This is a genomic window from Sporosarcina sp. P1 (assembly GCF_002743155.1).
Taxonomy (GTDB): Bacteria; Bacillota; Bacilli; order Bacillales_A; family Planococcaceae; genus Sporosarcina; species Sporosarcina ureae_B.
Genome location: NZ_PDYS01000003.1, coordinates 1 through 115,343, shown reverse-complemented (window position 1 = coordinate 115,343; position 115,343 = coordinate 1). Strand labels below are relative to the sequence as shown.

General features: G+C 41.1%; 109 protein-coding genes, 1 tRNA gene and 2 other annotated features (1 of these 112 running past the window's edge). Of the genes, 14 read left to right on the top strand and 96 right to left on the bottom strand.

What is annotated here, in order from left to right; translation table 11 throughout:
* The 8 genes in view from CSV73_RS05400 to CSV73_RS05365 are tightly spaced (at most 36 nt apart) and all read right to left on the bottom strand, a layout consistent with a single transcriptional unit that may run on beyond the window.
* Positions 1-156: the beginning of an MBL fold metallo-hydrolase gene (locus CSV73_RS05400; protein WP_085131125.1), read on the bottom strand. The gene continues 795 nt to the left of window position 1, outside the view; 156 of the gene's 951 nt are visible here — the first part of the coding sequence; the start codon lies at positions 154-156; the stop codon falls past the left edge of the window.
* 33 nt (positions 157-189) lie between these two features.
* Positions 190-990: an SDR family NAD(P)-dependent oxidoreductase gene (locus CSV73_RS05395; RefSeq protein WP_085131126.1), complete on the bottom strand. Its 801-nt coding sequence runs from the start codon at positions 988-990 to the stop codon at positions 190-192.
* Positions 991-1,026: 36 nt separating this feature from the next.
* Positions 1,027-2,079, bottom strand: coding sequence for a CaiB/BaiF CoA transferase family protein (locus CSV73_RS05390; protein WP_158232283.1), 1,053 nt, complete (start codon positions 2,077-2,079; stop codon positions 1,027-1,029).
* Between the two features lie 35 nt (positions 2,080-2,114).
* Positions 2,115-3,266: an acyl-CoA dehydrogenase family protein gene (locus CSV73_RS05385; protein ID WP_085131128.1), complete on the bottom strand. Its 1,152-nt coding sequence runs from the start codon at positions 3,264-3,266 to the stop codon at positions 2,115-2,117.
* Positions 3,267-3,278: 12 nt separating this feature from the next.
* On the bottom strand, positions 3,279-3,743 hold the full coding sequence (locus CSV73_RS05380) for a MaoC/PaaZ C-terminal domain-containing protein (RefSeq protein ID WP_085131129.1): 465 nt from the start codon (positions 3,741-3,743) through the stop codon (positions 3,279-3,281).
* Positions 3,744-3,758: 15 nt separating this feature from the next.
* Entirely contained in the window at positions 3,759-4,913 is a 1,155-nt protein-coding gene (locus CSV73_RS05375; RefSeq protein ID WP_085131130.1) for a thiolase family protein, read from the bottom strand.
* Positions 4,910-5,353: a Zn-ribbon domain-containing OB-fold protein gene (locus CSV73_RS05370; RefSeq protein WP_158232282.1), complete on the bottom strand. Its 444-nt coding sequence runs from the start codon at positions 5,351-5,353 to the stop codon at positions 4,910-4,912. Before CSV73_RS05370 ends, CSV73_RS05375 begins: the two co-directional genes overlap by 4 nt.
* A gap of 20 nt (positions 5,354-5,373) precedes the next feature.
* Positions 5,374-6,117: an SDR family NAD(P)-dependent oxidoreductase gene (locus CSV73_RS05365; RefSeq protein WP_085131132.1), complete on the bottom strand. Its 744-nt coding sequence runs from the start codon at positions 6,115-6,117 to the stop codon at positions 5,374-5,376.
* A 152-nt stretch (positions 6,118-6,269) separates the two neighbouring features.
* Between CSV73_RS05365 and CSV73_RS05360 the strand changes: the two genes are divergently transcribed.
* Positions 6,270-8,156: a helix-turn-helix domain-containing protein gene (locus CSV73_RS05360; RefSeq protein ID WP_085131133.1), complete on the top strand. Its 1,887-nt coding sequence runs from the start codon at positions 6,270-6,272 to the stop codon at positions 8,154-8,156.
* A gap of 89 nt (positions 8,157-8,245) precedes the next feature.
* Here the strand turns inward: CSV73_RS05360 and CSV73_RS05355 are convergent, their stop codons facing one another.
* The 27 genes from CSV73_RS05355 to zapA form a co-directional block, all read right to left on the bottom strand.
* The gene (locus tag CSV73_RS05355; protein WP_085131134.1) at positions 8,246-9,541 is read right to left on the bottom strand and encodes a TRAP transporter large permease; all 1,296 of its coding nucleotides are present in this window, start codon (positions 9,539-9,541) and stop codon (positions 8,246-8,248) included.
* Position 9,542: 1 nt separating this feature from the next.
* Positions 9,543-10,040, bottom strand: coding sequence for a TRAP transporter small permease (locus CSV73_RS05350; protein ID WP_085131135.1), 498 nt, complete (start codon positions 10,038-10,040; stop codon positions 9,543-9,545).
* Between the two features lie 67 nt (positions 10,041-10,107).
* The gene (locus tag CSV73_RS05345; protein ID WP_158232281.1) at positions 10,108-11,187 is read right to left on the bottom strand and encodes a TRAP transporter substrate-binding protein; all 1,080 of its coding nucleotides are present in this window, start codon (positions 11,185-11,187) and stop codon (positions 10,108-10,110) included.
* Between the two features lie 51 nt (positions 11,188-11,238).
* A complete protein-coding gene (locus CSV73_RS05340; RefSeq protein ID WP_232319193.1) occupies positions 11,239-11,709 on the bottom strand; it encodes an acyl-CoA dehydrogenase family protein in 471 nt (156 codons plus the stop codon).
* Between the two features lie 327 nt (positions 11,710-12,036).
* Positions 12,037-12,110 (bottom strand) — tRNA-Arg (locus CSV73_RS05335).
* Between the two features lie 73 nt (positions 12,111-12,183).
* Positions 12,184-12,675: a metallophosphoesterase gene (locus tag CSV73_RS05330; protein WP_085131137.1), complete on the bottom strand. Its 492-nt coding sequence runs from the start codon at positions 12,673-12,675 to the stop codon at positions 12,184-12,186.
* Positions 12,672-13,286: an XTP/dITP diphosphatase gene (locus tag CSV73_RS05325; protein ID WP_085131138.1), complete on the bottom strand. Its 615-nt coding sequence runs from the start codon at positions 13,284-13,286 to the stop codon at positions 12,672-12,674. Before CSV73_RS05325 ends, CSV73_RS05330 begins: the two co-directional genes overlap by 4 nt.
* Complete coding sequence (rph, locus tag CSV73_RS05320) at positions 13,283-14,041, bottom strand: ribonuclease PH (protein ID WP_029052969.1); 759 nt, start codon at positions 14,039-14,041, stop codon at positions 13,283-13,285. The genes CSV73_RS05325 and rph overlap by 4 nt, the downstream gene beginning before the upstream one ends.
* A gap of 129 nt (positions 14,042-14,170) precedes the next feature.
* The gene (gene racE / locus CSV73_RS05315) at positions 14,171-14,959 is read right to left on the bottom strand and encodes a glutamate racemase (RefSeq protein WP_085131139.1); all 789 of its coding nucleotides are present in this window, start codon (positions 14,957-14,959) and stop codon (positions 14,171-14,173) included.
* 9 nt (positions 14,960-14,968) lie between these two features.
* A complete protein-coding gene (locus tag CSV73_RS05310; RefSeq protein ID WP_085133535.1) occupies positions 14,969-15,376 on the bottom strand; it encodes a MarR family winged helix-turn-helix transcriptional regulator in 408 nt (135 codons plus the stop codon).
* Positions 15,377-15,567: 191 nt separating this feature from the next.
* Entirely contained in the window at positions 15,568-15,780 is a 213-nt protein-coding gene (locus CSV73_RS05305) for a helix-turn-helix domain-containing protein (RefSeq protein ID WP_085133536.1), read from the bottom strand.
* Between the two features lie 75 nt (positions 15,781-15,855).
* Positions 15,856-16,305, bottom strand: coding sequence for an acyl-CoA thioesterase (locus CSV73_RS05300; RefSeq protein WP_085131140.1), 450 nt, complete (start codon positions 16,303-16,305; stop codon positions 15,856-15,858).
* A gap of 222 nt (positions 16,306-16,527) precedes the next feature.
* Positions 16,528-17,322 carry a succinate dehydrogenase iron-sulfur subunit gene (sdhB, locus tag CSV73_RS05295; protein ID WP_198166058.1) on the bottom strand — a complete coding sequence of 265 codons (795 nt, stop codon included), beginning with the start codon at positions 17,320-17,322 and terminating at the stop codon, positions 16,528-16,530.
* On the bottom strand, positions 17,319-19,073 hold the full coding sequence (sdhA, locus tag CSV73_RS05290) for a succinate dehydrogenase flavoprotein subunit (RefSeq protein WP_085131142.1): 1,755 nt from the start codon (positions 19,071-19,073) through the stop codon (positions 17,319-17,321). The genes sdhB and sdhA overlap by 4 nt, the downstream gene beginning before the upstream one ends.
* A gap of 48 nt (positions 19,074-19,121) precedes the next feature.
* Positions 19,122-19,730 carry a succinate dehydrogenase cytochrome b558 subunit gene (locus tag CSV73_RS05285; RefSeq protein WP_085131143.1) on the bottom strand — a complete coding sequence of 203 codons (609 nt, stop codon included), beginning with the start codon at positions 19,728-19,730 and terminating at the stop codon, positions 19,122-19,124.
* A 412-nt stretch (positions 19,731-20,142) separates the two neighbouring features.
* Positions 20,143-21,945 carry an excinuclease ABC subunit UvrC gene (uvrC, locus tag CSV73_RS05280; RefSeq protein ID WP_099626809.1) on the bottom strand — a complete coding sequence of 601 codons (1,803 nt, stop codon included), beginning with the start codon at positions 21,943-21,945 and terminating at the stop codon, positions 20,143-20,145.
* Positions 21,946-21,996: 51 nt separating this feature from the next.
* A complete protein-coding gene (gene trxA / locus CSV73_RS05275; RefSeq protein ID WP_085131145.1) occupies positions 21,997-22,311 on the bottom strand; it encodes a thioredoxin in 315 nt (104 codons plus the stop codon).
* A gap of 85 nt (positions 22,312-22,396) precedes the next feature.
* Positions 22,397-23,371 carry an electron transfer flavoprotein subunit alpha/FixB family protein gene (locus CSV73_RS05270; protein ID WP_085131146.1) on the bottom strand — a complete coding sequence of 325 codons (975 nt, stop codon included), beginning with the start codon at positions 23,369-23,371 and terminating at the stop codon, positions 22,397-22,399.
* A 36-nt stretch (positions 23,372-23,407) separates the two neighbouring features.
* Positions 23,408-24,181 (bottom strand): electron transfer flavoprotein subunit beta/FixA family protein, encoded by a 774-nt coding sequence (locus CSV73_RS05265; RefSeq protein WP_085131147.1) that lies wholly within the window; start codon positions 24,179-24,181, stop codon positions 23,408-23,410.
* A gap of 24 nt (positions 24,182-24,205) precedes the next feature.
* On the bottom strand, positions 24,206-24,979 hold the full coding sequence (locus tag CSV73_RS05260; RefSeq protein ID WP_085131148.1) for an enoyl-CoA hydratase: 774 nt from the start codon (positions 24,977-24,979) through the stop codon (positions 24,206-24,208).
* 26 nt (positions 24,980-25,005) lie between these two features.
* The gene (locus CSV73_RS05255; protein WP_085131149.1) at positions 25,006-25,590 is read right to left on the bottom strand and encodes a fatty acid metabolism transcriptional regulator FadR; all 585 of its coding nucleotides are present in this window, start codon (positions 25,588-25,590) and stop codon (positions 25,006-25,008) included.
* 89 nt (positions 25,591-25,679) lie between these two features.
* Positions 25,680-27,383, bottom strand: coding sequence for an AMP-binding protein (locus tag CSV73_RS05250; RefSeq protein ID WP_085131150.1), 1,704 nt, complete (start codon positions 27,381-27,383; stop codon positions 25,680-25,682).
* A 390-nt stretch (positions 27,384-27,773) separates the two neighbouring features.
* Positions 27,774-28,187: a DUF350 domain-containing protein gene (locus tag CSV73_RS05245; RefSeq protein ID WP_029052954.1), complete on the bottom strand. Its 414-nt coding sequence runs from the start codon at positions 28,185-28,187 to the stop codon at positions 27,774-27,776.
* Between the two features lie 63 nt (positions 28,188-28,250).
* Positions 28,251-30,608: an endonuclease MutS2 gene (locus tag CSV73_RS05240; RefSeq protein ID WP_099626808.1), complete on the bottom strand. Its 2,358-nt coding sequence runs from the start codon at positions 30,606-30,608 to the stop codon at positions 28,251-28,253.
* Positions 30,609-30,624: 16 nt separating this feature from the next.
* A complete protein-coding gene (gene polX / locus CSV73_RS05235; protein ID WP_099626807.1) occupies positions 30,625-32,331 on the bottom strand; it encodes a DNA polymerase/3'-5' exonuclease PolX in 1,707 nt (568 codons plus the stop codon).
* A gap of 86 nt (positions 32,332-32,417) precedes the next feature.
* Positions 32,418-32,957: a CvpA family protein gene (locus tag CSV73_RS05230; protein WP_085131153.1), complete on the bottom strand. Its 540-nt coding sequence runs from the start codon at positions 32,955-32,957 to the stop codon at positions 32,418-32,420.
* A gap of 10 nt (positions 32,958-32,967) precedes the next feature.
* Positions 32,968-33,228, bottom strand: a complete 261-nt coding sequence (zapA, locus tag CSV73_RS05225) for a cell division protein ZapA (RefSeq protein WP_085131154.1) — start codon at positions 33,226-33,228, stop codon at positions 32,968-32,970.
* A gap of 172 nt (positions 33,229-33,400) precedes the next feature.
* Between zapA and rnhC the strand changes: the two genes are divergently transcribed.
* Positions 33,401-34,330, top strand: a complete 930-nt coding sequence (rnhC, locus tag CSV73_RS05220; protein WP_099626806.1) for a ribonuclease HIII — start codon at positions 33,401-33,403, stop codon at positions 34,328-34,330.
* 63 nt (positions 34,331-34,393) lie between these two features.
* On the opposite strand, the gene pheT is transcribed toward rnhC, so the two are convergent.
* The 3 genes from pheT to CSV73_RS05205 all read right to left on the bottom strand — a co-directional run bounded on the left by pheT (position 34,394) and on the right by CSV73_RS05205 (position 38,992).
* Complete coding sequence (gene pheT, locus CSV73_RS05215; protein WP_099626805.1) at positions 34,394-36,805, bottom strand: phenylalanine--tRNA ligase subunit beta; 2,412 nt, start codon at positions 36,803-36,805, stop codon at positions 34,394-34,396.
* A 12-nt stretch (positions 36,806-36,817) separates the two neighbouring features.
* On the bottom strand, positions 36,818-37,855 hold the full coding sequence (gene pheS / locus CSV73_RS05210) for a phenylalanine--tRNA ligase subunit alpha (protein WP_085131157.1): 1,038 nt from the start codon (positions 37,853-37,855) through the stop codon (positions 36,818-36,820).
* A 74-nt stretch (positions 37,856-37,929) separates the two neighbouring features.
* Positions 37,930-38,168: a binding site (T-box leader), on the bottom strand.
* A 53-nt stretch (positions 38,169-38,221) separates the two neighbouring features.
* Entirely contained in the window at positions 38,222-38,992 is a 771-nt protein-coding gene (locus tag CSV73_RS05205) for a TrmH family RNA methyltransferase (RefSeq protein ID WP_099626804.1), read from the bottom strand.
* An 83-nt stretch (positions 38,993-39,075) separates the two neighbouring features.
* Between CSV73_RS05205 and sspI the strand changes: the two genes are divergently transcribed.
* Entirely contained in the window at positions 39,076-39,291 is a 216-nt protein-coding gene (gene sspI / locus CSV73_RS05200; protein WP_085131159.1) for a small acid-soluble spore protein SspI, read from the top strand.
* Between the two features lie 315 nt (positions 39,292-39,606).
* Here sspI and CSV73_RS05195 read toward each other — a convergent pair whose 3' ends face one another.
* From CSV73_RS05195 to CSV73_RS05175, 5 genes are all read right to left on the bottom strand, one after another.
* Positions 39,607-41,229: a long-chain fatty acid--CoA ligase gene (locus CSV73_RS05195; RefSeq protein ID WP_099626886.1), complete on the bottom strand. Its 1,623-nt coding sequence runs from the start codon at positions 41,227-41,229 to the stop codon at positions 39,607-39,609.
* 225 nt (positions 41,230-41,454) lie between these two features.
* Positions 41,455-41,913, bottom strand: coding sequence for a small multi-drug export protein (locus CSV73_RS05190; protein ID WP_099626803.1), 459 nt, complete (start codon positions 41,911-41,913; stop codon positions 41,455-41,457).
* Between the two features lie 105 nt (positions 41,914-42,018).
* Positions 42,019-42,984, bottom strand: coding sequence for an ornithine carbamoyltransferase (argF, locus tag CSV73_RS05185; protein ID WP_233202840.1), 966 nt, complete (start codon positions 42,982-42,984; stop codon positions 42,019-42,021).
* Positions 42,985-43,130: 146 nt separating this feature from the next.
* Entirely contained in the window at positions 43,131-44,216 is a 1,086-nt protein-coding gene (locus CSV73_RS05180) for a M42 family metallopeptidase (protein WP_099626801.1), read from the bottom strand.
* A 48-nt stretch (positions 44,217-44,264) separates the two neighbouring features.
* Entirely contained in the window at positions 44,265-45,251 is a 987-nt protein-coding gene (locus CSV73_RS05175) for a diaminopimelate dehydrogenase (protein ID WP_099626800.1), read from the bottom strand.
* Between the two features lie 157 nt (positions 45,252-45,408).
* Here CSV73_RS05175 and CSV73_RS05170 point away from each other — a divergent pair, with 157 nt between their 5' ends.
* A complete protein-coding gene (locus tag CSV73_RS05170; protein ID WP_099626799.1) occupies positions 45,409-46,560 on the top strand; it encodes an MFS transporter in 1,152 nt (383 codons plus the stop codon).
* A gap of 153 nt (positions 46,561-46,713) precedes the next feature.
* Here the strand turns inward: CSV73_RS05170 and recQ are convergent, their stop codons facing one another.
* The 3 genes from recQ to pssA form a co-directional block, all read right to left on the bottom strand.
* Positions 46,714-48,486: a DNA helicase RecQ gene (gene recQ / locus CSV73_RS05165; protein WP_099626885.1), complete on the bottom strand. Its 1,773-nt coding sequence runs from the start codon at positions 48,484-48,486 to the stop codon at positions 46,714-46,716.
* Positions 48,487-48,515: 29 nt separating this feature from the next.
* On the bottom strand, positions 48,516-48,932 hold the full coding sequence (locus tag CSV73_RS05160) for a hemerythrin domain-containing protein (protein ID WP_085131165.1): 417 nt from the start codon (positions 48,930-48,932) through the stop codon (positions 48,516-48,518).
* A gap of 107 nt (positions 48,933-49,039) precedes the next feature.
* Positions 49,040-49,573, bottom strand: a complete 534-nt coding sequence (pssA, locus tag CSV73_RS05155; RefSeq protein WP_085131166.1) for a CDP-diacylglycerol--serine O-phosphatidyltransferase — start codon at positions 49,571-49,573, stop codon at positions 49,040-49,042.
* A gap of 56 nt (positions 49,574-49,629) precedes the next feature.
* Here pssA and asd point away from each other — a divergent pair, with 56 nt between their 5' ends.
* Complete coding sequence (asd, locus tag CSV73_RS05150; RefSeq protein ID WP_085131167.1) at positions 49,630-50,409, top strand: archaetidylserine decarboxylase; 780 nt, start codon at positions 49,630-49,632, stop codon at positions 50,407-50,409.
* Between the two features lie 295 nt (positions 50,410-50,704).
* Here the strand turns inward: asd and CSV73_RS05145 are convergent, their stop codons facing one another.
* The 4 genes from CSV73_RS05145 to CSV73_RS05130 all read right to left on the bottom strand — a co-directional run bounded on the left by CSV73_RS05145 (position 50,705) and on the right by CSV73_RS05130 (position 55,018).
* Positions 50,705-52,051: an arsenic transporter gene (locus CSV73_RS05145; protein ID WP_369802574.1), complete on the bottom strand. Its 1,347-nt coding sequence runs from the start codon at positions 52,049-52,051 to the stop codon at positions 50,705-50,707.
* A gap of 174 nt (positions 52,052-52,225) precedes the next feature.
* On the bottom strand, positions 52,226-53,368 hold the full coding sequence (locus CSV73_RS05140) for a hypothetical protein (RefSeq protein WP_085131169.1): 1,143 nt from the start codon (positions 53,366-53,368) through the stop codon (positions 52,226-52,228).
* Between the two features lie 61 nt (positions 53,369-53,429).
* Positions 53,430-54,020, bottom strand: a complete 591-nt coding sequence (locus tag CSV73_RS05135) for a hypothetical protein (RefSeq protein ID WP_198166059.1) — start codon at positions 54,018-54,020, stop codon at positions 53,430-53,432.
* A gap of 503 nt (positions 54,021-54,523) precedes the next feature.
* Positions 54,524-55,018: a hypothetical protein gene (locus tag CSV73_RS05130; protein WP_085131170.1), complete on the bottom strand. Its 495-nt coding sequence runs from the start codon at positions 55,016-55,018 to the stop codon at positions 54,524-54,526.
* A 335-nt stretch (positions 55,019-55,353) separates the two neighbouring features.
* Here CSV73_RS05130 and CSV73_RS05125 point away from each other — a divergent pair, with 335 nt between their 5' ends.
* Entirely contained in the window at positions 55,354-56,778 is a 1,425-nt protein-coding gene (locus CSV73_RS05125) for a catalase (RefSeq protein ID WP_232319242.1), read from the top strand.
* A 49-nt stretch (positions 56,779-56,827) separates the two neighbouring features.
* On the opposite strand, the gene CSV73_RS05120 is transcribed toward CSV73_RS05125, so the two are convergent.
* Both CSV73_RS05120 and CSV73_RS05115 read right to left on the bottom strand, forming a co-directional pair.
* Complete coding sequence (locus CSV73_RS05120; RefSeq protein ID WP_085131172.1) at positions 56,828-57,643, bottom strand: DUF368 domain-containing protein; 816 nt, start codon at positions 57,641-57,643, stop codon at positions 56,828-56,830.
* Between the two features lie 190 nt (positions 57,644-57,833).
* Complete coding sequence (locus CSV73_RS05115; protein ID WP_085131173.1) at positions 57,834-59,210, bottom strand: polysaccharide deacetylase family protein; 1,377 nt, start codon at positions 59,208-59,210, stop codon at positions 57,834-57,836.
* A 404-nt stretch (positions 59,211-59,614) separates the two neighbouring features.
* On the opposite strand from CSV73_RS05115, the gene trhO reads away from it, so the two are divergent.
* Positions 59,615-60,589 carry an oxygen-dependent tRNA uridine(34) hydroxylase TrhO gene (gene trhO, locus CSV73_RS05110; RefSeq protein ID WP_085131174.1) on the top strand — a complete coding sequence of 325 codons (975 nt, stop codon included), beginning with the start codon at positions 59,615-59,617 and terminating at the stop codon, positions 60,587-60,589.
* A 94-nt stretch (positions 60,590-60,683) separates the two neighbouring features.
* Here trhO and pstB (CSV73_RS05105) read toward each other — a convergent pair whose 3' ends face one another.
* The 6 genes from pstB (CSV73_RS05105) to CSV73_RS05080 form a co-directional block, all read right to left on the bottom strand.
* Positions 60,684-61,460 (bottom strand): phosphate ABC transporter ATP-binding protein PstB, encoded by a 777-nt coding sequence (gene pstB / locus CSV73_RS05105; protein ID WP_085131175.1) that lies wholly within the window; start codon positions 61,458-61,460, stop codon positions 60,684-60,686.
* Between the two features lie 11 nt (positions 61,461-61,471).
* The gene (pstB, locus tag CSV73_RS05100; RefSeq protein ID WP_099626884.1) at positions 61,472-62,272 is read right to left on the bottom strand and encodes a phosphate ABC transporter ATP-binding protein PstB; all 801 of its coding nucleotides are present in this window, start codon (positions 62,270-62,272) and stop codon (positions 61,472-61,474) included.
* 42 nt (positions 62,273-62,314) lie between these two features.
* Complete coding sequence (pstA, locus tag CSV73_RS05095; RefSeq protein WP_085131177.1) at positions 62,315-63,199, bottom strand: phosphate ABC transporter permease PstA; 885 nt, start codon at positions 63,197-63,199, stop codon at positions 62,315-62,317.
* Positions 63,199-64,131 (bottom strand): phosphate ABC transporter permease subunit PstC, encoded by a 933-nt coding sequence (pstC, locus tag CSV73_RS05090; RefSeq protein ID WP_369802573.1) that lies wholly within the window; start codon positions 64,129-64,131, stop codon positions 63,199-63,201. Before pstC ends, pstA begins: the two co-directional genes overlap by 1 nt.
* A gap of 40 nt (positions 64,132-64,171) precedes the next feature.
* Positions 64,172-65,068, bottom strand: a complete 897-nt coding sequence (locus CSV73_RS05085; RefSeq protein WP_085131179.1) for a phosphate ABC transporter substrate-binding protein PstS family protein — start codon at positions 65,066-65,068, stop codon at positions 64,172-64,174.
* A 238-nt stretch (positions 65,069-65,306) separates the two neighbouring features.
* The gene (locus CSV73_RS05080) at positions 65,307-66,011 is read right to left on the bottom strand and encodes a response regulator transcription factor (RefSeq protein WP_085131180.1); all 705 of its coding nucleotides are present in this window, start codon (positions 66,009-66,011) and stop codon (positions 65,307-65,309) included.
* Positions 66,012-66,289: 278 nt separating this feature from the next.
* On the opposite strand from CSV73_RS05080, the gene CSV73_RS05075 reads away from it, so the two are divergent.
* Positions 66,290-67,318 (top strand): NADP-dependent oxidoreductase, encoded by a 1,029-nt coding sequence (locus CSV73_RS05075; RefSeq protein WP_233202839.1) that lies wholly within the window; start codon positions 66,290-66,292, stop codon positions 67,316-67,318.
* 117 nt (positions 67,319-67,435) lie between these two features.
* Here CSV73_RS05075 and CSV73_RS05070 read toward each other — a convergent pair whose 3' ends face one another.
* Positions 67,436-68,419, bottom strand: coding sequence for an NAD(P)/FAD-dependent oxidoreductase (locus tag CSV73_RS05070; RefSeq protein ID WP_099626798.1), 984 nt, complete (start codon positions 68,417-68,419; stop codon positions 67,436-67,438).
* A 110-nt stretch (positions 68,420-68,529) separates the two neighbouring features.
* Positions 68,530-68,817: a DUF6509 family protein gene (locus CSV73_RS05065; protein ID WP_099626797.1), complete on the bottom strand. Its 288-nt coding sequence runs from the start codon at positions 68,815-68,817 to the stop codon at positions 68,530-68,532.
* Positions 68,818-68,987: 170 nt separating this feature from the next.
* Between CSV73_RS05065 and CSV73_RS05060 the strand changes: the two genes are divergently transcribed.
* Positions 68,988-70,679 carry a M3 family oligoendopeptidase gene (locus CSV73_RS05060; protein ID WP_099626796.1) on the top strand — a complete coding sequence of 564 codons (1,692 nt, stop codon included), beginning with the start codon at positions 68,988-68,990 and terminating at the stop codon, positions 70,677-70,679.
* Positions 70,680-70,738: 59 nt separating this feature from the next.
* On the opposite strand, the gene CSV73_RS05055 is transcribed toward CSV73_RS05060, so the two are convergent.
* From CSV73_RS05055 to CSV73_RS05035, 5 genes are all read right to left on the bottom strand, one after another.
* Positions 70,739-72,220, bottom strand: coding sequence for a GGDEF domain-containing protein (locus CSV73_RS05055; RefSeq protein WP_099626795.1), 1,482 nt, complete (start codon positions 72,218-72,220; stop codon positions 70,739-70,741).
* A 181-nt stretch (positions 72,221-72,401) separates the two neighbouring features.
* Positions 72,402-74,081, bottom strand: a complete 1,680-nt coding sequence (locus CSV73_RS05050) for a formate--tetrahydrofolate ligase (protein ID WP_099626794.1) — start codon at positions 74,079-74,081, stop codon at positions 72,402-72,404.
* Between the two features lie 34 nt (positions 74,082-74,115).
* Positions 74,116-75,099: a zinc-binding dehydrogenase gene (locus tag CSV73_RS05045; RefSeq protein ID WP_099626793.1), complete on the bottom strand. Its 984-nt coding sequence runs from the start codon at positions 75,097-75,099 to the stop codon at positions 74,116-74,118.
* A 496-nt stretch (positions 75,100-75,595) separates the two neighbouring features.
* Positions 75,596-76,084, bottom strand: coding sequence for a helix-turn-helix domain-containing protein (locus CSV73_RS05040; protein ID WP_158232280.1), 489 nt, complete (start codon positions 76,082-76,084; stop codon positions 75,596-75,598).
* A gap of 122 nt (positions 76,085-76,206) precedes the next feature.
* A complete protein-coding gene (locus tag CSV73_RS05035) occupies positions 76,207-76,692 on the bottom strand; it encodes a dUTP diphosphatase (RefSeq protein WP_085131187.1) in 486 nt (161 codons plus the stop codon).
* A gap of 93 nt (positions 76,693-76,785) precedes the next feature.
* On the opposite strand from CSV73_RS05035, the gene CSV73_RS05030 reads away from it, so the two are divergent.
* Positions 76,786-77,166: a sigma-w pathway protein ysdB gene (locus tag CSV73_RS05030; RefSeq protein WP_099626791.1), complete on the top strand. Its 381-nt coding sequence runs from the start codon at positions 76,786-76,788 to the stop codon at positions 77,164-77,166.
* 41 nt (positions 77,167-77,207) lie between these two features.
* On the opposite strand, the gene CSV73_RS05025 is transcribed toward CSV73_RS05030, so the two are convergent.
* From CSV73_RS05025 to citZ, 20 genes are all read right to left on the bottom strand, one after another.
* Positions 77,208-77,498, bottom strand: a complete 291-nt coding sequence (locus CSV73_RS05025) for a DUF1294 domain-containing protein (protein WP_099626790.1) — start codon at positions 77,496-77,498, stop codon at positions 77,208-77,210.
* Positions 77,499-77,576: 78 nt separating this feature from the next.
* Positions 77,577-77,936 carry a 50S ribosomal protein L20 gene (rplT, locus tag CSV73_RS05020; protein WP_085131190.1) on the bottom strand — a complete coding sequence of 120 codons (360 nt, stop codon included), beginning with the start codon at positions 77,934-77,936 and terminating at the stop codon, positions 77,577-77,579.
* 42 nt (positions 77,937-77,978) lie between these two features.
* Positions 77,979-78,179, bottom strand: coding sequence for a 50S ribosomal protein L35 (gene rpmI / locus CSV73_RS05015; protein ID WP_085131191.1), 201 nt, complete (start codon positions 78,177-78,179; stop codon positions 77,979-77,981).
* Positions 78,180-78,211: 32 nt separating this feature from the next.
* Complete coding sequence (gene infC / locus CSV73_RS05010) at positions 78,212-78,718, bottom strand: translation initiation factor IF-3 (RefSeq protein ID WP_143560400.1); 507 nt, start codon at positions 78,716-78,718, stop codon at positions 78,212-78,214.
* Positions 78,719-79,309: 591 nt separating this feature from the next.
* Positions 79,310-81,244, bottom strand: a complete 1,935-nt coding sequence (gene thrS, locus CSV73_RS05005; protein WP_099626788.1) for a threonine--tRNA ligase — start codon at positions 81,242-81,244, stop codon at positions 79,310-79,312.
* A 46-nt stretch (positions 81,245-81,290) separates the two neighbouring features.
* Positions 81,291-81,522: a binding site (T-box leader), on the bottom strand.
* A gap of 102 nt (positions 81,523-81,624) precedes the next feature.
* Positions 81,625-82,566: a primosomal protein DnaI gene (gene dnaI / locus CSV73_RS05000; protein WP_085131194.1), complete on the bottom strand. Its 942-nt coding sequence runs from the start codon at positions 82,564-82,566 to the stop codon at positions 81,625-81,627.
* A 1-nt stretch (position 82,567) separates the two neighbouring features.
* Complete coding sequence (locus CSV73_RS04995) at positions 82,568-83,929, bottom strand: replication initiation and membrane attachment family protein (RefSeq protein WP_099626787.1); 1,362 nt, start codon at positions 83,927-83,929, stop codon at positions 82,568-82,570.
* A 33-nt stretch (positions 83,930-83,962) separates the two neighbouring features.
* A complete protein-coding gene (gene nrdR, locus CSV73_RS04990) occupies positions 83,963-84,430 on the bottom strand; it encodes a transcriptional regulator NrdR (RefSeq protein ID WP_085131196.1) in 468 nt (155 codons plus the stop codon).
* A 115-nt stretch (positions 84,431-84,545) separates the two neighbouring features.
* Positions 84,546-85,568, bottom strand: coding sequence for a glyceraldehyde-3-phosphate dehydrogenase (locus tag CSV73_RS04985; protein WP_085131197.1), 1,023 nt, complete (start codon positions 85,566-85,568; stop codon positions 84,546-84,548).
* A gap of 122 nt (positions 85,569-85,690) precedes the next feature.
* Positions 85,691-86,290: a dephospho-CoA kinase gene (gene coaE, locus CSV73_RS04980; RefSeq protein ID WP_085131198.1), complete on the bottom strand. Its 600-nt coding sequence runs from the start codon at positions 86,288-86,290 to the stop codon at positions 85,691-85,693.
* A 12-nt stretch (positions 86,291-86,302) separates the two neighbouring features.
* Positions 86,303-87,175 carry a bifunctional DNA-formamidopyrimidine glycosylase/DNA-(apurinic or apyrimidinic site) lyase gene (mutM, locus tag CSV73_RS04975; protein WP_085131199.1) on the bottom strand — a complete coding sequence of 291 codons (873 nt, stop codon included), beginning with the start codon at positions 87,173-87,175 and terminating at the stop codon, positions 86,303-86,305.
* Positions 87,176-87,184: 9 nt separating this feature from the next.
* Positions 87,185-89,809: a DNA polymerase I gene (gene polA / locus CSV73_RS04970; protein WP_099626786.1), complete on the bottom strand. Its 2,625-nt coding sequence runs from the start codon at positions 89,807-89,809 to the stop codon at positions 87,185-87,187.
* Positions 89,810-89,908: 99 nt separating this feature from the next.
* Positions 89,909-90,934: a protease modulator HflC gene (gene hflC, locus CSV73_RS04965; protein ID WP_085131200.1), complete on the bottom strand. Its 1,026-nt coding sequence runs from the start codon at positions 90,932-90,934 to the stop codon at positions 89,909-89,911.
* A complete protein-coding gene (gene hflK, locus CSV73_RS04960) occupies positions 90,931-91,908 on the bottom strand; it encodes an FtsH protease activity modulator HflK (RefSeq protein WP_085131201.1) in 978 nt (325 codons plus the stop codon). Before hflK ends, hflC begins: the two co-directional genes overlap by 4 nt.
* A 69-nt stretch (positions 91,909-91,977) precedes the next feature.
* The gene (gene pnpS / locus CSV73_RS04955) at positions 91,978-93,393 is read right to left on the bottom strand and encodes a two-component system histidine kinase PnpS (RefSeq protein ID WP_099626785.1); all 1,416 of its coding nucleotides are present in this window, start codon (positions 93,391-93,393) and stop codon (positions 91,978-91,980) included.
* A complete protein-coding gene (locus CSV73_RS04950) occupies positions 93,394-94,095 on the bottom strand; it encodes a response regulator transcription factor (RefSeq protein ID WP_085131203.1) in 702 nt (233 codons plus the stop codon).
* On the bottom strand, positions 94,085-94,570 hold the full coding sequence (locus CSV73_RS04945) for a MaoC/PaaZ C-terminal domain-containing protein (protein ID WP_099626784.1): 486 nt from the start codon (positions 94,568-94,570) through the stop codon (positions 94,085-94,087). The genes CSV73_RS04950 and CSV73_RS04945 overlap by 11 nt, the downstream gene beginning before the upstream one ends.
* Before the next feature lie 149 nt (positions 94,571-94,719).
* On the bottom strand, positions 94,720-95,658 hold the full coding sequence (gene mdh / locus CSV73_RS04940) for a malate dehydrogenase (protein WP_085131205.1): 939 nt from the start codon (positions 95,656-95,658) through the stop codon (positions 94,720-94,722).
* 69 nt (positions 95,659-95,727) lie between these two features.
* Positions 95,728-96,996 (bottom strand): NADP-dependent isocitrate dehydrogenase, encoded by a 1,269-nt coding sequence (icd, locus tag CSV73_RS04935; protein ID WP_085131206.1) that lies wholly within the window; start codon positions 96,994-96,996, stop codon positions 95,728-95,730.
* Between the two features lie 71 nt (positions 96,997-97,067).
* Positions 97,068-98,183, bottom strand: coding sequence for a citrate synthase (citZ, locus tag CSV73_RS04930; RefSeq protein WP_099626783.1), 1,116 nt, complete (start codon positions 98,181-98,183; stop codon positions 97,068-97,070).
* 183 nt (positions 98,184-98,366) lie between these two features.
* On the opposite strand from citZ, the gene CSV73_RS04925 reads away from it, so the two are divergent.
* The gene (locus CSV73_RS04925; RefSeq protein ID WP_085131208.1) at positions 98,367-99,332 is read left to right on the top strand and encodes an AI-2E family transporter; all 966 of its coding nucleotides are present in this window, start codon (positions 98,367-98,369) and stop codon (positions 99,330-99,332) included.
* On the opposite strand, the gene CSV73_RS04920 is transcribed toward CSV73_RS04925, so the two are convergent.
* The 8 genes from CSV73_RS04920 to CSV73_RS04885 all read right to left on the bottom strand — a co-directional run bounded on the left by CSV73_RS04920 (position 99,325) and on the right by CSV73_RS04885 (position 109,332).
* Positions 99,325-99,708: an FxsA family protein gene (locus CSV73_RS04920; RefSeq protein WP_085131209.1), complete on the bottom strand. Its 384-nt coding sequence runs from the start codon at positions 99,706-99,708 to the stop codon at positions 99,325-99,327. The genes CSV73_RS04925 and CSV73_RS04920 overlap by 8 nt on opposite strands.
* Before the next feature lie 55 nt (positions 99,709-99,763).
* Positions 99,764-101,524, bottom strand: a complete 1,761-nt coding sequence (gene pyk / locus CSV73_RS04915) for a pyruvate kinase (protein WP_099626782.1) — start codon at positions 101,522-101,524, stop codon at positions 99,764-99,766.
* A gap of 38 nt (positions 101,525-101,562) precedes the next feature.
* The gene (pfkA, locus tag CSV73_RS04910; protein WP_085131211.1) at positions 101,563-102,522 is read right to left on the bottom strand and encodes a 6-phosphofructokinase; all 960 of its coding nucleotides are present in this window, start codon (positions 102,520-102,522) and stop codon (positions 101,563-101,565) included.
* A 63-nt stretch (positions 102,523-102,585) separates the two neighbouring features.
* Positions 102,586-103,539 (bottom strand): acetyl-CoA carboxylase carboxyl transferase subunit alpha, encoded by a 954-nt coding sequence (gene accA, locus CSV73_RS04905; protein ID WP_085131212.1) that lies wholly within the window; start codon positions 103,537-103,539, stop codon positions 102,586-102,588.
* Positions 103,536-104,408 carry an acetyl-CoA carboxylase, carboxyltransferase subunit beta gene (accD, locus tag CSV73_RS04900; protein WP_085131213.1) on the bottom strand — a complete coding sequence of 291 codons (873 nt, stop codon included), beginning with the start codon at positions 104,406-104,408 and terminating at the stop codon, positions 103,536-103,538. The genes accA and accD overlap by 4 nt, the downstream gene beginning before the upstream one ends.
* Positions 104,405-105,067 carry a FadR/GntR family transcriptional regulator gene (locus CSV73_RS04895; protein WP_085131214.1) on the bottom strand — a complete coding sequence of 221 codons (663 nt, stop codon included), beginning with the start codon at positions 105,065-105,067 and terminating at the stop codon, positions 104,405-104,407. The genes accD and CSV73_RS04895 overlap by 4 nt, the downstream gene beginning before the upstream one ends.
* Positions 105,068-105,302: 235 nt before the next feature.
* Positions 105,303-108,371 carry a DNA polymerase III subunit alpha gene (locus CSV73_RS04890; RefSeq protein WP_099626781.1) on the bottom strand — a complete coding sequence of 1,023 codons (3,069 nt, stop codon included), beginning with the start codon at positions 108,369-108,371 and terminating at the stop codon, positions 105,303-105,305.
* Between the two features lie 19 nt (positions 108,372-108,390).
* A complete protein-coding gene (locus CSV73_RS04885; RefSeq protein ID WP_099626780.1) occupies positions 108,391-109,332 on the bottom strand; it encodes a DHH family phosphoesterase in 942 nt (313 codons plus the stop codon).
* A gap of 120 nt (positions 109,333-109,452) precedes the next feature.
* Between CSV73_RS04885 and CSV73_RS04880 the strand changes: the two genes are divergently transcribed.
* Positions 109,453-109,782: a YtpI family protein gene (locus tag CSV73_RS04880; RefSeq protein ID WP_099626779.1), complete on the top strand. Its 330-nt coding sequence runs from the start codon at positions 109,453-109,455 to the stop codon at positions 109,780-109,782.
* Positions 109,783-109,793: 11 nt separating this feature from the next.
* Here CSV73_RS04880 and CSV73_RS04875 read toward each other — a convergent pair whose 3' ends face one another.
* Together CSV73_RS04875 and CSV73_RS04870 are read right to left on the bottom strand one after the other, a co-directional pair.
* Positions 109,794-111,101, bottom strand: coding sequence for a DRTGG domain-containing protein (locus CSV73_RS04875; protein ID WP_085133541.1), 1,308 nt, complete (start codon positions 111,099-111,101; stop codon positions 109,794-109,796).
* Between the two features lie 124 nt (positions 111,102-111,225).
* Positions 111,226-111,903 (bottom strand): metal-dependent hydrolase, encoded by a 678-nt coding sequence (locus tag CSV73_RS04870; protein ID WP_099626778.1) that lies wholly within the window; start codon positions 111,901-111,903, stop codon positions 111,226-111,228.
* A gap of 106 nt (positions 111,904-112,009) precedes the next feature.
* Here CSV73_RS04870 and CSV73_RS04865 point away from each other — a divergent pair, with 106 nt between their 5' ends.
* Positions 112,010-113,107 carry a M24 family metallopeptidase gene (locus tag CSV73_RS04865; RefSeq protein ID WP_099626777.1) on the top strand — a complete coding sequence of 366 codons (1,098 nt, stop codon included), beginning with the start codon at positions 112,010-112,012 and terminating at the stop codon, positions 113,105-113,107.
* Between the two features lie 94 nt (positions 113,108-113,201).
* Here the strand turns inward: CSV73_RS04865 and ald are convergent, their stop codons facing one another.
* Entirely contained in the window at positions 113,202-114,323 is a 1,122-nt protein-coding gene (ald, locus tag CSV73_RS04860; protein WP_099626776.1) for an alanine dehydrogenase, read from the bottom strand.
* Positions 114,324-114,564: 241 nt separating this feature from the next.
* Here ald and CSV73_RS04855 point away from each other — a divergent pair, with 241 nt between their 5' ends.
* Entirely contained in the window at positions 114,565-115,020 is a 456-nt protein-coding gene (locus tag CSV73_RS04855) for a universal stress protein (protein WP_085131221.1), read from the top strand.
* Positions 115,021-115,343: the final 323 nt, after the last annotated feature.

Below are 115,343 nucleotides of genomic sequence, written 5' to 3'. Positions count from 1 at the left end.
GAAATGGTTTTTTTCAATATATCTTAAACTGTCGAAGCCAGCTCCGCATTCTAATAATACAGATTCCTGGTTATGCGTCAGCAGTAGCGTCGTGCAAAACGGCACTTTGCTAGAATTGTCCCCAAAAATTTCAATCGGTCCTATTTTTTCATACATCCCATCACCACCAATCCCTTACGGTTTACCGGATCAAGTGTAAGAACCACCGTTAATTTGCAAAACTTGTCCATTCACATAATTGGACAAAGGAGAAGCCAAGTAAAGGATCCCCTCTGCTGCTTCTCTCGGTTGCCCTGTCCTTTTTTGAGGGATTTTGTCAATAAACATTTGACGCACTTTATCTGGAACGCCTGTCTGGTCTTCACTGGACTCAAGCGATTGTGTCATCCTTGTTTCGATGAACCCGAACGCCACCGCATTCGAATTGATGTTATAGCGTCCCCATTCCTGGGCAACGACCTTTGTTAAGCCGACGACTCCCGCTTTGGCAGACGAATAGTTGGCTTGCCCCACATTCCCTCTAAGTCCTGAAACCGATGATACGTTAATAATTTTCCGGTAATTTATAATTCCTTGTTCCTTCTCCGCTTTTGCCGCTTCCCGCATATAGGGAGCCGCCTCGCGGATTAGACGGAAAGGGGCGACCAAATGAATATCCATCACTTGTTGAAACTGTTCGTCCGTCATTTTATGGATCAAGCTATCGCGCGTGACGCCGGCGTTATTTACCAAAATATCCAATCTTCCAAACTCCTCAACGGTTTTTTCCATCAAAGTCCGTGGAAACTCCGGATCTGTAATATCGCCGCAAATCGCGAGTGCCCGACCACCCTTTTCCTCGATTTCGCTTACCACTTCCGCCGCAGGTTGTGCATCCAAATCTGAAATGATAACGGTTGCACCGTTTTCCGCAAACACCAATGCGGTTTCCCTACCTATCCCTCTTCCCGCCCCCGTTATGATTGCAACTTTCCCATTTAATAGCCTCATCCTTAAAACCCCTTTACTTTCAATATTTTGGGCGTATCAGTTTTGACTAAGCCCTTCCATTGGAATCATCTTCGCTGGAAATGGAATCTCTACCCGTTCCCCTTCTATGCTGATTGCGTTTCGATACTTCAAATGTGGATCTTTCGACAAATCGTTAATCGTGTTGACACGACTAACCGGTAAATCGACCTCACCGAAAATCGACAACCACTCGGACAATGTTTTTTTGACTATGATTGTTTCAATCCTTCGATTAATGATTTCTGCTTTCTCCATCCTCTTTGTCCAACTATTGAATAAATTATCGAGCATAAACTCTTTCATGCCCACCGTTTCACAAAATGTTTCCCAAAACTTCTCTTCTACACAAGCAATGGAAATATATTGTCCATCTTTTGTCAAATATGTTCCATAGGCCCCTCGACCCATGAAATCGGATTTCCTCGGTTCATTGCGTGCGTAATATTCCACAATGCGTGGAGACATTAAAGCAAGTGCGCTTTCCACTAAAGACACATCGATGTAAACCCCACTCGAATGGGATCGAGCCTTGTTCAACAATGCCCCTAACACCGAAATCGTAGCGTATAACGATGCCGCAAGATCCGCTATTTGGATTCCCCCTGCCGCTTCAGGACCTCCGTTTGGCTGACCACTGATTCCAAGGACCCCTGATACTGCCAAATAGTTCAAATCATGTCCCGGAACATCACGGTAAGGACCGCTTTGCCCGTATCCCGAAATCGAACAGTAGATAAGATCCGGATTCAGTTTCGCAACCTCGTTCTTACTAAAACCCAATCGATCCATGACGCCGGGTCGGAATCCCTCAATCAACACATCACTTCCCTGCAACAGTTCACGAAGAACTCCTTTATCTTCCTCATTTTTCAGATCTAGCGTCAAACTTTCTTTTCGACTGTTCAAAGTTTCATATAATCCAGGAATCATCTGTCGCACAGGATCGCCTCCGTCAGGTCTTTCCACTTTTACGACTTCCGCTCCCAATTCCGCTAAAATATTTGTCGCAAATGGACCTGGCAATAAATTCGTCAAGTCCACAACTCGTATACCCTCCAGCACTCTCACTTCCGTCACCTCTCATCCAGTCTATTTCCTTACGGTCACACGAATGCGGAAATGCCTAGCACTTCTCGTCCGATGATTAATTTTTGCATCTCATTCGTACCTTCTGCAATGGTAAAATAACGGATATCACGATAATATCGCTCAACTGGAAACTCCTTCGTATAGCCATATCCACCATGGATCTGCAAAGCCTCTTCCGCCACTCTTAACACGCGATCCGTTGCAAAATACTTTGCCATCGAGCACTCGACCTTTGCATCTTTTCCTTGGTCAAGCAACGTGCTCGCTTGCTGCCCTAGGAGGCGCATCGCATTGGTCAGTGTAATCATTTCACTTATTTTTTCTTGTATCAATTGAAAACTGCCGATTGGTTTCCCAAACTGATGACGTTCCTTTACGTACTTAATGGATGCATTCAGGCAAGCTTGTGAAATGCCCGTGGCGATGTATGCAACCATGGCACGCGCACTGTTCAAAAACTTCAATCCTTGTTTCAAACCTTCACCGACATCGCCGAGCACGTTTTCGGCAGGGATTTCGCTATTTTCAAAAACTAATTCAGCAAATGGACAGCTAACTGTACCCATCTTTTCAATTTTCGTCGCTAGAAAAGAAGTTTCCTCTTTATCTATGAGCAGAGCAGTGATTCCTTTATTCCCTAACGTTTTGTCCGTCTGTGCAATGACGATACCGATTTCTCCTTCCAGACCATTCGTTATAAAGATTTTTGTTCCGTTGATAACCCAATTATCTCCTTTTAACACTGCACGTGTTTCAACACTGGAAGCATCTGATCCGACATTCGGCTCTGTGAGAGCAAAGAAACCGAGCTTTTCCCCACGTAATAATGGTCCCAAATATTTTTCTTTCTGCTCTTCCGTCCCGTATTCGTAAATATGTGTGAGAACGGAGTTAGAAATACCTACCGTCGCTCTTAATGAAGGCCAAACACGGGATAATTCTTCAATCATCGTAAAATATGTTGTGTAATCCAGACCATATCCACCCGCCTCCACCGGCAACAATCCACCTAAAAATCCAAAAGGGACAAGTTTTTGTACAATCTCTTTCGTGACATACTTCTCCTGCCTTTCATATTCCTCCACCATTGGTGCAATTTCCTTTTCCAAAAACTTCGCCAAAGTTTCTTTAATCATCAGTTGCTCATCCGTTAATTGAAATGCCATTCCTAATTCCTCCTAGTTTTGTCTTCTCGCAATCATCATCGGGGTCACTCCCTCTTGAACGACCATCCCATTTTGATTGATGATTTTACGAACAAACTTCACAATCCCTCGGTCTTTTTTACTCGTTTCTTTCATTTCAACAATTTCAATTTCGAGATTAATCGTATCGTTAATTTTGATGGGCGCTAGAAACTTCCACGACTCCAAACCCAATAAAGCAATCAAGTTTTTACTCATCCGTCGATTCAGCTCTGTACGGGTAAACAGTCCGGACGAGATGGACAGTCCCAACAAACCGTGTGCAATCCGTTCTTGAAAAACCGTGTTTTTTGCATACTCCCTATCCACATGGAGCAAATTATAATCGCCGGATAAACCCGCAAAATTGACAACATCCGTTTCTGTAATGGTACGTGAAGGGGATAAAAATTTATCTCCGATTTGAAAATCTTCATAAAACAACCCGTTATCTTCCATCTTTCCTCACACCCTTCATCGTTGTAGTATCGTGACGGCACTATTCGGACCTGCCCCCATCGCATGTGCCAAGCCAAGCTTAGGATCGGCAACTTGTCGATGGCCAGCTTCTCCCCGCAATTGTAAGACAAGCTCATGAATTTGTGCCAATGCTGTCGCACCGAGCGGATGACCCCTTGATAATAGTCCACCGTCCGTATTAACCGGCAATCTCCCCATCAAATCGAAGACACCTTCGCGCAACAATTCAGGTGCCGTTCCTCTCGCACAAAAACCGAGTTTTTCAATGTCCCAAAGTTCGCCGGGTCCCATGCTGTCGTACGCTTGCACGACGTCGATATCCTTGGGTCCGTAGCCAGCCATCTCAAAGGCCTGGCGGGCTGATTTCTCTACAATGCCTTCCGAAGGATAATGCTGGACACTTGCCGTAATGCCGGATTGATATGATTCTTCTCCATATACACCCGACACCAAAACAGAGCTTGCCACATGAATCGCCCGATTGCTTTCTGGCTTGCTTGTCAAAACCATCGCGACCGCCCCATCCGCCAACGGACAACAATTCAGTAACCGAAGTGGAGAAGCTATCATTGCTGATTGGAGTACCTCCTCTGCAGAAACTTCTTTTTGAAATCGTGCATTGGGATTTAGCGAACCGTTTCGCCTATTTTTCACACTGACCCTTGCAAAATCTTCAACCGTAGCTCCGTATTGGCGCATGTATTCCATCGTTTCCAAGGCATAGTTGGCCGGTTGTACGTTAAAGCCCATTGCCAATTGCCACCCCGGAAAAGCAGTGCTTGGGATTGGTCCTCTTGGCATCTTTTCAAATCCGATAGCGAGTACCGTTTCGTATTGCCCTAATCGAATCGAATCATAAGCAAGTCGAAACGCGGTTGCTCCACTTGAACAGGCATTTTCCACATTGACGATTGGAATTCCTGTAAATCCAATTTCCCCTACTACTCGATGCCCAGAAGCTGTCCCTTGGTAGACACTACCTGCAAAAACGGCTTCAACTTCCCCCCACTTGGTTCGGGCATCCCTTAAGGCGTTTACAATCGCTTCAGATCCCATCGAGCTAGCGGATACATCCGGGAAAAAACCCCATTTTGTCGTACTTGTTCCTTGAACATATACATCTTTCCATTGAGTATTTTTACCCATCATCCCTTATCTCCTTCCCGAATAATTTCAGCTTTGAACTTGAAAGTCATAACATCATTGTCTTCTTCTTCATATAACTTCACTACAACCATCTCGACACGTTCGTCATTAGAGAGCGCCGGTTCATCAATGAGCTGTGAGAATATATTTACACCTTCATCTAGTTGCACAATTCCATATGTATAAGGAACTGCCCCTTTATAAAAACCTCCGGCCGGTTGTCTTTCCACTTTTGTTAGCATCAAGACACGCCCTTTGCCGGAAAATGTGATTTCTTCCAATGATTCTTTGTGACAATTCATACAGAAGTTCAATGTTTTCCGTGGAAAAAATACCTCTCCACACGCCTCGCATCGACTGCCCAATAAGTGCGGTTTGCCATCTGTTTCCAATTGCCAAAGGCCATCCATAACCGGAATCGTTTTTCGTTCAATTGTCGTCATTCCACTCATCCCCCGTTCGATTAGCCGAATCTTCCGCCTGTCACGTGTAAAATATCCCCCGTTATGTAAGAGGAATCATCCGAAGCGAAAAACATCACCGCATTTGCGACATCTTCCGTCGAGCCAACACGCTTAATCGGAGAATCACGTTTTTGAAGCTCTTTAATCTTTTCGCATTTTGGATGGTCCCGTAAGGCGTTCGTTTCAATCAGACCCGGCGCTACAGCATTCACTGTAATATTGTGCTTGCCCAACTCCTTTGAGAGCGCTTTCGTAAGGCCAAGAACACCAGACTTTGCAGAGGAGTAATTGGCTTGTCCTGGATTCCCCAAATACGCACGGGAAGTAATGTTGACAATTTTCCCGTATTCTTGGGAAATCATATACTCAGCCGTATACTTCGCAAAAAGGAAGGAACCTTTTAAGCAAACATTTATAACAAGATCCCAATCTTCCTCTTCCATTTCCGTGATTCTTGCATCACGGACAATTCCCGCATTGTTCACTAAAATATCAATCTTGCCAAACTGTTCCTTCGTTTGTTGTACGACAGCGATAACTTCGCTTTTTTGTGAAACATCTGCCGGCATGGAATGGGCGTTGAAACCATCTACTTGAAATTCCTTCACCGTCTCTTCACATGACGTTTCATTAATGTCGGTAATAATGACTGTAGCGCCTTCGGTAAGCATTTTACGAGCAATTTCTTTACCGATTCCATCCGCTCCACCTGTTACAATTGCAACCCGATCTTGAAATCTCATTATAAAACCCCTCCCTACTTTACTATTCACCTCATTTTACTGCTTCCCAAAAAGATCAACCATGTCAATTGACTACAATGTTTGTTTGAATTATTGTATAATTCATACTAATACATAGATTCCGAAATAAAAGTAATGAAGGGGGATATCCAATGACCACAAACGAAATCAGCTACAACGGTTTTATCGAAGAGCTTTTTCCGCTTATCCAAAGCAGTCAGTATGATGAAAATGAATGGGAAACTTTGAAAGCGAGGCTCCATGTGTATTACAAAGACGAAAAATTGCATTCCCACTTTTACGCACTTCAATCTTTGAAACAAAAGGCGGATTTCTTGAAATTCTCAACGAGTACGTTTGAAATCCTTCATCAAATTAATTTGGAAGTCGCCTCTCTCGCTCCGCTAACTGACATTCTAAATTTAAGCGCAACTCGTTTATTGAATACCTCCAAAGCGCACTATGTCCTCATCGGAATGATTGATCACGAGAAATCAAGCATGCGCATTGATGCAGTCGCAGGGGAAGAACAGTCCGACTTGTTGTGTTTTGAGGAACCCTTAGATTCAAAGTTCCAAATGGAACTGGCAGACAACAAAGAGGCTTTCATCTTATCGGATATCGCTGAACACTCCTCTTTTGAATACACTTTATTGCAACGCCTGGCGGAGAAAGACATCGTATCCCTCATCTGTTCGCCTTTAATCGCCAACGGGGAACGGATCGGCGTTGTCTTTTTAGCCCGGACCACTACGTATCATTCAAAGCAGCCATTATTGCAAATGCTCAATCACTTTTGTTACCAGACAGCACTTGCCATTTCAAACGCAAAACTGTATACGAATGAAGTTCGTGTGAGTAAGCTACACGACGAACTCTTTGAAGAAGCACTCAATAAGGGCGGTAACGAAGGAATATTACAAAGAGTGGCCAATTTCATTGAGGAATCAATTTTATTGCTTGACGAGTTTGGAAACTCCATTTATGAAGCTATGCCTCGAAACCACGCATACAACAAAGACCATTTCAATCATGTGGAACTGTATAAACGCATCCTTCATTCAAAAAATATTCATCAAGCCTTTTTTGAAGTATCGAACAACGGCCAAATTTATTCCGTTTTCACCATCACGTTGCATAATCAGACCGTCGCTTATTTAATTCTTGCAAAAAAAATGAATTCATATGATCCATTGAGCATTGTCGCAATCGGACAAGCAAAAAGCGTCTTGGCACTGCAAATAAATCAGGAAAAAACAAGCATTGAAGTCGAAAACCGATTACGCCAGGACTATCTGCACGATTTGATATCAGGCCTGGAAACAGAGGAAAATCTTATTCGAAGAGCACGTTATTTAAATATCTCTTTCGAAAAGACGTATTCCATTCTTGTTTTAAGCCCGAGAAAGAACGAAGTGGATGATACACAACAATCAAATCGAATTCTTGAAAGGTTTAGTTACATGATCGATCAAGAACTATTGCCACTCAGCATGATCCAAGGCCAGAAAATAATTCTTGTCACACCTGACGAGCATATTCGCACCGTCACGAACTTCGTGCTCCACTATACGGAGGAAAAGCATCCCGATTTACACTTCCGTGTAGGTATTAGCAATCCCATTCTACAAACAAAAGAATACCTTAGAGGATTCAACGAAGCCAAAAAAGCCTCTGAATTCGCTCATTCTTTCCAATTCAATGCACCGATTGTCCATTTCAAGGAACTCGGTATTATCGGGTTGTTATTCAATACGGAGAATCCCGAATACATGAAAGAGTTCATGGACCGTTACTTAGGAAAAATCATCGAATACGATCTCCAAAACAAGTCTGAATTACTAAAAACGTTAGAGGTTTTTTTAGATAACGAATCCGCTATCCAGCATTCCGCTAAAGAGCTCCATATCCACTACAACACTCTTCGGTACCGGTTGAATCGAATCGAGGACATCCTAGAGATCGATCTAACGCATACACAATACCGTCTCAACCTTCAAATCGCCATCATCATTCATCGGCTCGTTAAACAAGAGTGATGGAAAAAAATAGAGAGTGGAGGAATGAATACATTCCCACTCTCTATTTCTATTTGTCTGAAACAAGTATTTCTCCACATTTGTCTTCATCACATTTTGGATGGTAAAAACAATGCGATCTCAGGGAAGAAATATAAGATGAGAATCATAACAAAGATTGGAATAATGAACCGAGCCGCACCTTTAAAGATGGTTTCGAGTGAATAATCGGAAACACCTTTCAATACATAACAATTCATTCCAACAGGTGGTGTGATTAAGCCTAATTCAATGATCAATACGATTATCACTCCGAACCAAATCAAGTCCATATCCATCGCTTGAATAATCGGTAAAATGATCGGAATTGTAATAACAATCATTGCCATGGAATCCATGAATGCACCAAGAATGAGATACATGACAATGATCAACATAAAAATCACAAAGTTCGGCATCGATAGTGAATCGATAAAATCCGCCATCAGCATCGGAACTCTTGTAATCGCAAGAAAGTAATTCAAGATGAATGCAGCCAGTATAATGGCAAATAAAAACCCTGTCGTTTTTAACGTATTGGATGCGGACTCGATAAAATTCTTGAACGTCAATTTCCGATTGAGCAACGCGATGAGCATTGCTCCAAATGCACCTACTGCAGCGGCTTCCGTCGGGCTGAATAGACCGACATACATCCCCCCGATGACTAGCGTGAACAATAATATAATCCATGTCATCGATTTGAGCGAGTTAATTTTTTCTTTCCACCCACCCCCCGATGCTATAGGGGCGATGTCCGGATTTAACAGCACGGAAATATAGACCGTAAGCATATATAATCCGGTTAACATGATACCTGGAATAATCCCGGCAATGAGCAACTTACCAATCGATTGCTCGGTTAACATACCGTACACGATAAATGCCGTGCTCGGTGGTATGAGAATCCCCAACGTACCGCCTGCAACAATTGTCCCAGCGGAGAACGAGTCTTTATATCCGAATCGATCCATTTCCTTCGATGCAATCGCACCCATCGTTCCAGTAGTCGCCAAGCTAGAGCCTGAAGCAGCTGCAAAAATCGCTGATGCACCGATTGTTGCTAAACCGAGCCCCCCTCTTAGGCGTCCCATCCACAATCGGAACATCTTAAACAGCTCATTACTAATTCCTGAAACGAAAAGCAATTCCCCCATCCATATGAAGAGCGGAATCGTCGTTAATGTATAGCTAAAACTATGATCCCAAATAATGGTCTCAATCGCGGTAGTGAGTGTTTTCCAACCTTTTAAATAATAGATACCGAGAAAAGCCGGAATCGCCATGGCAATAGCAATCGGAAGTCGCAAAAACATGAGGATGAACATGACCACAATGCCCATTAATCCAATCATCTCTATAGTCACATTACCCCTCCTTTCCGGCAAACAAAATAACGATGGAACGGATGAACTTCAAAAGTACTTCTAGCCCCCACATCGTGAAACCTAATGCAATGATGAATCGAAACGGAAAATGTGGGACGCCAAGCAAATCCGTCGTTTTTATATTCCCCGTCATCGAATTCAATCCAATGTTTAAGCTTACCCATCCAATGAGGAGACAAATGATAAACGTGAAAAGATAGCTGATGACATCTGTGAATTCTTGTATTTTTTGGGGTAACCGATCGACAAGCAAACCGATTGAAATATGTGCATCTCTTTTTTGTGTGTATGCTAGCGCGAACATAATCAACACAACCATGCCTAGTTGCATAAATTCAACATCCCCCACTACAGGAGCTCCCAATTTGCGACTGATGACTGCATATGTCGTAAAGATCATCATACTCGTCATTGTGAGAATCGCTATCCACTTTCCAATTATCGTTAAAAAACCTATCCATTTTTCCACAATTCCCATTCATTTCACCTCCGTATAGAAAAATATGTCTTGATTGTTAACCAAGACATATTATGTTCCTTTTGAGTTAGAAAGGTAGTTTTAATCCAGCTTCAAGAAGCATGTCATTAAAATCTTCCATCATTTGGTCACCAGGATACCCTTTCGCATTCGCTTCTTCCACCCATTCATCCCAAAGCGTTTTTGCAGAGGCTTTAAATTTCGCTTCTTCTTCAGGAGCTAATTCAATGATCTCTCCCTTACCTTCAATTAACTTGCCCAGTTCGACATAGGCTTTGTCTAATTCCTTTTTGTGCGTCTCACTAAACAACTCAGCCAATTTTGGCCCAAGCACTTCGTCAAACATTTTTTGCAAGTCTTCGGGCAGCGATTCATAGTAATCTTTGTTCATGATTGGTATAACAGGCGTAACGGTTGTCCCCATTTTCAAGACATATGGTGCCACTTCGTAGTATTTATGACCCAAAACACCGATTGTCGAATAGAAAGCAGTATCCAAAGTACCTTTTTGCAAAGCTTCGTACGTTTCATCCAACGGAATCGATACTGGAACACCGCCCCATGCTTCTACGAGGGGGACATCCGATTTACCTTGGACTCTCATTTTCAATCCTTTTATGTCTTCAATTTTTCTAACTGGCTTTTTGGAGAATAAATTATATGGATCTGTTACAAAGCTTCCACCTAAATAATGAACTTCCTCTTCAATCGCATCGACAGCGTATTTTTCCCCGAACTTCGTCATGATTTCACTGCCTATCGTAGAATCTGGGAAAGCGAACGGTAAATTCCCAATCGTATAAGGGAAGAAGATACTATCAAAATAATAAGTTGAAATGACCGGCGCTAAATCGGCTATGCCGCCTTGAGTATCCTCAAAAGCTGAAGTCGCCTTCCCCAAAGTCCCTCCATGAAATACATTCACCTTCACCCGTCCATTTGTTTCTTTTTCCACAAATTCCGTCCACGGTTCATAAACGTTGTACACATAGTGATGCGTGGAAGGCTGGATGTTACTGACGTTCAATTCGTAGACTTTTTCAGTGTTTGTACCATTTGTACTTTCTGAACTACTGTCCTTTTCAGTATTACAAGCACCAAGAATTAATATTAACACCAAGCTTAACATGCCAAAAATCTTTTTCATCTGTACCACTCCTTTTCCAATGTAAGTAACCGCTTTCATTCTTAGTTCAAACTAAAAGTGCAAATCGCCTTGCAACATCTTCTTTGCAATTATTCTTTTTTGAATCTCGGTTGTCCCATAAGGAATACGCATCATCCTTGCCCATCTCCATGCTTTCTCAAGTTTCAATTCATTTGTTAATCCCATCCCTTCGTGAATTTGCATGCATTTATCAATCACCCTTTGTGCCATTTCCGTACAGAATGCTTTGATTATCGAAATTTCCTTGATTGGTAAATCGGATTGATTTTCCATCTTCCATGCACAGTTTAACAATATATTATGTCCGGCGTAAATATCAATTGCACATTCAGCTAACATCTTTGGAATCGCTTGGTGATTTCCAATTGTCATACCGAACGTTTTGCGTTCATTTTCCAACTCACGTTTATATTTTTCTTGATGTGGGACAACTTCCGTTTCAATAAATTTGTTCAGTGCCGAAATTATTTCTTTCACTCCATAATTTACAGTGAAGTCCAAACAGAATTTATCTCTTGAATTATCAAACTATCCTTACCTACAAATGAATTCTACAGAGTAAGAAATGACTCTTCTACGTCAAAAACAAACAAATATTATCATCTCATTTGTAGGGTACATACATAAGTAAACAATTAGAAAACTTATCCAATCGGAGAATAAATTTCGATCGGGTATGAGTAAAATGTTTGTGGGTGGATAAATGGAGAGGAAACCAAGCGTTTGCGTAGTAGATTTAAAAGCACGAAAAAAAAAAAGAACTACAAACGTTGTTACAACGTTTGTAGTTCTTTTTAATTTCCTAACTACTTAAAAAAGTCTTAATTACGTCCCAGGAGGGATTCGAACCCCCGACCGATGCCTTAGAAGGGCATTGCTCTATCCAGCTGAGCTACTGAGACAAACACCTGCAACCACAGGCACAAGAACTATTATATGCATAATCCAAAGATAAGTCAACACTATTTCATAAAACTATTTATTTAATATTATTTCGTCTATTATGTCGTCGTTCATACTATAAAAACTTACAGTATAAACATCAGTGATTTCAATGACTGCGTATGTTGCTTCCCTTCCACCACGTGGTTGGGTCGTGCTTCCCGGATTAACAAACAATACACCGTTGATCATCTCCGCACCATATAAATGAGAATGTCCGAATAATGCAATGGTTGCTTGTTGTTCAGCTGCTGCGTAAGAAAGGGTAAGCATAGAGCGCTTGACGTCGTGCTCATGGCCGTGGACGATGAATACAGTCTCATCGCCCATCTTTTGTACAATGCTCGCTGGAAATTGATCATCACCGTCACAGTTACCACGAACAATATGGATTCCATTAAGCAATGGATCATTTGCCAATAATTCACTATCACCACAATGGAATATTGCCTCTGCTTGCAATGTTTTAATCTGCTTCACTGTATTTACATCGCCATGTGAATCACTTAAAACAAGTAACTTCATTTCATTTCACCAAACTTCGCAATAAATTCTGGTAGCCGTTCTTTTAACTGAGCTAAAGCCGCTCCGCGATGAGAGATGGCACTTTTCTCTTCTGCAGATAACTGTGCCATGGTCTTTTCTTTACTAGGCACATAAAATATTGGATCATAGCCGAATCCATTCGTTCCTTGTCGATGATCTGTAATGAAGCCTTCACAGCTACCGGAATAAGTAGTTGTCTCGATAGTAGGACCCGCAATCGCTAGAACGCACCGAAAACGGGCTTGACGCGCCGTTTCAGGTACTTCTACAAGATTAGCTAGCAACTTATCGATATTCGCTTCATCGTTCGAAGGCTCGCCTGCATAGCGTGCAGAGTAGACACCTGGCTCACCATTCAATGCATCAACTTCTAGCCCACTGTCGTCTGCAATTACTACTTTCCCTAGTAAATTTGCAACAGTCTCAGCTTTTAGTATGGCATTTTCAACGAAAGTGGTACCCGTTTCTTCAACATCAATCGATTCTTCGATATCCTGCAATGTCAACACCGTGATACCTAAAGGGCGAAAGAGAACTTCAAAGTCTTTCGCTTTACCTGTATTATTCGTTGCGATTAATACTTCTTTCATTGCGCCTCGCCTACCTGTTGCCCAATCTTATCCGCCAACTCGCCTAATACTTCTTTTTGAATTGCAATCAATTGTTCAATTCCCGATTCAGCCAATGTCAATAAATCATTCATTTCTGCTCGGGAAAAAGTAGCTTCTTCACCCGTCCCTTGGAGTTCCACGAATTGGCCTTGTCCTGTCATCACCACATTCATGTCGACGTCGGCAGAAGAATCCTCTACATAGTCAAGATCCGTGATCAATTGACCGTCAGCTAGTTTACCAACACTTGTAGCAGCTAAGAAGTCACGAACGGGGAATACAGGCAATTTCTTTTCGATTTGCAATTTATTTGCTGCAATGACCAATGCAACGAATGCACCTGTAATCGAAGACGTCCGCGTTCCGCCGTCTGCCTGAATGACATCACAATCGATCCAAATTGTCCGCTCACCTATAGCATCCAAATCAACGACTGCACGCAAAGCTCGTCCGATTAAACGCTGGATTTCCATCGTACGACCGCCTACTTTACCGCGGGATGATTCACGGATTGTCCGTTGTCCTGTAGCCCGTGGCAACATGGAATATTCAGCTGAGATCCACCCTTTTCCACTATTACGCATAAACGGCGGTACCCGATCTTCAATCGTCGCTGTACAAATCACTTTAGTATTGCCAACTGAAATCAGTACGGAACCTTCTGGATGTATCAAATAATCTTTCTCTATCGTTACTGTACGAATATCTTCTGTTGCTCTTCCATCATGTCGCATACAATATCCTCCATTTTGATTCAATTATTTAGTGTGACGTACTCATCAAATCTACGTTCAATCCATCTTACCATATTCACAGCAAAAAACCCGAAAACGATGTACAGTTTTCGGGTACTGCCCTATCCTTTAAAAAGTTAACTTGCGTACGTCTGGCTGGGGAATGGCAAGCCAATCTTCAACGATGGCTTGAAACTTTTCCATCGAGCCTGTCGTGTAAAATATCGGCTCTTCCGCTGAAATAGATAGTAATTGCTCATCTTTTAGAATCCGTTCCACATCAATCACAGTCTCCGCCGCTGACGAAATAACATTTTTTTTATTGGAGAAATGCGCTTCGATATGTTCTTGCAATAATGGATAATGCGTACAGCCAAGTATTACAGAATCAAACGAATCGTTATGCAAGGGCAGTAATGTCTTGTCAACTATATCCTTTGCAGCCTGTGTACGATATTCTCCACTTTCAACGATGGGCACAAATTCCGGACATGCGAGTGAATAGACTTTTGCTTCCTTCTTTAAAGCCTGTATCGCTTGGTCATACGCTTTACTGTTCACGGTGCCCTCTGTACCAAGCACAGCAATTTCACCTGTTTGCGACGCATTGACAGCTGCTCTTGCCCCTGGCTCAATAACACCGACAACCGGAAAATCAAATTGCTTTCGTACTTCTTCTAACGCGATAGCTGTCGCAGTATTACACGCAATAACAAGCATTTTTATACCCATTTGCGCCAAACTGTTGACCATCTCTATCGTAAATTGCAATACTTCTTCGGCGGACCGTGGACCATACGGACAACGTGCGTCATCGCCAATATAAATAATAGGTTCATTCGGTAGGTGGTGGCGTAACTCTCTTACAACTGTCAATCCGCCGACTCCCGAATCAATTACTCCAATAGGTGCATTCAATGTAATCCCTCAATCTCTTGTCATCTGTTCATGTAGTTTAGCCAGCAATCCTGAAAACTGCTGAATTTCTTGCTCATTTGAATTTACAAGAACATCTTGTAAATACTCTTGTCTCTTCTGTATGACCTCTTCAATAATCCGTATTCCTTCAGGTAATAAATGGACACGGACCACCCGACGATCCTTTTCATCCCGCACGCGTTTCACTAGTTGACTATTTTCCATCCGGTCTACTAAATCCGTCGTGGTGCTGAATGCAAGGAACATTCTATTGGATAGATCTCCGATGGTCATATCACCATATTCCAACAACCATTGAAGAGCGCTGAATTGAGGAGGTGTAATAGTAGAGTTTTTTAATATTTTTCGACCTTGTTCCTTAATGATGGACGCAATGTATCGCAAATCTTTTTCCATCTTTACGATATCATTCGGTACGTTTTTCTGTTCATTCAACAAAAAATCAGCTCCCTGAAATGAGTCCTATCTTTTCATTGTACCGTTTTCATTGATGAACGCAACATTTTTTCCTTCGATTTTAAGCTAGAGAAGAAGTGATTGACACTGATTGCACAAAATTGATCTACTATCGTAAGCTGGGTATCATTTTAGTTCAGCTGTAATTCTCCCAATCGCAATAATTCGACTATAGCCTGTGCTCTGCCTGATACACCCAGTTTTTGAATTGTATTCGAAATATGGTTTCGTACGGTTTTCTCACTAATGGTCAGCTGTCCAGCAATTTCTTTTGTTGTAAAATCGTTTACCAGCAAAGTGAAAATTTGTCGTTCCCGATTTGTTAATAAAGAACGGTTTTGCATTTCATCCAAGATGCGCCCCTCCTCTTTACGCTTTCCCCTTAGGATATGTAAGCGTAAGGGCGGCTGTGTAGGCTTTTACGAGTTTTCAAGAAACAACTGTTTTTCTTCCTCTGTCCATGCAACAGGCCTACCATCACTTTTTCCAATTTGAACGATAGCGCCTCTACCTGTAAAGACGATTTCATCACGTTCATTTGTAGCCATATAATGTAGATCAACTGAACTTGTGCCCATAGTATTAGCCTTTACATGGATCTGTAGCTTTTCGTCAAAGTACACTTGCTTTACGAAATCGCATTGCAAATCCGCTACTATTGGAATAGTTTCACCTTTCGGATCAATCCACTTCGCCATATGGTTTAAGTGTTTCAAAAACTCAATTCTAGCATATTCAAAATATGCAAATACCTTCGTATTATTCAAATGTCCATACATATCTGTCTCTGAAAAACGTACTGAAACATCTGCATGAAAATGAAATCTTTCTACCCATTCCTCTAAATCGTCAATATAACTTGCTCTCATTTACATACACCCCTTTTTAATGAATCATCATTCATTATATCAAAATACAAGTTAACGTCAATTAACATTTATTACACTGATGATTACTAAAGAGTTGAAGACCTCGTGAAGAATTCTTTCTAAAAAGAACAATCACAAGCTAACTCATATAGTCGACAAGCTGTAAACGCCAAAAAACTGTCCAGAAGTCATAGACTTCTTGGACAGTTTGGTTTGTAGAAATTAATCTACTTGATGGTCACTTCCGAAGAAGTTCTTGAACATTTGGATCGTTGTCGCTCTACCAATTGCACCGATAGAAGTCGTCAATGGAATTCCTTTAGGACAAGCAACTACACAGTTTTGTGAGTTACCGCACTCAGTGATTCCTCCGTCTCCCATAACAGTAGCCAAACGCTCATCTTTGTTCATTGCGCCTGTCGGATGTGCGTTGAAAAGGCGTACTTGTGACATTAATGCAGGACCCATGAAGTTCGTCTTGTCGTTGACGTTCGGACAAGCTTCCAGACATACTCCGCAAGTCATACATTTAGACAATTCATATGCCCATTGACGCTTACGTTCAGGCATACGAGGACCTTCACCAAGATCATACGTACCATCGATCGGAACCCATGCTTTGATACGCTTTAACGAATCGAACATGAATTCACGGTCAACAACCAAGTCACGAACGACTGGGAATGTACGCATAGGCTCAAGTTTTATAGGTTGTGTTAACTGATCAACCAGCGCAGTACATGACTGACGAGGGCGACCATTAATAACCATTGAACATGCACCACATACTTCTTCCAAACAGTTCATATCCCAGTTAATAGGAGTCGTTTTTTCACCTTTAGCATTTACTGGGTTACGTCTGATTTCCATTAAAGCCGAAATTACGTTCATATTCGGACGATATGGAACTTCAAATCTTTCAACATAAGGGCTTGAAGTGGCAGTATCTTGACGATGAATGTCAAACACGACAGTTTTTGTAGCAGTTGCTGTTTGTTGTTCGCTCACTTTTGTCAATCTCCTTTCTTCGCTGAGTAATCGCGGATACGTGGAGGAATGATAGATGTATCTACATCTTCATATGAAATAATTGGTGCAGAGACTCCATCAAATTCCGCAATTGTTGTTTTCAAGAAGTTCTCATCGTCACGATTCGGGAAGTCTGGCTTATAGTGCGCGCCACGACTCTCATCACGATTCAATGCACCTAAAGTGATTACACGTGCTAGATATAGCATGTTTTTCAACTGACGTGTGAACATAGCTCCTTGGTTAGACCATTGCTGTGTATCCGTAATATTAATGTTTTCATAACGCTCAAGTAACTCGACAATTTTCTCGTCTGTCTGCTTCAATTTATCATTGAAACGAACAACCGTTACGTTGTCTGTCATCCACTCGCCAAGCTCTCTGTGAAGAACGTACGCATTCTCTGTACCGTCCATCTTAAGAGTGTCTTCCCATTTCTGTTGCTCTTCTTTCACTGCATCTTCGAAGATTGTGCCAGGAAGTTCATCAGCTGTACGCTTCAGATGCTTCATGTAATCGATAGCGTTTGGTCCTGCGACCATTCCACCATAGATAGCAGATAGTAACGAGTTAGCACCTAGACGGTTTGCACCGTGCTGTGAGTAATCACATTCGCCTGCTGCGAATAGGCCGGGAATGCTTGTCTGCTGGTGATCGTCAACCCATAGTCCACCCATTGAGTAGTGAACAGCCGGGAAGATTTTCATCGGCAATTTACGCGGATCGTCTCCTGTGAACTTTTCATAAATCTCGATGATTCCACCAAGTTTAATGTCTAGTTCTTTAGGATCCTTGTGGGATAGATCCAAGTACACCATGTTTTCACCGTTGATACCTAGTTTTTGGTTTACACATACGTCAAAAATTTCACGTGTTGCGATATCCCGTGGAACTAAGTTACCATAGTCCGGATATTTTTCTTCCAAGAAGTACCAGGGCTTCCCATCTTTATATGTCCAAACTCGTCCACCTTCACCGCGTGCAGATTCACTCATTAGACGAAGCTTGTCATCTCCAGGAATCGCTGTTGGGTGAATTTGGATGAATTCGCCGTTTGCATATTTTGCACCTTGCTGGTATACGATAGAAGCTGCAGAACCTGTGTTGATCACAGAGTTTGTAGACTTACCAAAGATAATACCAGGGCCGCCTGTTGCCATGATGACAGCATCCGCTTTGAATGCTTGGATTTCCATTGTCTTCATGTTTTGGGCTTTGATCCCACGGCACGTACCCTCTTCATCTTTAATGATTCCAAGGAATTCCCAGTGCTCATATTTTTGAACTAATCCTGCTACCTCGTGAGAACGCACTTGTTCGTCAAGAGCATAAAGTAACTGTTGTCCAGTTGTTGCACCTGCATATGCTGTACGGTGGTGAAGTGTACCACCGAAACGACGGAAATCCAAAAGACCTTCTGGCGTGCGGTTAAACATAACACCCATACGGTCCAATAAGTGGATGATTCCAGGAGCTGCTGCCGTCATTGCTTGTACTGGTTTTTGATTCGCTAGGAAGTCTCCACCGTAAACTGTATCATCAAAGTGAATGTCGACGGAATCGCCTTCACCTTTCGTATTTACAGCACCGTTAATGCCGCCTTGGGCACATACGGAGTGGGAACGTTTTACTGGTACTAGCGAGAACAAGTCAACCGGTACACCAGCTTCTGCTGATTTGATGGTAGCCATTAGTCCAGCTAGTCCTCCACCGACGACAATCAATCTGCCTTTTGCCATTATTGTGTCACTCCTCAATTATACGTAATTTCATTAGTTATTAGTTATTTACACAAAAGCTAGAAGTGCTTGAATTCCAATTACAGAAAGTATTAAGAATATAACGATTGTGATGTAAGATACGATTTTTTGTGATCTTGGTGATTGTGCAATTCCCCAAGTAACACAGAAAGACCATAATCCGTTTGCTAAATGGAAAGTAGCAGATACAACACCTACGATATAGAATACAAGCATAAGTGGATTCGATAAAATATCGACCATCATGTTGAAGTCTACTTCAGTTCCAAGCGCTTTTTGAATACGAGTTTCGTATACGTGCCATGCAATGAAGATGACGAGGAATACACCCGTAAAACGTTGGAGTGTGAACATCCAGTTACGGAAAGTACTGTAATGGCCCACATTGTATTTCGCTGAGAAAGCTATGTACACTCCGTAAAAAGCGTGGAACATGAGTGGAATGTAAATAATAAACCATTCCAAGAAAAGTACAAACGGCAAGTTCCCCATAAAATTAGATGCTGTGTTGAATGCTTCCTCACCGCGCGTTGCAAAATGGTTAATTACTAAGTGTTGGGCAACAAAAAGTCCAACTGGAATTACACCAAGCAACGAATGTAGACGGCGTAAGAAAAAATCTGTTTCTTTCGACAAGTCTTTTACCCTCCCTTATTTCTGAGATTATACTGTAGTGATGCGGTTCTCTATCTAGTTCGCATTCGCCAGTATCTCTCTTCGTGGTACAATATGATAACATGTATATTGTACTCCTCTGTATTGGACAGGTCAAGACGCTGTGAACTTTTCATAGTAGATTATGATTTTTCCAAAAACGTCGAATAACACTTCACTTTCTCCTATGATCTGACAACACTTGACATAGTTTGAAGCCCATACGAATAAGGGTTAGAAAGATTATCATTTGTTTTGTTCGCATTACATAACGCATTTATTTACAAAATATAAGTCTTTGAAAAAAATAACTGATTATTCAAATAAAGTATACCGAAACTCAAACCTCTATCAATAATCTGATCACTAAACACTAATGAAAGCCCCTTGATTTTTATTCAATCAAGGGCTTTTCAGACTTCTCAGGTTGCTGGAAATGAGCGAATAGCTCTTCAGCTACTTTCTGTGGCATCCCTGCTTCTTTTAATTGTTCAGATGTTGCTTCGCGTATGGCTTTCACTGTTTTAAAATGTTTCAGTAATTGCTGTTTACGTTTTGGTCCAACTCCTTCAATTCCATCGAGTGAAGAAGTCAGTGAAGATGCCCCCCGCCGCTGTCTATGGAACGTAATAGCAAATCGATGGACTTCATCTTGGACGCGTTGTAACAAGTAAAAAGCTTCACTCGTTTTCTTTAACGGAACAACCTCCGGCGGATGACCGTACAACAACTGCGCTGTATTATGTTTATCATCTTTTGCTAGTCCAGCTATTGGAATGGAAAGACCCAGTTCATCTTCCAACACTTCCCGAGCGATTTCCATCTGTCCTTTCCCACCATCAATGACAATTAAATCAGGTAAAGGCAACTGATCTTTTAAGACACGTGTATAGCGTCGTCTAACCACTTCACGCATCGCACCATAATCATCATGCGCTGCAGCAGTTTTAGTTTTATATTTCCTGTAATCTTTTCTATTTGGTCTTCCATCTACAAATGATATCATCGCGGATACCGGTTCCACGCCATGTGTATGCGAGTTATCGAAAGCTTCGATGCGAAGAGGCGTACTGATATTCATCGCTTCTCCAAGCTCTTCACATGCACCAATTGTACGTTCTTCTTGGCGTTCAATTATTTGGAATTTAGCATTCAATGCAATGGATGCATTCTTGGCAGCGAGTTTGACAAGTTCTTTTTTCTTTCCACGTTGTGGGATCAACACATTCGTATCGAGTAATTGATCTGCTAATGTAACATCAACAGTTTCCGGTAGAAGTACTTCTTTCGGCAATAAATGTTGGGCTTCTCCATAGAAACGGCCGAGATATGTTAGTAATTCATCTTGCGGATCTTGATAGGCCGGAAAAATAGAGACATCCCGTTCTATCATCTTACCTTGTCTGACGAAGAATACTTGCACACACATCCAGCCTTTATCCACTGCATAGCCAAAAATATCACGATCTGTAAAATCATTCGCATTCATATTCTGCTTTTCCATAACGGTTTCAATGTTAGTAATTTGATCGCGATATTCTTTCGCACGTTCAAATTCTAATTCTTCCGCTGCTGTATTCATTTTTTGCTGAAGTTCCTTTTTGACTTCTTTATAGCCGCCATTTAGGAATCGTGTAATGTCTGCAATCATTTCAGTATAAGCATCGGCAGGTACCTCTTTAATACAAGGTGCAAGACATTGACCGATATGATAATACAAACACGCGCGTGTAGGAATACTTTGACATTTGCGGTATGGATATAAGCGATCCAGTAATTTTTTTGTTTCATGCGCGGCCGTAGCATTTGGATAAGGTCCAAAATACTTGCCTGACTTCTTATTGACTTTACGCGTGATAATTAACTTCGGATGACGTTCGTTAGTGATTTTCAAGTAAGGATATGTTTTGTCATCTTTTAGCATGATGTTGTACTTTGGATCGTACTTCTTTATCATGTTCAATTCCAAAATTAATGCCTCAATTTCAGAATTGGTAACTATATATTCAAAATCCTCTATTTCTCCGACCAATCGCTGTGTCTTGCCATCATGGGAACCCGTGAAATAGCTACGCACACGGTTTTTTAACACTTTTGCTTTCCCTACATAAATGACAGTACCTTGACGATCCTTCATCAAATAACAACCCGGCAATTCGGGGAGGATCGAAAGTTTATGTTCAATGATTTCATTCATTATTTTCACCTACTAAAAGACCGGGCTGCTCTGCGGCCCGGTCTCTTGTATTTATGCGTGTTTTTCGATTAGTTGTGCAAGTGCTTCTTTCGGTTGGAAGCCTACTACTTTCTCAGCTACTTCTCCGTCTTTAAACAGAAGAAGTGTTGGGATCGACATGATACCAAACTGGCTAGCAGTTTCTTGGTTATCATCCACGTTTACTTTTACAATGTTCGCTTTTCCTTCAAGTTCTCCTGAAAGTTCTTCAAGTACAGGAGCGATCATTTTACATGGTCCACACCAAGGTGCCCAAAAGTCTACTAGTACTACGCCTTCTTTTACATTTTCAGCAAAGTTCGAATCGGTTGCATTGATAATCGCCATTCTAATTTCCTCCTTAGTCTTTAACTATATTCGTATTATATCATGGAGGTATAGAAGGAGCTAAAAAAATGCCTGTATCACTTTATTAGCTTACTTTGATCTTTTTAATTTCTTCGATCATGATTGGAATGATTTCGAAGATGTCACCTACGATACCGTAGTCTGCAATTTTAAAGATGTTCGCTTCTGGATCTTTGTTAATTGCCACGATGACTTTCGAGTTGGACATACCTGCTACGTGCTGGATCGCCCCAGAAATTCCAGCTGCAATATACAAATCTGGTGTTACTACTTTACCCGTTTGACCAATTTGTAGTGAATAGTCGCAGTAATCTGCATCACACGCTCCACGCGAAGCACCGACTGCACCACCTAGAAGATTTGCTAATTCTTTTAAAGGCTCAAATCCTTCAGGTCCTTTGACGCCACGGCCGCCCGCTACGATTACTTTCGCTTCAGATAGATCCACGCCTTCAGTTGATTTACGTACTACGTCTTTGATAACAGAACGAAGATTCGTAATTTCGACAGTTTTCGCTGTTACGTCACCTGAGCGGCTTGCATCATGTGCTAATGGCTCGATGTTGTTCGGACGGATGGTGATAAATTGCAAACCTTCTTTGATTTCCACTTTTTCAAATGCTTTACCAGAATAGATCGGGCGGATGAACTCTGCGTCGTCGCCTTCTCCTTCGATTTTTGTAACATCTGAAATTAATCCCGTTCCAAGTTTACTTGCAATTTTCGGTGATAGATCTTTACCCATTGCTGTGTGTCCAAATACCACACCATCAGGAGATTCATCTTCGTAAACTGCTAGGAATGCCTGACCAAAACCGTCTGGTGTGTAGTGCTTCAAATGCGGGTGCTCAACCGCTACTACACGATCCGCTCCATAATGAATCATTTCTTCGCCAAGTGACTGAACTTGATCCCCTATAAGAACAGCGACAACTTCTCCGCCGTCTGAAATATTCTTAGCTGCTGCAATTGTTTCAAATGATACGTTGCGTAGTTCTCCATCACGTGCTTCACCTAAAACCAACATTTTCTTTGACATAATGTAGTCCCTCCTAATTACGGTTCTCTATATGAATTAAATTACTTTCGCTTCGTTACGCAATAATTTTATAAGTTCAGCTGCTTGATCTGCTGGCTCTCCTTCAAGTACACGCCCTGCTGCTTTCTCGGGTGGTAAGAAGACTTCCTTCGTTTCCGTCTTCGCTTCCACGTCATCTTCCTCTAGGTCCAAATCATCGAACTCTAGGTCTTCAAGTGGCTTTTTCTTCGCTTTCATAATACCAGGCAAAGATGGATAGCGTGGTTCGTTCAGTCCTTGTTGTGCTGTCACCAGAAGCGGTAGGGATGTTTCAATCGTTTCTGAATCCCCTTCTACGTCCCGCACAACCGTTGCGTTCGTTCCGTCGATCGTTAATTCTGTAATTGTCGTAACATAGTTAATGCCTAGTAATTCTGCAACACGGGGTCCCACTTGTCCTGAACCGCCATCGATTGCTACGTTACCTGCCAAAATTAGATCAGCATCTTTATCTTTTAGGTAATCTGCAATGACTCTTGCGGAAGTGTGTTCGTCTATCTCATCAATGTCGTCTTCAATATTGATGAGTACCGCTTTATCTGCACCCATTGCCAATGCTGTTCGCAATTGTTTCTCGGAATCTTCGTTACCGATTGATAATACAGTTACTTCCCCACCGTGTTCGTCACGTAGTTTAATAGCTTCTTCCACTGCGTACTCATCGTATGGATTGATGATGAATTCTGCGCCATCTTCAGCAATGGCACCGTTTGAGATTGAAATCTTTTCTTCCGTATCAAATGTTCTTTTTACTAATGCATAAATGTTCATTAATAGAACCTCCCTTTTTGATAATTACTTCCCAGTAAATGTAGGTTGACGCTTTTCAATAAATGCTTGAATACCTTCCTTAGCATCTTCGGATACGAACACTTCTCCAAATGACTTGGCTTCTTCTTCGACACCTTCATAGAAGGACTGATCTTTTGAGTAGGAAAGCATACGCAATGCATGTTTCACGGCAATCGGACTCTTTTGAGCAATTTTCTTTGCCATCTTTAATGTTTCAGCCGATAGTTCTTCATCTGCATATGCATGATTGGCAAGTCCCCATTGTACTGCATCTTCACCTGAGATTGGATCACTCGTCAACATGATTTCTGCTGCCTTCGCTACACCAACCAAACGCGGCAAACGTTGCGTACCTGCAAACCCAGGAATAAGACCTAATTGCAATTCAGGCAAGCCTAATTTCGCACTCTTCGTAACTAAACGAATGTGGCAAGCCATAGCAAGCTCTAAACCACCTCCAAGTGCCGCTCCATGAATGGAAGCGATTACAGTTTTAGGGAAGTTTTCTAAACGCTCGAAAACTTCTTGTCCTTTACTAGAAAGCTTCGAGAACGCTGCTCCTGTGTCCACCGTTGTGAATTCTTTGATGTCCGCACCCGCTGAGAAGAATCGACCTTCACCATATAGAACAACAACGCGAACTTCATCGTCATGCTCTAGGCTGGTTAACAACTGATCCACTTCCTCAATCAATTTTGAAGATAGTGCATTCGCTGGCGGATGGTCAATTTTCGCTAATGCGACATGACCGTCTTTCTCCAAGTTAATCAATGTCATCTACTATCTCTCCTCTAATACAATGCTTACTTTTGTTCATAGCCATGCAATAGCATATCGGTAACTTTAGGTGCTAAGTTGACCAAATTAAACTTCTGTTCGTTCATCACCCAAGAGGTAATCGTCTCGTCCATAGTGCCAAATAGCATCTGCCTCGCTAGTCTAAGGTCAAGCTCAGGAGACAACTCTCCTTTCTCTACCCCTTCTTCCAGCAAAATATCCAACAAAACCGTATATTCTTTCAACACATTATTGATTTGAAGTCGCAGATCTTTATTTGACTGTCTGAGTTCCAATTGTGTGACGATCGCTAAATGATGATCTTCTTCTAGTATTCTAAAATGGTTTTCTACAACCAATTGCAATTTTTCTGCGATCGGAAGATCTTTTTTTAATATTTCTTTAATATTTTCTACAAAAATCGCCAATTTGTCTCTGAATACGGATATTAGAATGTCTTCTTTATTTTTAAAGTACAAATAAATGGTTCCATCCGCGACTCCAGCTTCTTTAGCTATTTTCGAGACTTGTGCTTGGTGGTACCCATTCTCTGCAATAACAATCACTGCAGCATCTACAATTTGTCTATATTTAGGTTTTGTTCGCTTCATTAATGATTCACCACCAAAAAGAAAATATGAATGATGATTCATTCATATCTTCATGTTAATATTCTTTTGGGTTATAGTCAAGCATTTAATTACGAACTTTTTAATGAATTTTGAACTTCCGTTAATTTCTTTCGTTCTTCTTCCACTAATGTTCTGCGCAGTATTTTACCTACCGCCGTTTTAGGAAGATCTTCTCGGAAGTCATAATGCTTTGGAACTTTAAATGCAGCAAGTTGTTTTCTGCAATACGTATCTAATTCTTTTTCTGTTACGGAATATCCTTCTTTTAAGACAATATACGCTTTAACTGTTTCACCACGATATGGATCCGGTACACCTGCTACGATACATTCTTGAATAGCTGGGTGCTCATACAGGACTTCTTCGATCTCACGTGGATAGACATTGAACCCGCTTGCAATAATCATATCTTTTTTACGATCGACAACATAGAAGTAGCCGTCCTCATCCATATACCCTAGATCTCCTGTCAAAAACCATCCTTCACGGAATGATTCCTGTGTGTCATCAGGTCTATTCCAATAACCTTTCATTACTTGAGGTCCTTTTATCGCAATCTCCCCAATTTCTCCTACCGGCAACGGTTCTGATGAACTTGGGCCAAGTACACATCCATCTGTATCAGGCCATGGAACTCCAATAGAGCCACGCTTTTCCAATCCATCCCACACAAAGTTAGCCATAGCGACTGGAGATGTCTCAGTTAAGCCATATCCTTCTACAAGCTTTCCACCGGTTACCGCTTCAAACTTTTCTTTCACTTCAATTGGTAATGCAGCAGATCCACTAATACAAGCTTTAATAGAAGATAGATCATATTTTTCCAAATCAGGATGATTCAATAGCCCAATATAGATCGTTGGTGCTCCCGGGAATAATGTAGGTTTTTGTTTATCAATATCTTTCAATGCCGTCTTGAAATCAAATTTAGGTATCAAGACCATTTTATGACCTTTCATTACAGCAAAAATTAAAACTGTCGTCATACCATAAACATGGAAAAACGGTAGAATGCCCATAATCGTTTCTTCGCCATCAGCCGTTTTGTATAACCATGCACTGCACATTTCAGTATTGCTAATTAAATTGGAATGTGTCAGTTCTACACCTTTTGGCGGTCCTGTAGTTCCTCCGGTATACTGCAATAATGCAATATCACCATTTTCATAAGCTACATGAATTGGATCGGGTTTTGTCGTTTTCATTATTTCTGTATATACATGATGCATACCACGATGCTCCACTTTCACCATCAACTTATGTTCTTTTTTCTGAATGAATGGATAGACTAGATTTTTTGGGAATGGGAGATAATCTTTGATCCCCGTAATAATAATATTTTCAAGCGCAGTTCCGTCCATGGCTTTCGTGACACGGGGGAACAAAATATCAAGTGATATAATCACTTTTGCACCCGAATCAGAAAGTTGGTAGTGCAATTCGCGCTCTGTATATAATGGATTTGTCTGAACCACAATTGCACCTGCATAGAGAATTCCAAAGTACGCGATAGCGCTTTGCGGACAGTTCGGTAGCATAATGGCAACGCGATCACCTTTTACGATCCCTAACTTTTGTAAATAGGTCGCAAATTTTAAGGCGGACTCGTGAAATTCTTTAAACGTGATGTCTTTCCCCATAAAATGCATCGCTGTGTTGTTTGAATATTTTTTGCCCGACCTCGTTAGATAGTCTTGCAATGGAATATTTTCATAAGCTAAAGTAGTCGGGATTTCTTTTGGATATGCAGCAAGCCAAGGTTTCTTTGTCATCTTTACAACTCCTTTACACTAATATAGTAGTTTGAATATTCCTTGTTCATTAGTATATCGATAAACTAATTAGTTTACAAGATAAATATGAAAGCGCTTTATTTATCTGTATAAATGCCTCTTAGTCTATGTGAGTGTAATGACTATTATACATTTTTAAGAGTTTGAGAAGCTGGCCATGCGAAGCGGGGAGGCAATTTGTGCTTCAATCCCCTCGTAAACACTAAACAATCCTCCGTTTAGTTTTGATCTTTTACGTTTTAAATGTAAAAAACACACCAAGACCGAGGTCAAGGTGTGTTGGTGACAAGCCAGTATACTCCGACAAGGACGAAGAGTACACAGACTACTAATAATATCTTAATTAATCTTTCCATAATATGCGGTCTCCTATGAAATACTGGCGCCGATGACGAATGACAGACCTACCGAAATGCAGAGTGAGATGAAGCCGACGGAGCGGTTGTCCGCTTGAATCTCCTCGTCCACTTTAAACTTCGGTGTCAGGAATTCGAACAGCAAGTAGGCAAAGACAAGAAGCACGAAACCGAATAAGCCCCAGCCCATCATCTGCGGCAAACTGTTGTGCTGCTCGATTGAATAGCGGAAAATATTTGCGACACCAAATATCTTTCCGCCTGTCGCCATCGCCACTGACAAGTTTCCTTTACGAATCTCTTCCCAGTTTTTATATTTTGTTACAATTTCAAATAGCACCATCGACACGATCAAGCACAGTGTAACGACACTGAAATACCCGGCCGTCTCAACCAATGGATGACTCCAAAATCCCGTATGATTCATAACGCTACACCTTCTTTATGTTCTCTTGCTTGTCATACGATCCAAGCAGCTGAAAGGTTTCATTTATTTTAATTCTACTACAGTAACGCCACTTCCGCCTTCGCTTGCTTCACCAAAGCGATAGGATTTCACGCGTGAATGTTTTTTCAAGTATTGTTGAACACCTTGTCGAAGTGCCCCCGTTCCTTTACCGTGAATAATGTTCACTTGATGGTAGTTGGACAATAACGCGTCATCAATATACTTCTCAGTGCGTACTAGAGCATCTTCATATCGTTCACCACGTAAATCGAGCTCCATTTTCACATGCTCAGAACGACCTTTTACTGCTGAGACTGTGACATGTTTCTTTTCTTTCTCAGGCTTCGTATATTGCAGTCCAGACTCCTGTAATTTCATCTTCAAAATACCAATTTGAACGATCCATTCTTTATCTGAAACCTTCTCAACAAGAGTTCCCTTTTGTCCGTATGCGAGTACTTTTACTTCGTCCCCTATTTGTAATGGACGAGGTCCCGCTTGTGCTTTAATGGTTTTCTTTTTCTTTTCTTCAGGTGCCGCGCCTTCCAAACGCTTTCGGGCTTCTATTAGCTCATGCTCTTTGACACTAGCTCCGGCATTCATTCGTAAAGCACGTAAGTCTGAAATAACCGCTTCGGATTCTGTCTTTGCCTGATCCACGATTTTTTTTGCTTTCTCTTTGGCTGCTTCTGTTAAACGGTCTTTTTGCTCTTCGAATTCTTGGAGTTTATCGTGTAATTCTTTTTTCAGCTTCTCTGTTTCCAAAAGTACGTCATGTGTTCGTTCAGCATCTTTTTCGGATTGTACACGGCTCGTTTCAAGAGAAGCGATCATAGAATCTACTTCTCCACGATTTTCTCCGGTGAAACTCTTTGCACGATCTATTACATGACTTTGTAAACCTAATCGTTTAGAAATTTCAAACGCATTACTTCGTCCCGGTACACCGATTAGTAAACGATAGGTAGGACTCAACGTATCAATGTCGAATTCAACACTCGCATTGGTCACACCCGCCCGGTTAAAGCTATACGCTTTTAATTCTGGATAATGAGTCGTTGCCATTACACGTGCGCCAGTACCATGCACTTCATCCAGAATGGATATGGCAAGAGCAGCACCTTCTTGAGGATCCGTCCCTGAGCCTAATTCATCGAATAATAATAGAGAGCGATCATCGAACTTCTTCAATATATTCACGATGTTGACCATATGGGAAGAAAATGTACTCAAGCTCTGTTCAATCGATTGCTCATCCCCGATATCTGCATAAATCGAATCAAAGACAGCAATTTCAGAACCGTCAAGTACTGGAATAGGCAGACCTGATTGTGCCATCAACGTGCAAAGTCCCACTGTTTTTAGCGTAACGGTCTTCCCACCTGTATTTGGACCAGTGATCACAATCGTCGTAACGTCTGTACCAAATTCAATCGTATTCGCTACCGCTTCATTAATAGGTAGGAGTGGGTGACGCGCTTTAGAGAGACGCATATAGCCATCCGCGTTAACGGCTGGTTTCGTACATTTATTGGCAGTACCGTATTTCGCTTTCGCTAAAATGACATCAACTTCTGCCAATAGCTGTACTAATGTGAATAACTCATGAGCAATTTCTTGAACACTTGCAGACAAGGCAAGCAAAATCTTTTCGACTTCTTCCTGCTCTTTAACTTTCAGTTCACGAATCTCGTTATTTGCCTGAACGACTGCATCCGGTTCGATGAATAATGTTTGGCCAGATGAAGACATATCGTGAATAACACCGCCATAGTGAGAACGATATTCCGCTTTAACGGGAATACAATAACGATCATTACGCATCGTTACGATTGCGTCAGAAAGCATTTTCGATGCGTTCTTCCCTTTAGTATAACTTTCAAGACGTTCACGCACACGGCTTTCTTGGATACGTAAGCTCTGACGAATCGAACGTAACGCGGATGATGCACTGTCCATCACTCGACCATTATCATCGATTGCTGCATTAATTTCATGTTCGATTGCTGTCAAGACCGGCATCGCTTCTTTACGGGCGATTAAATGAGGAATAGAAATCTCGCCTTCAGTTGCAACAGCTTCTAAAAACTGACGAAGAATTCTGCTGGCACGGATAGTATCTGCAATTTCCACCAGTTCCATTGCGCTTAACATTCCACCAATTTGCGCTCGTTTCGCATGGGATCGTATATCATGGATTCCACCCATCGGGACATTCCCACGGATTCGTAGAAGCGCCAAACCTTCATCTGTTTCCTCAAGTAACCGATTGACATCTTCCAGACTTTTTGAAGGTACTAATTGCTCTATATGTGCACGGCCCACAATGGACGTACATTGTGCCGCTACTTGTTGAATGATTTTATCAAATTCAAGTGTTTTTAAGACACGCTTTTCCAATGTCTTACACTCCCTTTCATTTACGAATCACTTTCTCAATAAATGTTTCAAGTGGCCATGTGTTGATTACCTGCTCAGCAGGAAGCCAAGCTTTTTGTGCATATTCCACGCCAATCGGCATAATATCAAGTTGTTCTGTCGCGTGCGCATCTGTATTGATCGCAATATTGACACCAGCTTTCATAGCTTGGATTACATGTTCTGTGCGCAAATCCAAACGATATGGACTTGCGTTCACTTCAAGTATTTTGCCGTATTCGCTCGCCCATTTGATGAGTTGCTCGATGTCTGGATTATATCCTTCACGTTGACCAATAATACGGCCTGTCGGGTGGGCAATCATGTGCACGTGTGGATTTTTACATGCAGCATGTAGGCGCTCCATAATCTGCTCCTGTGGTTGATTGAAACTAGAGTGAATGGATGCAATGACAAAGTCAAGTTGCTCTAGAATCTCATCTTCAAAATCTAATTTTCCATCCGGTAGAATATCCATCTCGGTTCCACAGAATACTTCAATGTCATCATACTTCGCGTTCACTTCACGTATTTCTTCAATTTGCTGTAATAGACGCTCAGGTGTTAAACCATTTGCCACTTTTAAATACTGCGAATGATCGGTGATGACCAGATGTGAATAGCCTTTTGCACGACAAGCTTCCACCATCTCTTCTATTGAATGCCCGCCATCTGACCAAGTAGTATGCATATGAAGATCGGAACGAATCAGTTCAGGCGTGACAAGTTTAGAAATCTCACTTGCCCGATCGAGTTCCGTACCGTCCTTGCGGATACTTGGTGGAATAAATGGCAAATCAAAATGAGCAAAGAATTCTTTTTCACTAGAAAATGTCTGTACATGGCCTGATTCATCTTCTACACCGTATTCACTAATTTTCTGTTTACGGTTTTTAGCCAACTGGCGCATCCGTATATTATGCGCGGCAGAGCCAGTAAAGTGATGAAGTGCTGTCGCGAATTGGTCTTCAGTGACAAAACGAAAATCTGCATCGATTGGGTGTTCTGTATCAAGCGAAATCGATAGTTTAGCATCGCCTGCTGCGATCACTTTTTCTATTGGTAACGCCGCTAAGATTTTTTCACGAACAATTTGCGGTTTGTTCGTTACGAGAATCCAGTCCACATCCGAACTTTCTTCTTCGCGCCTACGATAACTGCCCGCTACTTGAAACTTCTGAATTTCATCAATCAACTGTAGTTCAGCCTGAACGATATCCACGATTTTCGCCACTTGCCAAATCGGTGTCTTGCCCGAACGATTTGCGAGTATTTCCATTTCACGCAATAAGTTTTCTTCTGTCTTTTTACCGAATCCCGGAATTTTGCTTACCTCTTGTCTTTCACAAGCTGCTTGAAGTGATTCAATCGAATCGATGTTCAACGCTTCCCGTAATTTGGCTATTTTCTTTCCGCCTAATCCAGGTATATTCAAGAGAGGAATCAAACCTTTTGGAACCTTCTCTTCAAGCTCCATCAAGACATCTGAAGTTCCTTTTTCCATTAAATCCGTAATGACCGCACCGGTTCCTTTACCAATTCCCTTCAACGACAAGATATCATCCATCTCAGCGAGACTTCTTGTGTCCAATTCCAGAATCGAAGCGGCTTTCCTGAACGCAGCTACCTTAAAATGGTTTTCTCCTAGTAACTCCATATATAATGCAATTTTTTCAAATGTACGAATGATCGTCTTTTTATTCAAGTTAGTGTCCTCCCCACTCTTTTAAAAAAGCTTCCACGCGTTCGGGAAGCTTTTGGTTCATATGTACAGTACATTATTTACAAGCGTTAGCCTAGATAAACGAACCACCAATTTCTTATTGCCGAGGAAATAATTGGTGTATGTTCGAATATTGCTTTTGCCAGCAATGAATGACTTAATGAGTTTTGAATGACTTCAGCAGGAAGCATCGCAAGTAAAGATAATAAGAAAAAGATGATGACGTAGAATTCAATAAAGCCCAGTCCAGCCCCAATTAGACGTGCGCCGAAACCAAGAATCGGAATATGCTTGATAAAATCCAACATAGAACCAACGAATTGCAAAATCAGCTTCATTCCGATAAAAATTAAAATAAATGCGATCAAACGATAAAACGTCATATCCATATCCAAGTTTTCGAACGTCCAGCTAAGTGTATCAACTGCAGTTGCCCCCGGATATGGTATCCATAATATTAATTTTTCTGCAAATGGCTTGTAGAACTTATACGCCACGATTACCGATACAATCAATCCTAACATATGGATGAGCTGTACGATGAATCCGCGTCTAAAACCCGCAATCAAGCCGCCTACAAGCAGTAAAATAATGAGTAAATCTATCATGTTTCGCTCCTCAACCCTTCAGTTTTTTCACTTCATCTTCTAATTCTTTTACTCTCTCTTGTAATTTTAGAAATTCATGCACATTATTTACCGCCGTCAGAACAGCAATCCTTTTGCTGTCGAGATGTCGATTATGCTTACTAATTTCGCGCATTTTTTCATCAACGAGCGAGGCCACATAACGCACATGTGAAGATGGTTCCGTACCAACAACTGTATATGTTTGTCCGTAGATTTCAACTGTCACTCTTGCCCTTTTAGTGTCCGCCATTTTTATGCCCTCCCCTAAAAACCCTCTCATAATCATACCATGAAAATCAAGTACTTGTGAATCAATTATACCTCTTATTGACACGAGGTTCGAATTTCAGACATTTTCTTCATTAGAAACTCTTGTTTCAGGTATACTGAGAAATAGATCATTTCAAGGAGTGGGTAAATAAATGAGTAATCAGGTCATTGTCCTGTCTGAAAAAGAAATGCCGGAAGTACTTCGCTTCTATGAAACAAATAAAGTCACTCGTAATGCACCAGGTGTCATTTTCGCAGCTAAGATTGCGGATACGTCTATTACTGCTTACCGGTCTGGTAAAGTGTTGTTTCAAGGTGCAGGTGCAGACAGAGAGGCTGCACGTTGGGGAACTCTAGGAACTGTAACGAAAGTGACACCATCTGGAGCAAAAGGTGACACATTACCTGCAAATTTCGCATCGCTATCCGTTCTTGGCTCGGATGAGACGGGGACTGGGGATTTCTTCGGTCCTATCACAGTGGCCGCCTGTTTTGTCAGTAGTGACCAGATTGAATTGGTAAAGGAACTAGGAGTAAAGGATTCCAAACAACTTACAGATGCGTATATGCAGCAAATCGCAGATGATCTGAAACGAGTTGTAACATACTCTGTGCTGACGCTTGATAACATGAAATATAATGAGATTCAGAGCAGAGGATGGTCGCAAGGTAAGATCAAGGCTATTCTTCATAATCAAGCGCTTCAGGAAGTACTGGATAAAATGAGTCCTGTCTTACCGGAACACATTCTCATTGACCAGTTTGCGGATCGACGTGTCTATTATAATTATCTAAAGGATGAATCTAGTATTATCCGAGACAAAGTGCTGTTTTCGACAAAAGCAGAAAATCTCCACGTATCGGTAGCCACTGCTTCTATTCTGGCACGGGTTGCATTCCTTGAAGCAATGGATCAATTAAGCAGTCAAGCTGGTGTGACATTACCAAAAGGTGCTGGACCTAAAGTGGATCAAATAGCTTGTCAAATCATCCGTAAAAAAGGAGAGCCATTTCTACACACCATCACAAAAGTACATTTCGCCAATACACAAAAAGCATTGAAACTCGCTTATAAAAAATAATAGGACTGCAATTAAATAAAGCAGGCTACCTGTCAGAAAACTGATAGATAGCCTGCTTATTTATTATGATCGGAGTTGTGCGTTCGCTTGTACAGTTAACGCGTCCAATACTTTACTATGCGCCTGTACTACGTCTTCATCCGTTAACGTACGCTCAGGATCGAAGTATGTCAGAGAGAACGCAACGGATTTTGTTCCTTCTTCTACGTTCTTCCCTTCGTACAAATCAAACAACTGAATTTTTTTCAGTAATTTGCCGCCTGCTTGCTGGATAATTTTCTCCAAGTTTGCTGCAGATGTGTCTCGGTCCACTACTAAGGCAATATCACGAGAGATGGAAGGGTAGCGCGGAACAGCTTCATACAAAAGCTCTTCCGTTGCAGTTTGCATAATAGCCTGCAAGTTCATTTCCATGACATATGTGTCCTGTAAGTCACGCTGTTTTTGAATGGTTGGGTGTACTTGACCGATGATACCCACTGACTGATCGTCCAACCATACTGTCGCTGTACGACCTGGGTGCATTTGATCTACTGTCGCTTTTGTGAATTGTAGTCGTTCTAGCAAACCTAACTGCTCAAACAATCCCTCCACAATTCCCTTCATGACGAAGAAGTCGACTTTTTTCGTTTCACCTTGCCATGCATGATGAACCCATTTGCCAGTCAATACGGCTGCAACGTGTTCGACTTCTTTCGGCAAACCATCTTCTTCTAAACCAAGGAAAACAGATCCTGTTTCATAAAGTGCAATCGATTCATTTCGACGAGCCACGTTATACGTTGTCGCATCGAGAAGGTGTGGAATGATGCTTTGACGTAGAACGCTGCGCTCTTCACTCATCGGCATAAGCAATTTCGTTACAGGAGCTGTCTCTAGCGCGAAAGCTTGCGCATCTTTCGGTGAAGCCAATGAATACGTCAAAGCTTGCGATAGACCTGCCGCTTCAAGGTATCTGCGGACAATACGACGCTTCGCCTGATAAGGAGTCAAACCGCCTGGTGTACTTTCTACGATGGGTAATGTTTTTGGAATTTCGTCGTAACCATAGAGACGCGCGATTTCTTCAATCATGTCTTCTTTGATTTTCAAATCTTGACGTCGTGTCGGAATATCCATTACGAGTTGCCCATTGATTAATTCTGTCGGGATTTGTAAACGATCCATAATCGTTTTCATTTCATCCATAGCTATCTTCATACCTAGACGATTATTTACATAGTCCGGTGAAAGAATAATTTTCTCGGATGTTTTGTCGAGTTCGTCGAACGTAACAGATCCTTCAAGAACTTCTCCACCTGCAAGGTCAGCCATCAATTGTGCCGCTCGCTCTGCTGCTTCTGCTACACGATTCGGATCCACACCTTTTTCAAAGCGTGTGCTTGCATCACTGCGTAAGCCGACTTCTTTAGAAGTTTGACGAACAGAACTTGGTGCAAAATACGCGGACTCGATGACAACTGTTGTCGTACCTTCATACACTTCTGAATTAGCGCCGCCCATTACACCCGCAAGTGCAACTGGCTCTTTGCCATTCGTTATGACTAGTTGCTGATCATTCAATGTGCGCTCTACTTGGTCAAGTGTTACGATTTTTTCGCCTTCATGAGCATGACGCACGACAATCTCTTTTGTTTCAAGACGATCATAGTCAAATGCGTGAAGAGGCTGACCATATTCCATCAATACGTAGTTCGTGATATCCACTACGTTATTATGCGGTCGGATACCCGCAGACATCAACGTGTTTTGCAACCACTGAGGTGATTCTGCAACTTTGACGTTCTTCACTACTTTTGCCACATACATGGGATTGTCTTCTGCTGCTTCTACAGAAATTTTCAAAACGTCTTGAGCTTTCTCAGCAGATTCTGAATACGTAATTTCTGGCAATTTAATATCTTTCGATAAAATCGCCCCTACTTCGTACGCAACGCCGAGCATACTTAATGCATCAGAACGATTTGGCGTTAAATCCAATTCCAAAATACGGTCGTACAATCCAAGATGCGTCAATGCGCTATCTCCAGCACGGACATCATTCGGTAACACATAGATTCCTTCTGCATACGCTTTAGGAACCAACTTTCCTTCTATACCGAGTTCTTGTAGTGAACAGATCATACCGTTAGACTCTTCACCACGAAGTTTCGCTTTCTTGATTTTCATTCCACCAGGCAGGACAGCTCCTGGTCGTGCGACAATAACATTTTGTCCTTCTGCGATATTTGAAGCTCCACAAATAATTTGTGAAATCTCTCCACCTACATCGACTTGACAAATATGTAATTTATCCGCCTCAGGATGCTTTACACAACTACTCACGTGTCCAATGACAATATGATCCATACCGAAAGAGCGATCGATGATGCCGTCTACTTCTATTCCAGAACGAGTGATTTTTTCTGCCAGTTCTTCTATGGACAGTTCGTTCCAATCTACGTAATTACTTAACCAATTTGTTGATACTAACATCCATATTCCTCCTTATGCCTCTGACCGGTAAAATTGTGATATAAACCGAATGTCATTTGTATAGAATTGACGAATATCTTCCACTCCGTATTTTAACATCGCAATTCTTTCCGCTCCCATACCGAATGCAAATCCTGTAACTTCTTCTGGATTATAGCCGGCCATTTCTAAAACGTTTGGATGAACCATACCCGCTCCTAAAATTTCGATCCAGCCTGTTTTCTTACAAACGTTACAACCTGTTCCGCCACACTTAAAACAAGAAATATCCATTTCAACTGAAGGCTCAGTGAATGGGAAGAAGCTTGGACGCAAACGGATTTCACGCTCAGCACCGAATAATTTCTTTGCCAATAAATCCAGTGTGCCTTTCAAGTCACTCATGCGGATGTTTTCGCCCACAACAAGTCCTTCAATCTGTGTGAATTGATGAGAGTGCGTCGCATCATCTGAATCTCGGCGGCATACTTTACCCGGACAAATGATTTTGATTTCAGCCCCATCTTTCGCTTCCATCGTACGCGCTTGGACAGGAGAAGTGTGTGTGCGCAATAAAATGTCTTCTGTAATATAGAAGGAATCTTGCATATCACGTGCCGGATGACCTTTTGGCAAGTTCAACGCTTCAAAGTTGTAATAATCCTTTTCTACTTCGGGACCTTCTGCGATCTCGTAGCCCATACTAATGAAAAAGTCTTCAATTTCCTCTACTACTCGTGTTATCGGATGATGATTGCCAAGTTCTATTGGACGGCCTGGCAATGTCACATCAATCGATTCATTTTCCAATTGTTCTTGGATCGCTTGCTGTTCAAGTGTTTCTTTTCGTTCTTCAAGAATTCCCGTTACACTTTCACGGATTTCGTTGACGAGCGCCCCCATCTTGGGACGTTCTTCAGCAGGTAGTTTACCCATTCCTTTTAACAGATCGGTAATCGGACCTTTTTTTCCGAGGTACGCTACGCGCACATCGTTCAATTCTTTGACAGTAGTAGATTCTTTAATTTTCAGCATTACCTGTTCTTTCAGTTCATGCAACTGTTCTTTCATGTGTACTTGCTCCTCTCTCTATTTCCGTGGGGGGAATTACGAAACTTTCCGGAAAACAAAAAACTCGCCCCTATAAAAGGGACGAGGTCGATTTCGCGGTACCACCCTGATTAGTTTGCATCAAAAAACAACGATGCAAAATCACTTGAATTGGAATAACGGTCCTATGCCGGCACGCCTTTACATGTTTGGTCCAAGCGCGCAGCTCGCGGGGTGAACTTCAATGGAGCATCGTTTTCCACACTTTCAGTCAAGGTGTGGAATCCCTGGTAAACGTGTCTCACCATTTACTTTTCCCGGTCATTGCTATTTTCTTTGATTCGCCTTCTAGTATACCGTAAATCGATTACGCCTTCAATAGAGATGTCAGTGCTGACGAAGTGTATACAACAAAATACCTGTAGCAACTGCCACATTCAGTGATTCCGCCTGACCGTACAACGGAATTTTCACTACCTGGTCGGCCTGGGATAGTAATTCGCTATCGACACCGCTGCCTTCATTTCCTACAAGTAGGGCAAATGAAGTGTGTGCTTGCAATTCATTGAGGGTAACAGCTTGCTGCAAACCGGTGCCAATGATCGGTACTTGTTGGTTTTTTAAACGATCTATCCAAACGGACAACTCTTCACGTACTACAGGAATATGGAAATGAGAACCTTGCGCGGAGCGAACCGTTTTCGGATTGAATGGATCTGCACATCCTTTACCTAAGATTACCGCATCCAGACCTGCTGCGTCTGCAGTACGAATCATCGTACCCATATTTCCTGGATCCTGTACAGCATCAATTAACAACACTCGCTTCCACTGATACTGATCTGTTTCTGCGTAGTGGGGTTGTCGACAATAGGCAAAAACACCTTGTGTCTGCTCTGTTTCGGAAATTTCCTTAGCGACTGCAGCTGTCAATTCAATAATTGGCGCTGTCCAATGTGCCGGAATTTCAATATCTTCGCGTACAAGTAATTGAATAACCAAATCGGGCTGTTTAATGGCTTCTTCGACAAGATGAAAACCTTCCACAAGGAACTCTTTTGTTTGATCGCGTTCCTTTCTAGTCGTAACTAATTTCTTCCAATGTTTCACTAATGAGTTTTGAGTTGATTCAATTCGTTTATTCAAGAGGCTGAACATCCTTTTTTTCTTTTTAGTGTATCAAATCGACGTATATTTAGCGACTTTTGTGGAAAAGATGAGAATAAAGGAGGCTGAAGAACATGAATTTCCAAATACGCGATGCGATCTCAGCAAACATGACAAACAATAGCTCCACTGACGTACGAGGTGTTATCGATGATGCCATTCAACGAGGCGAAGAACACCTATTACCTGGATTGGGTGTGTTTTTCGAGCAACTATGGAAACGGGCAGACGAAACAGAAAAAGTAGAAATCACTAACGAACTATCACAAGCATTCGCCCAAGCACAATAAAAGACCAGTAAAGAAAAGATAAACCCTTCACATTGATTAAAGTGTGAAGGGTTTATCTTTTGAACTATATTTTCTTATCATCGCATTTTTCAGAAAAAACGCTAGTGGACCGAAGTGTAAGGCGGCGACTCGGGGAGGATCAGCCCGATAGGTTAGACAACTAAAGGGAGCAAGAGCCGTAACGAAGGACGGCTTTTGCGAGTAAAAGCGAAGCGTTAGGAGCACTTCTTTGAACTTGCGACCTAGTTGGCTAACCGCGGGCCCTCCCGAACGCGTCCGCCTGGAATGCAGGGAAACGGTGCACCCGCGTGTCTTTTACTTCTTCGTATAGCGCTCTTTCAACTGATCACGCAAAGCCGCCTTCAAAAACTTCCCAACAGACGTCTTAGGAATCTCCTTGACAAACAAAATCTCATCCGGAATCCACCAACTCGCAAACTGCCCCTTTAGCGAATCTTTCAACTCTTGCACTTTCGCGTCACTCTCCGCCACATTCTCATTCAACACTACACAAGCCACCGGGCGCTCCATCCACTTCTCGTGCGGAACCGCAATTACCGCTGCCTCGTACACGTCGCCATGTGACATCAAAGCATTTTCCAAATCTACAGAAGAAATCCATTCGCCGCCACTCTTGATCAGGTCCTTCGTACGATCCATCAACTTCAAATAGCCATCCTCTGTCATAACCGCTATATCTCCTGTATAAAGCCAACCATCTTTAAACGCTTCTTCTGTACGCTCATCTTTATAATATTCACTTGCAATCCATGGGCCTCTGACAGTCAACTCACCCATCGTCAGACCGTCCCACGGTACTTCCCCTTCTTCATTGACTACACGAATATCAAGTCCCGGCATGACCAAGCCTTGTAACGCACGCATATCGATTCTCTCATCTACTGTCAAATTATCCATGGAAGAAGTTAATACAGATAAACTGACAAGTGGGGAAGTTTCCGTCATGCCATAGCCGACAATGAATGGAACTTTGTATTTCTCTTCATAAGTACGAATTAAGCCTTTTGGTGAAGCAGAGCCACCACACACAATAGCACGCAGTGAAGAGATATCACGTGGATTTTGTTCCAATTCTTTCAGTACAGCGAGCCAAATCGTCGGTACGCCTGCAGTAAGGGTTACTTTTTCACTTTCAATTAGATCAAGGAGTACCGTCGGATTAAATCCTGGTCCCGGCAAGACTTGTGTCGTGCCGTAGAAAACACTTGCGAACGGAATTCCCCATGCGTTGACGTGAAACATCGGTACAACGGACATGGCAATATCTCGTTCACACACTCCCATTGCATCCGATAATCCAAGTGCGTAACATTGTAGAACTAATCCCCGGTGCGTATAAATAACTCCTTTTGGTAGTCCTGTCGTGGCTGATGTGTAGCAAAGACCAGCTGGTGTATTTTCATCCAAATCTTGTGGATAGTCGTACTCATCTGAGGCACTTTCTAACAGTGCTTCATAGGAATGCACATTTTCTAGTGTAGTCTCAGGGATTTCTTTACTGTCCCCCATGACCACAAAATGTTTTACCGTTTTCAACATGGGTGCCATTTTTTCAAGATGAGGGAAAAATTCTGCGTCTACTAACAAGATTTCATCTTCTGCGTGATTGATAATATATATAATATGTTCAGGTGATAGTCGGATGTTGATCATATGCAGGATTGCACCCGTACAAGGCACCGCAAAATACGCTTCTAGATGACGGTGATGATTCCAAGCGAACGTCCCAACTTTCGTTCCATGCTCCATTCCTAACTGTGTCAGTGCATTCGATAGTTTACGTGTTCTCTTTGCCCATTCACGATACGTAAAACGCTGTATACGCTGTTCTCCTGTTCGTGAAATAACCATCTTGTTTGGAAAAAACCGCTCTGCGCGTGTAATAAATGTAGATAGAATCAGTGGTGTTTGCATCATATCCATCCGCTCCTCTTTCGTTTAGAAGTGAAATTATCAATCCGTCGTGCATATTCCAAAGCATGTCCTATTCATTTCAATGAAATCTATGCGCAGATGGAATGATTCTCAGAATGTACTCTATGCGCAAATAAACCACTCTATGAATACGTACTATCTTTACTTTCTGAATATAGTATACACATTATCAAACTATTCTGTCTACACGATTCAGCAGTATATCGCTTATCCTATTTTTTGACGAGTCCAAAAGAAGGCATCTACACCCAAAACGGTTAGTGTGCCAAAGACGATCGACCAAATAGCAAGGCTTAACAGCAACCAAAAAGCTGTTTGTGATTTAGATGAACCGAGGGCAAGTGCTAGGAATGCTGCCAGATGGGAGCCGATCAGTACTGGCCCGAGCAATGCTAGACCTGGAACACCAAAGCGTTTCCAAATTTTCTCCGCACGCTCTGTACGCTTTGACGGAGTTTTTACATCGGTTTTCTTTTTGCTTTCCCACCAGTTTTTCAATTTCTGAAAAACTATAATTTCAAGTACTATAGTGAAAGCGTTTCCTGCAAAACCAACCACTATAGCAGTTGGCGAAGACATCCCCCGTAGAATTCCCAAAGGAACCGCCACCAACACTTCAAATCCCGGAGCTGCACCCGCAAGAAATACAAGTAAATACGTAATCAACTATTTTCCTCCCCTATTCGGATTCCATTCAGTATATCAAATGTAAGATGGCACAACATAAAAAAACTGCTTTCCGAATTACCAGGAAAGCAGCTAATCGATTTATTATAGTAAAGATGCGAGGATCGCTTTTTGTGCATGCAGACGGTTTCCTGCTTGCTGGAATACATACGAGTTATTCCCGTCGATTACGGAAGTCGACACTTCTTCTTCACGGTGTGCTGGTAGACAATGCAAGAACACATAATCTTTTTTCGCATGGCCAACCAATTGATCATTGATCTGGAAGTCTTTGAAGTCTACTAGACGCTTCGCCGCTTCCTCTTCCTGCCCCATACTAGTCCAAACATCCGTATAAATTGCATCTGCATCAGTGGAAGACTCAATCGGATCGTACGTCGACGTCACGCTTCCACCATTCGACTCAGCAATTTTCTTCGCCTTTTCAAACAATCCTGCGTGGTATTCATATCCTTTAGGTGTCGCGACAGAAACATGCATGCCCATATGTGCACCGGCAATTACTAATGAATGCGCAACGTTGTTTCCGTCCCCAATATAGGAGAGTTTCAAGCCTTTCAAATCGCCTTTAACTTCTTTGATGGTTAGTAAATCCGCCATCGCCTGGCACGGGTGGAATAGATCAGTTAATCCGTTAATGATTGGGACTGAAGTATGTTCTGCCAATTCTTCCACCATTTTATGGGATTTCGCACGGATCATGACACCATCTAGAAACTCGGATAATACTTTTCCAGTATCTGAAACAGATTCTCCACGACCAATCTGTAAATCCCGTGCATTCATGAACAAACCATGTCCGCCCAATTGGATCATGCCTACTTCGAATGAAATACGCGTACGTGTAGAGTTCTTTTCAAAAATCATGCCTAGTGTCTTACCCGCCAAGATATCCGGTGTCTTACCAGCCAATGTATCTTGCTTCATGTCATATGCTAGTTGTATGAGATATGCAATTTCCTCACTAGAATAATCGAGCAGTGTTAAAAAGTCGCGTCCTTTTAAGCTATCCTTCTCTATGCCTGTAGTTGTTTGATTTGTCTTTACCATTTGTTGATCCCCTACCATCCATTTGAAGTATGTGTAAACTAGTATACAATTGTATATTTATGAAGTCAAATGAATCTTTATAACTTTTACTTTATTTCATTAAAAAACAGCGATGCTTTTTCGGCACCGCTGTGTGAGCGTATAAATTATTCAAATGTGATATTTTTCACTGTATTTGCGTCTAGGCGCTTAACTATTTCGACTAATAGTTTAACTGTATTCTCAAAATCTTGACGGTGAAGCATTGCCGCATGACTATGGATGTAGCGAGTCGGTATACAGATAGCCAATGTAGGAATTCCTGTTCCACTTACGTGGATTGACCCACCATCCGTTCCGCCACCGGACATCGTCGCGAATTGATACGGAATATTCAGCTCTTCTGCTGTATCGACTACGAAATTGCGTAATCCTCTATGAGATACCATCGAAGCATCATACAACAAGATCTGCGGACCCTCTCCCATTGTACCAACAGATTCCTTTGCTGTAATACCTGGTGTATCCCCAGCAATTCCTACATCTACTGCGAAACCGATATCCGGTTGAATTTTATTCGTCGCTGTTTTCGCTCCACGCAGACCTACTTCTTCTTGAATAGCACCTACACTATACAAACGATTCGGGTGCTTTTCACCTTTTAGCTGCTTCATCACTTCAATAGCGATGGCACAGCCGATACGATTATCCCATGCTTTTGCAAGCAAGTAATTTTCGTTTTTCATGACCGTGAATTCGAAGTACGGCACAATCATGTCGCCAGGAAGAACGCCCCATGAAAGAACTTCTTCTTTTGACTCTGCGCCTACGTCAATGAACATGTCTTTAATATCGACAGGTTTCTTGCGAGCTTCAGGCGGCAAAATATGTGGTGGCTTTGAGCCGATCACTCCTGTAATCGTTTCACCAGAACGTGTAACGATCGAAACACGTTGCGCCAACATGACTTGTGACCACCAGCCACCTACTGTCTGAAAGTAAATGAAGCCTTTGTCATCGATTCGTGTCAACATGAAGCCTACTTCATCCAAGTGCCCAGCGATCATAATCTTCGGTCCTTTTGCATCGCCTTCTTTGCTAGCGATCAGTGAACCTAATCCATCATGATCGATTTCATCTGCATATGGTTTGATGTGTTTCGTCATGACGTCTCGAGCTTCGCGTTCATTGCCCGGAATTCCTCGTGCATCTGTTAAGTCTTTTAACATCTCCAACGTCTCATCTAGTTTCATAAAAGATTCTGCCTCCTCATTCTACAATCCAATGTGATGACTCATGTATTACAGTAATTCTTTACGAATAGTTGCAGGTGATTTAGGTGATAACAACCCTGGTGCGATGTCATAGACTGTTTTCGCTCCAGTATCGCCTTTTTGCTGCAATTTATAAGCTGCTCTTGCATACGCGACTAAGACACTCGATGTAAATTCGGGATTGCTATCTAATTTAAGTGAGAATTCCATGACTTGATCTGTATGCTTCCCCGTGTTGCCGCTTCGAATGACGAAACCACCATGTGGCATCTTTGAATGATCAAGACGAAGTTCTTCTTCCGTAATAAAATGAACGGTCGTATCGTAGTCTGCGAAGTAGTCAGGCATGGTGACAATCGTTTCACGAACTCGATCTTCACTTGCACCTTCTTCAAGAACGACATAACATTCACGTGTATGTTTATCTTTAGTTGAAAGCTCAGGATGCTCACCGTTACGCACACGATTGATCGCGTCCTCAGCGGGCAATGTATACTGAACGCCTGCTTTCACACCGTCAACACGGCGCACTGCATCAGAGTGACCTTGGCTTAGTCCTTTCCCCCAGAATGTATAGGTTTCACCTTCAGGCAAAATGGATTCTCCCATTAAGCGGTTGATCGAAAATAAACCCGGATCCCAACCGACAGAAATAATGGCAGTAGTTCCAGCTTCTTTCGCTACTTCATCAACAGCTGCGAAGTACTCCGGAATCTTTGCATGCGTGTCAAAGCTATCTACTGTTGTAAAGTGTTTCGCAAGTGCCGGCCCTTGTTCAGGTAAGTCATTTTTAGATCCACCGCATAAAATCAATACATCAATATCTTCTTTAAAAGATTCAATTTCATCCAACTTATAGACAGGTACTTGCTCTGAAAGTAATTGTACGTCTTTCGGTTCTCTTCGCGTGAATACACCAACTAATGTCATATCTTTATTTTGACTGATAGCTGATTCTACTCCACGCCCTAAATTACCGTAACCAGCGATTCCTACTCGAATTTCTTTCGTCAAGATCACTCATCCCCTTTTTGTTTCTTGTTTACGTTTCTCATTTTACCGGTAAGGGTGATAGATTGCGAATAATTATCTTTGAGCAGTTCGGTTCAATTCGAAAAGTTTCATGGTAAAATAGATTGTAGTTGAATTATTTGTAAAGTAGGGATCTTTCATGCGCTTTTTTGTCTATCTAATAGTTTTCTTTTCGTTCTTTGATTTATTTTCACAGCTACCGGTCATTAGTCCGTTTGCTACAGGTCTTGGCGTTTCCGCTTTCATCGTCGGATTATCTGTTGGTATTTACTCGTTTGCAAATGTTTTCGGGAATATCATTTCAGGTATTTTGACAGATCGCAAAGGACCCTTTTACATTCTATTATTCGGTTTGTTCACGTCGGCTTTGTCGCTGTTCTCATACGGATTGATTTCCGGTTCTGGTTCATTAATTGGCATTCGATTTTTACACGGCTTGACAGAAGGTTTGATCATTCCTGCCGCCTTCACGTTTCTCGCTAATGGCTCCGAACGTTCTAAGCGTGGGAGGAATGCTGCGATCTCAGGTGCATTTGTCGGGCTTGCGGCCATTTTCGGACCTGCCTATAGCGGAATTGTTTCCGTTAAGACAAGCGTCGTGACCATTATGGCCATCAATGGTGTATTTATGATTCTGTTGACAATTGGCGCCGTTATATTTTTACGTTCCTTTACATACGTGAGAAAAGTGAAGACAGTGAAGCAAAAAGCAGTAAAGCCGTTAGCTTTTTTCCGCCACCCTGGTATCATACGGGCATTCCTTGGCGCGTTCTTCCTGATGTTCTCACAAGGTGTGTTGGCATTGGTGCTCCCTTTGAAAGTAGAGCACCTTCAGTTTGATGCGAAAATGACAGGAATGCTGTTGAGTGTGTTTGGTCTAGTTGCTGTGTTGGTTTTTGTTTTACCGATCAACCGTATTTTCGATATCGTCCGCCCGATGGTCACATTGGCAGCTGGCTTGCTATTAATGAGTAGCAGTATGTTGTTCTTGTCGCAAGTCGACGAACTATCGTTGATGATGTTGGCAATGGTTATCTATGGTACGGGGTTCGCATTCCTATTCCCTTCTATCAACTCGTTACTTATTGATTCCACGGAACCTGAAACAAGAGGGAAAGCGTACGGGTTCTTCTACGCATTCTTCTCCTTTGGCGTCGTAGTGGGGTCTAGTGCGATCGGTATATTAGATTTGCAATTCCATCATGCCTTTATGCTTGCAAGTGGCATTTTGTTGATCGCGGCCATTTTCACCTTAATCGGTCTGCGAAAAGATATCCGTCCTACAGAGTAATATCGATTTGTTTAATAAATTATATGTGAAAAGGTATGTCCATCGAGGTCACAAGACTTCAACGGACATACCTTTTTTGCGTGGTGTAATGGGAATAAAAAAGAAGATGTCACAAGAAGTCGTTGCTACACGACTTTCTGGATATCTCCTATATTACGCTTGCTGCGTAGAAAACGAATCGATAATCTCGAGGAAAACTTCCCCATAACGTTCAAGCTTCGTTTCGCCTATACCTTGTACAGCCAATAACTCTTCATTCGTGGCAGGCATTTTAGTTACCATATCCCGCAATGTTTTATCCGAGAAAATAACGAATGGCGGGACACCCGCTTCTTGTGCTAGTTTCAAGCGCATCGCCCGTAGTTCGTTGAATAACGGATCCTCTTTAGCGACGACAGTTGTCACCATCTCGCCTTTACGCCAGACTTTCACTTTTCCTAACAACACATCTTTTCCGTCTTCGCTGACGAAGATAGTCGGATACGGCCCACTTTCAACTTGTAAATAATTCTTCGAAATCAAAAATTCAATGAAATCTGCCACGTCTTTGGCATTGCGTCCTTTCATCAATCCGTATGTCGATAGCTCATCGAAGTTCAATTCTTTCAACTTTTTGTTTCTCGATCCTGTCAGTACTTGCGCAACCATTGTCTTACCAAAACGTTGCCCCATTCGTATAACACAGGAAAGTACTTTTTGTGTATCGACTGTTACATCAAACTGCTCACGCGTGTCAGTGCAGTTACCACAGCGACCGCAATCTTCGACATCCTCTTCGCCAAAATACTTGATAATGTGTTTTTGCAGACAGCCTTCCGTATGGCAGTAATCAACCATCACTTGCATCTTTTTGATTTCATTCGATACACGGGAAGGATCTGGAGATTGTTCGATGAGGAAGCGTTGCGTTAAGACGTCTTGCGAGGAGAATAACAAATAACAATCGCTGTCGAGCCCGTCACGCCCTGCTCTCCCAGCCTCCTGATAATAACTTTCCATATTCTTCGGCATTTGATAATGAATGACGTAGCGTATATTGGATTTATCGATCCCCATACCAAACGCGTTAGTTGCGACCATCACGCGTGCGTCTTCCATAATGAACCGATCTTGTTGATGTTGCCGTTCATAGTCCGGTAATCCTGCATGATATTTCGCAACTGGAATACCACTTTTCTCAAGCAGCGAATATACTTGCTCGACCGCTTTCCTAGTCGCAGCATAGATAATGCCAGCTTCATTTTTATTTTTCTGCGTGTACTCTTTGACGAATTGATCCCGATTTTGACCTTTCACTACCGAAAATAGTAGATTACTCCGCTCAAAACCGGTTACAACACGGCTAACAGGAGGTATATGTAATTGCTGGCATATATCATCCTGTACTTCAGGCGTAGCGGTTGCAGTCAATGCAAGAATAATCGGTCGGTTACTTAAATAATCAAAAACTCGGTGGATATTACGATAACTTGGACGGAAATCATGGCCCCATTGTGAAATACAATGTGCTTCATCGATCGCAATCAGCGGTATCGTCATTTTTTGCAATTGATTGAGAAAGGATTCGGAATCCAATCGTTCAGGTGCAACGTACAACAGCTTATACTTTCCTTCGAGTGCATTATCCATCGTGCCAAAGTATTCTTCCGAAGATAACGTACTATTAATATACGCCGCTGGAATGCCCAACTGATGCAATGCATCGACTTGGTCCTTCATCAAGGAGATCAGCGGTGAAATGACAAGAATCGTCCCTTCCATTGCCAATGCCGGTACTTGATAGCAGACAGACTTACCGCCACCTGTCGGCATTACGCAAAGTGAATCATCACCTTGTAATACTTGTTCAATCACTCGTTGCTGCCCTTCCCGAAATGCTGAATAACCAAAATACTTATCCAATATATCTAACGGATTTTGAATGATTGCCACCACCTTCCCTTAGTTACTAGTTTTTATGAGAACAATAACCGCTCTTCTTCTCGGCTATGTAATTCATTCACTACAATCAAGCCATTGAATTTCTGTATAATTTCAGTTGTTACGGTTGGATCTTCCTCACGTAACGCCTCGATGTCTGCAACAAGTATTCGCATCAAATCATGGTCGCGTGTAAGCTGAATAATGTCTCGCTCCAATTCAGGCCGCTCTTCCATTACTTGTTTATAAAAACCTTCTTCTTCGGCATCTGCATGACTGATGACACGGGTCTTCCAATAATCCAATAAATGATCACAGGCTTGCTGAACCATTTCAGTTTCATCTTGTTCTACATATTCGATTAAATCATCTGTTTTCATTATGGCACCAGAAAGTCCGCCTTCATGAATCGCTTTATGTGAATGAAGCTGTCTTAATGCAGGTCCTGACATGCTGACCACTCCTTCTAGTTTTCCTTAAGCATAACAGAATTTCTAAGTCAGTGATAGCTTCCTACAATGAAAAGAGCCTCACAGAAAAATTCTCTGTAAGACACTTTTCACACTTTCGCTATTCGAATGCGACTGACCATAAGCCATGCGAGTAGACACATATAAATCACAAAGTAAGGTGCAATCAAATACGGAACTACAAAATAACTCAATGTTAGCAAGACACCAGCTGCTGTTATAGGCATTCCATAATATGAACCATCGAACTCTTCTACGTTATAGCGAGCCAAACGAACGGCGCCAGCTAAAATATAAAAAATCACAGCGGACAAACCAATCCACATCGTATCCGTCAACGCCGTGTCATAGATCAGAATAGCAGGAGCTACACCAAATGAAACTAAATCGCTGAGCGAATCAAGTTCTTTACCAAATGCCGACTCTGCATGATAATGCCTAGCCACCATACCGTCAAACCGATCAAATAATGCAGCAAAGAAGATGAACATCAAACTCATATGTGCATGACCTTGAAGCACGAGTAATATCGCTATGATCCCTAAACTCAAATTAAAAAGTGTTATGATATTCGCCAATTGTGATTTTAGTTTAGTATAATCAAAATATCTGAATGAAAACAAGTTACGACCTCCTCGTATATTTCTTTAGTATAAGCTTTTAATGAAAGGAAGAAAAGATGAAAACACGTATTTTTAAATCATTCGTAGAATTAACAGGATCACCAGTCAGTTCAGCGCTACTTAAAACTTTGACGACTTCTCGAATTAGCAAGCCGTTAATTAAGCCTTTTGCATCGTTCTATCATATTCAAGTAGACGAAGCGGAATACCCAATAGACCAATATACTAGTCTTAACAGCTTTTTCACTCGTTCATTACAGGCGGGCAGTAGACCGATTGATAGCCACCCAAAGAATTTAATCTCACCAGTTGACGGTGTATTAAGCGATTCAGGCAGCATCGATACACAACAACAATTTATAGTAAAAGATAAAACATACAGTCTACATTCGCTGCTTGGCGATTCGGAAAAAGCCGCCCGCTATACGAATGGCTATTATTATCTATTCTATCTTTCTCCAAGACATTATCATCATTTCCATTATCCTATTTCTGGAACTCTTATGAATCGCTATGCATTAGGTTCTACTTCGTATCCCGTTAACGATGTGGGAATTCGCATGCGTAATGATGTATTTTCTTCCAACCATAGAGTCATTTCGGAACTCTCGACTGACTTCGGACATGTAGCAATCGTTAAAGTCGGAGCATTAAATGTAAATAGCGTTCGCATTGCAAATTCTGAAACTGCTTGTGTGAAAGGACAAGATTTTGGTCATTTTGCATTTGGATCCACTGTTATTTTATTCGTAGAACAGAATAACGCATTCAGTCCAGAAGAAATGCCTTTTACAGAAGTTCAAGTTGGTGATCGGATCGGAGTGTGGAAATCTTAAGTAGATGAGGTTTTTGTATGGAACCTCTTCAAGAATATAAAGTATTTACTATGCACTCCATATTTTTTCTCAATATCCATTATTCGAAGGCTAGTGAAATAGTATACTCTTTAACAATTAACCCATTTCTCCTATATTGTCATGCGCATAGTAAAACGGTCCGAATAAAAAGGCAAACCGATTATACGGTTTGCCTTTTGAAGTAATATAGAACTAATTATTCTTATTTTCTTACTATACTTCCAACTACATCTTGTTAAAGTTAAATCACTGTTGAAAAAGCAAGTGCTTAATTTCAATGAAAAACAAGTTTAATCCAAAAGTATAATAAAAATAATGTGACGATCGTGGTGAGTGGAATCACTTTGAATGAGATGTTGGTATAATCCCTCCATTTTATTTCAATGCCGTGCTTACGCAAGATACTAAACCAAATGAGTGAAGCTAATGTTCCAATCGGCAACAGTAATGCACCTATATCACTTCCGATAATATTAGCCAAGTAGATGGTTTTTAAGGTAATGGGATCTATACCCATTTCAGTTAAAGTTATCGTGCCTATCATCAACGCGGGATGATTATTGAATATATTGGACAGAAAGGAAACGATTCCACCCATCAAAATACTTGCAGACAGTAGCCCTTGATTGACAATTGGCTCACTCCAGCTAACTAGTAATTCAGTTAGACCAACGTTATGCAATCCATAGATGATGATGTACATGGAGAAAGCAAAAACGAGTATGTGCCAAGGAGTTTTTTTGATAATATCCCAAGGAGTTATACCTAGTTTTATCCAACGCCAAACGAGTAATACTATAGATCCCAGGACAGCAACAAGTTCTATTGGCACATTAATATACGATGCAATGAATAACATACATCGCATACAGAAAACAAAGAACAATATTTTCAACATAAAGAATGTGCGGTCTTTATTACTTGTAAACAAATTGCGCCGATGCAACTTTTTAATATACTTCTCTTCGAATACCTTTTCTATATAGACTGTATCTGGTAGGGTTCGCGGCAATTTTTTTCTCATAACAACGAACATTAAGATGGACATAAAGAGCAATCCGATTGTAGCAGGTACAAACATCATAGCTGTATGCATCCAAAGCGATAAATCTACTATCTTTAATGCAATTAAATTCACAATATTGCTAACGCCAATCGGAGCACTAGAAGCTGTTGCGATTAATGCACCACTTAGCAAATAAAGGATTTGCTGCTCCGTTTTTAATTGCAAATGTTTTAAAAGTAAAAGTAGTATAGGCGTTGTAATTAATATACTACCATCATTGTTAAACAACAATGTCATGAGAAAACATAACAATTGTATGTTCCAATACAATCGGTAGCCTGACTGCTTGGAAAATGAAGCAAGTCTAATGGCAGCCCAGTGAAAAAAACCGAAGCTTTCCAATATAACAGCCATTACAATAGTTGAAATTATCGTTACAGAAGCTCCTCCAACTTTATCGATAATATCTAGCAAATCGGTACTTGATACGATTCCCATGACAAGAATAAGAACTGCCCCAATAGTAGCAGGCCATGCTTCGTTAATTCCTTTGGGTCGCCAAAAGATGACGATCATTGTTGATATGAATACTATATAAGTGAATATGATTTGCATGGTCACTGTGTCCCAACTCCTTTCCACTTAAATTTTCTTACATATTTCATCCTGTCTTGTATGTATATTCGGACAACAAGTCCATCGTAGTGTCGTTAGTCCATTCTCCAATCATCTTTAGATGAATACAAAAAAACGCTGAACAATCCCTTATTCGGACTGCTCAACGTTATCTTATTTGGATATAATAGTGCGGTGCATATCAGCTGCATGCTTTAGTAGCGCGGTATACTGCCCCTCCGTTATAACTGTTTCTATCGAATCATTTTCATAATGAAAATTGGATGAACAAGAATTCTTTGCGGCGTGCTTCATCAATGCATAGTATTGCTTTTCTAACATAGCCATCTGTTCTTCAGAACTCATTTGCATTTCGGTATGATTAATAATCTCCAAATTTTCGATTTCTTGCTGAGGAATAAAGTCCATAGGTACATCTAATGAATTTCTCACATGTGAATCCTGCAAACAGTCAATACACGTCAAAAATTTCTCGTTTTCTATATGGTGATCTAGAGGAGTTATCATTTTTAAAAGTTCAATGTTCTCTTCACTTTCAATAGAGGTCATAGTTTGCTCCAAATCATTGTTTGCCTTCGCCATAAGATCTCTAAACGAGGTGTTATTTAATATTCGAATCTCTTTAATTGGAAGTCTCTCACTATCTTCTATCAATATTTCATCTTGTTTGTAAATCTCTTCCTGTTCATTTGTATCTACTACTTTTAAATCGAGAGACTGATCGAAAGTACTAACTGGTTTATGAATATTTTCAATACTCTCGTTGGAAAGTACAATAGCTTCTTTAATTATTTTTTTAGCTTCAGTATCTTTTTCATTACTTACTACTTCTACAGCAACCGGTTGCTCTTTCTTCACCTGTTTAGGTTTAGGATCCACCGTTTGTTCTATCCTATTACTTCCCTTGCGTATGGTTTCAATGGAGGTTACCGGAATCAATTGTAACTCTTCCTTATTTATTAACAGAAAATATGACTTCTCGATTTCACTTAAGACTCCATACATTGGCCGTTTACTAAATTCGTTTAACGTCACCCATTGCTCACGTAGCTCGAATAGAGATGGAACATCATAATCCTGATCATATTTTGTACTACTCAGGTCTTTTGTGTTTTTAGTGATTGATGTAATAGATGGAACCAAGATATACAAAATAGAGTCATCAACTACCATCAGTATATACTCCTGATGTGAGCCAATCAGTACCCCTTCTATCGGCTTGCCATATGAAAGTGATACGCAAACTCTATAGCCTGTAAAATTTCGAAAAACCGTTCCACAATCCCTTATATTCAATCGATACACCTCCTCTATAAAATGATCACCTCTTCTTTTATAGAAGAGATGATCAGTAACTTTATCCTTTCTTTTCGCCTCTATCTTTATTTCCGCTTTTTTCTTTACTCTCACTTTTTTCTTTATTCTCAACCTTTTCTTTACCTTGACTCTTTTCCTTTCTCTCACTTCTATCTCTGTTCTCACTAGTTTCTTTTTTGTCCTTATCTTTTACTTCTTTTGTCCGTTCCACTTTTACTCCATGACTAACGTTTCGAATATGAAACATGGAAAGTCGAATGACCTCTTCATTAAAAACAATGACAATGAAATCATTTGTTACTTCCTTTACAACACCTTCTAAAGTTTCAGGTCCACCACGATTAATTTTCACCCATTGATATTCAAGCTTTTTTAATACCCCTGGAAAATCTTCTTCATCAATCAAGGTGAAATCCTCCGGCAATTCTACATTAATGGACATTTCATTTTTTGAGTTGTCTGTAATACTTTTAATATGATGTGTTTTGTAGTAGACAATTCCATCATTCTCCGTTAAAAGTGTTAAATATTCATCATTTCCTGCTAATAGTTTTCCGATTCTTGACTCTGGTCCTCCTCGGTCTACTCTTATTACCTTACCTACTAATGTATTTAACGTCTCTTTATTCATTCCATTGTAGCCTCCTTTGTGGTGTCCTATTATCTATATGTCACTTAGGTATAGTCAGGTTAGGTCATTCGCCCATTTTGAATTTTTGTTACATATTAACTTCTTCACCATTCATCTAGATTCATTTTTCACTTTTACTTAAAACATTGATAGATACACATTTCCTTACATATTGAATAGGATGGTGTATATCTGATGAAGGGTGGAAGTTAATTTTATTGAAGTAAAAGAAGGTATTCTTCATCATATAGAGGGAAAGCATAGGGTAAATAACTAAATAGAGCGGTTAACAAGTAGTATAGAGCGGTTGTTTCATAGGTATGAGCGGTTAGAACATGCCATAGAGCGGGTATGCAAGAACTATGAGCGCTTGAGGATAGGTTTGAGCGGTTAAGCCATTTCTATGAGCATTTATTAATTCACCAAGCCCCTCTCTAATATGTCAATCTTCGAATATACAAAAACGACTTGCCTTCTCTCTATAGAGGAAGCAAGTCGTTTTATCAGATGTTATCTAGTACTTTCACAATCTCTTCATAATCAGGATGTCCTTTATGAAGATACATAACGAAGTGATCTACCTTGATCACGCCCAACTGCTCTGTCTTACTGCCGATATAGACAGGAAGATTACCTGTATCTTCAACTATTTCAAGACGTTTGTCAGATGGATCTAGTTTATAGAGATGCAATGGAAGCAAAGCATCTCCATTGATCGTTACAGTCATACCACTTTCCGCTCTAAACATATCCATCGCAGCTTCAGCAGGTTCGCTTACTGTGAAGCCTGTCTCTTCTAGCTGACTTACCACTTTCTGATATAACTCTTCATCTTCCACTGCCGCCACAACGACTTCCTCTTGTTCTAGAATTTCAGGGGTTAGTTCAGGTATGTTTTCTGCTGGTTTTGCTTCTTCTTTATCGCTGCAAGCAACTAATACTAATGATAAACAGCTTAGTACTGTGGCATAAATAAACCACTTTTTCATAATGCTCATCTATTGATATCCTTTCTACGTGAAACCTTTTCTATCATTATTATACATCATTCTACAATTATTCTTAATATAAATCGTATTTCTAGACAAATAGTTGGCTACAAATTATGATAAATATACAGTACATAATAACTTGTACTTATTAGTATTAATTATTAGTTGATAATAATTATAAATAAGGCTTTCTTTTTGTATTAGGCTTTGATACAATTATATTCATAGGTTACAAACCAACAACTGAGGAGGAATGTATTTTGAATAACAATGATAATAATTCTCAAAAAAGAAAATTGACAACCGCTGCGGGAGCACCAGTAGTTGATAACCAAAACTCTATGTCTGCTGGTCCAAGAGGTCCGCTTCTATTGCAAGATGTTTGGTTACTTGAAAAGTTAGCACATTTTGATCGCGAAGTTATTCCTGAACGTCGTATGCACGCAAAAGGATCTGGAGCATATGGTACTTTCACAGTGACGCATGATATTACAAAGTATACGAAAGCAAAGTTATTTTCAGAGATTGGTAAACAGACGGAGATGTTCGCACGCTTTTCTACAGTTGCAGGCGAACGTGGTGCAGCCGATGCAGAACGCGATATCCGCGGATTTTCTTTGAAGTTCTATACTGAGGAAGGAAACTGGGACATGGTCGGAAATAATACACCTGTATTCTTCTTCCGCGATCCATTGCAATTCCCAGACCTGAATCACGCAGTCAAACGTGATCCACGTACAAACTTACGTAGCGCAACAAACAACTGGGATTTCTGGACTGGACTTCCTGAAGCACTCCATCAGATCACTATTCTAATGAGCGACCGTGGTATTCCTCGTTCATTCCGTGAAATGCATGGTTTCGGTAGCCATACATTCAGTATGATCAATGCAAATAACGAACGCCACTGGGTTAAGTTCCATTTCCGTTCCCAGCAAGGTATTGAAAATATGTCAGATGAACAGGCTGCAGCGACTGTTGCAACGGATCGTGAAAGTTCACAACGTGATTTACTCAGCAATATCGACAATGGCAATTTCCCTAAATGGAAAATGTATATTCAAGTTATGACGGAAGAAGAAGCAATGGAAATGCCATATAATCCATTCGATTTAACAAAGGTTTGGTACAAAAAAGACTTCCCATTGATTGAAGTCGGTGAATTCGAATTGAACCGCAATCCTGAAAACTACTTTGCTGAAGTAGAGCAAGCTGCGTTTACACCAGCTGCGGTCGTTCCAGGCATTGGATTCTCGCCTGATAAAATGTTGCAAGCCCGTCTATTCTCTTATGGCGATGCGCAGCGTTATCGCTTAGGTGTCAATCACCACCAGATTCCCGTTAATGCTCCAAAATGTCCGTTCCACAGCTTCCACCGTGATGGGGCAATGCGCGTTGATGGCAATTTGGGCTCTACTCCTCACTATGAACCAAACAGCTATGGTGAATGGCAAGAACAACCAGACTTCAAAGAGCCGCCACTAAAAATTTATGGCGACGCAGACCACTGGAACTTCCGTGAAGATGACGATGACTACTTTACACAACCTGGAAAGTTATTCAATATTTTGAATCTAGAAGAGCAGCAGCGTCTATTCGAGAATACTGCGCGAAATATGGGTGACGCTCCAAAAGAAATCAAAATCAAACATATCCGTCACTGCTACCTGGCAGATCCGAAATACGGTGAAGGTGTAGCGAAAGCGTTGGATATTTCCATGGCAGATGTAGATATCGAAAATACAACAACGATTGTAGAAGAATAACATCATATAAAAAACCGCTTGGAGAATTACTCCAAGCGGTTTTTGCATTCTACGCTTTATCGCCTACACCATTTAATATATTGGCAATCAGAAGTCCAAGAACAACTGCCATCACACTCATGACAAACGGCGTACCACTTTCAGGCATGCCTGGAAAAATCACGAAAACCGATCCGATGATTAACCCCATGATGACGGCAAACATTCCCGTATGGAAATTAGCAAGAAGGTAGCGAATTAGTTTACTGCTGATTATAAACCCGAAGACTATACCACAACCCGTCGCGATAATAATCGGTATATTAAAGTCTGAAATAGCTGTAATGACTGTCGCATAAACACCTAATAACAGTAAAATGAATGACCCACTGATACCTGGCAACAGCATCGCCATACTCCCCGCCCATCCCGATAGGAATAGAATGATCGTATTTTTCACTGTTAGATGAGTGATAGATATTGGATCAATAGGATTCATAAAAGCAGTAGAAGCTAATGCTGCTGCCACCACTACCATCAACATCATATGACGGAATGTAAAGTTCTTTCTCAGTCCTGCTTGCTTTGAAACAAATGGAATGACACCCACAATCAACCCCAAAAAGAAGTATTGAGTAGGTTCATGATAATGCTTCAATAAATAGGAGATAACTTTACTAAATATAATGATTGTCGCACCCATCCCGATACCAAGAGGAATGAGGAAACCAATATGTTTCTTCCAGTCTTTACTAAAAAATCCGCTTATTGAAATAAGCAACTGATCATAGATGCCTAATATAAATGCAATCGTTCCGCCACTTACTCCGGGAACCAAGTCACTGATGCCCATCAAAAACCCGCGGTATAAATTTCTCCATTCCATGCTCATTGTTCCTCCAATTATTTCAGTCCGTTTAGTATATCACGCTGTGCTACACTAATTACAGCTTACCATTATTTATTTTCTTTATATGTTACAGCTATTTGGACAGAATATAAATTTCTGTACGTTAATAGGACTGTACAAAACAAAAGTTGTTCCATTGTTAGACAAAAACAATGGAACAACTTCATTAATAATCATCCATTTCAGATACCGTCACGAATTTATAACCTTGAGACTGCAAATTTTCAAGTACCGCGTCCAGTCCATCAGCGGTCGATTTATGAATATCATGCATCAAAATGATACTGCCTGTACGAGCATCTTCTGCAATATGCTCCAATAACAATTCAGGGTCATTGTGCTCCCAGTCCAATGTATCTACATTCCATAAAACAACAGGTAATTTCGTGCTTTCTCGTACTCGATCATCAACAGCACCATATGGGGGTCTGAAAACAGTTGCCGGCTGTCCGGTTATCGCTTCAATGATATCGGATGTACCCTTGACTTCACCTTGAAGTGCAACATCCGTGATCTCTGTCAAGGAAGGATGATTCCATGAGTGGTTACCTATCTCATGGCCAGCTTCAGCTACTTTCTTAGCGACGCCAGGATATGAATGAACTCTATTGCCGAGCATAAAAAATGTAGCTTTTGCATCGTATTTTTCAAGTGTCTCTAAAATTCTTACCGTATAAATTGGATCAGGACCATCATCAAACGTCAGAGCAATCGTCTTTTCCTTTTTAGTATCATCTGTTGCTACTTGGAATTCCTTTGCTAAGAATGGATTCAATTTGCGTAGCGGAATTTCTACTGTTGCCGGTCCAGCTTGTCTCTTTGTAAATTCACCTGTTCCAAAATAAAGAAATAATGAATCATCTGTCAAGGCGAAGTTGCGGTAGTTTACCCACATAGGCTCAGTAGGTCGCCATACACTTTCCTTAATCACATCGCCTTCTAACAAAGGACTATGATGAATTTCGTCACGCACTACACTCGCCATTCGTTTTAGCTTTTCCAAATTATGATCCACAATATCTTCAATCGTTACTTCTTCCCCTGTTTCAGGATTGATATGAAATGTGTGTATCTCCATTTGACTATCTTGATCAGCATAGTACGTAACAGCTCGCATGACAAAAGAATAATTACCCGAAAGATGCTGAAGCGTTTCAAAAGATACATCTAACTTGGACACTTTATTTTCCGTTTGTTGCTCTTCGGCATATCTTGTTTTCAATTCATCTATATAATCTAACACTTGCTGATTAAAGCCATCATATTCTGTTTGGGGATAACGAATGATAAAAGGATACTTTGAGTCTTTAGGTATCTCGGTAAACATTTTAATACCTGGATAAGGCGATATAATCGATTCAACCGACACTTCTTGTTTCGGTGCGGGTATAATTTCATGTGTTACGGGTTTAGTAGAGCTGGTATCTTTAGTTTTCACTACATTCACTATTAATAGTAGCGTAATAGATATTAGAGTAATGATAGTGATAATTAATGCACTATCGATCCATGTTGATCGACGTCTTTTATTTGTTTCGTTCATGAAAAAACTCCTTTACTACACACTCACCAGCTTTACATATACATTACAGTTTACTAGCAATAGAACTACTATACCCTTTACGTTCAAAAAGTATTCTGTACTCCACTCTTATATTTTACAATCTGCTACCTTTAATTTCAATGGACATGTATGAAGGTTTTTCCATCTCCTAGTATACAACAAATCCATGATGATACAAAGGTGTGTATGTAATGATGTGTTGCTTAAAAAAAAGATTTTTACTTGGAATAGCTTTTTGAATCCTTTTCTCGAAAATGAAATTATGCTATACTATTCTGGGCCCGATTCTTGCAAATTCGGGTTCAAGGGACATACAATCCCTTTGTACACACCGATCTCGGCTGTTGTCTATTGCAAAGATCAAACAGAAGGCGGTAATTTACATGGAAAAGAAAGACTATCGAGTATTATTGTTTTATAAGTATGTAACGATCGAGGAGCCTGAAGAGTTTGCGGCTGCACATTTGGAATTCTGTAAGGAAACTGGATTAAAGGGACGTATTCTTGTCGGTGCAGAAGGCATCAACGGTACTTGTTCAGGAACAATTGAACAAACGGATGCGTATATGGAGCATATGAAAGCTGATCCACGTTTTGCTGATGTATGGTTCAAAATTGATGAAACAGATGGCCACGCATTCAAAAAAATGCACGTTCGCTTCCGTCCGGAGATTGTTAATCTCAGCTTACCTGAAGATGTCAATCCGTTAGAGCTTACAGGTGAATATTTGGAACCAGAAGAGTTCTTACAACAAATGCAAGATGAGAACACTATTGTTTTGGATGCTCGTAATGATTATGAGTATGACCTAGGTCATTTCCGTGGTGCGATACGCCCGGATATTGAAAACTTCCGTGATCTTCCTGAATGGGTAGTTGAAAACAAAGAACAACTTGAAGGCAAGAAAATTCTTGCGTATTGTACGGGTGGGATTCGTTGTGAGAAGTTCACTGGCTGGTTGAAACGTGAAGGATTCGAAGATGTAGCACATTTGCACGGCGGTATCGTTTCTTACGGTAAAGACCCTAAAGCAAAAGGACAGTTATGGGACGGTCAATGCTACGTATTCGATGAGCGTATTGCGGTTCCCATCAACCAAGTGGAGCACGTCATCGTGGGACGCGACCATTTTGACGGCACACCTTGTGAACGCTATGTAAACTGTGCAAATCCCGAGTGTAATGCAAAAATTCTATGCTCAGAAGAGAATGAACATTTCTATATGCGCAGTTGTTCAGACGACTGCCGTACACATCCTCGTAATCGTTATTTTGTAGAACACGATATGACAGTGGATGAATATGACGCACGAATGGCAAAAATTGAAGCATCACGTGCTCGTGAAACCATTTCATAATACGTGAACAGCCAGCATCCTTTTATAGGAAGCTGGCTGTTTGTTTGATTATGTACTGATTTGCAAAATTATTTACATATTTTCCTATACCTGCTCATCCGAACTTTCCTGCTATATAATCTTTCGTTTCGGAAAATAGTGGGTTAGTAAATAGTGTCGCTGTCTGTCCATATTCTTTTACTTCACCATTCAAAAAGAAAGCTGCGAAATCAGATATGCGCGCAGCTTGTTGCATATTATGCGTTACGATGATAATCGTATAGTGCTCTTTTAACGTTTGGATCAGTTCTTCCACTTTGGCAGTAGAGATCGGATCTAGGGCTGAAGTAGGTTCATCCATCAATAAAATCTCCGGCTTAGTCGCTAATGTGCGTGCAATGGTTAGCCGTTGCTGTTGTCCGCCCGAAAGACCTGTAGCAGACTGGTCCAAATGATCTTTTACTTCGTCCCATAAAGCAGCAGCGCGCAGATTTTCTTCTACGATTTCATCCAGTACTTTTTTATTCTTTTCTCCATGAATACGAGGTCCATACGCAATGTTTTCATAAATTGAGAACGGAAAGACTGACGCATGTTGAAATACCATTCCTACTTTCTTTCGCAATTCTACTGGATCAATTGAAGGCTCTGTTATATTTTCATTACCGATCCAAATTGCCCCTTCTGTCTTCACTTTGGGAATCAGATCATTCATACGGTTCATTGTCCGCAAAAAAGTTGATTTTCCACATCCCGATGGCCCTATAAGTGCAGTAATTTTCTTTTCTTCAAACTTCAGATTGATATCTTTTAATGCATGATGGGAATTATAATAGAAGTGTAGATTTTCTGTTTGAATGATTGATCGTTCGATGGTCTCCACTACATTCATTTCAATCTCCCCTATCCAATGCGTCCATTAATATAATGTGCGGTTTGTTCATGATGTGGATTAGTAAAAATTTGTTCAGTGGATCCATGCTCAATGACACGCCCCATGTAAAAATACGCTACTTCATCCGAGACACGTGCTGCTTGTTGCATATTATGTGTGACAATCACGATCGTATAATCTTTTTTTAATTGTGATATCAGTTCTTCTATTTTTGCTGTCGATACAGGATCAAGTGCAGATGCAGGTTCATCTAGTAATAACACGCTCGGTTGCATTGCAAGTGCCCTGGCGATACAAAGACGTTGTTGTTGCCCACCTGAAAGGCGCAAAGCTGATGTATGTAATTGATCTTTTACTTCTTCCCACAGTGCTGCTTTTTTTAGATTCTCTTCTACAATTCTTTGTAATTCCCTCTTATCCTTTACTCCGTGGCGCATAGGTCCAGCGGCAACATTCTTAAAAATAGATTTGGCAAAAGGGACAGGTCTTTGAAATACCATTCCAATCTGTTTGCGTACTTCATGTAAATTTACGTTGGATGAATGCAAGTCTATCCCTTCATAATAGATGTTTCCTTCCGTACGACATGAGTCGATGTCATCATTCATTCGATTAATAGAACGCAGGAAAGTAGATTTCCCACATCCCGACGGACCGATTAATGCCATAACGGATTGTTTTGGGAATGATAGACTGACTTGATCAACAGCACAATGTCCACCATAATAGACCGATAAATCGGTAGTTTGCAATACTGAACTGCGTTGAAAATCAGGACTGTCCGCTAATGTAACTCTATTCGTTTTCATTTTGACAGGCTGTAAAGCGACCGATTGCATACATATCCTCCTTTAATTGGCACCCATTTTTTTAAACATCAAGTTACCGATAAAGCGTGATGTGAAATTAAAGAATAAAATCGAGATGATCAATAATGCCGCCGCTCCGTCAGAGATCGCTGCTGCGTCTGGCATAATTCCCTCGCCGTTGATTTTCCAAATGTGAACCGCCATTGTTTCAGCTGGCCTAAATGGATTTAAAGGAGATGTTGGTGACAACGGATTCCAATTGGTGAAATCTATGATCGGTGTGCTCATTCCTGCTGTGTAAATCAAAGCAGCCGCCTCGCCGAATACTCTTCCTGATGCTAGAATGACACCCGTCACAATACCAGGTAGTGCCGCTGGAAGTATGATTGTCGTAATAGTTTCCCATTTTGAAAAACCAAGCGCCCATCCTGCTTCACGTTGTGATTTCGGCACGTTATGAATTGATTGTTCCACAACTCGTACGAGTAAAGGTAGATTGAATAGTGAAAGTGCGAAGGCACCTGACAAAATCGAAAAACCCCAGCCCATATACAAAACGAAAAAGAGGAATCCAAACAATCCAACCACTATAGAAGGTAATGAAGATAGCACTTCAATCAGGACGCGAATACAACGAATGATCCAATGATCTTTTGCATACTCAGCTAAATAAATACCCGCACCAATCGCAATCGGCACTGAAATCATCAGTGTCAAAACGAGTAAATAAAAGGAATTAAATAATTGAGGTCCCACTCCTCCTCCTTCTTTGAAAATCTGAGGAGGTGACGTGATGAATTGCCAGCTTAGCTGAGGAATACCTTTGACAAAGACAAATCCAAGCAAGCCTGCCAAAACCGTAATGATGATGCCTACAATGACATATAGCCCAGCCGTGGCGAGCCGATCTTTACTTTTAGCTGACATTACTTACTTTTCCCCTTTCCAATCATTCGTACTGTAATCGTGAAGAATAGCGACATCAGTAAAAGTATGAGCGCGAGTGACCAGAGCGCATTATTTTCAGTTTGTCCCATCACCGTATACCCCATGCCCATTGTTAAAATACTAGTGACTGTGGAGGCTGGTTCGAATAAAGAGTGCGGAATGACAGAAGCATTCCCAATAACCATCTGTACTGCGAGAGCTTCACCGAATGCTCGTGCCATTCCGAAAATAATCGCCATCAGTAAGCCAGGTTTCGCAGTTTTCAATACCACTTTACAAATCATTTGCCATCTTGTGGAACCTAGCGCCAATGATGCTTCACGCAATGAACGTGGCACAGACTGAATAGCGTCCAATGCTAAACTTGTGACTGTCGGTAAGATCATGACGGATAACACAATAGTGCCCGCTGCAATACCAAATCCGCTACCTGGAAATAGATCGCGTAAAAAAGGTACGACGACACTTAATCCGATAAACCCATAGACGACTGAAGGTATACCTACTAACAACTCGATCACAGGCTGCATAATTCTTTTTCCCGCATTTGGTGCAATCTCGCTCATGAAAATGGCTGCGCCAATTGCAAGCGGTCCGGCAATTAAAGCGGATATTCCTGTAACCGCCAATGAACCGACTATAAATGGCAAAGCTCCAATAATAGGTTTACCCAGGGAATTTACTTCCGCTGGGTTCCAAGTCGTACCTGTTAAAAAGTCTTTAACACTACCATCATTTGTAATGAACGTAGACAAACCTTTTGAAAAAACTAAAAACAGAATGGCTATAGTGATGGCTGCAGTCAAAGCCACTGAAAGGAAGGTAAGCCATTTTCCGAACCGTTCCATTCGCATTTTACTACTTTTTCTATACAATGGATGTTCTGTCTCTTTGACCATCTTCGCCATCATGTACGCTCCTTTCGAGATAGGAGGAATTTATAAGTTTCTATCATTTTCCTTTAACAGTTCCTTCCGCATCACGTTCTACTTGCATTCCCGTTACCGGTAAGTAGTCCATTTCAGGAAGTATAGTTTGCTGCACTTCATCCGAAAGTATATACTCGATCAAGTCCTTTGCAAGACCTGTTGCTTCACCATTAGTATACATATGCTGGTAAGCCCAAATTTCCCATTTATTTGACTCGACATTTTCTTGATTTGGAGTCACACCATTAACTCGTAGAGCTGTAGTCGTTTCATCGAAGTAAGAAAATGCTAAGTAGCTGATTGCTCCTGGTGTTTCACTGACAATTTTTCGTACCGTACCCGAAGAGTCTTGTTCTTGAGCCTCGAGTGGTTGTTTTCCTTGCAATACTAATGCTTCAAAAGTAGCGCGTGTTCCAGATCCTTTTGCACGGTTGATGACAATAATTTCTTGATCCATCCCGCCAAGTTCTTTCCAGTTTGTGATTTCTCCTGTAAAGATTCCAATCAATTCTTCAGTCGTAACATCTTCTACACCCGTTTCTGGGTGACTTACCGGACCCATTCCAACAACCGCAACTTTATGGTCAACTAAGTTACCCGCGTCCACGCCTTCTTTTTCTTCCGCGAATATATCCGAGTTTCCAATGTCTACTGCACCTTCGCTGATTTTACTTAACCCAGTACCGCTCCCTCCACCTTGGACATTGATAACCGAGCCTGGATTTTTTAACGTATACTGCTGTGCTGCAGCTTCAACTAAAGGTTGTAGTGCACTTGATCCTACTGCCGTGATGGGTTCAGTTTGTTGTTTAGCTTCTCCCTTTTCACTATCACTTGCTTTCGTACTACTACAAGCCGCGACCACCCACGTACAAAGTAAAACAAACGCCAATACGGTTATTCGATTACGTTTCCTCATCACTGCGCCCCCTAGGATATTTCGTTTTAGTAGTGACTTTCTACTGCTTCTTTACTATAAGCAATGAATATTAAAGGCTGATGAAAGAAACGTAAAGGTTGTGTAAAGGTTCTGTATAGATAGATAATTTAGTGGATCTCTGTAATATGAAAGGAATACTTATGCTTAAACATTAATAAAAGGCCAACGACACAACCCTTTTAGGTTTGTCTTTAGCCTTCGTATGTATCAAAAATATTCAGTTTGTCACTTCTTCGAATTTATAACCAAATCCTCTGACAGTCTTAATATAGACTGGACTTTTTGTATCCGGTTCAATTTTTTCCCTCAGGTGGCTAATATGAACATCTACGATACGAGAATCTCCAGTGTAGTCATAATTCCATATCGCATTTAGCAACTGCTCACGGTGTAGTACTTTACCTGAATGTCGCATTAAGTATAAAAGCAGCTCAAATTCTTTAGGAGTCAATTCCAAGGGGCTTCCATCCAAAAAGGCTTCAATTCGATCTGGATAAACTAGTAAACGTCCATTACTTAGTTCCGTTCCCAGTTCTTTTACTTGTGCAGAATTCTGTAACTCTATTCTGCGCAAGATAGCTTTTACACGCGCAAGTACCTCTCGTGGGCTAAATGGTTTTGTTAAATAATCATCTGCTCCAAGTTCCAGCCCAAGGACTTTATCGAATTCATCCCCTTTCGCTGTCAACATTAAAATGGGTGTATGAATTTTTTCTTGGCGAAGTTTTTTGCATACATCCATGCCATCCATGCCAGGCAGCATAATATCGAGCAATAGTAAATCCGGTTCTTCAGAAAGCGTCATTGCAATGGCTGTATTACCATCTCGGGCTATATACACAGTGTATCCTGCCTGCTCCAAGTTGTATTGCAAAAGAGTAGCTATTGACTGTTCATCTTCCACAACCAAAATCTTTTTCATTTGGTTAGCTCCTTTACCGCTAGATCATTAATTTTTCTGAAAGTCTACGTCTCTACTCTACTTTGACGTCAAGAAAATGTCCACTCAAATCTTTTTTGTTGTAAATACAGTAAAGGGTTCATTCAAATTAAATGACTTGGCCTGTTACTATATGTACAGCCGAATTTTCATGTCAGTGCAATTAATTGACATCGGTACTTCATGCTAGTAACCTTGTACTTAAGCTTACTTTTAGTTAGTTGATAAGTTGAAATATTGATTACACAGGAGGAATTTTTATGACACTAGAAATGCAAAGAGAAATTCATTTAGCTAACCGACCAAAAGGCTTGCCTACTATGGAAGCTTTCAATTTTGTGGAAAAACCTATGCCTGAGCTGAAAGACCATGAAGTTCTGATTCGTACGCTATATGTATCAGTTGACCCGTACATGCGAGGAAGAATGATAGATGCGAAATCTTATATCCCTCCATTTAAACTGGATGAAGTGATTACTGGAGGAGTCGTTGGTGAAGTAACAAAATCTACTTCCGATTCATTCAAACCAGGAGATTTCGTTGTAGGAAATTTGAATTGGGCAGAATATACGGCAGCTTCCGAGAAAGAAGTACGTAAAATCGATCCAAATATCGCCCCAATCACTACACATCTAGGCATCCTTGGTATGACAGGGCTCACTGCATACTTCGGTTTACTCGATATCGGTAAACCGCAAGAAGGTGAAACTGTCGTCGTTTCTGGCGCTGCCGGAGCAGTTGGTTCAGTAGTAGGCCAAATCGCCAAAATGAAAGGGGCCAGAGTGATCGGAATTGCAGGTTCTCAAGAAAAAATCGAGTACTTAAAAAATGAACTCGGATTTGATGAGGCTGTCAATTATAAATTAGACAGCTTTAAAGAAGACTTAGCTAAAGTTGCCACTGACGGTGTAGATGTCTATTTTGACAATGTCGGCGGCGAAGTGACGGATGCAGTCTTTACATTACTAAATAAACATGCGCGAATTGCGTTATGCGGTGCTATTTCCTCTTACAATAAAGAACAACAAGACATCGGTCCTCGTCTTCAATCTACGATGATCAAAACAAGCGCTTTGATGAAAGGCTTTACAGTAGGAGATTATGCGGCAGACTTCGCTACTGCATCCACTGATTTAGGTAAATGGCTATCAGAAGGCAAGTTGAAGTATGAAGAAACGATTGTCGAAGGCTTTGACAATATTCCAGATGCGTTTCTTGGTTTATTCGATGGAACCAATTTAGGAAAACAGCTGGTCAAAGTCGCTGATTATGAAACAACAAAGCACTAAACAGAATGCAATGAAAAAAGGCTATCTCGAGAAATTCCCGGGATAGCCTTTTATATTACTTGCATAGAAAACACCTTGTACAGTGCAAAAATCTCCATACAAGGTGCATAGTTTTTATTAACCGAATACGCTCGTACTGTGCAATGGTTGCACTTTTGCTTTCGGATCGAGGAACGCTTTCGCGTGGCTGATGGCAACCGGCGCTTCGCCCATACCTACTGCAATCAATTTCACTTTGCCATCGTATGTTGTGACGTCACCCGCTGCATATATGCCTTCGATATTCGTCTCCATGCGAGAGTTCACTTTAATCGAATTACGATCCATATCTAAGCCCCAGTCTTTCAATGGACCGAGTGAGGAAATGTTGCCGTAATTGACTACTACATGATCAAATGTTAGTTCTTTCACGCTGCCGTCTTTTTCCTTTAAAATGACTTTATCTAATGTATCTCCGTCGCCATGTAACTCACTTACAGCATGTGAAGTTAAAACAGTAATACTAGATTCGCGCAATTGATTGACACTGGTTTCATGCGCAGTGAAACGTTCTCTACGGTGAACAAGCGTTACCTCGCTTGCAATATCTTCAAGCATCAATGCCCAGTCTAGTGCAGAGTCTCCCCCGCCACAAACACAGATATTCTGATCTTTAAACATAGACAAGTCCTTAATACCGTAGTGCAATGTTTTGCCTTCAAAAATCGGTTCTTCTTTCAAACCGATTTTACGCGGTTGAAAAGCACCAATTCCCGCAGTTAACAAAATAGTCCGTGTCAAATGCTGTCCTTTGTCAGTTGTTAAAACAAAGTGGTCATCCTTCTTTTCTATGGACAATGCCGCTTCCCCTAAACAAATTTCAGGTTTTGCATAGTGCGCTTGCGTCACTAAGTTTGCCACTAAATCTTTCGCCAAGATTTTAGGGAATCCGCCTACATCATAAATGTATTTATCAGGATATAGCTCGATTAATTGGCCGCCAAGCTGTGGCAAACTATCGATAATTTTGACAGACATCTCACGCATACCCGCGTAGAACGAAGAGAATAATCCAGTTGGGCCTCCGCCGATAATCGTAATATCCACTATTTCATGATTCATTTAAAACACTCCTATAATTAATTCTTTAATGAGAAGCTATTGGGGTGTACCACTTATGTTTCTCTAGTCTATTATCCCCTATACGAAAGAGAAAAACATCTATTTTGTATTCAGATTTCAGGAAAATGTTCTGTGCAGAATTGCTCTGCTGATGCTTGTTCTTCTTCGTCCCACTCCACGTTAAATGGGCTTTCCGTTGCCAATTCATAAAATTGGTACGTAAGCATCTTTCGTTGGCCATCCTTTACAGAATATAGCATACGTAAGCCAGTACCCTCTTCTTTGAACAGTTCATCTTCTTCATCTAGCTTAACTGTCAATAGAAATTCGTAGCGCTGACCGTCGATAATACCTGTTGGATCTACCAGTTCTTGTACTTTACCATTTACTATTTGCATTCAATTTCTCCTTCTTCCCGCTCACTTAGAGTTTACTCTCTCTATCCTACATCATTTCATAAGATTGTGGCAATTTATGAACGTCACTTTCGATAAATAGTTTGCTTTTCTTTACTGGTTGCTAGAAAATGAAGGGATAGTTACATTATATAGAAACGAGGAGGAGTGCAATGCTTACTTTTGAAGAGTATGAGTATACTCGCCCGGATATCGAAAAACTGCAAACAGAATTCAAGACTGCACTTGAACAGTTTAAACAAGCAAACTCATTTGAAGATCAAGCCGCAATAATGGAGCATATAAACATGTTGACGAGTGATTACAGTACGGCGGAAAACATCATGTATATCCGTTCTTCGATTGATACGAATGATAAATTTTTTCAAGATGAACGGGATTATTTTGATGAGATTGGTCCTCAATTTCAAGCTTTGCAAAGCGATTATTACCAAGCTGTAATCTCTACGCCTTTTCGAGCACAATTAGAAGATAAATGGGGCCCACAACTATTTAAGCTTGCAGAAAATGCCATTCGTTCGTATTCAGATGAAGTCTTGCCTCTTTTACAGCAAGAAAACAAATTAGTTTCCGAATACTCCAACCTCGTCGCTTCAGCACAAATCGAGTTCCAAGGTAAAACGCTGACATTGGCACAACTTGGACCATTTAAAGAGTCACTTGATCGCTCGGTTAGAAAAGATGCTATGAATGCCACTGCTGACTTTTACGCGTCAAATGAAGTTCATTTTGATAGAATTTTTGATCGTCTCGTTGCAGTACGTCATGAAATCGCTACAACACTCGGATTTAAAAACTTTACAGAACTAGGATATATTCGTATGGACCGGATCGGCTATGATGTACATATGATGGAACACTTCCGAAATCAGATTCGGACACATGTAGTGCCATTAGCTGAGAAGATTCGAGGTATGCAAAGGCGACGAATAGGGATTTCTGAAATGAAGTTCTATGATGAACCATTGCATTACCCCGAGGGAAACCCTCAACCTAAAGGTTCCCCTGAATGGATTTTGGAAAATGGGCAAAAAATGTATCAAGAGCTATCGCGTGAAACCGGACGTTTTTTTGATTATATGAAACGTAAAAATTTATTGGATTTGGTGGCAAAAAAAGGCAAAGAGGCTGGCGGCTACTGTACATTTATAGATAATTATGATTCTCCGTTCATCTTCTCTAACTTTAATGGAACTTCAGGTGATATTGACGTGTTGACGCACGAAGCAGGCCATGCATTCCAAGTATATTCAAGCCGTTCGATTGGCATCCCCGAATACATTTGGCCAACGACTGAAGCTGCAGAAATTCATTCCATGAGTATGGAGTTTTTCACTTGGTTTTGGATGGATCGCTTTTTTGGTAGCGATGCAGAACGTTATCGTTATGCACATTTACTTGAAAGTGTATTGTTTTTACCATATGGAGTTGCGGTAGATGAGTTTCAGCAACGCATCTATGACCATCCTGACATGACACCAAGTGAACGTAAAGCGGTATGGAAAGATCTTGAAACCATTTATTTACCTAATCGGGATTATGATGGACATCCCTATTTAGAACAAGGTGGTTTTTGGCAGAGACAAGGTCATATCTATGAAGTGCCGTTTTATTATATTGATTATGCTTTGGCACAAATCTGTGCGCTCCAATTTTGGCAACGATCCTTAGATGACTTCGATGGTGCATGGACGGATTATTTGGCACTGTGTCAATTAGGCGGAAGTAAATCATTTTTAGAGCTTGTTGCAACGGCACACTTGAAGTCACCATTTGAAGATGGGACGGTTGAGTCAATCATGGATTTCGTTAGTGATTGGCTAGTTGAACATAAGATCTTTTGATTATAAGCAATACAAAAGGATGTACAGAATGTCGTTTGACGACTTTCTGTACATCCTTTTTAGGACTCAACCGCCTGGTATAAAGAATATTGATCTTTGCCTTTTTTCTTCGAATCGTATAAAGCGAGATCGGCTTTATGATAAAGTGTATGAATAGTATCTGTCTTTTCCGCTATTGCAATTCCAATACTGATAGATAAATGAATATGATCATTTTCCAAATAGCTGAATGACTCTCTCATTGCTTCAAGCATACTGTTCGCCCGTTCTGTGACTTCATCGATAGTCATGCGTGAAAATAGAACCACAAACTCATCACCGCCGATTCGAGCGGCCAACTGATCTTTTCCGCTTTCTTTATCAATAATTTTTGCGGCTCGGACTAATAATTTATCGCCTTCTCCATGCCCTAAAGAATCATTTACGGATTTGAAATTATCTAAATCAATAATCATGAACTGTAATGGACCTCTTTTTTGATGAAGCCATTTTACTGCAGCATCTTCAAATGCCGCCCTGTTCTTTAATCCTGTCAATACATCATGGAATGCAAGATGAACAGGTTTTGCGATCATTTTAGCAAGAACAATGGACAAGATAATTGTGATGATAGAGATCGCTACCGTTTGGAATAGAAATTGATTACGGTACGAAGTTAGAACTCTTGAAAAAGGTACATCATGATACACAATTTCGACTACCCTATTAGTAGATAATCCAGGTACTGTATCCGCTTTATATGGTATGTATCTATAGGTTATGAGTTTGCCTTCTTCTTTAACAGTTGTTTCTTTAATTTCAAAGTTTTTATAGGATGCTTCGAAAACCGCTCTTCTGGAAGGATTGATTTTCTCTTCTTTGCCTATCTCTCGCTCCCCTAACAATAAACCTAAATAATTATATACATTCACTGACTTAATCTGTTCGTTTTCACTTTCTAATCTACTCATCGTATCTAAAAAGTTGAATTCCTTAAAGACCAGTTTGTCTTCCAGGTAATACCCCAACTCAATTATGTAATTCTTATCCGGCGTTGGCATATAACTGAATTTCTTAAATTCTCCTGTTTCCTGTTGAATATCAAGTGCATCGTGAGAAAATATGCCAAGTTCCCTTCGTTCCGTTAATAAAGAGCTGAATCTCGCGCAACATTCATTAAAATTCAATCCTATATCGGGTGTATAACTGCTTGCAATCACTTCGTTGTTTTTATCAATAATAAAGATATCCATACCGCTTTCTGCTTTCAAAGCTTGAAAATCCCATTTTAAAAAATTAGGTTGTTTTTCGTATTTTTCGAGTAAGCTGTATGAGTATTCTTTCATGTTTTCTGCGCGTTCAATATCTAGTAGATTATATACTTTATCGATTGTGACAAGACTTGTTATGATTTCATCTTCCGCCATTTGAATTTGTATTTCTAAACCCATTTCCACGTTCTTTTTCAGTCGAATATAATCTGCTATGACAATAATCAATGACAAAAGCAACGTGAAAGAAATCAGGATACCCGTTAACTTTATACGAAAATTCTTATCCACTTCATGGCACCCCTTCACGCTTTCATCCAGTAAAACATCTGACAATAGTATAGCATAGATCTAGGCCATTAGAACCGCACAACATGATTTTTTTTACTTTACTTACTTTTTTTACTTTAATTATAAAAAAGCAAAAAGCCGTATGGGCTCTTTGCTTTTCATTTCACAACTATAGTAAATATTACATTAACCCTTTCGCATTACCACCCGAATCGACATCCATATTGAGCGCTGCTGGTTTTTTTGGTAAACCAGGCATCGTCATAATATCGCCTGTCAAACAAACTAAGAATCCAGCACCAAGTTTCGGTAAAATATTGCGGATGGTGATCGTAAAGTCTGTTGGACGTCCTAACTTTTTAGGGTCGTCAGAAAACGAGTACTGCGTCTTCGCCATACAGACCGGCAACAGATCCCAGCCATTCTTTTTGATTTCCGCTAAATCTTTCTTTGCCTGATCGGTAAATAAAACGCCTGTGCCACCATATACTTTTTGAACAATCGCTGTGAGTTTTTCTTCTACTGATTGCTCTACTTCATAAATTGGCGCGAAATTATTTGGCTCTTCCATCACTTTTAAGACTTCTTTCGCCAATGCTTCTCCGCCTGCTCCACCGTCTTGCCATACATCCGTTAAAGCCATTTTTACGTCATGGTCCTGACACCACTTCTGGACTATCTGCAATTCACTATCAGAGTCCCCCACAAAATGATTAAGCGCGACGACAGGTTGCACGCCGAACGATAGAATCGTCTCAATATGCTTTTCCAAATTAACTAAACCTTTTTCTACAGCTTGACTATTCTCCGCTTTTAATTCCTGCTTCGCTACTCCGCCATGCATTTTAAGCGCACGAATCGTTGTCACAAGAACGACTGCATCCGGCTGGAATTTACCGATGCGCGCTTTAATATCCATAAACTTTTCTGCACCTAAATCTGATCCGAACCCTGCTTCTGTCACGACATAGTCAGCCAGATTACGCGCTGTATTTGTTGCGATCAACGAGTTACAGCCATGTGCAATATTTGCAAATGGTCCACCGTGAATTAGAGCGGGTGTGCCTTCGATCGTTTGAACGAGATTTGGTTTGAATGCATCTTTAAGCAGAAGCGTCAACGCACCCTCTACGCCTAAATCACGCACAGTCACAGCTTCTTTTTCATACGTATAGCCAATCACAATTTCGGACAAGCGCTCTTTCAAGTCTTGTAAGCTAGTCGCCAGACAGAATACAGCCATAATTTCGGACGCTACTGTAATATCAAAACCGTCTTCCCGTGGCACGCCTTGTGATGGCCCACCTAACCCAATCGTCACATGACGAAGCGCACGGTCATTCATATCCATGACGCGTTTCCATGTAATACGACGAGGATCGATGTGTAACATATTTCCCTGGTGCAAATGGTTATCAATCATCGCGCTCAACGCATTATTAACCGTTGTAATGGCATGAAGGTCTCCAGTGAAGTGCAAATTGATGTCTTCCATAGGCAGTACTTGAGAGAAGCCGCCACCCGTCGCTCCACCTTTGACACCCATTACCGGCCCTAACGACGGTTCACGCAATGCAATCATTGTTTTCTTACCTAAACGGGAAAGTGCATCACCCAAACCAACTGTCACTGTAGATTTCCCTTCTCCTGCTGGTGTTGGACTCGTAGCAGTTACAAGTACGACTTTCGCTTGTGAAGTGTTTTTTGGAATGAGGTCTACATTGATCTTCGCTTTGTATTTACCATATCGCTCTAACGCATCCAATGGAATACCTGCTTTGTCTGCTATATTTTCAATTGGTTGCATAGTTGCTTTTGATGCGATTTCCAAATCTGTCAGAGTCTTAACTTCTTTCGTCACTACTTCCACTGCCTCTCTATACCGGTTATGTTGTTTATTTCGAAATAGCTAAAACGATTTTACCAAATTGTACACTGTCATCCAGTTTAGTAAATGCCTCACTTGTTTTTTCAAGAGGAATCACTGAATCAATAACAGGATGGAGTTGATGCTCTTCAACTAACGCTAACATATCCCGTAATTCTTCCCGACTTCCCATTGTAGTGCCTAGTAACGAATACTGACCATAAAAGAAATCACGTAAGTTCAGTTCGACGGTATCTTCTGTTGTGGCACCAAATACTACGATCCGACCACCTTTTTTAAGAATTTCAAGAGAACGATTGAATGTTGCCCTTCCCACACTCTCAATCACAAGATCCACACGTTCATCTTTTAGTTCTGTAGGCCAATCGCTATTCGTATCGATTGCTATATCCGCACCGATGTTCATTGCGTGATTTCTTTTCTCTTCACTTCTAGACGTCACGATAACACGCGCTCCCATTTTCTTTGCAAATTGAATCATATAGGTCGCGACTCCACTTCCTGCTCCAGGAATAAAGACGGTTTGTCCTTCTTCTATTTGGCCCCTCGTCACTAGTGCCCGATAACCTGTAAGTCCCGCTAGAGCGAGAACTGCAGATTCATTCCATGTGAGATGTATCGGCTTTTTCTCTAACTGTTCTGAGGATATGCAAATCTTCTCAGCAAATGTACCATGATCCGGCATACCTAGAATATCAAATTCAGCTGGAGGCGCGTCGCTTTCTTCGAACCAGCGAAGGGAAGGATTAATTATGACTTCGTCACCTACGTTCCAACCAGTTACACCTTCTCCGATTGATTCAATCGTGCCTGCGCCGTCTGACCCTAGTACCAGTGGTTCTTTAGCGTCTCCACGTCGTTTGGGTATAGCCGTATCACGTCGATTTAATCCTGCTGTTTTCAATGCGACAATTACTTCACCGTTTCCAGCTGAGGGATCGGCGATATCTGTATAGTGCAGCTCACCATTTTCATGAACGAATGCTTTCAATCAACTCATCCTCCTTAGGTTTATCTACGATTCTATCATAACGTATTTCATTCTATTTTCCTACATTTCATGCTATTTGATTATTCATTATTTTGTATTAGGGGAGGTCCCTGCACAGTAAATAGTAGTTACTTTTTGTTAAGCATTAAAGTCAGGATAGTAAATAGTATTGAACTGGATCTGCACTTAAACTAAGAATAAGTTCAAAGACTACAACAATACCCACTCTACTGCCAGTAAATGGTCTACATCTATTTATGCAGGATTCAATCGGAAGTTAGTGTGACTCAGGGAGGATCAAGCCCGACAGGTGAGACATTCAGAAGGAGCTTTCGACTTGGTGAGCTCACCGCACGGCCCATGGAAAGCGTCTGCCGACTGGAGCTACCATCCCCTCGTACTCTCAAACTTATTCATTATACTTACCCTATTTAGATTTTAAGCTTCAGCTTATACAAAAATAACCCTAGAAGTATAATCACTTCTAGGGTTATTTTTATAGTGTGCGTCTTTTATATTTAGCCAGTTCAAGTAATTCTAGTACATCTTTCTTAGGAAGACGGATCGCTAACTCCATTAGTTCTTTCTCAGCCGATCGACGTCCTTTTCCGCTTCGATACTTCTCTTTATTCACTGCGTCGATTTCTGCATATAGCTCATCAATTTCTGTTGGCCATTTACCAGAGAATTCGACATTCATCGTTTCACGAAGACGATCATAAAGTGATTCTACTGTATTACCTGTCGCTTTGAAATACGGAGTAAATGTTACTTCACCCATAATCAGCTCGTCGGTAGAAACAGAAAAACGCTCGGAAATTTTAGCGATCCATGCAGCAGATGGTGCGTTCTTACCACGCTCCCAATCTTTAATTCGACTAGCTGATGTGCCAATTGCCGCTCCAAATGCCATCATCGATAGTCCTCGACGTTCTCTCAGTGCCTTTAAACGCAATCCAAAATCATCCTTGCTCCATTCGTTCAACGAAATACCCCCTGTATGACCTGTATTGTATTAATTTTATTATCAAAACAGTCTTTTTGTCAATTTATTTATTTATGAAATTTTTACTAGAGTTAAAATTGCGATGAAGCTACTGATACCAATTAGTAGCCGCTTCTTTGACGTGCGTAGTTTTCTTCATTTTTATCAATATATGCTTGAATAATTTGATCTTCAGTAAAACCGAGCGTATTCGCAAGTGCTCCGTAATTCACCCAGATCTCTTTATAATCTTCAAATGTTAATGAATCCAAGAATGTATAAATAGATTGACCCGTTTGAATAAACTGTTGTGTAAGATTTTGCTCTTTAACATCACGTGTTGGCCATTCTTCCAATCCGTCAAAGCTTTTTTCAATTCCTAAAGATAATAAGAAATGGATAGAATCCACATACTCTTCTAAAATGACATGGTCTGCTGAAGGACCTTTTGTGCTCCAGAATTTAAAACAACGTGTTTCGTTAGCCAACTCAGAAAGTTCGACGATTAATGCCAAACCTCTTTCAGTAAATGTTTCCTTCGTTTGATGATTTTTTTGAATATATGTATCGAGCGCTCTTTGCATTTCAAATAGTTGATGTAATTTCAATTAAATTCCCTCCACCATTTCGCTATAAAGTGAAACCTTTTCCCCTACTCATCCGTATAGTACAGTACTATATCGTTTGCAGGAGCTGATTTCATGGTTTTATTGATCCGCGTCTTCATTATAGCATTGGTTATTTATTTATTTTATGCCGGCATTCGCTATTTGACAGATGCTAAGCGAAAGCTGGACGAAGCGTATGAAAAAGAACACTATTATTTTTATGATGACGTGAAAAATATCCGTAAAAATTTCTTTATTACGTATAAAGGTGCGATGTTTGAAGGTGAGAAATATCTAGGCACCACAACTGATTCCTTTGATGTAGTTTCCATTTTCATTTGGGTGAAAAATGAAGCGAATTTACAAGGAATGACGAAAGAAGATTTTCTTTTTCTCGAATCCGAAGTTCGGGCGAATTATCCTCATGCTGAAATCAACTGGAAGAACCCAATTGAACAATTAATGAAATCTTGATTAAACGGAAATAGCCGAAAAAGCTATTTCCGTTTTTTATATTAAAATGTAATAGCTGTTGGTACTTTCACACCATATACCGCTAGTAATAGCACGATGTCGATCATCATCAGAAGTAGAAATCCAATACGGAAATGGGTCTTTCTTGTTTTGTGATGAAAGAATTGCATACCAAAGTACGCGCCTACTCCACCACCAAGCAGTGCCAATAACCATAAATTTCTTTCAGGCACACGTTGCTGTTTCTTTTTAGCTTGTCGTTTATCGTATCCCATTGCCCCAAATGCCCAGAGTGATAGGATGACCATATAAATCAATAGAGTTTGTGCCATTTCAGCCATTCCTCCATACGAAAAAATCCACTTTCATTTCCATATAAGAATGAAAACGAAAGTGGATTTTGGTTCATCTTATTTTGCTACAGATTTTTTTGCTGTCTCTGCAAGTTGTGCAAATGCTGATGCATCTGTCACTGCAAGTTCTGCAAGCATCTTACGGTTAACATCGATGCCAGCTACTTTCAAGCCGTGCATTAATGTGCTGTATGAAATACCATTCACACGAGCAGCCGCGTTGATACGTGTAATCCATAGTCTACGGAAATCACGTTTTTTGTTACGACGATCACGGTAAGCATAGTTATAAGATTTCATTACCTGTTGGTTTGCTACCTTATAAAGTCTATGTTTTGAACCGAAATAACCTTTTGCTAATTTCAATACTTTTTTATGACGCTTGCGCGTTACTGTTCCACCTTTTACGCGTGGCATAGTGCATTACCTCCTGCTTATCCTATAAGTGTGTGTTCGATCTTACTTCATGTTTGTTAGCATTTCGCGAATACGCTTGTAATCGCCTGAAGAAACTAGTGAAGACTTACGTAAGTGACGCTTAGCCTTCGTAGATTTGTTAGCAAATAGGTGACTTGTGTAAGCACGGCCACGTTTTAATTTACCAGATCCAGTTCTTTTGAAACGTTTCGCGGAACCGCGGTGAGTTTTCATTTTTGGCATGTTCTGTTCCTCCTAAATTGTTCGTGTTACTGTTACTGTTTCTCGGCAAGTGGGGCAAGTATTAAGAACATGCTCCGACCTTCCATTTTGGGTTTAACTTCAACAGTTGCTACTTCTTTGCAAGCTTCTGCAAAGCGATCAAGTACTCGTTGGCCAATTTCTTTATGCGTAATCGCACGACCGCGGAAACGAATCGAAGCTTTCACCTTATCCCCATTTTCAAGGAACTTGATTCCGTTACGAAGTTTCGTTTGGAAATCATGCTCATCAATTGTAGGGCTAAGTCGAACTTCTTTTACGTTGATGATCTTTTGGTTCTTACGTACTTCACGCTCTTTCTTTTGCTGTTCGAACTTGAACTTTCCATGGTCCATAACACGAGCTACTGGGGGCTTCGCTTGTGGAGCAACAAGAACTAAGTCCAGGTTTGCTTGAGCAGCAATTTCTAAAGCTTCATTACGTGTTTTGATACCGAGTTGTTCGCCGTTGTGATCGATTAATCGCAACTCACGTGCTCTGATACCATCATTTACGTACATGTCTTTGCTAATAGTAATCCACCTCCGAATATTGTCTCGTGAATACACGTTTTGGTATATCGGAAATTCCGATTTAAAGTCCCATAGGTCTATCCATTTTACAAAATAAAAAAAGTAGACAAATATGATTTGTCTACCCGCGTAAGTATACTATGCTCGTACGCATAGTTATAAACTTATTGTGCTAACCTGGCAACAACTTCATTGCGTCGATCAGGTGAGAAGCGGGTAGCCTCTTCTTATACCACAAACTGTATTCAGTTAACCTTATTAATAATAACATCTTTAGTATCAAGTGTCAATAACTCTGCAAATCTCATTGTCGGATGCACAGGTTATGTTTGAATTAATTCAACTTTTAAAGTATAGCGTATTATAAATGGGATTGCAACTACTTTTTTTCAGCATTTTTGAAAAGCCGAATGAAAACAGCTTTAAATCCACTTTGACGCATGTTTTTGGCTTCTCCCATGAAACTAGCCAGGAAGATCTTCCTGGCTGTCTCTTTGCTACGCTGACTGTTTGTATGAAGCCTTTAGAAGTGGGAAGACTCGATTTAAAAAACGGATCTACGTTACTTACTTCTTTCTATTAGTCTTTCTTCACGTCTTTTTTAATTAACTCAAGGAACGCGTCGAATGACATGCTTTCGGAATTTTGTTCACCGTATTTACGAACATTGACTTCGCCGGCTTCCATTTCACGATCTCCTAGAACAAGCATATAAGGAACTTTTTGTACTTGTGCTTCACGGATCTTATAACCAATCTTCTCGTCTCGGCTGTCCACATCTACTCGGAACCCAGCCATTATCAGTTTCTCTTTTACGTCCTCTGCATAATCAAAGTGAACGTCAGGTGATACTGGGATAAGTTCTACCTGAATTGGTGCTAACCATGTTGGGAAAGCTCCTTTGTATTCTTCAATTAAGAAGGCAACAAATCGTTCCATTGTTGACACGACGCCTCTATGGATTACGACTGGACGATGTTGCTTGCCGTCTTCTCCGATATACGTAAGGTCGAAGCGCTCAGGTAATAAGAAGTCCAGTTGTGCAGTGGAAAGTGTCTCTTCCATTCCAATCGCTGTTTTTACTTGTACATCCAATTTCGGACCGTAGAATGCTGCCTCGCCTTCTTCTTCTGTATACGGAAGCCCCATCTCATCCATCGCTTCTTTTAACATAGCTTGTGCGCGTTCCCACATTTCATCGTCATCAAAGTATTTCGTTGTATCTTCAGGATCGCGATACGATAGACGGAATGAATAATCTTTAATATTGAAGTCTTTGTACACTTCGATGATCAACATGACGACACGTTTAAACTCTTCTTTAATCTGATCAGGTCGCACGAAGATATGCGCATCGTTCAATGTCATTCCGCGTACGCGCTGAAGACCGGAAAGCGCTCCGGACATTTCATAGCGGTGCATGGTGCCGAGTTCTGCCAAACGAAGAGGCAAGTTACGGTACGAATGAATCCCATTTTTGTAAATCATCATGTGATGAGGGCAGTTCATTGGACGTAAAACCAGATCTTCGTTGTCCATGCTCATTGTTGGGAACATGCCATCTTGATAGTGATCCCAGTGACCTGACGTTTTGTAGAGCTCTACACTTCCAAGTACCGGAGTATAGACGTGCTGATAGCCTAGTCTTTCTTCTTTATCCACAATATAACGCTCTACTACGCGTCGAATTGTAGCGCCTTTTGGCAACCAGAGCGGAAGACCTTGTCCGACTTTTTGTGAGTTCGTAAAGAGATTCAGTTCTTTACCGATTTTACGGTGATCTCGTTCTTTCGCTTCTTCGAGCATACGCAAGTGTTCTTTTAGCTCGTCTTTTTTGAAGAAAGCTGTTCCGTAAATACGTTGAAGCATTTTGTTATCAGAGTTCCCTCTCCAATAAGCGCCGGCAATGCTTAACAATTTAAATTCTTTTAGTTTACCTGTAGACGGGACATGGATACCACGGCATAAGTCGAAAAATTCACCTTGTTCATAGATCGACACTTGTTGATCTTCAGGAATCGCTTCAAGAAGTTCCAATTTGTATTCATCGTCAATTTCTTTAAAGCGCTTTTCGGCTTCTGCACGCGATACATCGTGACGAATGATCGGCAAGTTTTCGCCAATGATGCGTTTCATTTCTTTTTCTAATTCTGGTAGATCTTCTGCTGTGATGGGTGTAGGTGAATCGATATCATAATAGAACCCATTTTCGATAGTAGGACCTATTCCAAGTTTCGCATCCGGGAATTTGCGTTTGACGGCTTGTGCTAAAAGGTGAGCCGTACTATGGCGCAGAATTTCCAATGCTTCATCTGAAGTTGGAGTAATGATACTAATATCTCCATCTGCATGGATTGGTGATTTCAAATCGATCAGCTGATCTCCGATTTTCCCTGCCAATGCGCTTTTACGCAATCCAGGACTGATGGAGCCTGCAATTTCTTCTGTAGTAACACCGTCTTCAAATTCTTTTACTGCTCCATCTGGAAATGTTAAATGAATATTTTCTGGCATGTGTATGACTCCCTTTCTTTTTTTGAACGCAAAAAAGCCTCATCCCTAAAGGGACGAGGCTTGAGCTCGTGGTTCCACCCTTCTTCCTTCCATTCGCAAAAACGCGAAAAGACCGAAGCTTTCGATCGGCTAACGGGCCGTTACCGTCATCAGCTACTCAATTTCACTGATGCTGCTCGGAGGTGGTACATTTATCTTCTGCCTACAAGGGTTTCAGCCATGCCCCTGTTCTCTGGAAAGGTGAAAAAATAAATTATTGTCCTCTTCGATGCATTGTAATATGTTATGAATGTTGAACTGTGTAATAGTATAGAAAAGTCTGAGCGTAATTGCAAGTATAATTTAGTAATTCTTTCAACAAAACCATTTTCTAAGAAAGATTAATCTCGCCAGTTCTCCCCGCCCAGTTTGAATGGCTGGCTGACCATGCGGATTCTCTCCATAATTCGTGCAGCTTTAATCGGCTCTTTTTCCCCGCGCTGACTCGTTGTCAGATGATGTTCTAATTCCGTATAATCAAAATTAGATGTGAAGAATACAGGGAGCTTTTCCGCCATACGGTACTGCAAAATCGTGCCTAGCACTTCATCGCGTGTCCACGTTGACATGGTCTCTGCCCCTATATCATCCAGCATCAAGACAGGAGCCCTTTTTACAAACTCTATTTTTTCGTCCAATGTTTGGTTTTGGATAGATTGCTTCATTTCACGCAGAAACTCCGGCACATACACTACAACAGTCTGAATACGTCTAGTTGCCAGTTCATTCGCCAACGCACCTAAAATGAATGATTTTCCAATACCGAAGTTACCGAATAAATAGAAGCCTCTTTCAGGGACTTTACCGGTAGACTCAATTTGATTCAGGAAGTCTTTCGCAGCGCGCATTACAATCACGCGACTATCTTCAGAGAGGAAGTTCACGTCAGACAGGCGCGCTTCCATCACTTCTTTAGGCATGTACATACTGTTCACCATTTTCGAGATGTTTCTACGTTCATCTTCCAATTGCTTAGTTGGACAGACTACGTAATCAATATCAATAAGGCGCTGTGAGATGACTAATTTCGGCTCAAAGCCTTTCATGACATTAATACATCCATCGAGATTCGGACAGCGCTCACATGCGTGAGAAGCCGTTGTGAATTCATATAATTTACCTAGACTGCGGTTGACCACTTCTGTATTGACTTCATCGGAATGATCGCTAATAAATTTTTGTACAGCCGGGTCTTCCATCACTTCCGTTCGAAGCTCGTCGTATTTCTGGGCTAATGAAGGAGCATTCACTACGCGTTTCATCGCATCCCCAATTCGTTCCATGTTATTTCACCTCTGATTCTTGAATCCCCAATTCTTTCAATAACTTCTGGCGTTCTTCTTCCACATTGAAGTCATCAGGCTTTTCGGATTTCTTATTCTTTTTATCGCGCTTGGAAAACCATTCTGGAACTTTTTCTTCCCGGGTCGGCTTTCGACTTCTAGGCGTCGATTGCTTCCCTTCTTTAAGCCATTTCATGTATTGATCATGTTCTTCTCTTGATAATTTCAAGGCTGTTTTAGCATCATTTACTTGTTTATTCGCCCAATGGGAAGCAATGCGTTCCACAAAACTACTAGTGATTTTTCCATCATTACGTAGCATGACATATTGTAGCAAGACATTGACGACACCCACTGGGAATTTATGCAGATTGATTAATCGTTCAGCAAGCTGAATATCTACAAGGAATGGTTCTTTTTTACTTACTTTACGTAACATCTCTTTTGGTGGTGTATGTTCCAAATAAAATAGCAATTCTTCGTCACGACTCATATTTTCTTTAGGCTCTTCGTCGACTACCGGTTGTGTAAACACCGACTGTAATTTTGGTGGTTGCTTTGATGTATTCATCTTATAAAACTCCGCAGCCGCCTTACGAACTTTTTCTTCTGTCAGCTGATGGTTTTCGTCCATTGCAATCATCACGACTTTTTGCATATCAAGCGGACTGAGTGAATACAAGAAAGCTAGCATCGCGATCATTTCTTGAGAAATAGAACGCAGAGAAGCTTTAGGAATCATTTGATCGGATAGTCCGTTATAAAATAAATCAAAATTAAAATTCAATACGTAAAACGGTATGCCAGGAGGCTCACTTTTCCCTTGAAATTGCATACCTGCAGTCAATTCCATCGCCTGATCGCCTCTTGCTGGTTTATAAACATCTAAAAACGTCCGTGATATATCTTGATACTCATCTTTTGCAATAGGTTTCACTAAAAACCGGTCACGCAACTGCCGGTAGGGCTGCTCTCCGATTTTACTGAATAAAAATGTAGACAAAAGCGGATCGTTGAAGAAAGAAGATGCATCGAGCGGCGGTAATAGCTCGTATAGGAAAGACCGCTTATCTATTTCTTGTTTTTTCTTATACGTACGTAATAATCCAATAGCTTCCAATGAAATCCTCGCTTCAAAAATGGATTGAAGTGGGAAAGAAGACATATTCATCAAATAATAGTGGGTATGTTCTTGCGGTTCCTTGCTTTCCGCATCTGTCCAAAGAGTCATAAACAGACTGATCGCCTCGGGACCGATAAGTGGCTGATAAAATAGCGTTAGCATCTGCCGATCATACGCAGAAAAAGGATGTGCTAACTTTACTTCGAAGGAATCGACAGGCTGCAACTCGGTATAAAGCATTTAAACAATCGCCTCCCCTTCTAGATCAACAACTTACTCTTGTTCATCTTTCCTGTTTTGCAATTGTTGCAACTCGTCTATAAAGATGGTGATGTCTTTGTAGTGGCGGTAGACAGACGCAAATCGTACATATGCCACTTCATCTACATCCACTAATCGTTCCATCACCATTTCTCCTACTTGTTCGGAATCTATTTCGACATTCCCTGAGCTTCTTAGTTCTTTTTCGATAGAAGCCACGATATCTTTTAATTGTTCGATCGGTACCGCACGTTTTTCACAAGCACGAATTAATCCTCTCAGCAACTTTTCACTGCTGAATTCTTCTCGCGTCTTATCTTTCTTTACGACAACTAGCGGAGAATGCTCTACTTTTTCAAAAGTCGTGAAACGAAAACTACATTTTTCGCATTCACGTCTTCGTCGAATGGAGCGGTTTTCTTCCGCAGGCCGTGAATCTATTACACGTGTACCGTTGTAGTGACAAGCTGGACATAACATAGTTAGTTCCTCCGCATTTCATTAGTACTTTTCATTATAACAGAAACTATCCATACAACAACAAACGGACACAGAAAAGCACTTCATCCCATAAGATGAAGTGCCAATTCGTTCATTAAGAAGTTACTTTGTCCGTTAATGCAGAAGCGACTTTTTTCGCCAATTGCACAACACGTGCTGAATAACCCCATTCATTATCATACCAAGCAAGCACTTTGATTTTACGATCGCCCATGACGATAGTAGAAAGGCCGTCAAGTGTTGCGGATTCTGTTGTCGTATTGAAATCGATCGATACAAGAGGCTCTGTAGTAAAGCGAAGAATGCCTTTCATCGGGCCTTCTGCTGCTTTGCGGAACGCGTTGTTCACTTCTTCAACCGTTACATCTTTTTCTACGTCCACTACCAAGTCCACAAGGGACACATTCGGTGTCGGAATACGCAATGCCAAACCATGAATCTTTCCTTCAAGCTCAGGGAGTACAAGAGACAAAGCTTTTGCAGCACCTGTTGAAGTAGGAATGATGGACTCTCCGCAAGAACGCGCGCGACGCAAATCTTTATGGGGATTGTCCAGGTTCTTCTGATCATTCGTATATGCATGGACAGTTGTCATTAAGCCATTTACAATACCGAATTCATCATTCAATACTTTTGCAACTGGCGCTAAACAATTTGTCGTACAACTAGCATTAGAAATTACACTTTGTTTAGTAACGTCTAATTTGTCGTCATTCACTCCGATCACAACGGTTACGTCTTCATTTTTACCTGGTGCTGTTAAAATTACTTTCTTTGCACCGGATTCCAAATGAAGTGCTGCTTTGTCACGTGAGTTGAATACACCTGTTGATTCTATAACGATATCTACACCAAGTTCTTTCCAAGGTAATTTCGAAGGGTCACGCTCAGAAATTAACTGTACACGTTTGCCGTCGATAATGATCGCGTTTTCTTCCGCTACGATTTCACCATCGAAAACTCCGTGTGTTGAGTCATATTTCAAGAGATGTGCAATTGTTTCAGCTGGATATGTCGCATTGACAGCAACTAGATTCACATCATCTTCTTTAATAATCTGGCGGAATACCATCCGTCCAATACGGCCGAGTCCGTTAATTGCAATTTTTGTAGTCATTAAAGGGATCCTCCTGCATGTATGTTATACTTTATATCTTTAATCGTTCATTAGTATAACACATTTTATCATTATGCCAACACTATTACACAATAAATTTACAAATTAATTCCCTCTATCATTTATCTCGGCACAGCTTGCCAGTTTTCAAGGATTGCATCCAACTGCTTTTCGGTTTCTTCCAATGTATCGTTGTTATAAATCACCGCGTCAGCGCCTTGTTCTTTGATATTCATATCTAACTGGGACGCGATTCTGGCAGCCGCTTCTTGTTCTGTCCATTCATTGCGAGCCATCAGTCTCTGCTTTTGAATTTGCTTCGTGACCGACACGACGACAATCTTCTCCACATACTCCTGAAGTTTACTTTCAAAAAGTAATGGGATGTCCATAATGACGGTTTGATAGCCTTGTGTAACGTAGTCTTCTCTCTGACTGATCATTCGTCCTCTAATTGCAGGATGCATCAATTCATTTAACTGTCGCCGTTTCACTTCATCGCCAAAAATAATGGCGCCAAGCTGTTCGCGATTTAGTGTACCATCTTCACGTACTACTTCTTCACCGAATGTCTGTTGAATTTTATCAAGTAATGGGCTGCCTGGCTCAACAACTTCCCTCGCGATTACATCCGCATCGACAATAGGGTAACCTTTTTCACGCAACATGTTGGCTACCGTACTTTTCCCGCTTGCAATACTTCCCGTCAATCCGATAATCATGTGCACCACTCCTTATTTTTGGCATGCTGGACAATAGACAGATGTTCTGCCTGCAATCTGCTTACTTTTAGTCGGTGTATCGCATGCTACACATGTTTTTTTACCGTACATATGCAGTCGATCCTGCATCGTTCCCGCGTTGCCGTTCACTGAACGATAATCAGATATTGTACTGCCCCCTGCGTCGATACTTTCTTGCAAAACACGTACAATCTCTTCAAACAATAAAATTTTACGCTTCTTGCTAATTCGTTCTGCTGTACGACCCGGATGGATTTTCATATGAAACAGTGCTTCTGTAGCGTAAATATTGCCGCATCCTGAAATGACTTTTCCATCCATGATCACTTCTTTGATAGGTTTTCTTTTATACTTCGGAGTTTCTGCCATCGATAAAAAATGGTCTAGCGCTTCATCGGAAAAAGGTTCGGGTGCCATTTCTAATAAAGGGGGAAAATCTTCTTCCGCCTGAAGTAAACGCATTTCGCCGAATCTTCGTATATCCGAGTAGACGAGTAATCCGCCATCTTCCATTTCTAAAAAGACATGTGCATGTTTCCGAAACTTCTCTTCTGTAATTTCATCAGGAGAGTTTACGACAAACCATGCACCCGTCATGCCAAGATGGCTGACGAGTAAGTATGGTTCATTTCCTTTCAATAAATGAAAATAAATATATTTACTGCGACGTACAATTTTCTCGATTTGCATGTGCTCCATACCGTGAAGAAAGTCGTCCACAGATTTTCCTTTAATAATCGTTTCTTTTCCAGCAGTTTTAGAAATGACCACGGTATCCGATACAGAAAGTCGTTTAACCGTCCGCCCTTCCACGAGCGGTGCAAGATCGCGCACCACTCCTTCTACTTCCGGTAATTCTGGCATATATATCACTCACTTTGTTTCGTACCAAGACTTGCCATAATTCCAATCGACTTTCAACGGAACGTCGAGTTGAATCGTTTGTTCCATGACTTCCGGCACGATTTCTTTTAATTTCTCCAGCTCTTCCATTGGCGCTTCAAAGATCAATTCATCATGCACTTGTAGTAACATACGTGCTTGCATATTTTCTTTTTCAAGTCTGGTATCCATATCGATCATCGCTTGTTTAATGATGTCTGCCGCCGTTCCTTGAATCGGTGTATTCATCGCTGTACGCTCCGCGAAACCTCGCAAGTTGAAATTCGAACTCGTGATATCCGGCAAATAACGTCTACGTTTTAATAGTGTCGTGACATAGCCTTTTAACTTGGCATCCGTAATACTGTCATCCATATACTGTTTGACGCCTGGGAAGCTTGCTAAATACGTATCGATGAATGTCGCTGCTTCTTTCCGATTAATATTTAAACTCTGTGATAATCCATAATCACTGATGCCGTAGACGATACCAAAGTTGACAGCTTTTGCTGCGCGACGCATATTGCTATCGACGTCCTCTTCCTTGACACCAAACACGTCCATTGCCGTTTTCGTATGAATGTCCGCACCTTGGCGGAATGCTTCAATTAATTTTTCATCTTGCGAAATATGTGCAAGTACACGCAACTCAATCTGTGAATAGTCGGCCGCAAACATAATCCATTCTGTTTCAGATGGAACGAAAGCTGCGCGTATTTTGCGCCCTTCTTCCAACCGAATCGGGATATTTTGCAAGTTCGGATTGATCGAGCTCAATCTCCCTGTCTGTGTTAAAGCCTGCTGGAATCTTGTATGAATCTTTCCATCTTCATGAATTTCTTTTGTCAGCCCTTCAATATAGGTTGAGTTTAATTTACCGAGCTGTCTGTATAGTAAAATATGTTGAATGATTTCATGTTCGCTTTCGAGCTTCTCTAGCACATCCGCAGCTGTCGAGTAGCCCGTCTTCGTTTTCTTGATAGGCGTCAAACCGATTTTTTCAAATAAAATGACACCAAGCTGTTTAGGCGAATTAATATTGAATTTCTCGCCAGCCATTTCATAAATCGTCTTCTCAATTATCGCCAGACGTTCCGATAATTGCTCACCAATCGTTCTCAGCACACCTACGTCCGTTTTCACACCCGTTACTTCCATTTTCCCAAGTATCTTCGCTAACGGTAATTCCAGGTCATGGAATAAATCTTGCTGTTCATTGTCCGCTAATTGTTTTGTGACGACTGGATACAACTCCCACACCGCATGCGCTTTTCTCGCAGTATGGTTGGCAAGTTGTTCCAATTGCGGCACCGTTCGTTTAGCCCCTTTACCGTAGACCACTTCATCACTTTCCACACCATGATAGCCAAACGCCCGTGCAATTTCGGAGACTTCATTTGTCGAGAAGGAAGGATTGACGATGTACGCCGCCAGCATGAGATCGAATTCTGCACCATGTAGTTCCATTCCAAGTCGTGCAATCGCTGCATACGCTGATTTAGAATCCGAAACATATTTACATGTTGTTTGGTCTGCCATCCAGTTTCTAAAGAGATCAGATGAAGTCGCTAATTCAGTAGAAATGAAATACGTATCGGTGTCATTCGATAAACCAATACCTAAAATATCTTGAGATAAATAATTATCTCCATCGATCTCGACGTGCAAAGACATCGTGTCCGTCAGCATTTCTGAAGTAATTTCTTCCACGGTATGAACATTGATTTCTTCGAGTGGTTGAACTTCGACAAATACATCCATCTTTTCAAGCAATGATTTAAATTGTAATTCTTTATATAGTTGTATAACTTCTTCTTCATTTCGTCCGATAAAATCCATATCATCCAATGACACCGTAATCGGTGCGTGAACTTCAATCGTCGCGAGTTCTTTACTCATGAATGCTTGGTCTTTATTATTCACGAGGTTCTCTTTCATTTTCTTGGCGGTGATTTGCTCTATCGATTCATAGACATTTTCTACAGAGCCGTATTCCTTCAACAATTTGATGGCAGTTTTTTCGCCAATCCCAGGTACGCCTGGAATATTATCGGACGCATCGCCCATCAAACCTTTCATGTCGATGATCTGCAATGGTGCAAGTCCATATTTTTCCTCGATATGCGCGGGTGTGTATTTTTCAAGATCGGTGATGCCTTTTCTTGTAATACATACCGTCGTCTGATCATTCGCCAGTTGCGTTAAATCTTTATCTCCTGAAATGATAACGACTTCCGCTTCTGCATCACTGCACTCTCTGCTTAATGTTCCGATAATGTCATCCGCTTCATATAAATCAAGTTCATACTGCGTGATGCCGAAAGCTTCAATTAGTTTACGAATATACGGAAACTGTTCCGAAAGCTCGGGTGGTGTTTTTTGACGTCCACCTTTGTATTCTGTATACGTACTATGACGGAATGTGGTTTTACCTGCATCCCATGCTACGATTACGTGCGTTGGTTTTTCATTCGCTAAGATGGTCTCTAACATCATCGTAAAGCCGTATACCGCGTTGGTATGCACACCTTTTTCATTCGTTAATAAAGGTAAAGCAAAAAATGCACGATAGGCTAAGCTATTTCCATCCAATAAGACGACTTTCTTTTTCGTCAAAATCCATCCCACTCCTTCATGTTCGTCACTATAAAAAAAACGTCATTTTCATCTAGTTTACCACGTTTGGCAACTCGAAGGAAAATGACGCACTTATAATTACTCGATATTGCCGGTTAATAGCTTGGCATATGGAGAATCTGCTGGAAGGATGATCATCGTTTCATCATTCACGACTTTCGTATAGGACTGAAGTGTTCTATACAGTTTGTAGAATTCAGGATCTTTTGCATATGCATCGTTGTATATTTTTGCAGCTTCGGCTTCACCTTGCGCAGTGACGATCGCTGCTTCTTTTTTCGCTTTTGCTAACATTTCCTGAACTTCACGATCTGTTTCCGCTTCAATCTTCTGCTTCGCTGCATCACCCTCTGAAAGATACGATTGTGCAGTCGAATCACGCTCTGAAATCATTCGTGTGTAAATAGATTGTTCGTTTTCTTCAGGTAAATCAATACGTTTCATCCGGACATCTACCACTTTGATACCATAATTCCCATCGTCCAAAAACTTATTGACTTTGGCCGTCACATCATCATTCAAGCTTCCGCGAGAAGAATCTTCATCATTGACAACATTGACGTAATCGAGACGTCCCATTTCATTACGGACTACAGAATAAATGAATTCTTCCATTCTAGCTTCCGCATTGACAATATTACGCGCGTTGGAAATCATTTTGGCGGGATCTGTAATATGCCATATTGCATAGTTATCAATGATGATCCGTTTCTTGTCTTTTGTATTGATTTCCGCTTCTGACACGTTAGACGTCATTCGATTTTTCGGCAACGTACTGACACTTTGAATGAATGGTATTTTCATATTCATACCAGGCTTTTCGATAATTCGTGTAATCTCACCGAACTGACGGACGACTCGGTACTCATTTTCTTTGACGATAAATAAGTTGGATAACAGAATGACAAGAATCGCAAAAACTACTGTTAGCGAGATAATGAGTTTTGTGTACTTTTTCATATCTAACGCTTTTTTCGGTCGCATCTGCGTCACTTTAGGATCTGATTCCGGTGCCGATTTCTGTGCAGTTCTTTTTTGATCAGTTTCCCCCATCTTCTTGAGGGCCTCTTCTATCTTCTTGAAAGGGTTTTGTTCGTTACTCATGAAGCTTTCCCTCCTTTTTCAGCTGACTTATCCTTTTCTTCCGTTACTGGCGGCTGATCTTTTTGCAGCTGTTGGAGCGGTAAATACTTCATCGTTTCTCCGCTGTCGTTCATGATATAAAGATTCGCTTTAGGTAACACTTGCTCTAGTGTCTCAATGATCAAGCGCTCGCGAGTGATATCTTTACTTTTTGCATATTCATTATACAAATCACTGAATACTGCTACGTCACCACGCGCTTGTTCGATACGTGCCGTCTTTTTTCCTTGCGCTTGGGATTTGATTGCGTCACGTTCACCAATCGCTTCTTTCGTCCTTTGGTTTTCGTACTTTTTCGCTTCGTTAATTTTCGTGTTTTTCGTTTCACGCGCATCTGTTACAGCAGTAAATGCTGCACGGACTTCTGCGTTTGGTAATTCCACGTCTTGCAACTTCACACCTTGTACTGCTATACCAATATCATATTTTTCTACTAAACTAGTTAATAGTTCACGGGTCTTTGCTTCGATTTCCGCTTTTCCATCCGTTAGTGCCGCATCGATTGTGGAACTACCGATGACTGAACGAATAGAGGCAGATGCCGCATCCCTCAAGATTTCAATAGGGTCTTCTGCATTGAATAGATACTTCTTCGGATCCACAATCCGCCACTGCACTGTCAGATCGGTCAGAACGATGTATTCATCCCCTGTAATCATCTTCGTTTCCTTATCCACGATTTCACCTGACTTGTCTTGCTTGTAACCGAAATGAATACTGTATGTTTCCTTTGATACGATCTCTGTCTTCTGAATCGGCCAAGGTAATTTAAAATGTAGACCTGATTCCGTCACAGGTGCGCCAGCTTGACCGAATGAAATGACGACAGCTTGTTCAGATTCGTCTACTGTGTACCACGTAGTAAAGACGATCAATAAAAGTAATAAGCCGGTGATAAACAAACCTAGAGTCACCAGAATTCTTTTTGTGCTCATTTCTGTTCCCCCTTTTCTATGTATGACTACTGTACGGAACAGTAGTCGAGTAAGTTTCATTTTTCTATACTACATTTGTTCATCGGTAGGTAGTTGAACACGGAAAACAGTGCCGACACCCACTTCACTGTCCACTGTGACAGTCCCTTGATGCGCTTCAGCGATGTGTTTCACAATCGCAAGACCAAGTCCTGTACCACCTGATTCCCTGCTTCTCGCACGATCTACGCGGTAAAAACGTTCAAATAGACGCGGCAGCTCTGAAGGCATGATGCCAATCCCTTGATCGCGGACTGTGATTAACACATTTTCTTCTATTTCTTCTACAGAAACTGTTACAATCGTTTTCTCTTGCGAGTAAGCGATGGCATTATTCAATAAGTTCACCATGACTTGCACTAAACGATCATGATCTGCAGGGATGATTAATTGGTCTGGCATATGCAAATCAATTCGCATGTCTTTTTCCTGCACTTTTGCTTGAACGATTTTGACGGATTGCTGCACTACTTCTACCACATCAACAGGGGTTCGTGTAATTTCAAAACTGCCACGCTCCATGCTGGACAATCGCAATAAATCTTCAATCAATAATTGCAGACGATTACTTTCTTTATACATAATCTCTAGGAAATCTCGCTTCATCACAGGATCTTCTACTACACCGTCAAGCAACATTTCTGAAAAACCTTTAATCGACGTAACAGGCGTTTTTAATTCATGAGACACATTCGCCACGAAATCTTTACGTACTTGCTCTAGACGAACCAGCTCTGTCACGTCATGCATGATAATAACGATTCCAAGCCAGTTACCATTTTCACCGATGACAGGTGCTCCGTAAACTTCTAAATAACAAACGCCTTCTTTAAGTAAAACTTTGGATTGAAATGAACGTACTTCCTCCGTTAAAAATATCGTTTCTATTTCTCTTTCAATATCTGATGGCAAACCAATATCTTTAAATGTTTTTCCCATTAACTCTTCACCATTGCGATGGAATGTTTCTTCAAACACACGGTTGACTAAGTTGACTGCCCCTTGTCTACCAAACATCAATAGACTGCTACCAATGCTACTGACTAATGTATTTAAACGTTCTTGTTCCATTGCGCGTAGTGCAGCGTTTCCTTGTAATTTCTGCGCGACTTCATTGATGGAACTCATCAGTTGGTGATTGGTTGCAGTGTCTTCATTATGCGCTCGTACCAAATAATTGCCTTGCGCTAATTGATGGATAACACCTGTAAAGTGATCAATTGGCCGGACATATTGCTGAAGGATTTTTGCCATAACAAACATCGTAATAACAAATACTAAAACGAGTGTAAACAGTAAGTAGACCCAATAGGTTTGTTGTATAGTCGCGTCCACATTTTCTCCAAACAAATGAAAAAATTGTCCTAAGATAATTCCTAGCACAATTAATAAAATGGATAAAATGATGGCTGATGCAGATAAAATTCTTGTGTAATAATACTTCATCTAGTTTTGCTCCCCGAACTTGTAACCGACGCCTCTCATCGTTTTAATATAGCGCGGTTTCCTCGTATTTTCTTCGATTTTATCGCGCAGATGGCTAACATGTACATCCACAATTCTAGAATCTCCCGCAAACTCGTAATTCCAGACCGCTTGTAACAACTGATCTCGAGAGAACACCCGATTCGGATGCTTCATGAAATAAACAAGCAACTCAAATTCTTTCGGTGTGAATTCTAGCGGCTTTTCATCCAAATACACTTCCAAGCGTTCCGGATACACTGTCAGCTGCCCTGCAACCAATTTCTTTTCCTTCATAGGGTTGCGCTCACCTGTACGCCTAAGAACTGCACGAACTCTTGCCGCCACTTCACGAGGACTAAAAGGCTTGGTCATATAATCATCGGCACCCATTTCTAGCCCTACGATTTTATCCATCTCTTCTCCTTTAGCAGTCAACATGATGATCGGCGTTTCAATATTCTCTTTTCTCAGCATACGGCAAACTTCTATTCCGTCTATTTTAGGCAACATTAAATCTAGAAGAATCAAATCAGGGTGTTCATCTAATACTTTTTCCACGGCTTCTTCTCCATCATTCGCGAGTACGGTTATATAACCCGCTTGTTGCAATGTGAATTCAAGTAGTTTTTGTATTGACTGTTCATCTTCCACAATCAAAATCTTTTGCTGTTTAATTCCCATCCGCGGATTCCTTTGTTTGTATGAGTTTGGCAGGAAGCTTTTGTGGAGCGATGACCACTACTTCTCCACTCATAATTCGTTCGCCTTCTTGATCGGTTGCATCTACTTGGATGGTTACTTGGTTTGACTGCACTTCAAGTTTTGTAACTTCGAGAACGAATTCAACTATCGAGTAATGATAGACCGGTTTAGGAAAATGTAGTTGTTGATTGATTATATGTGCTCCTGGTCCCGGCATATGTTTCGAAATGGCGGCTGTCACGATACCCGTCAACATAATGGGTGGAACGATCGGCTGTCCGTATATCGTCTCCGCTGCATAATCATGTTGTAAATATAACGGATTGGCATCGTTCGTCAATCCTAGGTATAGCATCAAATCTTTATCTTCTATTTTCTCGGTCAAGTGTAACCTCTCGCCTATTTCTAACTCTGTTATATCTTTCCCTATCAATTTCCGTCTACTTTTCAACAAACAAACCCCTCCTATATTTCTAAAGTCATCCATAAAAAAGCTGAAAATTACTTCAATAATTAAATTATAACAATCCACCCATGAAAAATCGAGTTAACAAGAAAAAAGATCGGACCGCTAGATAGCTGTCCGATCTTCCACCTATAATTTTACGCTAGAACACTCATAACTGTACGTACAGAATCAGCGGACTTTTGAAGCGCCATTTTCTCATCGTCAGTTAATTCAAGTTCTATGATCTTTTCAATACCGTCCGCGCCTAACACCGTAGGAACACCTAAATAAATACCATTCATTCCGTATTCGCCTTCTAGAAATGCAATAGATGGTAATACACGTTTTTGGTCTTTCAAAATCGCTTCTGTCATTTCCACCAATGCAGCAGCCGGCGCATAATATGCGGAACCATTGCCTAATAGATTGACGATTTCAGCGCCACCTTTACGTGTACGTTCTACAATTTCTTCCAGACGACCTGTAGAGATCAAGTTTTCTAGAGGTACACCGCCAGCAGTCGAATAACGAACTAGAGGCACCATATCGTCTCCATGGCCACCTAAAACGAATCCGGTTACATCTTTCACTGATAGATTCAATTCTTGTGCGACAAACGTCCGGAAACGAGCTGTATCCAGTACACCCGATTGACCGATTACACGTTCTTTAGGGAATCCGGATGCTTTGTATACAGTATACGTCATGGCATCCACTGGATTCGTTAGAACGATAATCTTCGTATCAGGAGAATACTTTACAATTTCAGCTGTTACTGATTTCATGACTTTTTGATTTGTCTGTACTAAGTCGTCACGGCTCATTCCAGGTTTACGCGCAATACCCGCAGTAATGACCACTACATCCGAATCTTTTGTATCCTCGTAATTGGATGTACCGATGATGTTGGCATCAAACCCTTGAACCGGACCAGCTTCCAACATGTCCAATGCTTTGCCTTTCGTTGGATTTTCCATTGCTGGAATATCCACGATGACGACATCACATAATTCTTTTTGAGCTAAAAGGAATGCAGTTGTTGCTCCAGTAAAACCAGATCCGATAACCGATACTTTTTTACGCTTCAATGACATGTAAAACTCTCCTTTTTCAGAACAAGATAGTAGAAAGAGGGGGATTCTCATCCCCCTCTTTTGTCATGCTTATAGGTTTTTGATGAGTGCGTCAGCAAATCCAGAAGTGCTTACTTCTTCTGCATTGTCCATTAGACGTGCGAAGTCGTATGTCACTACTTTAGATGCGATAGACTTTTCGATAGAAGCAGTGATTAGATCAGCCGCCTCGTTCCAACCAATATGTTGAAGCATCATAACACCTGAAAGCAATACAGATGAAGGGTTAACTTTATCCAATCCTGCATATTTCGGTGCTGTACCATGAGTTGCTTCAAAGATCGCATGTCCAGACTCGTAGTTAATGTTCGCTCCTGGTGCGATTCCGATTCCGCCTACTTGTGCAGCAAGCGCGTCAGAAACGTAGTCACCGTTCAAGTTCATTGTAGCTACTACGTCAAACTCTTTTGGACGTGTTAGGATTTGTTGCAAGAAGATATCAGCAATTGCATCTTTTACGATGATTTTGCCTGCAGCTTCTGCATCAGATTGTGCTTTATTAGCAGCATCTGTTCCGTCAGCGTCTTTAATACGGTCATATTCTCTCCATGTGAATACTTTGTCGCCGAATTCTTCTTCAGCCAACTCGTATGCCCAGTTCGCGAATGCGCCTTCTGTGAACTTCATGATGTTTCCTTTGTGTACAATCGTCAAAGATTTACGACCTTCTTCAATCGTATAGTTCAATGCTGAACGAACAAGACGCTTTGTACCTTCTTCAGAAATTGGTTTGATACCAAGTCCGGAAGTTTCAGGGAAACGAATATTTTTAACACCTAACTCGGTTTGAAGGAAGTTAATTAATTTTTTCACTTCGTCAGAACCTTCTTGGTACTCAATACCTGCATAGATGTCCTCTGTGTTTTCACGGAAAATAACCATGTCACAATCCTCAGGACGTTTCACGGGTGATGGTACTCCTTGGAAATAACGAACCGGACGCAAGCAAGTGTATAGATCAAGTTCTTGACGTAGTGCTACGTTCAATGAACGGAATCCTCCACCGATTGGTGTAGTAAGTGGTCCTTTAATCGCAATTAGATATTCTTTAATTGTGTCAAGAGTTTCTTTTGGAAGCCAGTCACCAGTTTCGTTGAATGCCTTTTCTCCTGCAAGAACTTCTAACCAATTAATCTTCTTTTTTCCGTCATAAGCTTTTTCAACAGCTGCTTCGATAACACGTGAAGCTGCATGCCAAATATCCGGACCTGTGCCGTCACCTATAATGAAAGGAATCGTTGCGTGATCTGGGACGTTTAAAACACCGTTAGTTACTGTAATCTTTCCTTCGTTAGCCATTATTGATATCCTCCTGAGTTCAAAATCAGTGGGCCGGTATACGAGATACCGCCCCACGAATTTACTATTTTTTATCGTTCATTGATTGGAACATACTTTTGCATGCCTGGTCCAACGTACTCTGCACGTGGGCGGATCAAGCGGTTGTTTTCGTATTGCTCCAGGATATGTGCAATCCATCCTGAAAAACGAGAAACAGCAAAAATAGGTGTGAAAATATCATGATCGATGTCTAATGAATGATATACCGAAGCCGAGTAGAAATCAACATTTGGAGGCAATTTCTTTTCTCCAGTGACAATTGCTTCGATCTTTTCCGACATATTGTACCACTTTTCCTCACCGCGAAGAGTAGTCAATCGCTTAGACATTTCACGTAAATGCTTCGCACGTGGATCACCTTGGCGGTATACACGGTGTCCGAAGCCCATGATTTTTTCTTTGTTAGCTAGCTTTTCACGAATATATGGCTCGACCTTATCTTCATCGCCGATTTCCATTAGCATATTCATAACCGCTTCGTTTGCACCGCCATGTAATGGACCTTTAAGAGCCCCGATTGCAGCAGTAACGCCGGAATACATATCAGATAGAGTAGCTACACATACGCGCGCTGTGAACGTGGATGCGTTCAGTTCGTGGTCTGCATGTAGTACAAGTGCTTTATTGAATGCTTCTTCAGCGATATCAGCAGGCTCTTCCCCAGAAAGCATGTAAAGGAAGTTTGCCGCATAGCTTAAACCTTTTTTAGGTGCTACTGGCTCTTGTCCTTTTCTGATACGTGCGAATGCAGTAACTACCGTTGCAACTTTAGCCTGAAGCTTAACTGCTTTATTGTAGTTTTCTTCTGGTGACATATCTTCCGCTTTTTCATCGTATAATCCTAGAAGTGAGACGGCTGTACGAAGTGCTGCCATTGGATGCACTTTGTCGATTGGATACGTTTTGAAGTGATCTAGAACCCCTTGTGGAACTTCTGCGTTATCTTCTAACTGCTGTTTCAATTCAGCTAGTTCCTTTTCGTTTGGCAAACGTTTGTGCCAAAGTAAATAAACTACTTCTTCAAAACTAGCATTTTCTGCTAAATCATCAATGCCATATCCTACGTATGTAAGAGTGTCATCGATAATGGAACTGATTTGAGTTTGTGCTGCCACGATACCTTCCAAACCTTTTGTTGCTGTCATGATATTCGCTCCTTCTTCCCAGTTTGGTCATCTCCTGAAGCGGAGTGCAGAACGATGACCATCTGCTAAATTATATTTTTATCTAAAACGCTTACAAAGACCATTATAAGCAACTTTAACGGTTTTGTGAATGGTTAAGATGTTTTTTATTTATTATTACCCGAAAGGAATGGACAAATCCGCATGATTTCCGTCGACTCCAAGCGTTTCCAAACCTATGTCCGTCAATGGTTACCGGCTGTATTAATCGTCATTTCTCTCATCGTGATTCCACCCGTAGGATTTGCGATAGTTTTCGCTTTCTTCACTGCTCCGCTCATGAATTCTTTAATTGCCCTTACAAAACTGCCGGCTTTTTTAGCTGCTTTACTCATAATGGGGGTGCTTGCCTCTTTAGTATACACCTTCCTATTCCTATCAATCAATGGATTGATTTCTGTCATTTGGACGATGGAAGATCAATTAGGGGTAATTATCGAAATGATGGATAGTCAAGGATGGAACCTACACGCGGCGGCAGAACAATTTATCCAATTAAGTCATGAAGCGATGGAAGGAATCATTAGTTTACTACAAAGAATGTTCCAGCAGATTTTTAGTACTTTTTTATTTATTATCGCGTACTTCTTCGCATTACGAGAAAGTGCTACCAATCGTTTTTGGTTTTTAGTGTACTTTCCTAAAAACTTCAGACAGGTAGCACGTAGGATTTTCGATAGGTCAAGCCGTTTGATGGGCCATTTCTTTTCCGTTCAGATCCGATTATTTTTCATGACGTTTATTCTAATGGCCGCCGGTTTTTGGTTGTTGGATTTCGAGTCTTTCTTAACTAAAGCATTTCTGATTTCATTGGTCGATAGTATTCCATTCCTTGGGATCGGTCTGGTGTTTTTACCGATGATTGCCTTTTCCTTCTATATTGATGACATGCATTCGGCTATTGGCTTATTAGTTCTATACATCATTTTATTAGTGTGTAGGCAAATGATTGAATCCATTCTTTGGGCACATGCATTTAAATTACGCACTGTCCATTCATTTGTCATTACCGCTTGTGCTGTTTATTTATTCGGATTATACGGCATCATGTTTTTACCATTCTTCTTATTTATCGCGTTGAAAGTTAAAGAACATCCTACATTTACATAACACGGATTTGACCGTTGCGTATTTTATTGTAGATCCACTTGACGATAAATGGGTACAGTATTTTGCGCGGGCCACTGAACAATAATACGAATCCAATAATGTCCGTAATAAAACCAGGTATTAGCAATAATAAACCACCTAGTAAAATACACACACTGTCTACTAATGCTTTACCTGGAGTTTCTCTATTGGCCATACGGACTTGTAAATCGCGCCATGCACGAAGCCCTTGTTTCTTCGCTAGATAAGCGCCACCAACTCCCGTTACGACAATAATCAAAATCGTAGGCAGGATACCGAGTGTTTTGCCTGAAACCATTAATAAAGCCAGCTCAGTTGTCGGTACAATAATAAATAATGCTACTAACCATTTCATATAGTGACCTCCAAAAAAGACCGCTTTCTCTTAACGAGAAGCGGTCTGTATATTTTTACAATACTTTTGCGTGACCGTTGTAGATGACGCCACTCGCTGCGTCCATTGTGATGTCACTGCCATTTTTAATAACAGATGTAATATTTTCAACACCTACGATAACAGGTATACCAAGACTCAAACCAACTACCGCGGCATGACTAGTCAAACCGCCCGTTTCTGTAATGATACCTGCACATCGTTCGAGCGCCGCAAACATATCACGGTCTGTAGAATGCGTAACCATGATGTCGCCTTCTTTAATTTGTGTCAATGCTTCTTGTGAATTCTTGATGATTTTCGCTTTACCGAAAGCAACGGTTTTGCCGATGCCTTGTCCACGACCGATTAAATCACCGATCACATGTAATTTCATCAAGTTCGTTGTACCCGCTTCACCAACCGGAACCCCCGCTGTGATTATGACTACATCCCCATGCGTTACATATTGGTTTTTTACACTCTCTTCGACTGATTCCTGAAGGATCCCGTCAATGTCGAGCGCTTTCTTTCCAATGATTGGATACACTCCCCAAACTAGTGTTAGTTTATTGGAAATAACTTCAGAACGTGTAACCGCAATAATGGGAACACCTGGACGGTATTTCGCGATCATCGTCGCGGTATGACCACTTTCAGTTGGTGCTAAAATCGCTTTTACATTCAAGTTTAGTGCTGTATAAGCCGCTGCTTGTCCAATTGCCTCTGTCAGATTCCCTTCTTTTTCTCTCGTTCTTGTGGAAACGACAGAATGGAAGTCCATAGATTCTTCAGTAGATAAAGCAATTTTGCACATTACTTTTACAGATTCGACCGGATATAATCCAGCCGCCGTTTCACCCGAAAGCATGATAGCATCTGAACCGTCCAAAATGGCATTGGCTACATCGCTTGCCTCCGCACGTGTAGGACGTGGGTTTCTTTGCATAGAATCCAACATTTGAGTGGCTGTAATAACCGGCTTACCATATTGGTTGCATTTACGAATCATCATTTTTTGTACTAAAGGAACTTCTTCAGCTGGAATTTCTACTCCTAGATCTCCACGAGCAACCATCAGACCATCAGATAATTGCAGGATTGCATCGAGGTTGTCGACACCTTCCTGGTTTTCAATCTTCGGTACGATATGGATATGTCCACCATTATTATTTTCAAGTAGTTCACGGATTTGAATGACGTCAGATGCACGACGTACAAACGAAGCCGCGATAAAATCGACGCCTTGTTCAATACCGAACAAGATATCTTCTTTGTCTTTATCCGTAATTCCCGGTAATTGAACGGAAACATTCGGAACGTTGACACCTTTATTATCTTTTAAAGGACCGGCGTTGATCACTTTTGTGTGGATCAAACCTTTTTCCGTATCTTTGCCTGTTACTTCAAGTTCAATTAACCCATCATCTAAAAGGACAAACGAACCACGGTCGACATCATGAATTAACTTTTCGTACGTAACAGAAAATGTTTCAGCAGTACCGAGTACTTCTTGCATCGAAATGTCTACTGCTTGTCCACGTACCAATTCGATTTGACCATCTTTCATTTTATGCGTCCGAATTTCAGGACCTTTAGTGTCAAGTAAAATTCCTACTACTTTTTCTTTTTCAGCTGCCGCTTTGCGGATTCTTTCGATACGTACTTTATGCTCTTCTTGGGTGCCATGGGAGAAGTTCAGGCGTGCTACGTTCATCCCTGCGTCAATCAGCTTTAAAAGTCCATCATATGATTCACTTGCCGGGCCGATTGTACACACAATTTTTGTCTTTCTCACTACTTATCGCTCCTCTGCGTCATGTCGACTCTGACTAATTAGATAGATAATGTTTCTGCCAAATCCACTAATGACAAGTCCAACTTTTCTCGTTTAATAAAGACTTCTTCTAAATTATAGTCTACCACTTTATGATTTCTCATACCAACAGCAGAACTTTTCTTTCCTGACAATAATATTTCAACAGCTCTTGCGCCGTATTGACTGGCTATTACTCGATCACGTGCCGATGGCGAGCCACCACGTTGTATATGTCCTAAAATGGATACACGAGTTTCGACGCCCGCTTCTTTTTTCAAGATTTCTGCCAGTTGAGTAGCGGACATCATACCTTCAGCTAGTACGATAATACTGTGTTTTTTACCGCGATCTGTACTGTTCTTGAGGCGATTAACAATCGAGTGTACGTCAAATGGCTTCTCAGGTAGGATAATCGATTCTGCCCCTCCACCAAGACCTGCCCATAATGCTAAATCACCTGCGTCACGGCCCATTACTTCAATAATAAAAGAACGTTCATGCGATGTGGCAGTGTCTCGGATTTTATCGATTGCTTCGACTACAGTATTCAATGCCGTATCAAACCCGATCGTGAATTCTGTACCGGTAATATCGTTATCAATTGTAGCAGGTACACACGCGCAAGGAACACCCAATTTAACGAGTTCATTGGCTCCCTTGAATGACCCATCTCCACCAATGACAACTAATCCTTCTATCGCGTGAAGCTTGATTTGCTCCAACGCTTTGGCACGACCTTCTTCCGTCATGAACTCCGGACATCTTGCAGATCGCAATATCGTTCCGCCACGCTGAATGATATCTCCGACTGAACCCAGTTGAAATTGTTCGATTTTACCGTCAATCAACCCTTGATAGCCATTGAACACCCCGGAAACTTCTACTCCTTCAAAAAGGGCTTTCCTGACCACGGAACGAATTGCCGCATTCATTCCTGGCGCGTCGCCACCACTCGTTAAGACCGCAATTTTTTTCATGTCGATCCCATCCTTTAATCATGACTTGTATGTACGAGCAAAAGATGCGGTTGCCCGCATCTTTTATTCCGAAAAGACGCCAATATTCCGGAATTTATTGTATCGATTATCTATCAATTCATCTGCTGTCAATTCGCATAATGTCTTCAATGATCTTCGTAGCGTAGAACGGATTTCTAAAGACTGTTTGTTTGCATCACGATGTGCTCCGCCAAGTACTTCGGGAATGATCTCATCAATAATATTCATCTCTTTCAAATCGGGTGCAGTGATTTTCATCGCTTCCGCCGCTTGTTTAGCAAGTGAAGGATCTTTCCACAAAATAGACGCTGCACCTTCAGGTGAAATAACAGAGTACGTGGAGTTTTCGAGCATATGGATATGGTTTGCTACACCTAGAGCAAGCGCACCTCCACTACCTCCCTCTCCAATAACGATGGAGATTACAGGGACTTTCAAACCAGCCATTTCAACTAAGTTACGTGCAATTGCTTCACTCTGCCCACGTTCTTCTGCCGCTTTACCAGGATATGCACCTTTTGTATCGATGAAACAAATAATAGGACGATGGAATTTTTCTGCTTGCTTCATTAGGCGAAGCGCTTTGCGATATCCTTCAGGATGTGGCATACCAAAGTTTCTTTTAACATTTTCTTTGGTGTCTTTTCCACGCTGATGTCCAATGATGGTTATAGGCATTTCTTCAAATGAAGCGATTCCACCGATTATGGCTTCATCATCTCCAAAGTTGCGATCTCCATGAAATTCGATAAAATCTTCGAACAAACGAGTAATATAATCCATTGTCGTCGGTCTTTCAGGGTGTCGGGCAACTTGTACGCGATCCCAAGGCTCCATACTTTCATAGATATCTGTTTCCAATTTAGCTAGACGATTTTTCAAATTGACGATTTCAGAGGAAAGATCTACGTCATTAACTGCAGTATACTCTTCTAGTTCATTAATTTTTTCACGTAGTTTTACGATAGGTTCTTCAAATGCAAGTGTCTTACTCATACAAGTACAGCCCCCTTTCGTGCGTGAAGCTTCAAGATTTTACTCATTTCTTCTGGCATATCATTACGATGGACTACTGCGTCTAATTGTCCGTGACTCAATAAGAACTCGGCTGTCTGGAAATCTTCAGGCAGTTTTTCACGTACGGTTTGTTCAATTACCCGACGCCCTGCAAATCCGATCAAAGCTTTTGGCTCGGCTAAGTTAATATCACCAACTGAGGCAAAACTCGCAGATACGCCACCTGTTGTTGGGTACGTCATGATGGAAATATACAATAAACCTTTATTTGCATGTCTTTCAAGCGCAACACTTACTTTAGCCATCTGCATCAAACTGATTACGCCTTCTTGCATACGGGCGCCGCCACTTGCGGAAAAGATCATCATTGGAATCCCTAATTCAGTAGCTTTCTCTACAGCTCTAGTGATTTTTTCGCCAACAACCGATCCCATTGATCCCATACGGAAATGTGCATCCATGACCGCAACAGCTACTTGTGTACCTTGAATTTTTCCGACACCCGTTAGCACAGCTTCATTTAAACCTGTTGCTTTTGCATCGGCTTCTACTTTTTCTGTGTAAGAAGGGAAATCTAGCGGATTCTCTGTTTTCAAATGATCGTCCATTGATTCAAAGCTACCCTCATCAAATAAGTGATCGATCCGTTCTTGTGCCGTCATCTTATAATGATGCTGGCAGGAAGGGCAAACTTTACCATTCTTCAACAAGTCTTTTGTCAAAATCACGTGCTTGCACTCCGGACATTTCGTCATAATTCCTTCTGGCACATCTGCTTTACTCTTGGCAGAAGGCATTGTATGTTGGTCAACTTTTGGTTTCTTTTTGAATAATTCTTTGATACTCATTCTATTTCCCTTCTTTCTCCCTCAACTTGATTCATCCATTTTTCATAACAAATTAAGGCTTTTTCCTTATTACCTGCCATCATTTCATCCAGCAGTTCATGCACTATAGCTATTTCCTCATCAGCCTCAATAGCTATATCAAAAGAAACACCGCTATACTGTTTCAGTAAAAACCAAATTTTCAAGGAGAGTCGATTTTCAGTAGCGACAATGGTTTCGCGCACCATATCTTCACGCAAAAACACGGATTCTCCTTCTCTCAACTTACTTTGCATACCTACCCAAACAGGCAGCATGCGCAGTTCTTCATTTTCTGTGACCGTTGTAATAGCGGCCCGCTCATGGATCATCCTAGTTTCAACTACATCTTGGATTGACCGTGCTTGCTGCATAATAAACGTCGAGAGAACTTCCACTAATTGATGTTTTTTGAAATCGGATAGGAACGTCCCTTCACCTCGCCTCGTCTCAATGAGGCCTAGCAATTCCATACTTCTTAACGCCTCGCGTACTGCTGTTCTACTTACTTGTAGCTTCTCTGCTAGGTGACGTTCAGATGGTAACCTATCGCCATATTCGATTTTTTGTTCGCTAATCAGTGATTGCAGTTCTCCGATAATATCCAAAAAACGCTTGGATGATGATTGTGAATTTTGCATGAGGAGAACTCCTTTTTCATACCTTCAACAGAGTGGTCTGACCACCCTGCATACAAGCATACAAAAAAGTCGGCACCACGTAAAGCAATTTCGTGAAATTACAAGTGTTTTTATTTCGTCATTTTTCTTACCGACTGAACGCTCGCTTACTAAAAAGTCGAAGTATGGTCAATCGTGACGTGGATTGCGTCATGATTGACCATAGTGGACTGTACTAGTATTTTCTAAACGTTTTTTATTCTCCCGAAAGATTGAGCGGCAATACTTGTTCTACTATAAGTTGAACGGATTGATTTCGGAAATCAATGCTTCCTGAAATTTGTACAAATGCTCCCTCTTTTAAGTGGACGCTAATCTGTGTGTATTGTTTCGGAAATATAGTACAAGAAATTTCATCAGTCTCGTCTTGTAACGTAAGAAATGCCATCGCTTCACCTTTCTTGGTACGAATCCGCCTGATCGACAAAATAATTCCCATACACTGCACTTTGGTTCCTTGCTGTAAAGAAAATAGAGAAGAAATGGTCGCTATTTGACTGGATGTATTTCGCTTCAATTGTTCAACAGGATGCTCAGACAAATAAAATCCTAATGTATCATGTTCAAAACCGAGCTTAGTCATCTGATCCATTGTGCCGCCCGGTGTATATTTCGGTTGCGAATTAAATTGAAACTGATCGCTTAATGCATCATCTCCTATGAAGAGCGCATGGGAATGTGCAGCATCTATTGAAGCGAGGAGCACTGAACGCTTCTGCTTAAAATCGTCAAGAGCACCAGCTTTAATTAATGGAATTATAGCTTTTTCTGTGAAATGATCAGCTCCAAGCGAGATCGCCATGTCAAACATGGAAGACCAGCTCCCCTTTTCACGCGCTGTAGCTAATTGCTGGTAAAAAGCGAACGTGACTCCTTTTATAGCGCCTAAGCCAAGACGAACCGCATGTCCTTCGACTGTATGTGAATAGCGGCTTTTCGTGACAGACGGAGGTAGTATCGGAATACCTTTTGCTTTCATTTCACGAATTACTTCTGTCATTTTATCTTTACTTCCAGTTAAAGAAGATAAAAATGCTGCATAAAAATACGTCGGTTCATTTGCTTTGAAAAATGCCAGCCGATAGGAAATCAATGAATAAGCCACCGCATGGCTTTTGGGAAATCCGTAATCCGCGAATTTAACGATCAAATTATAGACGTTGTTTGCCTTCACTTGATCAAATCCTTTTTTACGCGCTCCCGCAGTAAAGTGCTGTCTTTCTTCTTCCAATACTTGCTGATTCTTCTTACTGATTGCGCGTCTCAGAAGATCAGCTTCCGCCATGGTGAAACCTGCAATATCCACAGCGATTTTCATGATTTGTTCTTGATAAATAATAATGCCGTATGTTTCAGCTAGAATCGGTTCGAGCTCGGGTATGTCATATACAGTCGGTTCGTGTCCATTTTTCCGACGGCTATAAAGTGGTATAAACTCCATAGGACCCGGACGATACAAGGCGTTGACTGAGTATATATCTTTAAAGTTATCTGGCTGTATCGTTCGCAAGGCGCGACGCATGCCAGGTGATTCAAACTGGAAGATGCCTGTTGTATCCCCTGCTTTAAATAGTGTATATGTCGCTTGATCATGGAGTGGTATCTGTTCGAAGTCAATAACCTGCTTTTTATTATATTGAATCATGGCACGGATTCTATCGAGTAGAGTTAAGTTCCGCAACCCAAGGAAGTCCATTTTCAGTAAACCGACTTCTTCTACGTCCTTCATCGCCCATTGCGTCAGGAACACTTCGTCAGATCCCATTTGCAGTGGAACGTAATGAACAAGTGGTTTCGCGGCAAGAACAACACCAGCAGCATGAGTGGATGCATTTCTCGGTAAATCTTCTAAACGTTCTGCTGCTTGTTGCCACATTTCTCTTCGTGGCTCCACTTGAATCCAGTCACGTAATTTCTTGGACTGCCTGATCGTCTCTTTAAACGATTGTCCACTATTCAATTCATTGGACATGAAACGAACTTCTTCAGGTGTAAAATCCAATACTCTGGCCACATTTCGTGCAACGGCTTTCGTTGAAAGTGTACCGAAAGTGATAATCTGTGCGACATATTGTTTGCCGTACGTATCCGCCACATAATTTACGACTTCCGTTCTGCGATGATCTGCGAAATCGATATCTATATCGGGCATGGTCACTCGTTCCGGATTCAAGAAGCGTTCGAATAACAATCCGTATTTAATAGGATCTACTTCTGTGATACCAAGTGCAAATGCAACTAAAGAGCCAGCTGACGATCCACGTCCCGGACCTACCAAAATTCCTTCCGTTTTTGCGTAACGTACATAGTCTTCTACAATTAGGAAATAATCTGTAAAGCCCATTTGTTCGATAATCATTAATTCATAACGCAGTCGTTCTTCATATTCTGAAGATAGTGTCTGAAAACGTTGTTGCAATCCTACCCGACAATGTTCTTCCAGCAAATCAATGGGTAGTGTGCCTTCTACCACAGGAAACTTTGGAAGTAAAAAATCTTCTTTCTGGATCGCTACATCACAGGAATTCATAATGTGTTCCGTTGTCTGTAACCATTCTGGATACTCTTGGAACCAATTAGAAAGTTCTTGTTGTTCAGGCAAAAATGCTTGTCGATAACGATTAGGCGGTTTTTTTGAATCATTTAATTTATAGCCTTTACGAATGGCTGTTGCGACTTCATAAGCTGGAAAATCTTCTTTATGTAGAAAGCGTGTTTCGTGACAAGCAGCTATTGACAACTGACTTTCTTCACTCAACTGAATGATCGCTTCTTCATCAGTATGTGCTCCTCCACCCGGTCGGCTAATTCCAATAAATGTTGACGCGCTAGAAACGTTCTCCGTCAGGTTCTGCAGTACGTGTAGATTACGCGCGTTCGCCCATGATGAGTCGGTCATCGCACAGATGATGATGCATCCTTCCCTATAGGCTTGGAGCCAATTCAGCGGTAAGTTTTCTTCTTGACGTGTCGAAATAGCGCTGCTCATTTTCATTAGATTGGAAAAACCTATTTCGTTTTGTGCATATATGTATACAAGCACTTCATGATCTTCGACTTCTAACATAACGGATAAGCCAATTATCGGTCGGATGCCGTATTTAGTTAACATTTTACTAAACGATCGAACACCGTATAATTTGCTATTTACGATAGCAGCAGAAGAAGCCCCTCTTTTTTGCAAAAGAGGAGCCAGTTCATCTAACTTTACGATTCCACGCAATAGATCTGCGCCGGTTATAATTTGCGGATACATCAGGTTCATTTCAATCCCTCAGCTCTGCTTAATAGTTTCTGCAAAGTTCTTGCAGTTTAACGATGATTTCGTCTACTTCTGTCCATGAATATGCGGAAGCGCCTGAGGCTAATGGATGACCGCCACCATTGTGCTGCATTGCTAATGTATTGATAACAGGACCTTTCGAACGTATGCGGACACGGATTTGGTTCTGTTCTTCAATAAAGATGATCCACGCGCAAATTCCTTTCACTTCTCCAAGTGATCCAACTAGCTGAGACGTCTCCGATACAGTTACATCGAACTGCTTCAAGATTTCTTGAGTTAATTTAATATAAGCCGCGCCATTTTCATCAATCGTAAAGTTTTGGTAGATATATCCTTGCAAATGCAAGATTTTACGGTCCATCTCATACATGCCCGCGAACAATTTCGTTCGATCAAAAGGTTGCTTGATTAACGAGCTAGCTACTTCAAAAGTCTTTTCAGTTGTGCTCGGGAACATAAAACGGCCTGTATCCCCAACAATTCCTGCGAATAAAAAGCGTGCCGCTTCCGGGGAGATTTCCCATCCGTATGATGCTTGCCCTTCTTCATATAGTGTATAAATCATTTCTGAACAAGAACTTGCTTCTGTATTCACCCAACGCTCATCGCCGTATGGGTCTTCGTTCGGGTGATGATCGATTTTCAATAACCATGCACCTTTGTCATAAGATGATCCATCAATCCGACCCGTGTTCGCCGTATCCGTAACGATGACAAGCGCACCTTCGTAGTCTGATTCTGTCACGGTATTCGGTTCACCTAAATAACTCAATAGCTCATCATGCATTCCGGCTGCGAGTACTTGCTTTTGCGGATAGTTCTTTTCAATAAGTGCTTTCAACCCCATTTGTGACCCGTATGCATCTGGATCAGGTCGGACGTGACGATGAATGATAATTTTTTCGTATTTCTCAATTGTGTCAATGATTTGTCGTTTCATCTATATTCCCCCAGGTTTCTGTACAAGTATTCGCATTTCCCATTAAAAGCCGCTACAATATATAATGAACCTTAACGCGTAGGTAGAAGGTTATTTTGTATGTAATGGAGGCTTTTTTTGATGGAAATGGTTAATTTTATTTTTGTTTTTGGTATCGTCGCTAGCGGCGTATTCTATTTCGTTTTCAAAACACGCCAATTCCGCACGAACCATATGTTTCCCATCCGTAAAAAGATGTATGCAAGTTTGGCAGGCACAGCACTTGGCGCCCTATTGATCTTCTTCGGAATCAATCAATTGCTCATTTTTGATGGCACCCTAACCTATATCGTGTCAGCTATATTCATTTTATTCGGCGGATATGTTGCCATATTTAACTTTAACGCCCAGAAACATTATAAGCAGTTTGTTGCGGAAGAACGTAATCTAAACAAAGCTGATGTCAATTGACATCAGTTTTTTTATTTCTCAAAGAGCTGGAAAGTCCCCATAGCCTTCGCTACAATACCATCGTTTGATGTTAATTCGATTTCCAGTTTGATGAATCGGCGACTTGAATGAATAATTTTCGGCTCTACTGTTACCGTTGCGCCCAGCTGAACTTGTTTGATGAAATAAATAGTCACATTCTCGGGCACGCTTTCGCCACGTTTTTGAAGCTTAATCGTACGACTGCCTGCTTCTGTCAAGATCGTCAGCATCGCTCCGTAAGATAATGAACCAAATTGATTGGTCATCTGCGGCACAACGGAAAACTCTATTTTTTCAGGCGAATTGGCAATGGCTTTCATTTGATTCTTGACGATGTCGTCAATTGTTTCCCCTTGTTGCGGTTGACGTTGTGTCATTTGCAATGCCTTCAAGACATCTTGACGACTGATGATTCCTTCAAGAACGCCAGCATCATTCACGACAGGCATTAAATCAATACCTTCCCAAATCATACTGTGTCCTGCTGACGCAACACTCATTTTCCCATTTACAGTAATCGGTTCAGGTGTCATCACTTTCCCAATCGTTTCTTCGTCTGGGTTGCTGACGACATCGCGCGAAGTAATAATCCCGACTAATGTTCCATCGGATTTTACAACAGGGTAGGCTGAGTGCGATGTTTGGTGATTCACTTCGTAAAATTGATCGACTGAATCCTCAGGCGATAATGTCACCGTACTGGCAAGTGGTGTCAAAATATCCTCCACTAACAAAATCTCTTTTTCAATCAACTGATCATAAATCGCTCGGTTCAGCATAGTCGCAACTGTGAACGTATCATAACTTGTGGAAATAACCGGCAAATTCATTTCATCTGCCAGTTGCTTCACTTCATCCGTCGCATCGAAGCCCCCCGTTACAAGGACAGCTGCCCCTGCTTTAATCGCAATTTCATGCGCTTTCAAACGGTTTCCTACAATCAACAGACTGCCCGCATCGATATAGCGAATCATATCCTCGAGCTGCATGGCTCCTACTACAAATTTCGTTAATGTTTTATGTAATCCATCACGGCCACCCAGCACAACACCGTCTACGATGTTGATGACTTCTGCAAATGTTAGACGTTCAATGTTTTCTTTTTTCTTTTTTTCAATTCGGATTGTACCTACACGTTCAATTGTATTGACCAGTTTTTGGTTTTCCGCTTCTTTTATTGCACGGTAAGCGGTTCCATCACTGACTTCTAATACTTTCGCAACTTGGCGAACGGAGATCTTTTCTCCCACTGCCAAGCTTTCGATATAACGCAAAATCTGCTCGTGTTTAGTTGACATGATTTCACCTTTTTCTTCGACCTGATGTAAGGTTTCGGCTTTTTGATAATCATACCATAAATTCATCCAAAAAACGGTCTAAGACACGAACAATGCGCCTTAGACCGTAATTATTTTTTATGTTTTACAGTTCGATGAAATCCCCGGGTTCCATTATTTTCACTTCATGATTCTTGACGAGTGATTTGAAATCTTCAGGGTCTACTTCAATTGGCGGGAATGTATTGAAGTGGACCGGAACGGTTAGCTTCGGTTTCAGCAATTCGACTGCTTTTGCAGCATCTTTAGGACCCATTGTGAAATTATCGCCAATAGGTAAGAATGCCACATCAATTCCTTCTTCCCCATACAGTTTCATATCACTAAACAGTGAAGTATCTCCTGCATGATAGATGACTTGATCTTCTATCGTCAACAGTAAACCAGCAGGCATACCTGTATAAATAATTTCATTGTCTTCCGTTGTATAGGAAGAGCTATGGAATGCCTGTGTATATTTCACAGTACCGAAATCAAACTCTTTTGCTCCGCCGATGTTCATTCCATGCGTATTCAATCCTTGGAATCCAAGGTATACGGCCAACTCATTCGGGGCCACGACTAAGATATCTTCTCTTTTGGCAATATCCAGCGTGTCGCCTACATGGTCATTATGTCCGTGTGTCAATAAAATCACGTCAGGCTTTTCATCATCCGCTTGTAGATCCGTTAATTTATTACGTGTAATGAAAGGATCGATTAAAATCGTCTTTCCTTTTGTCTCAATTTTTACGATCGAATGACCATGGTATGAGATTTTCACAACGATCACACTCCTCTTTCTAATGAACTACTCTATCTATACCTTCTACAAAACAGCTTAAAACCCTCTTTTTTGTTATACTAACCATTACAGAGGAGGTTTTATTTTGACGAACATTCAAAAAGTACAAAATTTCTTAGAGAAACATGATATTGAAGCAGCACTCATAACGAACCCGGATAATATATTTTATCTGACTGATTTCCGTAGCGATCCTCATGAACGCTTACTAGGTGTAGTCGTTTTTAAAGAAGCGGATCCATTTGTACTTTGTCCTGCGATGGAAGTTCCGGATGTAAAAGCAATCGGTTGGCAGTATGACGCTATCGGCTATAAGGATACGGATAATGCGTTCGAATTTTTAGAGCAAGCCATCAATGAACGAATCTCCACATTCTCGTTACTCGCAATCGAAAAAGAACATGTAACGGTTGATCGTTACGAAATTTTGCAAGAGCGTTTTCCAACTCTACAGTTTGCCAAGTTAGATGATGAACTAGCCAATAATCGTCTAATCAAAGATGAAGTGGAACTTCAACACTTACGTAAAGCAGCTGAATTGGCAGATTATGCGATAGAAGTAGGTTGCAATGAAATCGCGGAAGGTAAAACCGAGCTGGAAATAGTCCAAGCTGTAGAGCAAGCCGTGAAACAAAAAGGTGCAGAGAAGATGTCATTTGATACAATTATCGTTTCGGGCACGAAAACTGCTTCTCCGCATGGTATTCCAGGCGAGAAAAGAATTGAAAAAGGTGATTTCATCTTATTTGACTTAGGCGTTGTGTATAAAGGATACTGCTCTGACATCACGCGTACGATTGCATTTGGCGAGCCTACAGAGGAGAAGCGTAAGATTTATGAGACGGTCAAGAAAGCACAGCAAGCAGCGATTGACGTAGTACGTCCGGGTACATTGGCTAGAGAGGTCGATCTTGCCGCTCGATCCATTATTGAAGAAGCGGGTTATGGTGAGTTATTCCCGCATCGGATTGGCCATGGTCTTGGTATTTCTGTTCATGAGTTCCCTTCTTTAACGGGTACGAATGATATGCCACTTCAGGAAGGCATGGTATTTACAATTGAACCGGGTATTTATGATCCAACCATCACAGGCGTACGGATTGAAGATGATTTGTATGTGACAAACGATGGCGTCGAAGTGTTAACGAAGTTCCCTAAGGATTTGCTAGTTGTCGGGGAGTAAAAAGAGAAAAGAAAAAACTGAAGACAGATTCCCATTCAGGGAGTTGTCTTCAGTATTAGGTTGCTACATTATGTAGTGGCCTTTTTTCAATCGTTTAAATAGTTTCTAGTACATCTTCAACATTCACGTATTCCAGTTCTTGTGCTTCTGCTACTGCCTGGTACGTAATGTGCCCAGCTAGTGTGTTGATCCCTTTGCGCAGCGCTTCGTTGTCTGCACATGCCTTTTTGACACCTTTGTTAGCTATTTGAAGAGCATAAGGGATCGTGACGTTTGTCAGTGCCATAGTAGATGTTTGTGGAACTGCACCTGGCATGTTCGCTACTGCATAATGAATGACACCATGTTTTGTGTATGTTGGCTCATCGTGCGTAGTGACACGGTCAGATGTTTCAAAAATTCCACCTTGATCAATAGCGATATCAATCACTACAGAGCCTGGGCTCATGGATTTCACCATTTCTTCTGTTACGAGAGTTGGCGCTTTTGCACCTGGAATCAGAACACAACCGATTACCAAGTCTGCGTCTTTTACTGCTTTAGCGATGTTAAATGGATTGGATACCAATGTTTGAATATGCTCTCCGAAGATTTCATCCAGCTGACGTACACGCTCAACCGACAAATCCAAGATCGTTACATGCGCACCAATCCCGATTGCAACACGCGCAGCATTCGTACCTGCTTGTCCGCCACCAATGATCGTGATTTTCCCACGCGATACACCTGGTACTCCAGCAAGCAAAATCCCTTTGCCGCCTTTTGTCTTTTCCAAATACTGTGCACCGATTTGCGTTGCCATCCGGCCTGCCACTTCACTCATTGGTGCTAGTAGAGGCAACCCACCACTAGGTAATTGAACTGTTTCATAAGCTATTGCTGTTACTTTTTTGTCGAGTAATGCTTGTGTTAGTTTTAACTCGGGTGCTAAATGAAGATACGTAAATAGAATTAATCCTTCACGGAAATACTGATATTCGGATTCTGCGGGTTCTTTAACTTTCAGTACCATATCCGCTTCCCACGCTTCAGCCGCTGTGTCGACAATTGTCGCGCCCGCTTCTTTATACTCTTCATCTTGGAAACTTGAGCCGATTCCAGCACCTTTTTCGATTACTACTTCATGACCAGCTGTTAGTAAAGTTAGAACACTTGCAGGGGCTATTGCCACTCGGTTTTCATTATTTTTAATCTCTTTCGGAACACCTATACGCATGCAAAATCCTCCTAGAATTGTAATTTCTTTAAATTTCCTATTTTCTGATCTCTTTGTCGATTAATAACTATTTAATCTTATCAGAAAATAGATGATTTTACCTCTTTTTTTCAACGTTTTCCATATAAACTTCATTTTCTAAATTTTAATAAAATATTTCGACAAAAAAGAAGGACTCTCATAAACTATGGAGAATAAGAATACTGTAGAAAGATTTTATTTTTAAGGATGGAGTGATAAAATGGCACTTACTTACAAAGACATCATCGTAGCCGTGGATGGTTCAGATGAGGCAAAATGGGCTTTCAAGAAAGCGATCGCAATTGCAGATCGTAACGATGCAACTCTTCACTTGATCAATATCATTGATACGCGTTCTTACGCGGCGGTTGAAGCGTACGATCGTTCCATCGCAGAACGTGCACAGAAATACGCTGAAGAATTGTTAACTGATTACCGTAAAGAAGCGGTTGAAGCAGGTGTAGCGAATGTGGAGATTCACGTAGAATATGGTTCTCCTAAGACGTTGATTCCACGTGATATCGCGAAGAAGCTTCATGCAGATTTAATCATCTGTGGTGCTACAGGGTTAAACCGTGTAGAACGTTTCTTAATCGGAAGTGTTTCTGAGAATATCGTTCGTTCTGCGAAGTGTGATGTACTGGTTGTACGTACTCCAGAACATCTACAAGGCTAATGCAACTAAAGGCTGTCCAAGAAGTCGTTCATTCGATTTCTTGTGGCAGTTTTTTTGTTCTCGCGTATATTGCTAGTGAAATAGTATGAGGGGCGGGCACCGTTGACCGACATTCCAGGCGGACGCTTTCCCATGGGCGTGGCTTGAGCCGCTTCCTACGCTTCGCTTCGTCAGGGTCTCAAGGCTCACGCTGATCCATCGGGAGCATTCCTGTTTGTTTAGTGGAGCCCTATTGAAATAGAAAAGTCCCCTTGGTATGATTCGGGGGTGTCAAGGCATTGAGGGCTTGACCCCTAATTACAACCAAGGAGGACTCACATGAA

Excerpts from the sequence above, each read along its gene's own strand:
- CSV73_RS05395 (WP_085131126.1), bottom strand. The coding sequence starts at position 990 with ATGAGGCTATTAAATGGGAAAGTTGCAATCATAACGGGGGCGGGAAGA.
- CSV73_RS05385 (WP_085131128.1), bottom strand. The coding sequence starts at position 3,266 with ATGGCATTTCAATTAACGGATGAGCAACTGATGATTAAAGAAACTTTG.
- CSV73_RS05380 (WP_085131129.1), bottom strand. The coding sequence starts at position 3,743 with ATGGAAGATAACGGGTTGTTTTATGAAGATTTTCAAATCGGAGATAAA.
- CSV73_RS05375 (WP_085131130.1), bottom strand. The coding sequence starts at position 4,913 with ATGATGGGTAAAAATACTCAATGGAAAGATGTATATGTTCAAGGAACA.
- CSV73_RS05370 (WP_158232282.1), bottom strand. The coding sequence starts at position 5,353 with ATGACGACAATTGAACGAAAAACGATTCCGGTTATGGATGGCCTTTGG.
- CSV73_RS05365 (WP_085131132.1), bottom strand. The coding sequence starts at position 6,117 with ATGAGATTTCAAGATCGGGTTGCAATTGTAACAGGTGGAGCGGATGGA.
- CSV73_RS05360 (WP_085131133.1), top strand. The coding sequence starts at position 6,270 with ATGACCACAAACGAAATCAGCTACAACGGTTTTATCGAAGAGCTTTTT.
- CSV73_RS05350 (WP_085131135.1), bottom strand. The coding sequence starts at position 10,040 with ATGGGAATTGTGGAAAAATGGATAGGTTTTTTAACGATAATTGGAAAG.
- CSV73_RS05345 (WP_158232281.1), bottom strand. The coding sequence starts at position 11,187 with ATGAAAAAGATTTTTGGCATGTTAAGCTTGGTGTTAATATTAATTCTT.
- CSV73_RS05330 (WP_085131137.1), bottom strand. The coding sequence starts at position 12,675 with ATGAAGTTACTTGTTTTAAGTGATTCACATGGCGATGTAAATACAGTG.
- CSV73_RS05325 (WP_085131138.1), bottom strand. The coding sequence starts at position 13,286 with ATGAAAGAAGTATTAATCGCAACGAATAATACAGGTAAAGCGAAAGAC.
- rph (WP_029052969.1), bottom strand. The coding sequence starts at position 14,041 with ATGCGACATGATGGAAGAGCAACAGAAGATATTCGTACAGTAACGATA.
- CSV73_RS05310 (WP_085133535.1), bottom strand. The coding sequence starts at position 15,376 with ATGGAAAAAGATTTGCGATACATTGCGTCCATCATTAAGGAACAAGGT.
- CSV73_RS05305 (WP_085133536.1), bottom strand. The coding sequence starts at position 15,780 with ATGCAAAACCGTTCTTTATTAACAAATCGGGAACGACAAATTTTCACT.
- CSV73_RS05300 (WP_085131140.1), bottom strand. The coding sequence starts at position 16,305 with ATGAGAGCAAGTTATATTGACGATTTAGAGGAATGGGTAGAAAGATTT.
- sdhA (WP_085131142.1), bottom strand. The coding sequence starts at position 19,073 with ATGGCAAAAGGCAGATTGATTGTCGTCGGTGGAGGACTAGCTGGACTA.
- uvrC (WP_099626809.1), bottom strand. The coding sequence starts at position 21,945 with ATGAATGAAATCATTGAACATAAACTTTCGATCCTCCCCGAATTGCCG.
- trxA (WP_085131145.1), bottom strand. The coding sequence starts at position 22,311 with ATGGCGATTATCAATGCAACCGATTCGAACTTTGCTGAAAATGTAAAA.
- CSV73_RS05270 (WP_085131146.1), bottom strand. The coding sequence starts at position 23,371 with ATGTCAAAGAAAATGTTGGTTTTAGGTGAAGCACGTGATGGAGAACTA.
- CSV73_RS05265 (WP_085131147.1), bottom strand. The coding sequence starts at position 24,181 with ATGAACATTTATGCATTAGTAAAAAGAACATTTGATACGGAAGAAAAG.
- CSV73_RS05260 (WP_085131148.1), bottom strand. The coding sequence starts at position 24,979 with ATGACATTGATTAACTTGGAGAAAGACGGTCATGTCGCATTAGCGAAA.
- CSV73_RS05255 (WP_085131149.1), bottom strand. The coding sequence starts at position 25,590 with ATGAAGCGAACAAAACCTAAATATAGACAAATTGTAGATGCTGCAGTG.
- CSV73_RS05250 (WP_085131150.1), bottom strand. The coding sequence starts at position 27,383 with ATGACAAAGAAACCTTGGCTTGCTGCATATCCAAAAGAAATCCCGACT.
- CSV73_RS05245 (WP_029052954.1), bottom strand. The coding sequence starts at position 28,187 with ATGAATCATACGGGATTTTGGAGTCATCCATTGGTTGAGACGGCCGGG.
- CSV73_RS05230 (WP_085131153.1), bottom strand. The coding sequence starts at position 32,957 with ATGATAGATTTACTCATTATTTTACTGCTTGTAGGCGGCTTGATTGCG.
- zapA (WP_085131154.1), bottom strand. The coding sequence starts at position 33,228 with ATGGCGGACACTAAAAGGGCAAGAGTGACAGTTGAAATCTACGGACAA.
- rnhC (WP_099626806.1), top strand. The coding sequence starts at position 33,401 with ATGAGTAATCAGGTCATTGTCCTGTCTGAAAAAGAAATGCCGGAAGTA.
- pheT (WP_099626805.1), bottom strand. The coding sequence starts at position 36,805 with ATGTTAGTATCAACAAATTGGTTAAGTAATTACGTAGATTGGAACGAA.
- pheS (WP_085131157.1), bottom strand. The coding sequence starts at position 37,855 with ATGAAAGAACAGTTGCATGAACTGAAAGAACAGGTAATGCTGAAAATT.
- CSV73_RS05205 (WP_099626804.1), bottom strand. The coding sequence starts at position 38,992 with ATGTTCAGCCTCTTGAATAAACGAATTGAATCAACTCAAAACTCATTA.
- sspI (WP_085131159.1), top strand. The coding sequence starts at position 39,076 with ATGAATTTCCAAATACGCGATGCGATCTCAGCAAACATGACAAACAAT.
- CSV73_RS05195 (WP_099626886.1), bottom strand. The coding sequence starts at position 41,229 with ATGATGCAAACACCACTGATTCTATCTACATTTATTACACGCGCAGAG.
- argF (WP_233202840.1), bottom strand. The coding sequence starts at position 42,984 with ATGGTAAAGACAAATCAAACAACTACAGGCATAGAGAAGGATAGCTTA.
- CSV73_RS05180 (WP_099626801.1), bottom strand. The coding sequence starts at position 44,216 with ATGAAACTAGATGAGACGTTGGAGATGTTAAAAGACTTAACAGATGCA.
- CSV73_RS05170 (WP_099626799.1), top strand. The coding sequence starts at position 45,409 with ATGCGCTTTTTTGTCTATCTAATAGTTTTCTTTTCGTTCTTTGATTTA.
- CSV73_RS05160 (WP_085131165.1), bottom strand. The coding sequence starts at position 48,932 with ATGTCAGGACCTGCATTAAGACAGCTTCATTCACATAAAGCGATTCAT.
- asd (WP_085131167.1), top strand. The coding sequence starts at position 49,630 with ATGAAAACACGTATTTTTAAATCATTCGTAGAATTAACAGGATCACCA.
- CSV73_RS05145 (WP_369802574.1), bottom strand. The coding sequence starts at position 52,051 with ATGCAAATCATATTCACTTATATAGTATTCATATCAACAATGATCGTC.
- CSV73_RS05135 (WP_198166059.1), bottom strand. The coding sequence starts at position 54,020 with ATGAATAAAGAGACGTTAAATACATTAGTAGGTAAGGTAATAAGAGTA.
- CSV73_RS05130 (WP_085131170.1), bottom strand. The coding sequence starts at position 55,018 with ATGAGCATTATGAAAAAGTGGTTTATTTATGCCACAGTACTAAGCTGT.
- CSV73_RS05125 (WP_232319242.1), top strand. The coding sequence starts at position 55,354 with ATGTCTGCTGGTCCAAGAGGTCCGCTTCTATTGCAAGATGTTTGGTTA.
- CSV73_RS05120 (WP_085131172.1), bottom strand. The coding sequence starts at position 57,643 with ATGGAATGGAGAAATTTATACCGCGGGTTTTTGATGGGCATCAGTGAC.
- CSV73_RS05115 (WP_085131173.1), bottom strand. The coding sequence starts at position 59,210 with ATGAACGAAACAAATAAAAGACGTCGATCAACATGGATCGATAGTGCA.
- trhO (WP_085131174.1), top strand. The coding sequence starts at position 59,615 with ATGGAAAAGAAAGACTATCGAGTATTATTGTTTTATAAGTATGTAACG.
- pstB (WP_085131175.1), bottom strand. The coding sequence starts at position 61,460 with ATGAATGTAGTGGAGACCATCGAACGATCAATCATTCAAACAGAAAAT.
- pstB (WP_099626884.1), bottom strand. The coding sequence starts at position 62,272 with ATGAAAACGAATAGAGTTACATTAGCGGACAGTCCTGATTTTCAACGC.
- pstA (WP_085131177.1), bottom strand. The coding sequence starts at position 63,199 with ATGTCAGCTAAAAGTAAAGATCGGCTCGCCACGGCTGGGCTATATGTC.
- pstC (WP_369802573.1), bottom strand. The coding sequence starts at position 64,131 with ATGATGGCGAAGATGGTCAAAGAGACAGAACATCCATTGTATAGAAAA.
- CSV73_RS05085 (WP_085131179.1), bottom strand. The coding sequence starts at position 65,068 with ATGAGGAAACGTAATCGAATAACCGTATTGGCGTTTGTTTTACTTTGT.
- CSV73_RS05080 (WP_085131180.1), bottom strand. The coding sequence starts at position 66,011 with ATGAAAAAGATTTTGGTTGTGGAAGATGAACAGTCAATAGCTACTCTT.
- CSV73_RS05075 (WP_233202839.1), top strand. The coding sequence starts at position 66,290 with ATGACACTAGAAATGCAAAGAGAAATTCATTTAGCTAACCGACCAAAA.
- CSV73_RS05070 (WP_099626798.1), bottom strand. The coding sequence starts at position 68,419 with ATGAATCATGAAATAGTGGATATTACGATTATCGGCGGAGGCCCAACT.
- CSV73_RS05065 (WP_099626797.1), bottom strand. The coding sequence starts at position 68,817 with ATGCAAATAGTAAATGGTAAAGTACAAGAACTGGTAGATCCAACAGGT.
- CSV73_RS05060 (WP_099626796.1), top strand. The coding sequence starts at position 68,988 with ATGCTTACTTTTGAAGAGTATGAGTATACTCGCCCGGATATCGAAAAA.
- CSV73_RS05030 (WP_099626791.1), top strand. The coding sequence starts at position 76,786 with ATGGTTTTATTGATCCGCGTCTTCATTATAGCATTGGTTATTTATTTA.
- CSV73_RS05025 (WP_099626790.1), bottom strand. The coding sequence starts at position 77,498 with ATGGCACAAACTCTATTGATTTATATGGTCATCCTATCACTCTGGGCA.
- rplT (WP_085131190.1), bottom strand. The coding sequence starts at position 77,936 with ATGCCACGCGTAAAAGGTGGAACAGTAACGCGCAAGCGTCATAAAAAA.
- rpmI (WP_085131191.1), bottom strand. The coding sequence starts at position 78,179 with ATGCCAAAAATGAAAACTCACCGCGGTTCCGCGAAACGTTTCAAAAGA.
- infC (WP_143560400.1), bottom strand. The coding sequence starts at position 78,718 with ATGTACGTAAATGATGGTATCAGAGCACGTGAGTTGCGATTAATCGAT.
- thrS (WP_099626788.1), bottom strand. The coding sequence starts at position 81,244 with ATGCCAGAAAATATTCATTTAACATTTCCAGATGGAGCAGTAAAAGAA.
- dnaI (WP_085131194.1), bottom strand. The coding sequence starts at position 82,566 with ATGGAACGAATTGGGGATGCGATGAAACGCGTAGTGAATGCTCCTTCA.
- CSV73_RS04995 (WP_099626787.1), bottom strand. The coding sequence starts at position 83,929 with ATGCTTTATACCGAGTTGCAGCCTGTCGATTCCTTCGAAGTAAAGTTA.
- nrdR (WP_085131196.1), bottom strand. The coding sequence starts at position 84,430 with ATGTTATGTCCAGCTTGTCACTACAACGGTACACGTGTAATAGATTCA.
- CSV73_RS04985 (WP_085131197.1), bottom strand. The coding sequence starts at position 85,568 with ATGACTACAAAAATTGCAATTAACGGACTCGGCCGTATTGGACGGATG.
- coaE (WP_085131198.1), bottom strand. The coding sequence starts at position 86,290 with ATGATTATCGGATTGACGGGAAGTATTGCAAGCGGGAAAAGTACGGTA.
- mutM (WP_085131199.1), bottom strand. The coding sequence starts at position 87,175 with ATGCCAGAATTACCGGAAGTAGAAGGAGTGGTGCGCGATCTTGCACCG.
- hflC (WP_085131200.1), bottom strand. The coding sequence starts at position 90,934 with ATGAGTAACGAACAAAACCCTTTCAAGAAGATAGAAGAGGCCCTCAAG.
- hflK (WP_085131201.1), bottom strand. The coding sequence starts at position 91,908 with ATGAGCACAAAAAGAATTCTGGTGACTCTAGGTTTGTTTATCACCGGC.
- pnpS (WP_099626785.1), bottom strand. The coding sequence starts at position 93,393 with ATGAAGTATTATTACACAAGAATTTTATCTGCATCAGCCATCATTTTA.
- CSV73_RS04950 (WP_085131203.1), bottom strand. The coding sequence starts at position 94,095 with ATGGGAATTAAACAGCAAAAGATTTTGATTGTGGAAGATGAACAGTCA.
- mdh (WP_085131205.1), bottom strand. The coding sequence starts at position 95,658 with ATGTCATTGAAGCGTAAAAAAGTATCGGTTATCGGATCTGGTTTTACT.
- icd (WP_085131206.1), bottom strand. The coding sequence starts at position 96,996 with ATGGCTAACGAAGGAAAGATTACAGTAACTAACGGTGTTTTAAACGTC.
- citZ (WP_099626783.1), bottom strand. The coding sequence starts at position 98,183 with ATGACAGCAACAAAAGGTTTGGAAGGTATCGTGGCAGCACAAACTCAA.
- CSV73_RS04925 (WP_085131208.1), top strand. The coding sequence starts at position 98,367 with ATGATTTCCGTCGACTCCAAGCGTTTCCAAACCTATGTCCGTCAATGG.
- CSV73_RS04920 (WP_085131209.1), bottom strand. The coding sequence starts at position 99,708 with ATGAAATGGTTAGTAGCATTATTTATTATTGTACCGACAACTGAGCTG.
- pfkA (WP_085131211.1), bottom strand. The coding sequence starts at position 102,522 with ATGAAAAAAATTGCGGTCTTAACGAGTGGTGGCGACGCGCCAGGAATG.
- accA (WP_085131212.1), bottom strand. The coding sequence starts at position 103,539 with ATGAGTAAGACACTTGCATTTGAAGAACCTATCGTAAAACTACGTGAA.
- accD (WP_085131213.1), bottom strand. The coding sequence starts at position 104,408 with ATGAGTATCAAAGAATTATTCAAAAAGAAACCAAAAGTTGACCAACAT.
- CSV73_RS04895 (WP_085131214.1), bottom strand. The coding sequence starts at position 105,067 with ATGCAAAATTCACAATCATCATCCAAGCGTTTTTTGGATATTATCGGA.
- CSV73_RS04890 (WP_099626781.1), bottom strand. The coding sequence starts at position 108,371 with ATGAACCTGATGTATCCGCAAATTATAACCGGCGCAGATCTATTGCGT.
- CSV73_RS04885 (WP_099626780.1), bottom strand. The coding sequence starts at position 109,332 with ATGAAACGACAAATCATTGACACAATTGAGAAATACGAAAAAATTATC.
- CSV73_RS04880 (WP_099626779.1), top strand. The coding sequence starts at position 109,453 with ATGGAAATGGTTAATTTTATTTTTGTTTTTGGTATCGTCGCTAGCGGC.
- CSV73_RS04875 (WP_085133541.1), bottom strand. The coding sequence starts at position 111,101 with ATGTCAACTAAACACGAGCAGATTTTGCGTTATATCGAAAGCTTGGCA.
- ald (WP_099626776.1), bottom strand. The coding sequence starts at position 114,323 with ATGCGTATAGGTGTTCCGAAAGAGATTAAAAATAATGAAAACCGAGTG.
- CSV73_RS04855 (WP_085131221.1), top strand. The coding sequence starts at position 114,565 with ATGGCACTTACTTACAAAGACATCATCGTAGCCGTGGATGGTTCAGAT.